This is a genomic window from Bifidobacterium felsineum (genome assembly GCF_002802915.1).
Taxonomy (GTDB): domain Bacteria; phylum Actinomycetota; class Actinomycetes; order Actinomycetales; family Bifidobacteriaceae; genus Bifidobacterium; species Bifidobacterium felsineum.
In genome coordinates this window covers 403,701-519,043 of the sequence record NZ_PEBJ01000001.1, presented here as the reverse complement: position 1 = coordinate 519,043, position 115,343 = coordinate 403,701, and the positions used below count along the sequence as shown (strand labels likewise).

General features: G+C 57.6%; 98 protein-coding genes, 8 tRNA genes and 1 pseudogene (2 of these 107 cut by a window edge). 25 read left to right on the top strand and 82 right to left on the bottom strand.

What is annotated here, in order from left to right; translation table 11 throughout:
• From CSQ86_RS02065 to CSQ86_RS02055, 3 genes are all read left to right on the top strand, one after another.
• A protein-coding gene (locus tag CSQ86_RS02065) for a carbohydrate ABC transporter permease (protein ID WP_207761541.1) crosses the window boundary here: on the top strand, positions 1–426 show its end. It extends 483 nt beyond the left edge of the window; only the last 426 of its 909 coding nucleotides appear in the window; its start codon lies beyond the left edge, outside the window; the stop codon is at positions 424–426.
• 5 nt (positions 427–431) lie between these two features.
• Positions 432–1,259 carry a carbohydrate ABC transporter permease gene (locus CSQ86_RS02060; RefSeq protein WP_100493747.1) on the top strand — a complete coding sequence of 276 codons (828 nt, stop codon included), beginning with the start codon at positions 432–434 and terminating at the stop codon, positions 1,257–1,259.
• A 219-nt stretch (positions 1,260–1,478) separates the two neighbouring features.
• A complete protein-coding gene (locus CSQ86_RS02055) occupies positions 1,479–2,096 on the top strand; it encodes a TetR/AcrR family transcriptional regulator (protein ID WP_100493451.1) in 618 nt (205 codons plus the stop codon).
• A gap of 371 nt (positions 2,097–2,467) precedes the next feature.
• Here CSQ86_RS02055 and CSQ86_RS09880 read toward each other — a convergent pair.
• Positions 2,468–2,848: pseudogene (locus CSQ86_RS09880) on the bottom strand (transposase); the annotation flags it as partial.
• Positions 2,849–3,125: 277 nt separating this feature from the next.
• Between CSQ86_RS09880 and glgX the strand changes: the two are divergent.
• Entirely contained in the window at positions 3,126–5,801 is a 2,676-nt protein-coding gene (gene glgX / locus CSQ86_RS02050) for a glycogen debranching protein GlgX (protein WP_100493450.1), read from the top strand.
• 107 nt (positions 5,802–5,908) lie between these two features.
• On the opposite strand, the gene rpsI is transcribed toward glgX, so the two are convergent.
• The 9 genes from rpsI to CSQ86_RS02005 all read right to left on the bottom strand — a co-directional run bounded on the left by rpsI (position 5,909) and on the right by CSQ86_RS02005 (position 14,704).
• The gene (rpsI, locus tag CSQ86_RS02045) at positions 5,909–6,400 is read right to left on the bottom strand and encodes a 30S ribosomal protein S9 (protein WP_034534726.1); all 492 of its coding nucleotides are present in this window, start codon (positions 6,398–6,400) and stop codon (positions 5,909–5,911) included.
• A gap of 22 nt (positions 6,401–6,422) precedes the next feature.
• Complete coding sequence (gene rplM / locus CSQ86_RS02040) at positions 6,423–6,872, bottom strand: 50S ribosomal protein L13 (protein WP_033890532.1); 450 nt, start codon at positions 6,870–6,872, stop codon at positions 6,423–6,425.
• Positions 6,873–7,287: 415 nt separating this feature from the next.
• On the bottom strand, positions 7,288–9,453 hold the full coding sequence (malQ, locus tag CSQ86_RS02035; RefSeq protein ID WP_100493449.1) for a 4-alpha-glucanotransferase: 2,166 nt from the start codon (positions 9,451–9,453) through the stop codon (positions 7,288–7,290).
• 105 nt (positions 9,454–9,558) lie between these two features.
• Positions 9,559–10,212, bottom strand: a complete 654-nt coding sequence (locus CSQ86_RS02030) for an AbrB family transcriptional regulator (protein ID WP_100493448.1) — start codon at positions 10,210–10,212, stop codon at positions 9,559–9,561.
• 21 nt (positions 10,213–10,233) lie between these two features.
• Positions 10,234–10,878, bottom strand: coding sequence for an IMPACT family protein (locus tag CSQ86_RS02025; RefSeq protein WP_100493447.1), 645 nt, complete (start codon positions 10,876–10,878; stop codon positions 10,234–10,236).
• A gap of 19 nt (positions 10,879–10,897) precedes the next feature.
• Positions 10,898–11,917: a D-2-hydroxyacid dehydrogenase family protein gene (locus tag CSQ86_RS02020; RefSeq protein ID WP_100493446.1), complete on the bottom strand. Its 1,020-nt coding sequence runs from the start codon at positions 11,915–11,917 to the stop codon at positions 10,898–10,900.
• 47 nt (positions 11,918–11,964) lie between these two features.
• Positions 11,965–13,311, bottom strand: a complete 1,347-nt coding sequence (locus CSQ86_RS02015) for a CapA family protein (protein ID WP_100493445.1) — start codon at positions 13,309–13,311, stop codon at positions 11,965–11,967.
• 290 nt (positions 13,312–13,601) lie between these two features.
• Positions 13,602–13,688, bottom strand: a tRNA-Ser gene (locus CSQ86_RS02010).
• Positions 13,689–13,756: 68 nt separating this feature from the next.
• Entirely contained in the window at positions 13,757–14,704 is a 948-nt protein-coding gene (locus tag CSQ86_RS02005; RefSeq protein ID WP_100493444.1) for an EamA family transporter, read from the bottom strand.
• A 155-nt stretch (positions 14,705–14,859) separates the two neighbouring features.
• Between CSQ86_RS02005 and dinB the strand changes: the two genes are divergently transcribed.
• The gene (gene dinB / locus CSQ86_RS02000; protein WP_100493443.1) at positions 14,860–16,134 is read left to right on the top strand and encodes a DNA polymerase IV; all 1,275 of its coding nucleotides are present in this window, start codon (positions 14,860–14,862) and stop codon (positions 16,132–16,134) included.
• Between the two features lie 40 nt (positions 16,135–16,174).
• Here dinB and dapC read toward each other — a convergent pair whose 3' ends face one another.
• The 9 genes from dapC to CSQ86_RS01955 form a co-directional block, all read right to left on the bottom strand.
• The gene (gene dapC / locus CSQ86_RS01995) at positions 16,175–17,380 is read right to left on the bottom strand and encodes a succinyldiaminopimelate transaminase (protein ID WP_100493442.1); all 1,206 of its coding nucleotides are present in this window, start codon (positions 17,378–17,380) and stop codon (positions 16,175–16,177) included.
• 99 nt (positions 17,381–17,479) lie between these two features.
• Positions 17,480–17,800 carry a ferredoxin gene (gene fdxA, locus CSQ86_RS01990; protein WP_100493441.1) on the bottom strand — a complete coding sequence of 107 codons (321 nt, stop codon included), beginning with the start codon at positions 17,798–17,800 and terminating at the stop codon, positions 17,480–17,482.
• A gap of 121 nt (positions 17,801–17,921) precedes the next feature.
• Entirely contained in the window at positions 17,922–19,448 is a 1,527-nt protein-coding gene (locus CSQ86_RS01985) for an amino acid permease (RefSeq protein WP_100493440.1), read from the bottom strand.
• A 109-nt stretch (positions 19,449–19,557) separates the two neighbouring features.
• The gene (locus CSQ86_RS01980) at positions 19,558–20,787 is read right to left on the bottom strand and encodes a UDP-N-acetylmuramate dehydrogenase (protein ID WP_100493439.1); all 1,230 of its coding nucleotides are present in this window, start codon (positions 20,785–20,787) and stop codon (positions 19,558–19,560) included.
• A gap of 181 nt (positions 20,788–20,968) precedes the next feature.
• Positions 20,969–21,136 carry a 50S ribosomal protein L33 gene (rpmG, locus tag CSQ86_RS01975; RefSeq protein ID WP_007053013.1) on the bottom strand — a complete coding sequence of 56 codons (168 nt, stop codon included), beginning with the start codon at positions 21,134–21,136 and terminating at the stop codon, positions 20,969–20,971.
• A gap of 62 nt (positions 21,137–21,198) precedes the next feature.
• Positions 21,199–21,272 (bottom strand) — tRNA-Met (locus CSQ86_RS01970).
• Between the two features lie 4 nt (positions 21,273–21,276).
• A tRNA-Thr gene (locus CSQ86_RS01965) sits at positions 21,277–21,348 on the bottom strand.
• Between the two features lies 1 nt (position 21,349).
• Positions 21,350–21,431, bottom strand: a tRNA-Tyr gene (locus CSQ86_RS01960).
• A 189-nt stretch (positions 21,432–21,620) separates the two neighbouring features.
• Positions 21,621–22,700, bottom strand: a complete 1,080-nt coding sequence (locus CSQ86_RS01955; RefSeq protein WP_100493438.1) for a histidinol-phosphate transaminase — start codon at positions 22,698–22,700, stop codon at positions 21,621–21,623.
• A 114-nt stretch (positions 22,701–22,814) separates the two neighbouring features.
• On the opposite strand from CSQ86_RS01955, the gene CSQ86_RS01950 reads away from it, so the two are divergent.
• Complete coding sequence (locus CSQ86_RS01950; RefSeq protein ID WP_100493437.1) at positions 22,815–24,059, top strand: trans-sulfuration enzyme family protein; 1,245 nt, start codon at positions 22,815–22,817, stop codon at positions 24,057–24,059.
• 53 nt (positions 24,060–24,112) lie between these two features.
• Here the strand turns inward: CSQ86_RS01950 and CSQ86_RS01945 are convergent, their stop codons facing one another.
• The 5 genes from CSQ86_RS01945 to CSQ86_RS01925 all read right to left on the bottom strand — a co-directional run bounded on the left by CSQ86_RS01945 (position 24,113) and on the right by CSQ86_RS01925 (position 31,855).
• On the bottom strand, positions 24,113–28,165 hold the full coding sequence (locus CSQ86_RS01945; protein WP_165773703.1) for a transglutaminaseTgpA domain-containing protein: 4,053 nt from the start codon (positions 28,163–28,165) through the stop codon (positions 24,113–24,115).
• Between the two features lie 19 nt (positions 28,166–28,184).
• Positions 28,185–29,201: an AAA family ATPase gene (locus CSQ86_RS01940; protein ID WP_100493435.1), complete on the bottom strand. Its 1,017-nt coding sequence runs from the start codon at positions 29,199–29,201 to the stop codon at positions 28,185–28,187.
• Between the two features lie 230 nt (positions 29,202–29,431).
• Positions 29,432–29,725, bottom strand: a complete 294-nt coding sequence (gene groES, locus CSQ86_RS01935) for a co-chaperone GroES (protein WP_033890546.1) — start codon at positions 29,723–29,725, stop codon at positions 29,432–29,434.
• Between the two features lie 160 nt (positions 29,726–29,885).
• On the bottom strand, positions 29,886–31,151 hold the full coding sequence (locus tag CSQ86_RS01930) for a magnesium transporter (RefSeq protein ID WP_100493434.1): 1,266 nt from the start codon (positions 31,149–31,151) through the stop codon (positions 29,886–29,888).
• 38 nt (positions 31,152–31,189) lie between these two features.
• Positions 31,190–31,855 carry a GNAT family N-acetyltransferase gene (locus CSQ86_RS01925; RefSeq protein WP_243387556.1) on the bottom strand — a complete coding sequence of 222 codons (666 nt, stop codon included), beginning with the start codon at positions 31,853–31,855 and terminating at the stop codon, positions 31,190–31,192.
• Between the two features lie 33 nt (positions 31,856–31,888).
• On the opposite strand from CSQ86_RS01925, the gene CSQ86_RS01920 reads away from it, so the two are divergent.
• The 3 genes from CSQ86_RS01920 to CSQ86_RS01910 all read left to right on the top strand — a co-directional run bounded on the left by CSQ86_RS01920 (position 31,889) and on the right by CSQ86_RS01910 (position 33,641).
• Positions 31,889–32,602, top strand: coding sequence for a 5-formyltetrahydrofolate cyclo-ligase (locus tag CSQ86_RS01920; protein WP_100493432.1), 714 nt, complete (start codon positions 31,889–31,891; stop codon positions 32,600–32,602).
• A gap of 69 nt (positions 32,603–32,671) precedes the next feature.
• Positions 32,672–32,857, top strand: a complete 186-nt coding sequence (locus CSQ86_RS01915; RefSeq protein WP_100493431.1) for an FmdB family zinc ribbon protein — start codon at positions 32,672–32,674, stop codon at positions 32,855–32,857.
• Between the two features lie 244 nt (positions 32,858–33,101).
• Positions 33,102–33,641, top strand: coding sequence for an SAF domain-containing protein (locus CSQ86_RS01910; protein WP_243387554.1), 540 nt, complete (start codon positions 33,102–33,104; stop codon positions 33,639–33,641).
• Positions 33,642–33,777: 136 nt separating this feature from the next.
• Here CSQ86_RS01910 and CSQ86_RS01905 read toward each other — a convergent pair whose 3' ends face one another.
• The 6 genes from CSQ86_RS01905 to CSQ86_RS01875 all read right to left on the bottom strand — a co-directional run bounded on the left by CSQ86_RS01905 (position 33,778) and on the right by CSQ86_RS01875 (position 41,543).
• Positions 33,778–33,978, bottom strand: a complete 201-nt coding sequence (locus CSQ86_RS01905; RefSeq protein ID WP_100493429.1) for a hypothetical protein — start codon at positions 33,976–33,978, stop codon at positions 33,778–33,780.
• Positions 33,979–33,980: 2 nt separating this feature from the next.
• Positions 33,981–37,685, bottom strand: a complete 3,705-nt coding sequence (locus CSQ86_RS01900; protein WP_165773702.1) for a helicase — start codon at positions 37,683–37,685, stop codon at positions 33,981–33,983.
• Positions 37,686–37,693: 8 nt separating this feature from the next.
• Complete coding sequence (locus CSQ86_RS01895; RefSeq protein WP_165773701.1) at positions 37,694–39,277, bottom strand: FHA domain-containing protein; 1,584 nt, start codon at positions 39,275–39,277, stop codon at positions 37,694–37,696.
• A 204-nt stretch (positions 39,278–39,481) separates the two neighbouring features.
• Positions 39,482–39,865, bottom strand: a complete 384-nt coding sequence (rplL, locus tag CSQ86_RS01890; protein WP_100493428.1) for a 50S ribosomal protein L7/L12 — start codon at positions 39,863–39,865, stop codon at positions 39,482–39,484.
• Between the two features lie 105 nt (positions 39,866–39,970).
• A complete protein-coding gene (gene rplJ / locus CSQ86_RS01885; RefSeq protein WP_033890556.1) occupies positions 39,971–40,492 on the bottom strand; it encodes a 50S ribosomal protein L10 in 522 nt (173 codons plus the stop codon).
• 334 nt (positions 40,493–40,826) lie between these two features.
• On the bottom strand, positions 40,827–41,543 hold the full coding sequence (locus CSQ86_RS01875; RefSeq protein ID WP_100493427.1) for a hypothetical protein: 717 nt from the start codon (positions 41,541–41,543) through the stop codon (positions 40,827–40,829).
• Between the two features lie 356 nt (positions 41,544–41,899).
• Here CSQ86_RS01875 and CSQ86_RS01870 point away from each other — a divergent pair, with 356 nt between their 5' ends.
• Positions 41,900–43,294, top strand: a complete 1,395-nt coding sequence (locus CSQ86_RS01870; RefSeq protein ID WP_100493426.1) for an NCS2 family permease — start codon at positions 41,900–41,902, stop codon at positions 43,292–43,294.
• Between the two features lie 507 nt (positions 43,295–43,801).
• Here CSQ86_RS01870 and pstB read toward each other — a convergent pair.
• The 17 genes from pstB to CSQ86_RS01785 form a co-directional block, all read right to left on the bottom strand.
• A complete protein-coding gene (pstB, locus tag CSQ86_RS01865; RefSeq protein WP_100493425.1) occupies positions 43,802–44,581 on the bottom strand; it encodes a phosphate ABC transporter ATP-binding protein PstB in 780 nt (259 codons plus the stop codon).
• A 35-nt stretch (positions 44,582–44,616) separates the two neighbouring features.
• Positions 44,617–45,609 carry a phosphate ABC transporter permease PstA gene (pstA, locus tag CSQ86_RS01860; protein ID WP_165773700.1) on the bottom strand — a complete coding sequence of 331 codons (993 nt, stop codon included), beginning with the start codon at positions 45,607–45,609 and terminating at the stop codon, positions 44,617–44,619.
• Positions 45,609–46,565, bottom strand: coding sequence for a phosphate ABC transporter permease subunit PstC (gene pstC, locus CSQ86_RS01855; protein WP_100493424.1), 957 nt, complete (start codon positions 46,563–46,565; stop codon positions 45,609–45,611). Before pstC ends, pstA begins: the two co-directional genes overlap by 1 nt.
• Before the next feature lie 204 nt (positions 46,566–46,769).
• Positions 46,770–47,900, bottom strand: coding sequence for a phosphate ABC transporter substrate-binding protein PstS (gene pstS / locus CSQ86_RS01850; RefSeq protein ID WP_100493423.1), 1,131 nt, complete (start codon positions 47,898–47,900; stop codon positions 46,770–46,772).
• A 310-nt stretch (positions 47,901–48,210) separates the two neighbouring features.
• Entirely contained in the window at positions 48,211–48,918 is a 708-nt protein-coding gene (locus CSQ86_RS01845; protein WP_165773699.1) for a response regulator transcription factor, read from the bottom strand.
• A 181-nt stretch (positions 48,919–49,099) separates the two neighbouring features.
• Positions 49,100–50,419: an ATP-binding protein gene (locus tag CSQ86_RS01840; RefSeq protein ID WP_100493743.1), complete on the bottom strand. Its 1,320-nt coding sequence runs from the start codon at positions 50,417–50,419 to the stop codon at positions 49,100–49,102.
• A gap of 158 nt (positions 50,420–50,577) precedes the next feature.
• The gene (locus CSQ86_RS01835) at positions 50,578–51,891 is read right to left on the bottom strand and encodes an MFS transporter (protein WP_100493421.1); all 1,314 of its coding nucleotides are present in this window, start codon (positions 51,889–51,891) and stop codon (positions 50,578–50,580) included.
• 345 nt (positions 51,892–52,236) lie between these two features.
• Positions 52,237–52,950, bottom strand: coding sequence for a 5'-methylthioadenosine/S-adenosylhomocysteine nucleosidase (gene mtnN / locus CSQ86_RS01830; protein ID WP_100493420.1), 714 nt, complete (start codon positions 52,948–52,950; stop codon positions 52,237–52,239).
• A gap of 30 nt (positions 52,951–52,980) precedes the next feature.
• Positions 52,981–54,213, bottom strand: coding sequence for a 3-deoxy-7-phosphoheptulonate synthase (locus CSQ86_RS01825; RefSeq protein WP_100493419.1), 1,233 nt, complete (start codon positions 54,211–54,213; stop codon positions 52,981–52,983).
• A gap of 608 nt (positions 54,214–54,821) precedes the next feature.
• Positions 54,822–55,775, bottom strand: a complete 954-nt coding sequence (locus CSQ86_RS01820) for a type IV toxin-antitoxin system AbiEi family antitoxin (protein WP_100493418.1) — start codon at positions 55,773–55,775, stop codon at positions 54,822–54,824.
• 170 nt (positions 55,776–55,945) lie between these two features.
• Positions 55,946–57,076, bottom strand: coding sequence for a 3-deoxy-7-phosphoheptulonate synthase (locus tag CSQ86_RS01815; RefSeq protein WP_100493417.1), 1,131 nt, complete (start codon positions 57,074–57,076; stop codon positions 55,946–55,948).
• A gap of 340 nt (positions 57,077–57,416) precedes the next feature.
• Positions 57,417–58,760, bottom strand: a complete 1,344-nt coding sequence (locus CSQ86_RS01810; protein ID WP_100493416.1) for a C1 family peptidase — start codon at positions 58,758–58,760, stop codon at positions 57,417–57,419.
• A gap of 128 nt (positions 58,761–58,888) precedes the next feature.
• A complete protein-coding gene (locus CSQ86_RS01805; protein ID WP_100493415.1) occupies positions 58,889–60,304 on the bottom strand; it encodes a coiled-coil domain-containing protein in 1,416 nt (471 codons plus the stop codon).
• Positions 60,305–60,506: 202 nt separating this feature from the next.
• A complete protein-coding gene (locus tag CSQ86_RS01800; protein WP_100493414.1) occupies positions 60,507–61,184 on the bottom strand; it encodes a pyroglutamyl-peptidase I in 678 nt (225 codons plus the stop codon).
• Positions 61,185–61,220: 36 nt separating this feature from the next.
• Positions 61,221–62,045: an IspD/TarI family cytidylyltransferase gene (locus CSQ86_RS01795; protein ID WP_243387594.1), complete on the bottom strand. Its 825-nt coding sequence runs from the start codon at positions 62,043–62,045 to the stop codon at positions 61,221–61,223.
• 102 nt (positions 62,046–62,147) lie between these two features.
• Complete coding sequence (locus tag CSQ86_RS01790) at positions 62,148–63,128, bottom strand: purine nucleoside phosphorylase YfiH/LACC1 family protein (RefSeq protein ID WP_100493412.1); 981 nt, start codon at positions 63,126–63,128, stop codon at positions 62,148–62,150.
• 2 nt (positions 63,129–63,130) lie between these two features.
• Positions 63,131–64,693, bottom strand: a complete 1,563-nt coding sequence (locus tag CSQ86_RS01785) for a peptidase U32 family protein (RefSeq protein WP_165773724.1) — start codon at positions 64,691–64,693, stop codon at positions 63,131–63,133.
• 236 nt (positions 64,694–64,929) lie between these two features.
• Between CSQ86_RS01785 and trmD the strand changes: the two genes are divergently transcribed.
• On the top strand, positions 64,930–65,853 hold the full coding sequence (gene trmD, locus CSQ86_RS01780; protein WP_100493410.1) for a tRNA (guanosine(37)-N1)-methyltransferase TrmD: 924 nt from the start codon (positions 64,930–64,932) through the stop codon (positions 65,851–65,853).
• Positions 65,854–66,067: 214 nt separating this feature from the next.
• Here trmD and rsmD read toward each other — a convergent pair whose 3' ends face one another.
• The 11 genes from rsmD to CSQ86_RS01725 form a co-directional block, all read right to left on the bottom strand.
• Positions 66,068–66,649, bottom strand: a complete 582-nt coding sequence (rsmD, locus tag CSQ86_RS01775) for a 16S rRNA (guanine(966)-N(2))-methyltransferase RsmD (RefSeq protein ID WP_165773698.1) — start codon at positions 66,647–66,649, stop codon at positions 66,068–66,070.
• 27 nt (positions 66,650–66,676) lie between these two features.
• Positions 66,677–67,525 carry an ABC transporter ATP-binding protein gene (locus CSQ86_RS01770; RefSeq protein ID WP_202806951.1) on the bottom strand — a complete coding sequence of 283 codons (849 nt, stop codon included), beginning with the start codon at positions 67,523–67,525 and terminating at the stop codon, positions 66,677–66,679.
• An 11-nt stretch (positions 67,526–67,536) separates the two neighbouring features.
• Positions 67,537–68,658 (bottom strand): taurine ABC transporter substrate-binding protein, encoded by a 1,122-nt coding sequence (locus tag CSQ86_RS01765; RefSeq protein WP_207761540.1) that lies wholly within the window; start codon positions 68,656–68,658, stop codon positions 67,537–67,539.
• Between the two features lie 124 nt (positions 68,659–68,782).
• Positions 68,783–69,718 (bottom strand): ABC transporter permease, encoded by a 936-nt coding sequence (locus CSQ86_RS01760; protein ID WP_207761539.1) that lies wholly within the window; start codon positions 69,716–69,718, stop codon positions 68,783–68,785.
• Positions 69,719–69,885: 167 nt separating this feature from the next.
• Positions 69,886–71,016 (bottom strand): iron-containing alcohol dehydrogenase family protein, encoded by a 1,131-nt coding sequence (locus tag CSQ86_RS01755; protein ID WP_100493408.1) that lies wholly within the window; start codon positions 71,014–71,016, stop codon positions 69,886–69,888.
• Between the two features lie 160 nt (positions 71,017–71,176).
• Positions 71,177–72,538 (bottom strand): aminotransferase class III-fold pyridoxal phosphate-dependent enzyme, encoded by a 1,362-nt coding sequence (locus CSQ86_RS01750; protein WP_100493407.1) that lies wholly within the window; start codon positions 72,536–72,538, stop codon positions 71,177–71,179.
• Between the two features lie 346 nt (positions 72,539–72,884).
• Entirely contained in the window at positions 72,885–74,063 is a 1,179-nt protein-coding gene (locus tag CSQ86_RS01745) for a PucR family transcriptional regulator (protein WP_100493406.1), read from the bottom strand.
• 15 nt (positions 74,064–74,078) lie between these two features.
• A complete protein-coding gene (locus CSQ86_RS01740; protein ID WP_100493405.1) occupies positions 74,079–74,798 on the bottom strand; it encodes a sulfite exporter TauE/SafE family protein in 720 nt (239 codons plus the stop codon).
• A gap of 66 nt (positions 74,799–74,864) precedes the next feature.
• A complete protein-coding gene (locus CSQ86_RS01735; RefSeq protein ID WP_100493404.1) occupies positions 74,865–77,327 on the bottom strand; it encodes an ATP-dependent DNA helicase RecG in 2,463 nt (820 codons plus the stop codon).
• A 73-nt stretch (positions 77,328–77,400) separates the two neighbouring features.
• The gene (rpmB, locus tag CSQ86_RS01730; RefSeq protein WP_033890590.1) at positions 77,401–77,595 is read right to left on the bottom strand and encodes a 50S ribosomal protein L28; all 195 of its coding nucleotides are present in this window, start codon (positions 77,593–77,595) and stop codon (positions 77,401–77,403) included.
• Positions 77,596–77,813: 218 nt separating this feature from the next.
• The gene (locus CSQ86_RS01725) at positions 77,814–79,283 is read right to left on the bottom strand and encodes an aminotransferase-like domain-containing protein (RefSeq protein WP_100493403.1); all 1,470 of its coding nucleotides are present in this window, start codon (positions 79,281–79,283) and stop codon (positions 77,814–77,816) included.
• A gap of 288 nt (positions 79,284–79,571) precedes the next feature.
• Here CSQ86_RS01725 and CSQ86_RS01720 point away from each other — a divergent pair, with 288 nt between their 5' ends.
• Positions 79,572–80,249 (top strand): LysE/ArgO family amino acid transporter, encoded by a 678-nt coding sequence (locus tag CSQ86_RS01720; RefSeq protein ID WP_100493402.1) that lies wholly within the window; start codon positions 79,572–79,574, stop codon positions 80,247–80,249.
• Between the two features lie 175 nt (positions 80,250–80,424).
• Entirely contained in the window at positions 80,425–81,441 is a 1,017-nt protein-coding gene (locus CSQ86_RS01715) for a PfkB family carbohydrate kinase (protein WP_100493401.1), read from the top strand.
• A gap of 123 nt (positions 81,442–81,564) precedes the next feature.
• Here the strand turns inward: CSQ86_RS01715 and CSQ86_RS01710 are convergent, their stop codons facing one another.
• The 4 genes from CSQ86_RS01710 to CSQ86_RS01695 form a co-directional block, all read right to left on the bottom strand.
• Entirely contained in the window at positions 81,565–81,930 is a 366-nt protein-coding gene (locus CSQ86_RS01710) for a VOC family protein (protein WP_100493400.1), read from the bottom strand.
• Positions 81,931–82,041: 111 nt separating this feature from the next.
• Positions 82,042–82,209 carry a Vacuole effluxer Atg22 like protein gene (locus CSQ86_RS01705; protein WP_100493740.1) on the bottom strand — a complete coding sequence of 56 codons (168 nt, stop codon included), beginning with the start codon at positions 82,207–82,209 and terminating at the stop codon, positions 82,042–82,044.
• A 46-nt stretch (positions 82,210–82,255) separates the two neighbouring features.
• Positions 82,256–82,816 (bottom strand): hypothetical protein, encoded by a 561-nt coding sequence (locus CSQ86_RS01700; protein ID WP_100493399.1) that lies wholly within the window; start codon positions 82,814–82,816, stop codon positions 82,256–82,258.
• Positions 82,813–84,093, bottom strand: coding sequence for an MFS transporter (locus CSQ86_RS01695; RefSeq protein WP_100493398.1), 1,281 nt, complete (start codon positions 84,091–84,093; stop codon positions 82,813–82,815). The genes CSQ86_RS01700 and CSQ86_RS01695 overlap by 4 nt, the downstream gene beginning before the upstream one ends.
• Before the next feature lie 300 nt (positions 84,094–84,393).
• Between CSQ86_RS01695 and CSQ86_RS01690 the strand changes: the two genes are divergently transcribed.
• Both CSQ86_RS01690 and CSQ86_RS01685 read left to right on the top strand, forming a co-directional pair.
• Positions 84,394–85,647 carry a glycosyltransferase family 4 protein gene (locus CSQ86_RS01690; protein ID WP_100493397.1) on the top strand — a complete coding sequence of 418 codons (1,254 nt, stop codon included), beginning with the start codon at positions 84,394–84,396 and terminating at the stop codon, positions 85,645–85,647.
• A gap of 100 nt (positions 85,648–85,747) precedes the next feature.
• Positions 85,748–87,271, top strand: coding sequence for an amino acid permease (locus CSQ86_RS01685; RefSeq protein ID WP_100493396.1), 1,524 nt, complete (start codon positions 85,748–85,750; stop codon positions 87,269–87,271).
• A gap of 52 nt (positions 87,272–87,323) precedes the next feature.
• Here the strand turns inward: CSQ86_RS01685 and CSQ86_RS01680 are convergent, their stop codons facing one another.
• Positions 87,324–87,998, bottom strand: coding sequence for an HAD-IA family hydrolase (locus CSQ86_RS01680; protein ID WP_243387544.1), 675 nt, complete (start codon positions 87,996–87,998; stop codon positions 87,324–87,326).
• A 108-nt stretch (positions 87,999–88,106) separates the two neighbouring features.
• Between CSQ86_RS01680 and CSQ86_RS01675 the strand changes: the two genes are divergently transcribed.
• Complete coding sequence (locus CSQ86_RS01675; RefSeq protein WP_100493394.1) at positions 88,107–89,336, top strand: esterase/lipase family protein; 1,230 nt, start codon at positions 88,107–88,109, stop codon at positions 89,334–89,336.
• Between the two features lie 56 nt (positions 89,337–89,392).
• On the opposite strand, the gene CSQ86_RS01670 is transcribed toward CSQ86_RS01675, so the two are convergent.
• The 3 genes from CSQ86_RS01670 to CSQ86_RS01660 form a co-directional block, all read right to left on the bottom strand.
• Positions 89,393–89,465 (bottom strand) — tRNA-Val (locus CSQ86_RS01670).
• A gap of 41 nt (positions 89,466–89,506) precedes the next feature.
• A tRNA-Val gene (locus tag CSQ86_RS01665) sits at positions 89,507–89,578 on the bottom strand.
• 41 nt (positions 89,579–89,619) lie between these two features.
• A tRNA-Gly gene (locus CSQ86_RS01660) sits at positions 89,620–89,692 on the bottom strand.
• 316 nt (positions 89,693–90,008) lie between these two features.
• On the opposite strand from CSQ86_RS01660, the gene CSQ86_RS01655 reads away from it, so the two are divergent.
• The 6 genes from CSQ86_RS01655 to CSQ86_RS01630 all read left to right on the top strand — a co-directional run bounded on the left by CSQ86_RS01655 (position 90,009) and on the right by CSQ86_RS01630 (position 96,157).
• A complete protein-coding gene (locus CSQ86_RS01655) occupies positions 90,009–90,569 on the top strand; it encodes an NADPH-dependent FMN reductase (RefSeq protein WP_100493393.1) in 561 nt (186 codons plus the stop codon).
• 312 nt (positions 90,570–90,881) lie between these two features.
• The gene (locus CSQ86_RS01650; RefSeq protein WP_207761538.1) at positions 90,882–91,421 is read left to right on the top strand and encodes a methylated-DNA--[protein]-cysteine S-methyltransferase; all 540 of its coding nucleotides are present in this window, start codon (positions 90,882–90,884) and stop codon (positions 91,419–91,421) included.
• Between the two features lie 198 nt (positions 91,422–91,619).
• Positions 91,620–92,933, top strand: a complete 1,314-nt coding sequence (locus CSQ86_RS01645) for a DUF2974 domain-containing protein (RefSeq protein ID WP_100493392.1) — start codon at positions 91,620–91,622, stop codon at positions 92,931–92,933.
• A 143-nt stretch (positions 92,934–93,076) separates the two neighbouring features.
• Complete coding sequence (locus tag CSQ86_RS01640) at positions 93,077–93,730, top strand: TetR/AcrR family transcriptional regulator (protein WP_100493391.1); 654 nt, start codon at positions 93,077–93,079, stop codon at positions 93,728–93,730.
• Positions 93,731–93,811: 81 nt separating this feature from the next.
• Positions 93,812–95,242: an aspartate ammonia-lyase gene (locus tag CSQ86_RS01635; protein ID WP_100493390.1), complete on the top strand. Its 1,431-nt coding sequence runs from the start codon at positions 93,812–93,814 to the stop codon at positions 95,240–95,242.
• A gap of 117 nt (positions 95,243–95,359) precedes the next feature.
• A complete protein-coding gene (locus CSQ86_RS01630; protein WP_100493389.1) occupies positions 95,360–96,157 on the top strand; it encodes a mechanosensitive ion channel family protein in 798 nt (265 codons plus the stop codon).
• 75 nt (positions 96,158–96,232) lie between these two features.
• Here the strand turns inward: CSQ86_RS01630 and CSQ86_RS01625 are convergent, their stop codons facing one another.
• The 11 genes from CSQ86_RS01625 to CSQ86_RS01575 form a co-directional block, all read right to left on the bottom strand.
• Positions 96,233–97,348: a CPBP family intramembrane glutamic endopeptidase gene (locus CSQ86_RS01625; RefSeq protein ID WP_240542278.1), complete on the bottom strand. Its 1,116-nt coding sequence runs from the start codon at positions 97,346–97,348 to the stop codon at positions 96,233–96,235.
• A 355-nt stretch (positions 97,349–97,703) separates the two neighbouring features.
• Entirely contained in the window at positions 97,704–98,948 is a 1,245-nt protein-coding gene (locus CSQ86_RS01620) for an ABC transporter ATP-binding protein (protein WP_165773697.1), read from the bottom strand.
• Between the two features lie 4 nt (positions 98,949–98,952).
• A complete protein-coding gene (locus CSQ86_RS01615; RefSeq protein WP_423734800.1) occupies positions 98,953–99,846 on the bottom strand; it encodes an ABC transporter permease in 894 nt (297 codons plus the stop codon).
• On the bottom strand, positions 99,843–100,775 hold the full coding sequence (locus CSQ86_RS01610; RefSeq protein WP_100493387.1) for an ABC transporter permease: 933 nt from the start codon (positions 100,773–100,775) through the stop codon (positions 99,843–99,845). Before CSQ86_RS01610 ends, CSQ86_RS01615 begins: the two co-directional genes overlap by 4 nt.
• A gap of 35 nt (positions 100,776–100,810) precedes the next feature.
• Positions 100,811–101,977, bottom strand: a complete 1,167-nt coding sequence (locus CSQ86_RS01605) for an ABC transporter substrate-binding protein (protein WP_100493386.1) — start codon at positions 101,975–101,977, stop codon at positions 100,811–100,813.
• Between the two features lie 567 nt (positions 101,978–102,544).
• A complete protein-coding gene (locus CSQ86_RS01600; RefSeq protein ID WP_100493385.1) occupies positions 102,545–103,720 on the bottom strand; it encodes a D-alanine--D-alanine ligase family protein in 1,176 nt (391 codons plus the stop codon).
• A gap of 54 nt (positions 103,721–103,774) precedes the next feature.
• Positions 103,775–104,776 carry an NAD(P)H-dependent glycerol-3-phosphate dehydrogenase gene (locus CSQ86_RS01595; protein ID WP_100493384.1) on the bottom strand — a complete coding sequence of 334 codons (1,002 nt, stop codon included), beginning with the start codon at positions 104,774–104,776 and terminating at the stop codon, positions 103,775–103,777.
• Between the two features lie 52 nt (positions 104,777–104,828).
• Entirely contained in the window at positions 104,829–105,755 is a 927-nt protein-coding gene (locus CSQ86_RS01590) for a lysophospholipid acyltransferase family protein (protein WP_100493383.1), read from the bottom strand.
• Between the two features lie 278 nt (positions 105,756–106,033).
• Positions 106,034–106,423, bottom strand: a complete 390-nt coding sequence (locus CSQ86_RS01585; protein ID WP_033890612.1) for a Rid family detoxifying hydrolase — start codon at positions 106,421–106,423, stop codon at positions 106,034–106,036.
• Between the two features lie 247 nt (positions 106,424–106,670).
• On the bottom strand, positions 106,671–107,612 hold the full coding sequence (locus CSQ86_RS01580) for a glycerophosphodiester phosphodiesterase family protein (protein WP_165773696.1): 942 nt from the start codon (positions 107,610–107,612) through the stop codon (positions 106,671–106,673).
• 367 nt (positions 107,613–107,979) lie between these two features.
• Positions 107,980–108,055, bottom strand: a tRNA-Arg gene (locus tag CSQ86_RS01575).
• 112 nt (positions 108,056–108,167) lie between these two features.
• On the opposite strand from CSQ86_RS01575, the gene CSQ86_RS01570 reads away from it, so the two are divergent.
• A complete protein-coding gene (locus tag CSQ86_RS01570; protein ID WP_100493381.1) occupies positions 108,168–108,794 on the top strand; it encodes a CYTH domain-containing protein in 627 nt (208 codons plus the stop codon).
• 121 nt (positions 108,795–108,915) lie between these two features.
• Here CSQ86_RS01570 and CSQ86_RS01565 read toward each other — a convergent pair whose 3' ends face one another.
• The 3 genes from CSQ86_RS01565 to CSQ86_RS01555 all read right to left on the bottom strand — a co-directional run bounded on the left by CSQ86_RS01565 (position 108,916) and on the right by CSQ86_RS01555 (position 112,215).
• Positions 108,916–109,887 carry a tetratricopeptide repeat protein gene (locus tag CSQ86_RS01565; RefSeq protein ID WP_100493380.1) on the bottom strand — a complete coding sequence of 324 codons (972 nt, stop codon included), beginning with the start codon at positions 109,885–109,887 and terminating at the stop codon, positions 108,916–108,918.
• Positions 109,888–110,035: 148 nt separating this feature from the next.
• A complete protein-coding gene (locus tag CSQ86_RS01560; protein WP_100493379.1) occupies positions 110,036–111,049 on the bottom strand; it encodes a DUF8094 domain-containing protein in 1,014 nt (337 codons plus the stop codon).
• Positions 111,046–112,215, bottom strand: coding sequence for a hypothetical protein (locus CSQ86_RS01555; protein ID WP_423734799.1), 1,170 nt, complete (start codon positions 112,213–112,215; stop codon positions 111,046–111,048). Before CSQ86_RS01555 ends, CSQ86_RS01560 begins: the two co-directional genes overlap by 4 nt.
• A gap of 230 nt (positions 112,216–112,445) precedes the next feature.
• Here CSQ86_RS01555 and CSQ86_RS01550 point away from each other — a divergent pair, with 230 nt between their 5' ends.
• Positions 112,446–113,396, top strand: coding sequence for an FKBP-type peptidyl-prolyl cis-trans isomerase (locus CSQ86_RS01550; protein ID WP_100493377.1), 951 nt, complete (start codon positions 112,446–112,448; stop codon positions 113,394–113,396).
• Positions 113,397–113,479: 83 nt separating this feature from the next.
• Complete coding sequence (nucS, locus tag CSQ86_RS01545; RefSeq protein ID WP_100493376.1) at positions 113,480–114,232, top strand: endonuclease NucS; 753 nt, start codon at positions 113,480–113,482, stop codon at positions 114,230–114,232.
• 97 nt (positions 114,233–114,329) lie between these two features.
• Here the strand turns inward: nucS and CSQ86_RS01540 are convergent, their stop codons facing one another.
• Complete coding sequence (locus CSQ86_RS01540) at positions 114,330–114,626, bottom strand: F0F1 ATP synthase subunit epsilon (RefSeq protein WP_100493375.1); 297 nt, start codon at positions 114,624–114,626, stop codon at positions 114,330–114,332.
• On the bottom strand, positions 114,626–115,343 hold the final stretch of the coding sequence (gene atpD, locus CSQ86_RS01535) for a F0F1 ATP synthase subunit beta (RefSeq protein ID WP_100493374.1). Its footprint extends 770 nt past the window's final position; only the last 718 of its 1,488 coding nucleotides appear in the window; its start codon lies beyond the right edge, outside the window; its stop codon occupies positions 114,626–114,628. Before atpD ends, CSQ86_RS01540 begins: the two co-directional genes overlap by 1 nt.

Sequence of the window (115,343 nt, the reverse complement as noted above, 5' to 3'; positions counted from 1 at the left end):
TGGGTCATCGTCATTGTGGTTTCCTGGTGCTTTATCCCGCTGCACTCTCTGCTGTATCAAGGCGCCGTGCGACAGATCCCTCAAACCATGTACGAAGCAGCAACCATTGATGGAGCAGGTTCGATTCGTCAATTCTTCTCCATCACACTACCGCAAATAAAATACACCATCGCCACAGACTCCACACTGATAATCGTTGGCTCGCTGACATATTTCGATCTTGTGTATGTGATGACCAGTGGTGGGCCCGGCAACGCTACCCGTCTGCTTCCACTCGACATGTACTTGAAAGGCTTCAAGAGCTACGACATGGGCGGCGCAAGCGTTGTCGGAGTCATCATCCTTGCCCTCGGCATCACCATGTCCCTCATTCTCAACAAGATTTCAGGATCTGACAAAATGGATAGCCAGATGGAAGGCGTGTGACAATCATGATCCGTATCAATAATAAGCAATACAACATCATCGGGGGTCTGCTCGGATGGATTTGGCTTGCTATCGTAATTATTCCGATTTATTATATCGTCATTACCTCTCTACGCAGCCAAGGCGACATCTTTACGGCCAATCCCCTATCCCTCCCCCGCCCGACACTTGGAGCATATCAACGGGTCTTTGCCAACAATTTCCTCTTGTATGTCAGCAACTCCGTTTTCGTCACAATCATGACCGTAACCATTATTCTTGTTGCCTCATTCATGGTGTCCTACATGATTGTGCGACGCAGCGATGCATTCTCCCGAACCGTCTATAAGCTCATCATCACTGGTCTCGCCATCCCGATGCAGGCCACCATCATCCCTGTCTATTACATCATCATTCATATCGGACTCTACGACACTCTATGGGCCATCATACTGCCTAGCGCCGCATTCGCCATTCCAATCAGCGTAATGATACTAGTCAATTTCCTGAGAGACGTACCTCAATCTCTCTTTGAGGCCATGAGTGTGGACGGTGCCACAGAATTCCAGACCATGATCAAACTTGCTCTGCCGATGGTCAAACCTGCACTCATCACCGTCCTAATCTACGACGCGCTCAATGTTTGGAATGGGTTCCTCTTCCCGCTCATTCTCACCCAAAGCGCATCCAACCGGGTCATCCCCCTCAGTCTGTGGCTTTTCCAAGGACAATTCACCGTCGACATTCCAGGAATCCTCGCAGCTGTCGTCATTAGCGTTCTGCCGATCCTGACCGCTTACATTTTCGGTCGCAGACAAATGATTGCAGGACTCACCGCAGGCTTCGGCAAGTAAACAATCAATTCATTACCCGATATGCGGATGCCTGAACATATAATCTCAGGCATCCGCATATTGCTTCCAACAATCAAAAGATCGACAGCGGAACAATGTCATAGCAGTGCTTAAATCAGCAACAAGCCTCCTCCGGCATTTGATGGCCCATATATTGATATATATTAAAATAGGGATAAGCCATAAATCCCACACATAGAAGGACATTCTGATAACAATATGCCCAAGGAATTGCGTTCCCGCATGAATCGAGAACAACGACGGCAAAGTATCCTGCAAGCGGCGACCTCATTGGTCGCCCAATACGGCTATTGGGGCCTCACGTTACGTGACGTGGCGCGCGAAGCACACATCACTGAGACCGGCGTTCTATATCATTTCAAAGACAAGGAACGTCTGCTGCTCGCTATAGTTGAATACAATGACGACATCGTCGGACGAGCCATCGGCCAACAACTCGGCGTGATAGGAGACATCGATTACCGTTTAGGCATTGCCGTGCAACATCCCATCACTATGCGCGACCTGTCGATCGCCACAGCAAGCGTAAACAAGAATCGTCCGGAATTTGTTCGCCTGTATACCATGCTTCAAGCCGAATCGCTTGCCACTGACCATCCGGCACATGAGTTTTTTGCCGACCGAGAACGCCGCGTATTGAATGAATACGCAATAGCATGCGAGCGCGACGACGTTGACAATCCACAAGCGGTGGCTCGTGAGGTGCTCTCGGCCATGGATGGATTGCAAATCCGATGGCTGCATAACATCGAGAGTATGGATTTTCTTAAGGAATGGACGCGATTTATTAATCGCTTGATTCCATTAAAGAATTAATCAACTCTTTATGGAGAAAGATCTAGGATAATGGCCGGTATCTTAGAATACATCGATTCTCACTCATCCTTGTGGCAAGTAATCAGTTCGCTTCGCGTATGGCCCCACCTGACTGAGACATGTCGAGGTAACGGCACGTTATTTGCTAGAAGCGACATACAGATTTGCGCACCGTTGAGCATGAGCGATTCCGACACCCAGGAACAATCCGACCAGCACGCGTGCGTTGCTGAACCTCGCAGTTGAGCCGTCCTATCATGCTGTTTGCGCGGATGCACCGTCTATGCTCGCGAGAACAGTCATCAAACCAGGTAGGTGGTAATCTCGTCGGTACCCTCAAACATGCGCTTCGAGGTCTCACCGGACTTTCACAATTCCACATAGATGCGCTTAAGTTTGTCGAAGAGCGTCTGCGAAGACATGCTCCCACAACAACCGATTGACGTCGTCGACCTGACACGTGGAGACGCCGATCAGATACATATCGATCAAAGCTTCCTCAACACTTTCTTTATTGCACCGGTAACGTTCTGTGACGACTGACCCGAATACCACGTCCTTCAAGTTTGGGTGTCTTTAAACCCATTTTGCCGACCTTGAAGGTCAAATCACGCTCGTAATGTGGCAGCACGAACGCCTTCCTCACCTCGCTACGCTCGTAGCGGGCAGCTCCTATGATTTCTCATCCCAGGGGCGTCGAACATTGCATTCAGCATCTCCTCGACTGTCTTCTTGTTTATCCGTTTCAACATGGTCTGATCGATTTGTAGAATCTGCTACGGCATGGATCATGCCCGCGCTTCCAATCGCGGCTTCGTATGTTTGACGACCGAAAAACCACACACAGGACATGGATCATATTCACCTCCAACTCGGAATAAAGTGACAAAAACTCAGTAGTTATACATGTGTATGTGTCAAACAATCGAACCGTTGTTCTCCAACAACTCAACGCAACATGGTCTTCCTTCTCGCGATACTCGCTAACCTATAGTTAGCCATGCGCATACCCACACCTACAATGGGTGTATGAGAAATCCACCGTTGCATCGTTATGCCACTCGCCCAGGTTTGTACTTCACTGATGACGGTGGCGCGGACGTCGTTGTCCGCTCGGAAACCGCCGATCAGGTTTGGCTGTGCGTGCTTGAGCCAATTGATAAGCCCAGTGCGTTCTTCCAGGATTCGATTCGTTTATTCTCCGACCCGAATACCTCGTTTATTCAGCAGATTCACGAATTCCCGGTCTGCACACGCATCCTTGAACACCTCTATCTGCGTGAAACGCTATTTCGCATGACCGGCCCCAACTATGGGCTGTGGTATGTGCACCTGCCCAAGGCCTGGGACGGCATGCAATACGGCTACCGCGTAGATGGCGCATGGGATCCAAAACATGGTGTGCGATTCAACCCATACAAGTTCCTGCTCGACCCATATAGCAAGGGCATTGAAGGCTCCATGGATCTGGACCCAGCCGCCTTCTCCTATGAATGCACCGTCAAGGATCGCAAGGTCATCGGCTCGGCCTATGGCACGATGAGCACCATCGATTCATTGGGTCATGTGCCGGTGTCAGTGGCCATCGATGATCGTGATGTGCACAAGCATGAAGGTGACCCGGACCATCCGCATGTACCGTGGCGTAAGACCGTGATCTATGAGATGCATGTCAAAGGCTTCACCGCCAATGCTCCTTGGCTGCCCGAGGAACTTCGCGGCACCTACGCCGGCCTGGCGCACCCTATTACCTTGGCTTATCTGCAAAACCTGGGCGTCACCTCCATCGAACTGCTGCCGATCCAAGCCAAGCAGGACGAATTGTTCCTGCAAGAGCATGGCCGCAAGAACTACTGGGGGTACTCCACCCTGAGCTACTTCTCCCCCGAACCCTCCTACGCCACCAAAGCGGCGCAGGAGAAGGGTGCCACGGCTGTGCGGCAGGAAGTCATCAACATGGTGCGCGCACTGCATGAGGCCGGTTTTGAGGTGATTATGGATGTGGTGTACAACCACACCTGCGAAGGCGGAGTGGAAGGTCCGACCGTCTGCTGGCGCGGCTTGGATGATCTGGCCTACTACCGCCATCAGAAGTCGAACGCCGGACGTTTGGAAGATACCACCGGCTGCGGCAACACATTCGACTTCACCAACACCCATGTGGTGACGTTCGCCATCGATTCACTTCGATACTGGGCCAAGCGCATCGGCATCGACGGTTTCCGCTTCGATTTGGGTGTGACTCTGGCCCGCTTGAACGGCGAGTTCACCCAGCACCACCCGTTCCTGTATGCCTTGCGCTCCGATCTGCTGCTCGGCAATCTGAAGCTCATCATGGAGCCTTGGGATCTGGGCAATCTCGGCTGGCGTACAGGTCAGTTCGGCATTCCGTTCGCCGAGTGGAACGATCGTTTCCGCGACACCGCCCGCACGTTCTGGCTTGAGGATGTGGACGGCAGTGCGGATTATGGCCGTACCAGCCTGCAGGAGATGGCCACACGTTTGTGCGGGTCCGCTGATCTGTTTGCCACCGATCCCGGCCGCGGCGCCACTGCATCCATCAATTTCGTGGCCTGTCATGACGGTTTCACTCTCACCGACTTGACGCGATACCGCACCAAGCATAATGAGGCCAACGGGGAGCATAACAACGATGGCTCTTCGAACAACCATTCCGCCAACTTCGGCGTTGAAGGCATCACGAATGAGCCGGAGATCATCGCGGCCCGCGAACAGGCGGCCATGAATCTGACCGGCACCATGCTCCTATCACTCGGCACTCCGATGATGCTTGCCGGCGATGAGTTCCGCAATACGCAGGACGGCAACAACAACGCCTACTGCCAGGACAATAATCTGACTTGGCTCAACTGGGATTGGCTGTATTCGCCACATAAGACCCGTGAAATGCGCCGACTGGAAACAGTTTCCCAGCTGGTCTCTCTTCGCAAGTCGCTTGATCTCTACCATCATGAGGACTTCTTCACGAGGCTTACGCAGCTTGGTCTGCTTAAGCCTTCCAGTCGTGTGAAATGGTTCCTGCCGGATGGTTCCTCACCAGTGGAGCGCGATTGGTTCGATCTCGGCATCCGCAGCTTCACGATGCGTCTGTTGTCCAATACCGAAGTGGATGTGTGCATCGTGGTCAACGGCGTGGCCGAGAACCGTGACTTCCATCTGCCTGATGACAGCACGTGGGTTCCCAAGTGGTGCTCCGCGGAGGTCAATGGCATGTGGCCTGGGCAGGGTGGCCATGTGATGGCGGATCAGGATTCGGAAGACATCAGCGTCTGGATGCAGCACGTACAGAACGCTGATGCGACGGTACGCAGGCTTGCCGAGGAGGCTCGGGCCAAAGCGGCTGCCGAACCAGTAGAGAGCGCAAAGTCCACTGACCAAGTACGAACCGTACAGTCACATACCACGCAACTGAGCGATGAGGAATCCACAGTGACTGCTGAATTCCCCGCGGTCAAACGGGCCCATGCAACTGCCGCCAAAGAGAAGACCACAGCAGATAAGGCCGCGATGGATGCGGAACAGCTGCTGCGTGTCACCGAGGCGCTCAATGCAGTCGGACAGTCAGCCGCGGCAATCCTCAATGACGATGCTGTCAATGCTACGGATGCAGACGAGACCACGGCCGCCAATGTGTGGACCATGCCAGCGCTGAGCATCACGCTGATGAAGCAGGTTCAGCACTAGGGGACTCAGCCAAATCCGGTGCAGCGCATATCGACACATACCAAAGAACCCCTCGCGGTAATCCACGAGGGGTTCTTTGTGCTCGGTAGAAACAGTTCGAAGCGAAATTAACGCTTGGAGAACTGCGGTGCGCGACGTGCCTTGTGCAGACCGGCCTTCTTGCGCTCCACGACACGGGAGTCGCGGGTCAGGAAGCCAGCCTTCTTCAGGGTTGCGCGGTTGGCGTCACGATCGATGGCGTTCAGAGCGCGGGCAACGCCGAGACGGATGGCGCCGGCCTGGCCGGTGGTGCCGCCGCCGTCAACGAGGACGATAGCGTCGAACTTGCCTTCGAGCTTGAGCAGAACGATCGGGGAGTTGACCTCACGCTGCAGCAGCTTGGAGGGGAAGTACTCCTCCAGAGTGCGGCCGTTGATGGTCCACTTGCCGGTGCCCGGAACCAGACGAACACGGGCGACAGCTTCCTTACGGCGACCGGTGCCGTAGCCCGGCTCGATAGCGGAAGTGCCGGTGCCAGCGCCAGCGTTGGTTTCGGTGGTGTAGTTGGTGAGCTCCTCTTCGGTCTCGACAACCTGGGAGTCGTTGGTGTTTTCAGCCATGATATCTATCTCCTCTCAGGTTTCACTTGGCCTGCTGCGAGATCTGAGCGATCTCGAAGGTCTTCGGCTGCTGCGGGGTGTGCGGATGCTCGGCACCGCGGAAGACGCGGAGACGATCAAGCTGCACCTTTGCCAGACGGTTCTTCGGCAGCATGCCCTTGACAGCGGCCTTGATGATGCGCTCAGGGTTGTTCTCAAGCAGCTCGGCGTAGGAGTCACGACGCAGACCGCCGGGACGACCGGAGTGAGAGTAAAGTTCCTTGCCCATCTTGTTGCCGGTGAGAGCGATCTTGTCGGCGTTGATGACGATGACGTAATCGCCGAGATCAGCGTGCGGAGCGTAGGTCGGCTTGTTCTTGCCGCGCAGCAGGGTTGCAACCTGGGAGGCAAGACGGCCCAGCACCACGTCGGTGGCGTCGACGATGTACCAGTCGTGAGTCAGATCAGCTGGCTTCGGAGTGAAAGTTTTCACTGGAGTACCTTTTCTATATATTGTGTTCCGGGTCTCGGCTGCCTGGCGTGGTTTGGTTAGGACCGCATCCAAAAAGCTTTGAACCTCATTATCCGTGGGCTCCCTGAAAGTCCTCGATGGCGAGTGGGATAGCGCTTTGAAGGACCCCTTAGGGAAACACAACAATCCACTAGTATATCGCCACTGCTGACATTTCACACGCCGGCCGCAATACGCACTTACATGCACCTATTTCAAGCCGCTCATAAACCGTGACTGTAGGTTTTTCAACGTTTTCCGTTCAAAAACCTGCAGTCAACGTTCAGATTCCTACAGTCAGTGTTCAAAACCCTACAGTCAGACAATAATGCCGACGCCGTGGTCGGCGCCGGCAAGAAGGGAATACCCAGAGGAAGAACACCCTGAGTATTGTGGCTTAGTTATTGAAAATCTGTGCGAACCGCTGTGCGCCCGGGGTATCGAATACTGATTCGAGCGGAACCACATTGCCCTTGGCATCGGCCAATGGAATACGCCAGTTCGGGTATTCGTTATTGGTGCCAGGCTGGTTCTGTGCACGCTTCTCCCCCACCGCATCGGTGATGGAAGCGGCGAAGAGCTTGCAAGGCGCATCCTTCAGCGCACGATAGAGCGCATCAACGATCTCGGACTCATGAGCCACGCGGTCTTCGGCGGAGGCGGCATCCAGATAACCTTGATCAACCAGCATGGAAATCATGGCGTCCTGTTCGGCCTTGGCCGAAGCCTCAAACTCCTCTGCCGGGCCGGTGAGCAGGCCAAGCCGTTCACGAATCTTGACATGCTCATATTCAAGGTACCCTGCAGCCGGCGGCAAATCATGCGTATTCACCGAGGCCAGCGCGTAGGGACGATACTCGGACGGTTTGCGGAACACACCATCGCGCTGCTCGAACCATTCCACTGCGCAACCCAGAATGCCGTGGCTGGCCAGAGAATCAGCCACATGCTCCGGAACCACACCCAAATCCTCACCGACGACCACGCCACCTGCGCGAGAGGCTTCGATAGCCAGAATGCCCAGCATGATGTCCGAGTCGTAATACACATAGGCACCATCCACGGCGGAGTGCCCTTCCGGAATCCACCACAAACGGAACAGACCCAGAATGTGATCTATGCGCACGGCACCGGCACGTGCGAACATGTCGTGCACCATATTGCGATAGGTCTGGTAGCCAGTGGCTTCAAGATCAAGCGGGCTCAGCGGCGGCTGACTCCAATTCTGCCCCTGCTGGTTGAACATATCCGGCGGAGCGCCGACCGTGGCACCCTTGGCGAATCGTTCAGGGTTCCACCACACATCGGCACCGTAAGGATGCACGCCCACGGCCATGTCGGACATGATGCCGATGCGCATGCCGGCATCCTTGGCTGCCTGTTGGGCGGCGGCAAGCTGTTCCACGGCGATCCACTCAAGCCAACGATAGAAGTCCAGCGTATCCGGGAACTGATCCTTCAGATTGGCGATCTGCGTGGAATCGCGGTTCAGCGCCTGTTCCCAACCGTTCTTATCGGCAGTGGGAGCACCCCACTTGTCGTAGCACAGGCACCAAGTGGCGTATGCCTCCAGATCGGAGCCGCTGTTGGCCTTGAACTGGTCGAACTCGGCCTGGCGCTGCGCGCTGCGACCCGCCTTGAAGATGATCCACAGCGCATGCATCTTGCTGCGCCACATGGCGTCGCGATCAATCAGCTGCGAATCACCATTCAACGGATCCACGTCGGAGTGAAGTGCGTCCACCTGATTCTTGGCATCCTCAGGAAGCTCCGCATATTCAGCAACCGATTCAGGGCGAATATAGGTGAAGTTGACGAGTCGACGGCTAACCGGCAAATACGGTGAAGGAGTGAGAGGAGAAACCGGTTCGGCGGCATGCACCGGGTTAATGAGAATGAAATCAGCCCCGGTCTTCCTCTTGGCGTCGACCAGCATCGTCTTCAGATCTTCGTAATCGCCTACGCCCCAGGATCCGGAAGAACGAATCGAATACAGTTGAGCCATCCAGCCCCACAGGCTGCCGTTCTTCATCGGGTCGAGCAGATCGACCTTGCTTGGGGCGCTGATCAGCGTGGCGTCCTGTGTACGCCCGCCTACGGTGACATGCAGTTTGTGATACCCAACCGGCAAATCCGCCGGAATAATCAGCGCGGCCGTGGAAACGAACCGGTCACCAAGGTCGAATGCCTGCGAACCGTCTCCCGGGCCAACCTCAATCACACCCTCGTACATCTCGCCGTTTTCCAGTGTGATAGTGGCACTCGGGGCCTCCAAGATACCGGTGTTGACCAGCACATGGTCTTCCACACCGGCCGTATGCAGCACGGTCGGCGCAACCAGCCTGGAATAGCGTTCTTTCAGGATGCGGCGAATCGCGGCATCCTGACTGTCTTCGTCACGGGCTTCAATGCCCAGAGCAGCAAGTACCTCGATTAGGACTTCATCGTCGATTTCATGGTAATCGTGGCTCATACCCATGTAACTGGTGCCGATGCCAACGAGCTTGGCAAGACGAATCAGCGGGCGAGCCAATCGCTCCTCATTCTCAGTATTCTCACTCATAGCCTCAGTCTAACGCCCCTTATGCACGCAACGCTGTAACGTAAACGACTCAATTGGTCGAATTTTCCTATTGTTCAATAGGCAATGCCATGAGGTGGCGAAAAACTAGCGCTGGGTGAGAGCGTTGCGAACCTCTTGCGAAGGGTCGTTCGCCAATTTCTGCAGCATGCTTTGAGAGGTATTCGGGTTCAACGCCACCGCCCTGCGCACCATCGAAGCAAGCACGGCAGGGGCTCCTTCTTCACGCTCAGTGCCAAGGGAACCAAGGTAGTCAAGCGTCTCGGCATCAGCCGTAGGGTCCTGGGCACCTTCAAGACGCATCTTCCAGCTCGTACGCTTATTGCGCAAGGCATGATCGCGCACTGCCGGCACAGGGTCCTTGGTCAGTCGGCCTACCAGCCAGTTCTTATCGTCCTCATTGGCCGCCACGGCTTGACGAACCGATGCCTCAGGATCTTCGGACAGCTTGACCAGCACATTTGGGAACGGCATGGTGGTGGCCAGGAACACACGGTCTTCGACCGGGGTATGACGATTACCGGCCACGGCCTCCAACAATGCGGTGGCACGGGAGAACGCCGCCTGATTGGCTCGATCCGGCAACGGCCTGCGTGCGAATTCCGAAAGTTCGGCGGAATCGGTGGAATGACGCAATCGTTCATAGGCCACGGTCAGCGGCTCGAAACCTTTCGCTTCCGTCGTCGCGGAATCATCGACTGCTGCGGCAGGCTGCTGTTCGTTCTCGTTCTGGTCAGTCATAGTTCTCCAGCTTAGCGGTGCTCAGTTTTCTACAGGCACGGGAATGTTGACGCGATCCAAAGGGTCGGGAACCACCGCCGCATTGAACGCCTCACGTACATGGTTTTCGAATCGATCGGTAAGTTCGAGCGGCACCACAGCAGTCAATTCCACATTCATGGTGTAGTTCTCGTCTTCCTGTCTGCCGCCAACCTGAACCAACAGCTGCTGGAATCGGGCAAGCTGCGGGTATTCAAGCCTCACACGGTAGCGTTGCGCGGTCATGATACGAGCCACTTGCGCAGCCTTCATGGCCAGTGAAGCCGCGGAAGAATAGGCACGAACCAGGCCACCCGAGCCCAGCAGTATGCCGCCGAAATAACGGGTCACCGCCACTACGCAATCGGTGGTGCCGGATTGCTTGAGCACATCAAGAATCGGCTTGCCCGCGGTCCCGGACGGCTCACCGTCATCGCTCATACGTTCGGAAAGCCGCCCATCGGCACCGCCGCATACAGCCGCATACGCCACATGGCGCGCTTTGGGATGCCGCTCGCGAATGGTGTTGACGAACGCGATGGCTTCTTCAAGCGTGGCTACGTGCGCGGCGTCCCCGATGAACTCGGACTTTTTCTCGACCAGCGCATCATGCGCGGGAGTCTCAGGCGTGTTGAGAATCGTCTGCATAGGCGTCCGCATCCAGGCATCATCCGCGTTCGGAGACGACGACGTTGTAGTCCTCTCCGGCGAAGTATGCGGTAAGGCATTGAATCATCTGGCGTGTGAGCTCTTTGAACGCACCATCGGTACGCCAGCCGACATGAGGGGTGAGCACAACGCCGGGTACATGGCAGATGGGATCGTCAGCGGCCAGCGGTTCATGATCGAACACATCCAATCCCGCGGGAATATCGCCTTTGCCCAGGCGGGCGAGCAAAGCCCCGGATTCGATGACTTCCGAACGCGCGGTGTTGATGAACAACGTACCAGGCCTCAAATGCTCCAGGTTCTCAGCGGTGACGATGCCTCGCGTGGCATCGTTCAGCGGCAAGTGCACGGAGACCACATCGCTGCCAGCGATCAGTTCGTTCAGATCATCGACAGGATGCGCACCAGTGCGCGCAAAATGCTCGGCCGGCACATGCGAATTCCACGCGCTGACCTCCATGCCGAACGCCTTCGCGATACCGGCCACGGTGGAACCGATGCCGCCGAGACCAATAATGCCCAGCTTGCGGCCGGCCAACTGCAGACCATCGCCACCTGCCCATGCCCAGTTACCGGCTTTCACGTCGGCATCCAGCTGACCAGTGCGGCGAACGAGCTCAAGCATCAGCGCGAACGTGTGTTCGGCCACGGCATGATCGCCATAATGTTCGGCATTGCAGACGCGGATCTTCAGCGTGCGCGCAAGATCCAGATTGATATAGCTGGCCACGCCGGTGCCGCAGAATACGATGCATTTGATACGGCTGCGCTCGCCCAGCGTATGCAACAAATCATCCGAGATATGGTAACCACCCACGAGCAGGGCATCAGCATCGGCGACGCGTTCGGCGAGCACCGATTCATCCGAGGTGAATTCCTCGAACATGCGCACGCGAGCCACGTCGCGCAATGCAGGGAACTGGGCTTTGATGGGCTCAATCATCGACTGCAATACGGAGGGCATGACAACCAACGGCAAATCAGTGCGTTCAGGCTGCGTTTCATAGATCTCGGTCATGGCAACCACATTAGGCTGTCCGTGGGAAAATCAAGTGGATTCGGCCGCTATTCCTGTGTGATGTTCCACTCACGCACCACGTTCTGGTCCGCTCCCATCGAGTAGATGACATTCCATATACGCTGGCGCACTTGGGCATCCTGCGTTTCGGACCAACATGTGCCTATCGGATGGTCGCTCGAAATCGGGCACCATCGGTATGTGCCCTGCTGTTGGTTCGCGGTCGGCAACCAGTCGATGCGGTTCACGCGCCAAGACCCCTTGACCCCTTTCTTGCCTGCGAATTGGACGCGTGCGGTGACACCCTGATTGTTCACGATGGTTGCGGCGGAGGCGCTTTCCGTAACCGCGTTGCCAAGACCATAGATGATCCACGTGCCGTTATAGTTCTCGATGGGCTGCGCACAATGGCATCCGGCACCGTAGATCACGTCGAATGCGCCGGTATCCGCAAGCTCATGAGCCTCAGTGACCTGCCAGGAGTCAGCATAATCGATGTATTCCACGACCGAATGCATTGCGATGGCCACGATATCGGCACCTTGCTCACGTGCTTTGTTGGCCTTATCGACAGCACGCTGAATATCACTGGCATGATGAGGATCATCCGTGTCGCGCAGTCGGTCAACACGCCAGTCGGCATCCGCGACCTCACCGTTGAGCGACACTGTTCCTGCAATCAAGCCAAGCTTGCCGCCGCCAGTCGGAGAATCGATGACCAACGGCTGCATGGAGTCCTCTTCGGTTTTATAGGAACCGGTCTGCGCAATGCCATCAGCCGCCAATGTATCCCATAGGCGAGCGATGCCATCCGCACCTTGATCCCATGAATGATTGGTCGCATGCGTGCAGGCGTTGTAGCCCACGTTGCGGGCGGCATCCGCCACCTCAGGAGGAACGTTGAAAATCGGGTAAGCGGAATATGGGCCACCCCGCTGGGCAATTGGGGTCTCGAAATTGCATACGGCGATATCCGACGCCTGGATATATTGCTTCATCGGCTCGAAAAGCGGGTCGAAGTTGAATGCGGTGCCGTCCGTGGCACTGGTGTTGGCACCACGGAATTGGTTCCATAAACCTTCATGGAACAACAAATCGCCATTGACCAATAGTGCGATGCAATCCTGATCCGGGCAATCCGGGGAATTGCCATGATGCTCGGCAACCGGGGTCGGAGCATGCTGCGATTTGCTGAGTTCTTTGCCTGAGGCAGCGGAATCGGCAATAGACCATTGGCCCGCGTTTTCTTGTGCCGCATTACGGTGCTGAATACCGAACCACAGTCCGATGCCCAGCGCAATAGCCAATGCGAAAATGAAGACGACGACCGCGGCAACGCGCTCGCCACCTGACCGAGTTCCCCTATGTTGCCCTTGACCTCTGATATGGCCCATGACTTTCTGCCTTACACATCGTTGTTGGACTTCTCTCATGGCCAGAATATGACATATTCGGGTCAAATGATGGTCTTTTCCCGTCGTGCCGTTTTTCTGCTGCTATTAGAATGACATTCGGAGACGGGCGGACAATGGCGTACCTCCGGCTCCGCTACATAACGGATCACCGGTTGTAGCGGATTTCGGCTCCGCCCTTTTCACATTGTTCTCATGCACTCTCGCATAAATCAGCAGCTCGAAAACACAAAAAACCCGGGTTCCATATGGAGGAATCCCGGGATATTCGGCGGAGTCAGAGGGATTCGAACCCTCGAGCCGCTTACGCGACTAACACCTTAGCAGGGTGCCCCTATCGGCCACTCAGGCATGACTCCACGTTGCACGTTGAGCGCAACAGCACATTACTGTATCACGAACTGCGGATACGGCGTGCCGCGCGTGGTCATTTACCTTTCGCCGGCGCCGCATCGCCAGAGAAGGTGACGATAACTGCGAAGATGACCAATGCCACGCCAATCAGTTCTCCAACACCTGGAATCTCACCGAAAACGAGACCCACCGCCACAGCTACAGCCGGGTTAATGGACTGCATCACGGAAAAAGCGCCTGACGTGGTGCGGCGCAATGTAATCTGCTCCACCACATATGGAATGAACGATGCCATCAACGAAATAGTGAACAATAGCGCCAGAAGCTTGAACGAGCCGCCAGGCTCCAGAGCCCATGTCGCATCCGATTTCGGCCAAATCACATGTTCCACAGCCGGAACGCCAAGGAATAGCGATTGCACAATCCAGCCAATGGTCACAGCGATGCACAGGTTGTCCAGAGAGTTACCGCCGGCGGCGACGCGCCGCCCGGTGACGATATACACACCCCACATCGAACCGCCGATAAGAATCGCGATCAGACCGATAAGGAAGCTGCCACTGCCGGCCGGATCCGATAGTGAAATACCGGCGAGCAATACCACACCGACTGCGGCGATGCCGATGCCCAGCCGTTCACGCCAACTCCGTCCGGTAATCACCGCCACCGAAAGCGGTCCGATGAACTCGATGGATACGGCAATGCCCATATCCATATTGCTGATGGCTACGTAAAACATCGTGTTCATCAGCACCAATGCACATCCGAGCAGCACCACAAGCCCCCAACTGCGAGCGCTGCGTTTGAACAGCCGGTCTCGCTTGGCACGCTGCCAAGGCCTGCGCCAGGCGAGCAACAGTAGAGTCATGAATCCAACGCGATACCACACGGAATACAACGGGTCGAGCTGGGTGAATGCCAACTTGGCAATGGCCGTGGCCGTATAGATGACCAACGCCTCACCAATCACGATAAGCACCACAGGAACACGATTGAGGATATTGACCACTGCCTTCTTCATAGACCTCACGCTACACGCAGAGTCGGGACACTGCTGCGCTCGCATGGACTGTGCCACGATGTGAACGCAACAATGGAATTCAGCCTTTTATGCACACATAGTGAACGCCATTCAGGCAATCGTTCACGACGCCGCGTAGGCCTACAATACATGGCATGAGTACTGCACCGAGGCTGGCCGCCGCCAAACGCGATTGGGGCCATGACGAGACCGGCTGCACGGTGCTGCATATCGATATGGACGCGTTTTATGCCTCACTGGAGGTGGCGCGCAATCCACAGCTCAAGGGCAAGCCGGTAATCATCGGTACCGGTCCGCGTTCAGTAGTATCTGCCGCAAGCTATGAAGCACGACGCTACGGCATCAATTCGGCCATGCCTTCGGCCCGGGCACGACAGCTGTGTCCGAACGGGATTTTTCTGCCGGTGGATATGCGCTATTACCGTATGATGTCGCATCGCATTATGCACGAGGTGTTTTTAACCATCACGGACCGCTTCGAGCAGGTCTCGGTGGATGAAGGCTATATGGATGTGTCCAGCGCGCTGTTGCAATGGGGTAGACCGAGCGCGATTGGCGCTTGGATTCGCGAGCAGGTCTCGCAACGCTTCCATGTGACGTGCTCGGTTGGTATAGCCGCTAATAAATTGGTGGCCAAGATGGCTTCCACGAACGCCAAGCCTGATGGCATGCTGCTGATTCCCGTTACCCGGTCCGCTGAATTCGTGCAGATGATGCCGCTGCGCGGCATTCCGGGCATTGGCCCCTCGCTGGAGAAGCGGTTGAACGCCTGGGGCGTGACTTCGGTGGCTGAGTTAGCCAGTATGGATGAAAAGGCTCTTACGCGCGCCACCGGTTCCGCAGTGGCTGCGCGTGGATTATGGGCGGCCTCACATGGATTGGATCTGCGCCAGGTTACCCCCGTGCGCGAGGAGAAATCCATTGGTTCCGAACGCACGCTGCTGAAGGACACGCGTAACATGCGTGTGGTGTGCGATCTACTGCGCTCGGCTTGCGATGAAGTTGCCGGCACATTGCGACGTAAAGGATTGGTGGCGCGCACGCTTACGGTCAAGCTGCGGTTCGCGGACTTGAGCTACCAGACCCGTTCATTCACGATGGAATGTCCGACCGATACCGCTGGCGTGCTCTATCCCGAGTGCGTGCGACAGTTGAAAATCATGCTGGGCATGCCGATTGCAGCCGAACCAAGTCAGCCTCTGCCGAAGCTGATTCGCTTGGCCGGCATGAGCACCTCCTCGCTGAGCGAAGCGAAAAACACCGCAGTGCAGCCATCCTTGGATGACATGCTTGAGGAGAGCAGTAATGCTCACGGCAGTACCGCGCAGACTCGGCGGCATGATGCCGAAGCCGCGCTCGACGCGGTACGCCGTAAATTCGGCAACAGCGCAGTGAAATTCGGAGCATAAACGAATCAAGTACAAGCTGACATTCGCGGCAGATCATAGGTCAAGCCGCAAGCCGCTTGCAGGCCTCCCGGATGGCTTCGTCGGTGGCGGTGGCGGAGAAACGCAAGTATGCGGGAGCGCCATAGAACTCACCGGGGCTTGGAATAATGCCGATTTTGGCCAGCTCGGCCATATCAGCCCAGCAATCGCCGGACTTGGCTTTCACCCACACATAGAGCGCACCGGCAGGCATGCGTACGGAATCATACCCATATGCTTTCAGCGCTTCGACCAATGCCGCCAAACGGTTCCGATAACGAGTCCACTGCTGATGCACGGCGGCAGTATCGCGCAAACCTGCAGCCATGGCAGCCTGCACCGGTCCTGGAATGATCTCACCGATCTGCTTGCGATATTCACTCATTTCACGCACCAGACGGTAGTCACCGGCAATCAGAGCGGTACGATAGCCGGCCATATTCGACTGCTTGGAAAGCGAATACAGCACCAGGACGCCATCTGCCGAACCCTCGCAGACCTGCGGGCTCAAAGCGCACGGCGTAGCAGATAAAGCAAACGACCGGCCTGCCGCGGCCGGCTCATTGGATTCCGGTTCCGCACTCGCACAAGTGCCATCCGCAGACGAGCGGACCGAGCGCCAGTCCATCAGCGCATAGCATTCGTCCGAAAGCACGACTGCGCCGATGCGGCGAGCGGCGGCGACGATATCAGCCAGCCAATCCGCACCAATCACTTCACCCGTGGGGTTACATGGCGAGTTGACCCAAATGGCTTTGACATTCGGCACATTGGCCCAGGAATCCACATCGGTCACATCATCGACTTTGAGCACAGTGGCTCCGGCCAACTGGGTGCCGATTTCATAGGTCGGGTATGAGACCTTGGGCTGTACAACCACGTCTCCCGGGCCAAGATGCAGCAGGCTGGCCATTAGCGCCACGGCTTCTTTGGATCCGACGGTGGGCACGACAGCCGCATTGATGGACTTCAGATCCACGCCGCGCATGGTACGGAACCAATCATTGATGGCGGTTTTCAGATTTGCGGTACCAGCGGTGACCGGATAGCCATGCGCATTGGGGGCATCCGCCGCGGCGATCAGCGCCTGCTGTACGCTGGCGGGCACGGGGTCCACGGGAGAGCCGACCGATAGATCGACCATGCCGCCGGGCACGGTTTTCGCCGTGGCCTTATAGCCAGCGATACGAGACCAGTCGTACGGGGAGGAATATGCATGGAAGCCCATAGAAACCCTTTCTTCACAGTGCTGTTCCTAAGATACGACGAACCCCCGGCCATCGCGGTCGGGGGTTCGCAATGTGTGAATCAGCGTTCACTTAATAATTCACTGATTCTGCGGAGGCAGGGCAGCCACCTGCTCAGGATCCTTGCCAATCGGCCCATGGGCGGAAGCGCCACCCAAATCGCCGACCTCAGCGAAGAAGCTAACAGCGGCATCCTTGTACCACGCCCACTCGTCAGGCAAATCATCTTCATAGAAGATGGCTTCGGTGGGGCACACCGGTTCGCATGCGCCGCAGTCAACGCATTCGTTCGGATTGATGTACAGGGAACGAGAGCCTTCGTAAATGCAGTCGACCGGGCACTCGTCCACACAGGCCTTGTCCTTAACATCCACGCAAGGCTGAGCAACAACGTATGGCATGGAATCCTCCTTGGAAATAACGCTGTGTCAATTCTAGGCTCGCGGCCGGACGCTTGACACAACGTATTCCCCGTACTTTACGGTACTTTTCGCGCGAAAAGTACGCTAGATAGCTGGAAGTTCAGCCGTTGATGGCCTTATCGGTCTCAGCGGACAGCTTGTCGGTCAAATCACCGGTGCCCAAGCGTGCATGCCAGTAACCATAGCCGAAGTAAATGGCGAAGCCTACCACCAGCCATACGATGAAACGAATCCACGTGAGCACGGTGAGGTTCAGCATGAGCCACAGATTCGCCAGACCAATCAGAATCGGCACCCACGGGTTGCCCGGAATCTTGAAGGCACGCGGCAAATCAGGGCGCTTCTTACGCATGATTGGAATGGAGATGGCCACCAGTGTGAAGGCGGACAGCGTACCGATATTCACCATATCGGAAAGCACACCGATATCGAACAGGGCGGCGACCAAAGCCACCACAACGCCTACGGCGATCTGCAGACCTGCCGGGGTGCCATGCTTACCGGTCTTGGACAGGCCGCGAGGCAGCAGGCCGTCACGACTCATGGCGAAGACGATGCGGGTCAAGCCGAGCAACAGCACCATCACCACGGTGGCGAGGCCCAACACAATGCCGAAGCTGATAATCTTGGCGGCCCAGTTGGCGCCGACCAGTTCGAACGCGGTGGCGAGCGACGGGCTATCCTGCTGGGCGAGTTCCTTGTAAGAGACCATGCCGGTGGTCACGATGGCCACGAGCATGTACATGATGATGATCAGAGCCATGCCCACGCCGATGCCGAGCGGCACGTTCTTATGCGGATCCTTGGTCTCTTCGGAAGCGGTGGCCACCACATCAAAGCCGATGAAAGCGAAGAACACAAGTGCCGCACCGGACAGGATGCCGGGCACACCATAGATGGACGGCACCATGCCGGTGGCCCACTGCCACAGCGGCTGGCCCATCACGCCGGAGACTGCCGTGGAGCTATCGATGCTGGAGGCCGGTTCGGCCGGCGGCACGAATGGAGTGAAGTTGGAGGCCTTGACGTAGAAGAAGCCGACGATCACCACGAAGAACACGATGGCGATCTTGAGCACGGTCATCGCGCCATCCACACGGGCACCAATCTTGGTACCGAACACGAGCAGGGTGGTGAAGAACGCCACGATGATGATCGGTGCCACATCGATGTGGAAGGAGCCGAACGTCAGATTAGTGTTAGCGTTCCAGCCCATAAGCCGCATGAAGTCGTTCAGGTAGACGCCCCAGTATTTGGAGATCACGGAACCGGCCATGAGCATCTCCAGAATCAGATCCCAGCCGATGATCCATGCCATCAGCTCGCCCACCGTGGTGTAGGTGAAGGTGTAGGCGGAACCGGCCACCGGAATCATCGAAGCGAATTCGGCGTAGCACATCACGGCTGCGCCGCATACGATGCCAGCAATAAGGAAGCTGATAATCACGGCCGGGCCAGCATGGAAGGCGGCGGCCTGCGCGCCTACGGAGAAGATGCCTGCGCCAACGGCCACAGCCACACCCATAATGGACAGATCCCACCAAGTCAGGTTGCGCTTGAGCTTGCGGCCCTCTTCACCTGTTTCGGCAATGGTCTGTTCGACGGATTTCGTACGGAACAGTTGCATAAAGCCTTCTCTTTTCTCTAAAGCGCACCTGAGCACGCAAAAACATCGAAAAACGAGTATAGAAGAGGCCCTGTGACTTGTCTATTACCTATCGGTAACTTCCCTGCGTCTACTCCCCCAGCACACCTACGCATACTGGTTCTGGAATGAGCTCGATGCCGAACGCGTCACGCACACGCTGCTGCACTGTGCGAGCGAGCCGCTCGATATCCTTGGCTGTCGCCTTTCCGCGATTGGTAAGCGCCAGTGTGTGTTGTGTGGATAGGCTGGCCGGCGCATCAGCAGCGACGGCGAATCCCTTGTGGCATCCGGCATGGTCAATCAGCCAGGCGGCGGATGTCTTGACGCCCGGCTCACCGTTCGGCAGCACGGCTTCGAAACGTGGTGCATCTTCCGGCAGATTCGCAGCCTGATTGGCCGGAAGAATCGGATTCATGAAGAACGAACCGCAGCTGTGACGATTGTAGTCAGGGGCAGGCAGACCATCTTCAGTCGGTTCGATGCCAGATGCGTCATTGCGCGCAGACAAGCGCTGCAAATCGGCCAGGATATTGTTTTCACGCTTGGCATCGGCCATCGCGGGCAACGCATAACGCGTAGGGTCCTCAAGCATGCCTTTGGCCGCGCGCACCTTGAGCACCGCTTCACGGATTTCCTTGGTGTCCATGCGATCGCCGACTTCAACGCCAAGCGCCTTGGCAAGCTGGCCGTAGCCCACCGTGCCTTGGGCAGAGTGAGTGAGCGCGAATGTCACGGAGAGCACCACATAACGCGGCGTAGGGAAGAATTCCTGCGCAGGAACTCCGGGAGCCTGATACATGCTGGCCTTGAGTGCTGAGTAACGATACCCGAAATGAAGATCGTCCGGCGTCAGGTCGCGCGTGGTCTTGGTCTCGCGGTCCCAGACTTCCACGGATTCCACCGAGGTGGCGACTTCCTGACCATATGCGCCAATGTTCTGCACCACCGATGCGCCCACCGTGCCGGGAATGCCGGAGAGGCCTTCGACGCCTTCGAGCCCGATTTCCACGGTGAAGGCCACGAAATCATCCCAGTTGGCACCGGCCTCGGCATTCACATGCACAGTGCGGTCCTGGCCTTCCACCGGAGCGGCTTCGTCCGGCACCGTGATGAGTCTGCGGGCGTCACGCACCACCACACCATTGAACGGCTCGTCGGCGATGAGCATATTTGAGCCTCCGCCAATCACCACCAACGGCAGACCCTTGGAATCGGCATCCTCCACAGCCTCGATCAGGCCGACACGCGTGGTCGGTTCAATAAAATGGGCGATTTCGCCACCCACGCCCATGGTGGTGATGTCTGCAAAGCTAGTCATGGTCCTCTATCCTAGTGGCTACGAACGCCGAAATACGGGCTGGAATGGACGCATCCGGCAATTCGAAGCGTCCAATAGGACTTTTTGCAGCCGAAAAACGTCCATTCCAGCCCGTATTTCGGCAATAGATACGAAAAAACCCAGCCACATGGACTGGGTTTTGAAGCTTGATGCTGTGCGATCAACGAGTCTCGCGGTGCACAGTCTGCTTGCCGCAGCGCGGGCAGAACTTCTTGAGCTCAAGACGATCTGGGGTGTTACGACGGTTCTTGGTCGTAATGTAGTTGCGCTCCTTGCACTCGGTGCAGGCCAGCGTGATGCCCGGACGGATGTCGGCGCTCTTAGCCATTCTCATTCACCTCTGTGTTTACTAGGTATAATTTGCGCCCACCGGTTAGCGGGCGCAGTTTGTAGCGAGGAAGAGGCTCGAACTCTTGACCTTACGATTATGAGTCGTACGCTCTAGCCAGCTGAGCTACCCCGCCAGAGAGCCCCGAGTGAGAATTGGACTCACGACCTCTTCCTTACCAAGGAAGTGCTCTACCACTGAGCTATCGGGGCGTGGCGGATAGTGGATTCGAACCACTGAAGCACGAAGCGGCTGATTTACAGTCAGCTCCCTTTGACCGCTTGGGAAATCCGCCAGTCTGTTTCCCGCTGCGGCGTTTGACCTCAACAGGCAACTCGGATATATAAACACATCTGGCGGACTCACGCAACTCTAAACACGTTTCGGCGTGTCGCACACGGACAGACTTCGTCTGACTGTGCATCTACGGGCCCGCCCGGCTTCCGCCGGGAGCCCGTCATCAGAGGGAGCCAAGGTCATAGCCTTAGAAGCCAGCGGCCTTGAGCTTGGCGCACACGTCGATGACCAGGTCGTTGGCCTCTACCTCACCGATGGAAATACGGATACCCTCACCGGAGAAGACACGCGTGGACAGGCCTGCGGCCAGGAACTGAGCGGCGGCTTCATCGGTCTTCTCCCCCAGAGGCAGCCAGAAGAAGTTCGCGTATGGCTCCGGGAAGTCCCATCCCTGTTCCTTCAGCGCAGCCACCACACGGTTGCGCTCGGAGATAATCGACTTCACACGGTCGGTCAGCTCGTCGTAGGCGTTGAGGCTGGCGAGCGCCGCGGTCTGAGCTACATCGGTCACGCCGAATGGCAGGGCCACCTTGCGCATACCATCGATTACATCCTCCGGAGCGATGCCGTAACCGATGCGCAGACCGGCCAGACCATAGGCCTTGGAGAAGGTGTGGGCCACCACTACGTTCGGGAATTCGCGGAAGAGATCCATGGCCACGGACGTATCCGCATCTGTGTTGAACTGGAAGTAGGCCTCGTCGAACAGTACCAGCACGTCGGAGGGCACGGCTTCCATCAGGCGGTGGGCGTCGGCTGCCGCCACGGACGTGGAGGTCGGGTTGTTCGGATTGTTGACGATTACCAGACGGGTCTTCCCGTTGACCGCATTGATCAGACCATCGATATCATGCGAGCCATCCGGCAGGTTCGGCACCTGCACGCTGGTGGCCCCAGCACCAGCCACGATAATCGGGTATGCCTCGAAGCTGCGCCACGGGTAGACGACTTCGTCGCCGGGGCCGGCCACGAGCTGAACCAGCTGGGTGATGACTTCAGTGGAGCCGCAGCCAAGCACGATGTTCTCCGGCTTGACGCCGATTTCCTCGGCCAAGCGCTCCACCACGGCCCAGCCACGCATATCAGGGTAACGGTTCAGATGCGGCAACGCATGGCCTTCGATGGCCTTGACCACGCTAGGCAGCGGATCAAACGCATTTTCATTGCTGGAAATCTTGAAGGAGCGCTGACCCTCAACCTTGGGGGCCGGCTTGCCTTGCTTGTAGGAGGGGATGGTATCGATAATGCTGCGATGTTTGAAACTCATGGCCCTATCCTATACCGTTTTTCTTATACACCGCTCAAAAAGCCCGAATTAGCGCGGTTTTCGGCTGATTGCCCATGCTTGCGCGCCATTGACCGCTGCTGGCATGCTGGGCACATGACTTCTGATCTTGTACATCACGGCAAATCCTTCGACGGCAAGCCATTGGGGTTCGGCACGCTGTCCATCCATCTTGGCAATGGTGTTGACGCTGAAACCGGCGCCATCCGTCGCCCCATCACGCTCGCCAACGCCTACGCGCTGCCCTACGATCCGTCCGATATCAACTGGTCCAGCTCGGATGTGAATCTCTACACCCGCAATGGCCACCCGAACCAGCGGTATCTGGAGGAAAAACTCGCCCGGCTGGAAGGCTCCGAAGACGCGGTGGTGCTCGCCTCCGGCGTGGCCGCCCTTTCCGCCACGTTCACCACATTCCTCAACCGTGGGGATCATGCGATCTTCTCCGACACCACATATATCGCCGCATATCGTCTGCTTAATCAGATTCTGCCGGAAAAATACGGCATTGAGACTTCGATTGTGGATACCTCCGACCCGCAGAACGTCGCCGATGCGCTGCGCCCGAATACCAAACTGGTGCATATCGAGACGCCGGCCAATCCGACGCTGAAGGTATCCGACATCAAGGCGATTGCCGATCTGGTGCATGAGCACGGCCAGAAGACCGGCACCGAGACGCTCGTCAGTGTGGATAACACGTTCAATACGCCGTATAACGTCCGCCCACTTGATTTGGGCGCCGATATCGTCATCGAATCGCTGACCAAATACATCAACGGCCATGGCGACGCACTCGGCGGCGTGATCGCCACCACCAAGGCCCGCGCCAATGAGATTCGTTTCACGGCACAGGTGAACTTCGGCGGCATCATTTCGCCGTTCAACGCTTGGCTCATCAACCGCGGCTCGGTGACATTGCCACTGCGCATCCGCCAGCATAACGCTTCGGCTCTAGCCATCGCCAAGCATCTGGAGTCGATTCCGTCCGTGCGCTTCGTCGCTTACCCCGGTTTGGAATCACATCCGCATCATGATGTTGCGGTAAGCCAGCTCGCCCGGCCTGATTCAGGGTTCGGCGGCGTGCTGGCGTTCGGCCTGGACACCGACCATGATGGGCACAATCGGTTCGTCTCCAAACTCAATGTGATCACCTCGGCGGTGTCCCTAGGCCACGATGAATCGCTGATCGTGTTCCTCGGCGAGGATGATGAGCGCCAGTACCTGTATCCGCCGGAGTTCCATCGCGGCTTCTTCCGTCTGGCTGTGGGACTTGAGGATACTGACGATCTGATTCGCGATATCGATCACGCGCTGGCTAAGGCCGGCTTCGAGGTGTGATCCTGCTGAGTGCCTAGTGCATGCGCCCATATGCGTATGCACTAGGCACTGAGTCATCTCCTGGATTCCGCCAAACTCCACAATGCTTTCAACTGTTCGGCAAGCCCGTCCACCGGCTTGGATGTGCCGCCAAAGGTGGATGCAGTAGCATTGCGTGCGATGGCGAGCACCGCCTCAGCACAATCGGGATATTGCTGTGCTATAGCTTCGGCAATATCCATATCCGTATCGGCGGCAGCCGGCTTAGGCTTTTTCGCCGCTCGACGCACTTCATGCCATGCGGCCTGCCAGGCCGCTGCAACAAGCTTGTGATTGTCAGGGGCTGCTTTGGCACGGTCGATTATCACCAGTACGCGCCTGCGGCGTAGCCAACGCCATAATCGTGGTGCTCCACAACCGGCACCAACCAGCGCCAATACCAGTGCGGCAATAATCAGAACGCGCAACCATGTCGGATTGGCCATGAACCGATCAGCCGCTTCAGCCCAGATGTTTCCAGAGCCATCGGCAACGGTATCGGCAAACTGTTGTTTATCGGCGTTGTTGGCGGCATCAGAGGACTGCTCGCTGCCGGTATTACTGTTTTGCTCGGCTTGGCCATCAGTCTGGCTTTGGTCGGGAGTGACTGCGGCATCCGAACCATCAGAAGCAGCAGCAGAGTTCGAGTCGGAGGTATCGGACGAGCTGGTGCCTGAATCCGAAGAGGCCGAGCCGTTCTCGGTGGTAGCGGGCGTCACATCGAATGGCACCCAGCCAACGCCATCCATATAAGCCTCCACCCATGCATGCAATTGCTTGGATTGCACGGTGAAGAATCCGTCTTTGCCGCGAGGCTCGACGCCGGCGTTGTAGCCGATCACGATGCGCGTGGGCACGCCCAGCGCACGGCCAAGCACCGCCAAAGCCGATGCGTAATGCTGGCAATAGCCCGAATGCCCGTTTTCCGGATCGAGGAAATCGTTGATGACTTCCAGATTGTCTCGCCCATCGCCGTCCGGTGCATCAAGTGAATACGTGAACTTGTTCTCCGGATTGGTGAAGTATTCCACGAGCCAGCGCATCGCGCGCACCTGATCGTCGTAGCTGGAACTGGTAATGGATATTCCCGCCGCTTGAGCCTGCTGAATCACGGCACGAATGTTGGCCGGCAGCCGCTCCGGCAAGGATGTGTACCGGCTTTCATGCGCATGTTCATCACTGCGCTCCACATACTGTTTCAATCGTTCAGTGATCGGATTGCTGACGTCGCTATCACTGCCGACCATCATCGTATAACCGGAAAGCCCGGAGTTCATACGCCTTAATGCGGCGAGAGCTTGGCTGGTCCACAAATCCTGGCCATAAAATGTGGCAACACCACCATCCATAGCCTGGGTACCAACTACATCAATAATGGGCATGGCGAGAACAAGAGTATTCGGTGCGCCTACGCCGATAACGTAATCGTCACGGCCGAATCCCAGCTGATCTACTACGGTATCGTCAAAAACAATGCCGCTGGGCATGCTGATGTACTTGCCATCAGCGATTCGCACCTCTCCGCCGTCATCACTGGCTTTGCCCAGATACCAACCTGACGGTCCAATGATCGAGCCGTCATCACTGATGGTGGCATTGATGATCAGCGTATCGTCTTGGACACTGACAAGTCCGGTATCGGCAAGGTTGCGACGAGCCTGATACCAAGCGTTCTTTTCCTCTTCTCCAGCTGCAACCTTGGTGCCTATCAGACTGTTTTTAGCGTCCGTGATGACGGAAAGCTTGCTGAAACCACTTGAATTGGTAATGGGGTCAAAGTCGGCGCCGAACACAGTGTACGTGGTGTCTGCCGAGGTACCGGATGTGCGGTTGTATACCGTGCCGTCCTGATACATGAGCCAGTCAGCGCCTGCACCTTCCACGTACGAGGCCATGCCGGGCACTGGCAGGAAACGGGATTTGAGGGTGTCGATGCGCACGGTGGCATTCACCATGAACTGTTCGAGCGTGTTCCGGTTGGAGGTGGCTACCATGTAGCCGTCGTAACCCAAGGAATACATGTACATGCTTAAGGGGTTCATGCCGCGGCGTTGTTCTCGAGTGAGTTCGTCTTCGCTATTGCGACCAAGCTGGATGCCGGAACCATATAGTCCAGCGTCAAGTGCGAGTTCGCGATCGTAGCCCCAAGAGTCACCGTCGAAGTTATCCAATGTTGTGAGGCGCATATAGCTGCGTTTATACGCCTGGTAGGTGAGCACGGTGGCGTCGGACCCGGCTTCGATGTTGCGTTTCAGGTCAATCATCGGGCTGACGGTGTTCGACGTGAACATGCCGCCGCCTTCACCGATGGATAATGGCACTTGATAAGCCAGTTCGGCAGCCGGTGCCGTGAGCGGCACGGTGATGGTGACGGCAAGTACGACGGCAAGTAATGGTGCGAGACTTAAGGTACTGCCGGGTCCTTTGAGCGAGAAAGGCGACGATATTGCGCGAGCTGCCGGCGCAGCCAGTCGGATACGGCTCATTTGCAACGAAGTATGCTTATGCCCTCGCAAGCCTGTTTCGAACTTCATGTCGGGATGCGTGCGCTCAGGATGCGCGGCCCACAGCAACAACGGGAAAGCCGCAACGACGAGTCCTATGGCCCACAATGGCGCCGTGTGACCGGCGAGCGCGTAATCCGCAGCCAATGCGGTTACCGGCAGTACGGCCATAATCGGCCGGGCAACCCGCCAAATCAATACCAGGCGAATCAACAATGCCGCAGCGGCAACGAGCAACAGTAGGAACAGGTCTGCATGTCCCACGACCTTAAGCGGGGGCAATTGCAGGTTCAGCGCATCGAATCCGCTGACCACAGTGCTGGTATAAAGTCTCCACGAATCCGCAAGGTTTGCGGCCAAACCGCCCTGATGCCAAATCGGCGCCAGCAGATCCTTCAGATGCACTATGGAAAGTACGGCGACGACAAGAATCTCCATTACCGCAAAGGCCACGATTCTGCATATATCGACGGCCCATCGCGGGCGATGAATATGCATCGCCAGGCGCGCACTCGGGATGACGCTTCCGATGGCAACCGTTGCGAAACTAGCAGCGGCAAACCAAATCCACATACCTGTTGGAGCGATAAGGCCCGTAAGCGCGTTAAGAGCAATGGCAAAGGAGATGAGCAGCGGCAGCCAGCCTCTTGTAGAGAAGAAAACCTCCTGTGAAACCGGTTTACGGGGAGAGAACTCCACTACGAGGGGCTGCACCTCCATCGCATCCACCACCAGCGACGGCCCTTGGGTGGTGAGCCGGCGAATGGCCGCCTCTCGCGACGATGCCGGTCCTGATTCCGCAGGGCGTACCGCAGCCAGGAATCGTTCAATGTCAGCGATTCCCTCATGGCATTGGACTCCATCGGTGGCAATAATGCGCTGCCGGCGTTTCCCCGCCGCGCGCACGACCGACAGCACGGAAGCCACTTGAACGTCGAGCTGCTCGGCGCTCGTATCGGAATGCAACACCACGATGATCGTAGGGCGGGCATCACGCCCGGTTTCACGCGTCATCAGCTCACCGCGCCGGGCCGTATGCTTCCATGAGATCAACTTCAGTGGATCGCCCGGAGCATAGGTGCGCACACCACCAGATTGCTCCTGATGACTGGTACCAGCTTGCCGCATATCAGCGGCAACACCATCGCCGTCTGCCGGGCCTTTGACTTGCGGCAACACCAAAGTCTCCTCTGATGTAGGCACGATTTTGGTTGCCGCGAACAAGCCCAACGGCGCGATCCAATGCACCGCCGTATTCAGCGTTACGTATCGTCCACGTCGGTTCGCAGGCGGGTCGCCTATCATACGCGCCACCGTATGCCCGAATTGATCCCGCTGCTCGATTTGTTTCCGGCATTGCGGGCGTCCAATGGCCAGCACACCGAACCATTGCAGCATAATCATCACCAATGAGCAGACGAAGAGTATCGCAATGGCAATGGTCGTATCCATCAGCATCCGCTCATCGAGCAACAGGCCGCCAAAGCAGCTTGCGCCACCTGCAGCCAACAGTACGAGTCCACCAACCGTGGGGCGAATCAATCCGTGCCGGCGATGATGCTGCCGCTGGAGCCGCTTAGGCATGGCCATGATCATTCAACCTTCACGCGCGCGGCACAGGGATGCCGGACACGATATCCGCGATAATCTGCCGCGCACGGTTCAAATCGCCGGAGCCAAAGCCAGCATCATCCAGTACCAGTCGATGTGCGAGCACCGGCGAGGCAAGCACCTGTACATCATCCGGCAGCACATAGTCACGGCCCGCAATATAGGCGCGGGCACGGGCCATGGCCGCCAGATGCAGGCTGGCTCTTGGGGAGGCACCGAAACGCACGCTTTCATGCTCTCGCGTGGAGCGAGTAATCGAAACCAGATAGTCGGCTACCGTATCGGCGATAGCCACTTTGCGCACCGCCGATCGTATGACGCTTGCTTCACGCGCACTGCACACCTGACTCACTCGGTCAAGTGGATTGGACCAATCAGCGGAGGTAAGCATAGCCGCCTCGGCTTGCGCCGACGGGTACCCGAAACTCGTGCAGGACATAAAACGGTCAAGTTGCGCTTCCGGAAGCGGATAAGTGCCCTCAAGTTCAATCGGATTCTGAGTGGCGATGACAAAATACGGGTCTGGCAGCGAATGGCTGTGGCCGTCGACGCTGATCTGTCCTTCGTTCATGGCCTCCAACATCGCCGACTGGGTTTTGGGGTTCGCGCGGTTGATCTCGTCGGCTATGACGATATTCGCGAACAGCGGTCCAGGATGGAATTCGAAATCATGGGAATCCTGCGAATAGATGCTCACACCCGTCAAATCGCTGGGCAGCAAATCCGGCGTGAACTGGATGCGGTTGGCCTCCCCGCCAATGGCCTGGCTCATGGCACGTGCAAGCGTGGTTTTACCTACACCGGGCACGTCTTCGAGAAGCAGATGACCGCCTGCCGCGAACGTGGTGATCACCAAGTCGATGACCTCGCGCGAGCTGGACAGTGCGGATTCAAGCATATCGGCGATACGGGTGAGTGCGTCCGGAGTGACTGGCGCCGCAACGGATTCGGCATGCAGCGTTGCAGGCGTATTGGTGGATGGTTCGACAGCGGGAGCGGTAGCGGTCATAGACAGCCTCTTTCATAGGGACTTCACCGCTATCCAGTGTACGTGTGCCGCCTGCGCCGGCCCAAATACGCTGTGAGCATGGCTGCACATTCCTACTTCGCACCGCCCCTTCCCTCGGCAAACGCACACTGAGCGTCAGTAAGCGTACGTTTGCCAAGAAAGGGAAGGGAATACAAAAATCCCGGCCCTGCGGGGAACCGGGATTTTCAGTAAGTACCGTGTACCGTTACTCAGCCGAGGATGGCCAGCACGTCACGAGCGCCGATGATGAGGTAATCCTCACCCTCGTAGTGCACTTCGGTGCCGCCGTACTTGGAGTACAGCACCTTGTCGCCGACCTTGACGTCCATCGGGATACGCTCGCCCTTGTCGTCACGACGGCCCGGGCCAACGGCCAGCACTTCACCCTGCTGCGGCTTCTCCTTGGCGTTGTCCGGAATGTACAGGCCGGATGCGGTCTGGGTCTGGGCTTCTGCCTGCTTGACGATGATCTTGTCTTCCAACGGTGTGAGCTTAATCGACACTGTGGGTCACCTCGTATCTGCTTGTAGTTCAGTTCGATAATGCCGCGCCAGAACGCCTCAAGAGGCTGACGATCACTTGCGTTGTCCCTTTGCGCTAGGACACATGGTAGCGCGATTATTAGCACTCTGCCAACTCGAGTGCTAACGCTGTGAGAGAAAATCAGTTGCCGCGGCGGGCAAGGATGGAATCCAGGCCCACGCTCAGTGAGTCAGAAGTAGCGGCTGGGGCCTCCACTTCGGCATGTTCCTCACGTTCGCGGAATGATTCTTGGGGCTCCTGCGCAGCAATATCATCTGCATTATCGGCAGCGTCGGCCTTCTCTGCATTGGTATCAGCAGCTACAGAGTCGACTTCAACGGACTTGCCGCTGGCCGCAGCCTGCGCATCGTCGGCGGCCTTCACCGCGCGGGCCTCATCGATCAGCTTCTCAGCGACTTCAGGTTCAACCGGTTCGGCCTTGGATACCTGGCGGGTGGACTTGATCTCCAGGCTCTCGGGAGCATTGCCCTCATTGCGAGGCTCACCCAGCGAGAAGGAGATAAGGTCCTGGGAAGTGGCCATATCGAATACATCCAGAGCGCGTGCGGGCTTGACCGAGGCCAACTCGGAAGTTGCGTCGGCGGCTTCGGTTTCGTTGTCGCGTTCATCACGAACCGTCAGGGAAGGTTCCACCTTGGCCTGCTGGCCTTCGGCAGCGGCATCGGACTTAGCTTCAGCGGCATTATCGCCAGCCGCAGCTTCACGCGCCGCCTTGGCCTTTGCCTGCTCGATTTCAGCCGCGCGCAGAGCACGACGAATCTGGCGGCTCTCCATCACCTCAGTGGAGGCCTCCTCAGCAGCAGCATCGGCACTCGACGTTGCGATCTGAGCGTTCTTGTCAGCAGTTTCATTGGTAACTGCGGCGGCCTTCTGCTGACGCTTTGCCAGCTGCGGGGCGCGCTTGCGTGCACGCTCATAGCGCTGAACCTTCTGTTCCCACTCGCGGGCATGGCGCGCCGCATTGGCGCCCAAAGCCAGAACCACAACGGTCAGTGCAAACGGAATCAAGGCGAACAGCGGGCTGAAGTGCAAGGCGAACGCCAGCACCAGCATCAGCACCGTCACGGCAAGCAGCGAACCAACCAGAATCTGACGGCGCCGGATGGACTGCTTGCGCAGCTCACGCACATGTGCAATATGCGCCGGTGTCAGCTTCGCTGACGTTGTAGATGCTGGCATTGCTGCCCCTTTCGCCTCACGCGGCTTGACATCGCCGAATCGTCTGCCATCTTCCGCCTGCACAATGCGCAGTGACGGCGAGTAACGATCCTGACGGTGTTCGGCTGCACGCTTCATGCCGTTGGCCGTGCGTGCAGGCAGCCATACAGCAATAACAATCACCGCAATCACCAGCACAATAATGGTGCTCAGTGACTCGTAACCCATAGAGTCAAGAATAGGAGACGTGCCGACGAACTGGGCGGTTACTCGCCGGGCGTGTCGGATGATGAACCCGATTGCAGCAGACGCTCGGTAAATCCTTCTCCGGCGTTTTCAGCCAGCAGCGAGAACGTCACATGGTCCCGCCACTGTCCGTTGACATACATGTAGCGCTCTTTCAACCCCTCATGATGTGCGCCGACCTTGCGCACCACGGCCAGCGAGCGCGCGTTATCAGGCAGAATCGCGATTTCCAAACGGTGCAATGCCGGGCCGAACGGATCGGTCAGCGCCCAGTCGGCGAGCATGGCGAGAGCCATTGGAGCGAAACCACGACCAGCGTAGAGCTGATCGACCCAGTATCCCACCACTCCCGTGCGCATCGCGCCATATGAGATGGCACCCAGCGAGATCTGGCCGACGATGCGCATCTGGTATTCGATGGCGAACAATGCTCCGGTGCCATGCTGTTCGTTGCGGCGCTGACGCTGGATCCATTGGTTGAAGGTGATGGCACCGCCGTGCATCGGGTCCCCGGATTCCCACGGAGCCAGCCATGCGTTGTTGCGCCAACGCACTTCGTTCCATGCCTCCTCATCATCCATGGTGAGAGGGCGAAGCGCAATAGGGCAACCGGGGTGGGTCAGGCGGGGCATGCGAATCTGATTGTCTGGCCTGAGCGCCTCTTTGATGGACTGGAATACTGACACGGCCCTTATTGTAGCCGTGCTACGTTGTGCGGTATGAGTGGTGTAGGGATTACGGACAACGCGAACGGGCAGCCAACCGGCGCTCAGGCAGCGGATAAATCCGCTCTGCGGCATCAGGCTTTGGCTAGACGCAAGCTCACCTCTGCCGAGGAACGACTTGACGCCGGGCATGCGCTGGTGCAACAGCTGACCGGCTCCTCTGAATCTGAGTCGTCACAGGCAATGGGTCCGCTGAAATCAGGAGCCACGGTGGCCGCCTATGTATCGATGGGCTCGGAGATCGAGACCCGCCCACTGCTCGGCTGGCTGCTGGAACGCGGATGCACGGTATTGGTGCCGAAGCTGGGATCCGGATTGGAAATCGGCTGGAGCGTGCTGCGTTCATTGGATGATCTGCACGCCGTGGATGGCCATGGTCATTTGCGTCCTGACGAGCCTGAAGGCGAGACCTTGCCTCCTCAGGCCCTGATTCAGGCGAGCGTGGTATTCGCACCGGCACTCGGTGTGGATCCTCGTGGCTTCCGGCTAGGCCGCGGTGCCGGCTGGTATGACCGCGCATTGGCGGCTCGTGCGTCCGGCTGTCCGCTAATCGCGATTTGCTGGCCATGGGAGGTCATTGACAGTAATCTGCCTGCCGAGCCGCACGATGTGCCTGCTGACGCAGTGCTTACGCCGAATGGCTTCCATATGCTGAGCCGTGATGCCGGCCATGATAATCCAGCGGCAAACTGTCAGGGCAATGACTAGGATATGAACGGTTGCTTGGCATGGCGTTAGAGCCGTGCGAATTTGCGTTTATTTGTGTGGAGGAATCCGTTGCCTACTTATCATTACCGCTGCAAGAACTGCGGCTACGATTTCACCGAACAGCAGTCGTTCTCCGACGATCCGATTACCGTATGCCCGAAGTGCGGCCAGGAGCAGGTGCGCAAAGTGTACTCTGCCGTGCCGATCGAGTTCAAGGGTCACGGCTTCTACCGTACGGATAAGTCGTCCAAGTAGCATGTTGCGTGGCGTCATGCCGCGCAATGTGGATAACTCGGCAAGCTCGGACCACATAGGTCGATTGAGCTTGCGCAGGCGGAAGCGTCCAGGTCACCATGGATTCATGGTGACCTTTTCTATACCCTTATCACTGAGGCTACCTGCATCTGGCTCGCTCAAACAGCGCAGAATGCTGCACACGCTACGGCGCGTAGCTGCCGCGATATGCGCCGGATTGGCGGTGCTGTTCGCTCTTGAAACTATGACCGCGCACATCGCGACCGTGCCGGTAGTGGTCGCTACACGGCATATCGCACGCGGCAGCACCATAGGCCTCTCGGATATGGCGATCCGGTATTTTCCACCGTCTGCTGCGAGTGATTCCATGCTCAGCTCGGTGGATGATGCGGTGGGGCATATTGCACATATCGATATCACGGTCGGCGATCCAATACTGGCGCATATGGCGCGCACCGCACCGGTAGTTCCGGAGGGCGCCACGGTGATTGACGTGCGCTTAACCAGTTCGGTTGATGAATTACTGGCCGGAGACACCGTACAGCTGGTGTCGGCATTGGGCTGTGAGACGGATGCAGCTGGTACGAACGAGGACGACGATTCCAACGCAGACCATGCCCATTGTGTGCTCGCTGATGCTGCACTGGTAATGGGAATAAACAAGACTGCCGACACATCGTATACCGATGGTCGGCAGTTGGTTTCGTTTGCTATGGATCCAAATGCTGCAGCACGGGTGATGCGGCATCAAGAATCAGGACCGATTATGGCCGTCATGCAGTGAATCAGACGCTCACTGCTTTTCGTTGAATACCGCCCAATGAGCTGAGCCGTATAACAGACAGCCCAGTGGGCTGCCTGTAGGCGAAGTGAGCGACCGCACTACAAGCGGTCGCGAAGGCCGCCTCATTGGACGGTGTTCACTGCTTCTCGTTGAATACCGCCCAATGAGGCGGCAGTTCGCCGAGGATGCGCTTATCGTCATCGGCTTGACGCTGCTGAGCGGTTTGCATGTCCCCCGGTTCCAGTTTCACACCGTCGGCATCAAATCGCTCAGTGCCTTTCATCACCACACGTTTATGTTTGCGCGGCGTGCGGCGCGTTGCCGAATACTCAGCCATAATCACTCCACCTCACGGTAGATTTCGCTGATGCGCGCCACAATGCGATCGACTTCCTTATCCGGATTCACGAATGCGGCCACGCTCCATACGGTCATCACATTCCAGCCGAGCGACATCAGGTCCTGGCTGCCCAGACGATGGCGGCGACGCGTCGATTGAATGGACATGAAGTTCGCATCATCGGTTTCCACAGCCAAAGCAAACGGCTTGTCTTTCAATCCCACGACCAACGGGATCTTGATGCCCTTGTCGAAACCGTAATCCACTGCCGCATCGAGGCCACGGGCGCGCAAGCGATCGGCGATATCGTTGAAGAGCACATTATCGCCAGCGGCATTGCGGACCGGCAGCACTGGGCGGTCATCCAGCTGGTCGACCCAGCTCAGCACGGTCTTCAGGAATCTCGGACCTGTCTGATGCAGACGTTCATCATCCATATCTTCCGGGCCGAAAGCAGAGACGATGTCGAGGTTGCGATCGGCGAGCGCCAACGCATCGAGGAGCATGCCACGGCCGCCTTCGTTTTCCAGCACTCCGAACTGCTGCAACAAACGGCCGTGTACGGTCTTCGCATAGCACATGGAGATAATCACATCCGTGGCTTGGGTACCCGCCACATCGCGGAGCGGCACCAGACGCACGTGGCGCAGGAAACGACCCATCGGCTTGTTCTTGGACGCCAACGACTTCAATTCAGCGCCCAAGCGCGTACGGAACACGTCGGTCAACACCACCACGGCCAGAATGTAGCGCGACGGTACCACGGTGAAGCTGGCGGCACGCTCAGTGATGATGCGCACCACTTCGTCGATTTCCTGCTGACTGGATTCCACCAAGCCAGACGACATCACCGGCACGCCATTGGCCTCGACACGATGGAATCTCACCGTGCCGGTGGCCGGCTCGGTCGCCACATCATAGTCAACAACCCCATATCCTTCGGACTCGAGGAACGCTGCCAGACGAGGAGCTCGACAGGATGGCTGGGCTGCCACCTCGACATGAGGCAGCATGCCAATCAGTTCCTTGACGGATTCGCTGGTCACGGTGGCGCAATGGGCAATTACCACGACCTGCCGCACACGACTCAAAATCGAAAGCAATTCGATGGAAGGAATGTGTGCGCAGGAGTCCAGAATGGCCACATCGGCAAGCACACCTGGTTCGGTGAGCGCGGCAAGCGTGCCAGGCGCGGCCACCATAATCGGCTTGGCCGCGGCAAGAATCTCCGGATGATCGCGGCGGATGCGGCTCAAGGTCACATTGGCGCGACCAGCAAGCACCGTATGCAGCTGGTTGGCTTCCTGGGTGCGGGAGAAGAGCATGTCGCACAGTCTGCGCATCGATTCCTGAGCCACCATCGGGCCCACGGAACGAACATGTTCCACGTCAACCTGGATGAAACGGTCGGAAGCGGTCTGCAGCGCGGAACCATCCTGATTGGAGATAATCGCCGACGAACGCACAATGTCATCGAACACGGTGGTCCACCAAGCCAATTGCAGCTCGCCACGCACCTGATCGACGCCGACATGGCGAATAGTCAGGTCATTGACCAGTTCGGTCAGTCCAACGGCAGACAGCTCCTGCTCCAAACGGCAACGCTCAGGCAACGTATCCAAGGCCTTGCGGTCATCCAGCAATGCCTTGAGGCGTGCCTCAACCGTGTTGAAATCAGCGGTTTCCATATTGCCACCGCTGGGTGTGGTGGCCAGTACCGTGTCGAGTGACGTCATATTGCCCAGCAAACCGTCAAGCGTGGTGATGATGTCATCCAGCTTGGTCGGCAGCACGGGCCACCCGCCGTGAGGCACGAACTGACGCCACTGTTCGCCCTGCTTGGCGACCACCTTGAGCGCCTCGTGCAGGTCTTCCACCTGTGCGCCGACGCGCAGCAGCGACTTGGCCTCCTTGATATGGCGGCGACGTTCCCAGAAGCCCATCGACGTGCCTTCAGCTTTGCGCTGCGCCTTGGGCATGGTGGCCTCGATCATCGAATCGATGTCTCGTTCGAAGATCTCAGGCTGGAACACATCCAGCACACGCCTCAGGTTCTTCAGCACCGTGACTTGACGTTCCCACTCGCGAGTGGTGGTGGGAACCGGGAAGCCACAGGTCTGCACGGTGCGCGTCACCTGCTCGCGGGTGGCGGGCAGGTATCGGCGCAACAGGTCATCCACACGCTGATAGGCATCAATGGCCTGGTCTTCAGTAGTGAGATTCGCCTTGTACCAAGCGGTATCCTCCGGTCCGATGGTGAATTCACCAAGTTCGCCGGCACGCTCCAGTTTGCTGATCCAGGATTCCATATCCGCGCCAACGGCGAGCGCGCTCTGTTCACGCAGCCTGACATGTGTGGCCGGATGGGTGGGCAGCACGGAGATGCGAGCCAGGTTTTGAATCGTCTCATATGCGGAGACATTCCACTTGTCGCTCACACCGTGCAAATCACCCAGATAACGGGTCAGGCGGGAGCGAACGCCCACGAGTTCGTCGGCAAGCTGGTCGAATCGCTGGGTGGCGACACCCTGTTGGAAACCTACTGCGGCGATCAGCTGCTTATCAATGGCGGCGTTGCCCTGCTCATCAGACACATCCAGCAGCTGAGCCTTCAGCTCATTGGCGGAAGCCGCCTGCATGAAGCGACGCTTCTGCTCGGTTACACCCGGCACATACAGTACGGAGCGGCCGCTCATGATGCAGCGCGACGCAATGGCCACGGCCTGCTCGGCCGCCCCCTTGGGGAAGGAACCATCGACTACGATGCTATGGCCGGCCGCGGCCAATGATGCAGCATAGCGCACGGTATTGTCGACATCGCCGACCTCGAACTCGGAATGTGGATCGGAATCGAACGGGCTGTATTGTGGCGGATTCGCGTCCTTGAGAGAAGCGCGCGCGTTCTCATCACCGGCGAGGGCGTCAAGTAGCACATTGCCGGTGGCGCCATTCTCCAGTTGATCGATGAACTGTTGACTTTCGGCCACAATCAGCGACGAGGGGTCCATGAAACAGCCGACTACGATATGGCGTTCGATGGAGAAGTCGGCAATATAATCACTGGCCTCAGCGGTGATGCGAGCGAACATGGCCGAAGTCTCCGGAGTGCCGCTGTCATAGTTGGAGCCATCGAACAGAGAATCCTCATCCAGGTACACGCGTTGCTCGCGCAACACATTGACGAATGCGCTATTGAGCGTCACACGACCGGCGAACTGGATGGTTGGCGCCGAACCTTCCTTGGGAACGAAAACGGTAACCGGGTACAGCAGCACCGGGAGCGCATTGCCCTTCCACGTGGCCACGCCAACAGCCATCGAAAGTTCAGCCACACCGGCAATCCGACGCTTGGCGGTCTGATCGTCAAGCACACGGGTGAGATGGCGCTCGGCCGCCTTCAACATACCGGTATCACGAAACAGCGAATCCAGTCGCACATGGCCGGATGCGAACAGCTGGGCAATGCCGGAGGGATGCGCATGGGTCATATCCAGCTTGGCGACCAACTGGTTGATGTCCTCCAGTGGCGAGGGGGCAAGCATGGCACGATACTTGTCTCGCCAACCACGAATTCGGTTCAATCCGATTACTGCCTCAGCGGCAGGATTGACTGGAGCGCTTGCAGCAGTTGCCCCGCCATTGGCAATGACGTCAGTAGATACGGTATCGGTCTTCAGATCCTGTTGGTTCTGCGTTTGAGTCATCTCCCGGCTCACTTTCCAACCGCTTCGCGGTATTCCTGGTAGCCCTTGTTGTGGGCCAGAGCTTCATCGATATCGGCTTCGCCACGAGCGGCAAGCCATGCGTACATGTCGTCATACAGGTAGGGGTTCATGGCGAGGAAAGCCAACAGTTCAGGATGACGCGCGATTTCGAACTGCAGGGAGAAATCCTGAGTGGTTTTCGCGTCGTTGGAGCTAAGCCCAGCGACTTCCACCACCGGTTCTTGAGCCTTCAACTCGCCTTTGGCCACGCGATCGAATACCGATCCGGGTTCAAAAGCCGGCTTGTACCCACCATTCGCATCCATGTCCGCATCATTCGTTGCAGTCGCAGCGTTCGCGGTTTCGCTGGTATCCGCGGAATCCGGCTCGCCCGAAGCGATGACAGTACCATCCGCATTCTCGTTAGCCGTGTCTTTTATCGGCTCAAAAACCAAAGCCGGATTGGTGTTCTGCGGCTCAGGCTGCTCGGCTTCAGTTTGCTGCCCTGCAGCTGATTCCACCGGTTCTGTTGCGGTCTGCCCGGCATCGTTCACCGGTTCGGATTCGGTCGATTCCGCCGCTGCAGCATCAGACTGGGATGCATCGGTAGTCTGAGACTGATCAGTCGGCTGGCCGGCGAATGCTGTAGCGGCGCTGGCTGCCCCGGCATCAGCGATAGGCGACTGCTGAGACGGCTCTTGTGCTGTGGGATCCTTCTGAGCCGCCGGAGCCTCAGGTTCCGCATGCTCAGGTTCGGTTTGTTCAACAGGCGCTGTTGATGGCTCAGTCTGAGCCGGTTCGACACTAGGTACGACATGCGGCTGCACATGAGCCGGGTGCGCAATGGCATCGACTGGCACCAACCCGGAGATACGGATGCCCGGACGAAGCGCAGACTTCGGTTCCGGCTCAACCGGTTCCGGCAAGGCTACAGCATCCATGGCCTCCTTGGCCTTGCGCTGTTCCTCTTCCTCCTGCTGCTTCGCTTCGGCATCGGCGAACAGGTCACGCGGTAGAGCCGGCTCTTCGGGCTTCTGATTGAGCTGCACAATGTTGAGGCTGCCGATTTCCAGCTCATCAACCTTATGCTTTACGCTGCTCGCACTAAACATTGCAGTAGGCTCACCCGCGCGCAGATCGAGAATGTCATCGACGGACATATCAGCGGCGTCCGGCTCCTGAGGAGCATCCGATGCAGCGTATCCGAACAAATCCGGAATCGGCTTCTGTTCGCTCAATGATGGCTCGTCGATGCGAATAAAGTCCGCAGGAACATCACCGAACTGCATGCGCATCGGTGAGACTGGTAGCAAGAAATCCGCATTAGGCGGCAGTCGCAGCAAATCACCATTGTCGCGCACCACATAGGACCCGTTCGTTGAGCCGAGATCACGTACGCTGGCCGAACCGTTTTCGTTCACCGTGAACAAGGCGTGACGTTTCGACATCGATTTGGTCTGGTCGGTCACATCAAGGCGTTGGGCGCCGTCGGCGGCAAGCGGGCGCAATGGTTTACGACCTATCTCCACGCTATTGCCAGGTTTGACGCTGACCTGATCAACCCCATTGATCCGCACCGTCCACTCGCTCACCGTGACCGCCTTCCTAAACACACTACAGACCACATTACGTGCAATTGTGTCATCTTGTACTGATTTTTCATGGATTAATCCGAGAAGAATCGCCAAGTCTACCTGATTATGGTGCAAATGCGGAAAACCCCGCAACCTGATTGCTCAGGTGCGGGGTTTCGCAAGCTATCGAAAGCTCGTGATTTGCGGCTTATGCCGCCAAAATCACTTGAGCTCGACGGTGGCGCCAGCCTCTTCCAGCTGGGACTTGGCCTTCTCGGCGTCTTCCTTCTTGGCCTTCTCGAGGATGGTCTTCGGAGCGCCGTCAACCATAGCCTTGGCGTCAGCCAGGCCAGCGTTGGTGATGGCCTTGACAGCCTTGATGACCTGGATCTTCTTGTCGCCGACAGCGGTCAGGACGACGTCGAACTCGGTCTTCTCTTCTTCCTCAGCGCCAGCGCCAGCAGCCGGAGCGGCAGCAACAGCGGCGACCGGGGCAGCAGCCTCGACGTCGAACTTCTCTTCGAAGGCCTTGACGAACTCGGAGAGTTCGACGAGGGTCATTTCACCAAAAGCTTCCAGGAGCTCTTCGTTGGTGTACTTAGCCATGATGGCTTCCTTTCATTCTGGCGGCGGTCTACTCGACTTGGTGGACGCACCGTCTCAATGTTTTGTTTGTTTTCCGAATTATTCATGCGGCAAGCCGCATGGAAATCAAGCTGCCTTTTCCTGCTTCTCGCGCAGAGCGTCGATTGTACGCACAGCCTTGGTCGGCAGAGCGACGAACAGGTAAGCGGCCTTGGCGGTAGTGGCCTTGAGGTCGCCGGCAAACTTGGACAGGAGCTGCGGGCGAGACATCATGTCTGCCAGCTTCTTCGCACCCTCGCCGTCGTAGACGGTGCCATCGGCATAGCCGCCCGAGATAACGAGAGCCTTGTTGGTCTTGGCAAAATCACGCAGGACCTTTGCAGCCTCAATGAAGTCGCCCTTCACGAAGGTGATGGCGGTCGGGCCCTTGAGCAGGTCGTCAAGACCCTCAATGCCCGCTTCCTTGGCGGCAATACGTGCCAGCGTGTTCTTAGCCACAGTGTAGGAAGTATCGCGGCCTAGCTTTTCGCGCAGTTCGGAAACCTGCGGAACGGTAAGCCCGCGGTACTCGGTCAGGTAGACAGCGTCAGCGTTACGGAACTGTTCCGTAAGCTGTGCGACCACCGCTTCCTTTTCGGGCCTCTTCATGGCGTTCCTTCCTAAATCGGCCGTTGATTTGAAATCGGAACGCTCGGCTGGGCAATAAAAAAGCCCTGCACGCAGGCAGAGCAACATAATCTCGTGAAGTGACTTGCACGAGCCCTTTACGGGCTTACATCTCTCAACCTGCGTTGGCTTGGCGAACCAAACTTCGGAAGCGCACTCACGCGCACTTCAACCAACGGTCTGTGGTTTACGGTCTGATAATTTACGTATGACCGACGACAATGCACCCTTCGGCGTGTCGCAATCCATACGCCTTTTCTCACTAAACGTACGCTGACTAACCGTCAGTGTACGTTTAGTGAGATTTTCGAATGCATTATAAAGTGGCGGCGTATTGGGCCACCGAAGCGGTCACTTCCTTTAAATAATCCAGCGAACGGCGCCAATGACCCGGAACCTCGATTGAATGGTTGGCATCCGGGTATTCATGCACGTGCGGGGTCAGCGCGTTGGCTCGAATGCGGTCATAGAACGGATCGGCGGTACCGGCGCAAATCAGCGGGGCGGGACCGTTGTACCGAGAACCACGAGCATGCGAGCCACCGGCATGCTCCGAACGAATCACCTGAGCTGCCTCATCCACGCTCGGCGCTTCGTCCTCGCCGACAATGTCATCGCCAACTGCCGGCACCGGAATCACACGGGCCGATGGATCGAAGTCGGCATGATGAAGCACCGGAGTCAACAGTACGAACGGCAACCCATAGTGGGAAGCCACATGCGGGTAAGTCATCGTGGTGAGCGACTTACCGATAAGCAGCAATCGCTCGCAATCCACCGATTCAACCCAGCCATCAATGGCATTGTTCAGCACTGGAATCACAGTCGACAAATCATCCGAGGCGTTGCGCACATTCATGCGGTCGATGCGCCAACCGTTCTCGGCCAAGGCCTGCGCAGCCCAGTACAGCAGCGGACGATCGCAGTTGTATCCGGTACCTGGCATCAGCAGCACACGACCATGCTCCTGCCCCGGCTTCACCGTGTTCTTGCGCCACGAAGTAATGCTGACTTCCACTGGTGTTTTCGCCATGTTCCACCTCTTGTCCTCAATCCCCTACCGTACTTTTCGCGCGATATGCGCGCAAAACGGTCTCAATCCACCCATTCCGCGCACGTTTCGCGCGGAAAGTGCGCAAAAACGTACGAATACTCCTGCTTTCCGTACTTTTCACGCGAAAACGCAATAGATGACTTCAGTGTAACTCGGCTTTCACACCGCGGTTTCACGATATATGCACCGGTTATAATCAACGATGGTTCTGATCGGGTGGATGCGCCGAACGCGCGCGGCCAGGCCGATCAGGGCGAGTCGCAATTCTCGCCGGGGCAACCGGAGCGCATCAGCTCACGCGCCAAGCCCCGCACAACCCAAGGAAGTAGAGAGTAATGGAGAAGTTCTTCCATTTGAAGGAGAACAACACGACGGTTTCGACCGAAATTCTGGCCGGCCTGACTACGTTCTTCGCAATGGCGTACATCATCGTCGTCAACCCGCAGATTCTGTCTCAGACGGGTATGCCCTGGGGCGGCGTATTCCTCGCCACCATCATCGCAGCCATCATCGGCACCTTGGTTATGGGTCTGTTCGCCAACGTGCCTTACGCACAGGCAGCCGGCATGGGCCTCAACGCATTCTTCACCTACACGGTGTGCTTCGGCCTGGGCTTCACCTGGCAGCAGACCATGTGCATGGTGTTCCTGTGCGGTTTGATCAACATCCTCATCACCGTCACCAAGATCCGCAAGATGATCATCATGGCCATCCCCGAGGTGCTGCAGCAGGCCATCGGCGGCGGCATCGGTCTGTTCGTAGCATATGTGGGCATGCTGAACGTTGGCCTTATCAAGTTCACTCCGGGCGACCCGAAGGCCGCCGCCAAGGGTGGCGCCGTGGCCGCCACCCCAGGTCTCGCCACCTTTAACGACAAGGTGCTGTGGGTCTTCCTCATCGGCCTCGTGCTGGCCATCGTGTTCACCGTAATGAAGATCAAGGGCGGCTTGCTGCTGGCCATCGCCATCACCACCGTGATCGGCATTCCGTTCGGCGTGACCAACTTCGGTTCCTCCGTTTCCATTTCCGAGACCTTCTCCCAGCTGCCGCAGACCTTTGGCGCAATCTTCACCGCCGACGGCTTCCCGGCATTGTTCTCTGACCCGGCCAAGCTGCCGCTGGTTATCGTGACCATTTTCGCCTTCTCGATGTCCGATACATTCGACACCCTCGGCACCTTCATCGGCACCGGCCGTCGCACCGGCATCTTCTCCGCAGCCGACGAAGAGGCCCTGGAGAACGGCCACGGATTCTCCTCCAAGATGGATAAGGCCCTGTTCGCCGATTCCATCGCCACCTCCATCGGCGCTATCTGCGGTACCTCTAACACCACCACCTACGTGGAATCCTCTGCCGGTATCGCCGCCGGCGGTCGCACTGGTCTGACCTCCGTGGTTGTGGCCATCTGCTTCGCCCTGTCCGCCTTCCTGGCTCCGGTTATCTCCGCCGTGCCATCCGCCGCCACTGCAGGTGTGCTGGTGATTGTTGGCTGCATGATGGCTGCTTCCCTGAAGGAAGTCGATTGGGCCAACATCGATGACGCTATTCCGGCGTTCTTCGCCGCCGTGTTCATGGCCTTCTCCTACTCCATCTCCTACGGCATCGCTGGCGGCTTCATCATGTACTGCATCGTGAAGACCTGCAAGGGCAAGGCCAAGGAAGTGCACCCGATTCTGTGGATCGTCTCCGCACTGTTCATCCTGGACTTCGTGTGCATGGCGATTCTGTAATGTGCACGATTGTGAATCGCTAGCAATCGCGCTGTAGCAGCATTACAAGGCTGGACTCCTCATCGAGTCCAGCCTCTTTTTATCTCGGCAGTAACAGCAAACGATTGATTCTGGAAGCGGGACAAAAATCGTGCCACAACATTGGGCATGGAACGATTTCAATGGATTGTGCCACGGCCCTCAATGCACAAGGAACTATGTTCCGCCATTCTCCTTGCCACAACAGGTTCGAATTGGCAGGATTTCAATGATTGTGACAAGAATAATTGTCACGACTGTCATGAAACCAAAGAATCAGTAAGTTGTACCGCTGTATATTGTCACAACAGCAGCGTCGGACGATTAGTTATAAAGATTGTGCCAAACCGTTGAAACCGCACAAGTCCTAGCAAGCCCTCGAAGAGCGCCTGCTCACAAATACGGGAAGGTCCCGCATGGAATAACCATACGGGACCTTCTCATATTCAAATCTTCGTACGGCATAATTACTGCCGCACGAAGAAACGATCAGCCGAAGCGGCCGGAGATGTAACGCTCGGCTTCTTCGTTCTGCGGGTTGTTGAACATCGTGGTGGTGTCCGCGAAGTACTCGAGGTGGCCAGGCTGGCCAACGGCCTTCAGGTTGAAGAAGGCGGTGTAGTCGGCGATACGGGCTGCCTGCTGCATGTTATGGGTCACAATCACGATGGTGTAATCGTCCTTGAGCTCGTTGATCAGATCCTCAACGGCCAGGGTGGAAATCGGGTCGAGTGCGGAGCAAGGCTCGTCCATCAGCACGACCTGCGGGTGCACGGCCACAGCGCGGGCGATGCACAGACGCTGCTGCTGACCACCGGAAAGACCGATACCCGGGTTATCCAGACGATCCTTAACCTCGTTCCAGAGGTTAGCACCGCGAAGAGCCCACTCAACCAGATCGTCGGCGTCGGACTTGCTGATGTGCTTGTTGTTCAGACGCACACCGGCGAGCACGTTCTCGCGGATGGACATGGTCGGGAACGGGTTCGGGCGCTGGAAGACCATGCCGACGTCACGACGGACGGACACAGGATCCACGTCCTTGTCATACAGGTTCTTGCCCTCGAGCAGCACCTCACCCTCGACGTGAGCGCCGGGGATGAGCTCATGCATGCGGTCAAGCGTGCGCAGCACGGTGGACTTGCCACAGCCAGAGGGGCCGATGAAGGCGGTGACCTTGTTGGCCTCGATGTTGATGTTCACATCTTCCACAGCAAGGAAGTCGCCGTAGTAGATGTTCTCGTGGTTGACGTCAATACGTTGTCCCATGATGTTTCCTTTATTTCTTGACTTTCCAGTACGGCTTAGCGCTCGGTCTTGACGGCGAAGATCTTAGCCACCAGACGACCGATGAGGTTGAGCACCAGCACTACGACGATCAGCACGAGAGCTGCGGCCCACGCACGTTCCATCGGAATGGTAGGCACGCAAGCTGCAGTGGCGTTGGCCGGGCAGTTGGCGGAGAGCTTGGAGTACTCCTGGTAGACGTACACCGGCAGCGTGGTCATCTGGCCTGCGAACAGGTTGACGTTGGTGCTGGCGATGTAGCCTGCGGTCATCAGCAATGGTGCGGTCTCACCAATCACACGAGCGATGGCGAGGATGCAGCCGGAGACGATGCCCGGCAATGCGGTACGCAGCACAATCTTGGTGATGGTGCGCTGCTTGGTGACACCCAGCGCCAGAGAGGCTTCACGAAGATCGTTTGGCACGATCTTAAGCATCTCTTCGCAGGACTTCACCACGGTCGGCAGCATCAGCAGGGACAATGCCACGGAACCTTCGAAACCGTTGATGGTACCCGGTCCGAACACGATGGTGAACATTGAGAATGCGAACAAACCAGCGACGATGGAAGGAATACCACTCATCACATCGACCAGCAGAGAAACAGTCATGGCGAGCTTGCCACCGTGAGCGTACTCGACAAGGTACACAGCGCACATGATGCCGATCGGGATGGAGATGAGCATTGCGCCACCGGTAATCTCCAGCGTACCGATGATGGCGTGCAGCACACCGCCGTAGCCACCGGACGGAGTCGGGTTGCCGCCGACCACACCAGTCATGTTGTAGGTCAGGAAGTTCAGGTTCAGACGCTTAAAGCCATTGACAATGGTGGTCCACAGCACGGAAACCAGCGGGATACAGGCAATCACGAAGGCCAGTGCGATAAGACCGGACATGAAGTAGTCCTTGCCCTTACGGTACTGCTCGGAGGAGCGCGTAGGGCGGAACTTGTCGAAGTCGATGACGGGTGCGCCGTCCAAGTTCTTCTTCTTGGTTTCTTCAGCCATCAGACACCCGCTTTCTCAGTGATCTTACGAGCCACGAAGTTCACGATGAAGGTGATGAGGAACAGGATCAAACCAGTTCCAATCAGCACGGACACACCAAGATCGTTGGCTTCAGGGTACTGGGCGGCAATGTTGGATGCGATTGCGTTGCTCTGAGAAGCCTGCAGAATCTTGATGGAGTAGCCGGTAACGCTCGGGGAAAGAATCATCAACACAGCCATCGTCTCACCGAGTGCACGGCCAAGAGCCAGCATGGAGGCGGACACGATGCCGGAGCGGCCGAACGGAATAACGGCAAGCTTGATCATTTCCCACTTGGTGGCACCCAAGCCGTAGGCGGCCTCCTGCTGAAGGGTCGGGGTCTGCAGGAAGATATCACGCGACATAGAGGTGATAATCGGCAGCACCATGACGGCGAGCACCACAGCCACGGTGGCGACAGTACGCTGCGGGTTGGCGGCTGGGCCTGCGAACAGAGGGAACCAACCGAGGTGGTTGGCCACCCAGTTCCAGAACGGGTAGATGGCGGGCACCAGAATCAAGCCGCCCCACAGACCGTAGATAACGGAAGGAATTGCGGCGAGCAAATCGATGACATAGCTCAGACCGGTGGCGACCTTCTTCGGTGCGTAATGGGAGATGAACAATGCGATGCCGATGGACACGAAGAATGCAATGATCAGGGCCAAGATGGAGATAAGCACAGTGCCGAACAGCAACGGCAGCACATAGCCCCAGAAGTTGGAGACCTTGCCACCAGTGAAGCTGGAGATAACGTCGCTGTTGGCCTTCTGATCACCGCCGATAAGCGGCCAGGCGCGGAAGAAGAGGAAGAGGAACACGGCAGCAAGCACTACAAGGATCAGAATGCCGCAGGCGTATGCCACACCACGGAACACCTTGTCGGCGGTTTTGCCGCCCGATGGTGCGAGAGCCGTTTTGTCTTGCGAACTCACGGGTTCTCCTTAACGAAGATATTGGTAAGGATGTAAGGATTGGTGGTCAAAAAGCTTGCAAAACCGTATGCCCCTTGACCCACTTTGAGCCGCAGCCGTATTGCTTACGACTGCGGCTCAAAGTTCAGACCGAAATGGTCTTCTTTAGTTATTTAGTTATCGGAACCAACCAGTGATTCATGCGGTTTTCTTGAAACCGTCTGCTCACTTGGTCTTGATGGCTTCGATGGACTTGGAGATCTGAGAGGTCAGACTGGACGGCAGCGGAGCGGAGCCGGCAGCATCCTGAGCGGCCTTCTGGCCTTCGTCGGAGGTGACGTAGGTCAGCCAAGCCTTGGCGAACTCAGCCTGCTTGGTGTCCTTGTAGGCCGGGCAGACGATGTCGTAGGAGACCAGGACGATTGGGTAAGCGCCCTTGGCTTCGGTGGCGTGGTTGATCTTGACAACCACACGGTTCTCGCCCTTGGCGGTGTCGTCGAGCTTGGAGTCCTCGATGACCTTGGAGCCAGCCTCAGCGGAAATCGCGTTGTAGGAGTCGCCAACCTTGATGGCAGCGGTACCGAGGTCACCAACCTGGGAGAAGTCAGCGTAGCCGATAGTGCCGTCAGCCTGCTTGACGGTGGAGATCACGCCGGAAGTACCCTTAGCACCCTGGCCAACCTCGTTCGGCCAGTTCTCGGAGAGGTCGTAGCTCCAGGCGTCAGGAGCCTGATCCTTGAAGTAGGAGACGAAGTTCTGGGTGGTGCCGGACTTATCGGAACGGTGCACCACGGTGATCGGGGTGCTCGGCAGCTTCAGGTCCTTGTTCTGATCCTGGATAGCCGGGTCGTTCCAAGTGGTGATTTTGCCGTCGAAGATCTTGGCGGCGGTGGTGGCATCAAGGTTGATGTGCTTGCCAGCGTCGGAAACGCCCTTCAGGTTGAAGACGATGGCAATCGGGGAGATGTAGACCGGCACGTCGAAGGCCTGGCCGGAAGCGCAGACAGCCTTGGACTTGGCGATGTCGTCATCGGAAAGAGCCTTATCGGAGCCAGCCCAAGCGGTAGCGCCGGTCAGGAAGGTGGTCACACCAGCGCCGGAACCAGTCGGGTTGTAAGCGATCTTGGCGTTCGGGTTGGTGCCCTGGAAGCCAGCGATCCAAGCCTCGACAGCAGCCTGCTGGGAGGTAGCGCCAGCGCCCTGGAAGTCGCCGGAAATCGGAGCGGACTTGGTGGTGTCGCTGGAAGAAGAGTTGTCGCCAGTGGAAGCAGTGTTATCGCCGCAGGCAGCGACGGTGGCAAGCATCGCGATGCCGGACAGAGCGGCAAGGGAGCGAACGAAAATGTTCTTCTGCATAATGTTTCTTATTCCCTCTATCAATAAATCTCGGGCTATGTTCACGACGTGCACAAGGCCCGGTCATTTCGTGACAACTACAAGCCTATTTGCGTTGGAGGGAGCGCTATACCGAAATCAGTAAACAGAAGATGAACACTTGCTGATATATGAAACTACGTAAATACTACGTAGTTTATGAACGCGCGAGACAGCCGAAACACAGTGCACGCCCAAGACAGGCGCTGGCTCACATGCAATAATGGGAAAGCGGCCTATCAGACCGCTTTCCCATCGCATTTAAGGAAGAATACCCCCCTGAGATATGCCCCTACTGCTCTGCCGGGGTATCGATTTTATAACCCAAGCCACGCACGGTAGTCAGATACTTGGGATGAGCTGGATCTTCTTCGATCTTGGAGCGCACGCGCTTGACGTGCACATCCAGAGTCTTCGTATCCCCGACGTAATCCGAACCCCAAATACGGTCGATAAGCTGGTGGCGGGTCATCACGCGACCCTTGTTTTGCATCAGGTATTCCAGCAGCTCGAATTCCTTCAGCGGGAAGAATACCGTTTCGCCGCGTACCGTGACCTGATGCTGGCCAACCTGCATCGAAATATCGCCGCATACCAGTGGAATATCGTCATCCACGGAACCTGCGGCCTGAGCCGTGACCTGATTGCGGCGCAGCACGGCGCGAATGCGGGCCAGCAGCTCACGGAAGGAATACGGCTTGGTCACGTAATCATCGGCACCGATTTCCAAACCGACTACCTTGTCGATTTCCGCACTTTTGGCTGTCAGCATGATGATTGGCACTCGGCTTTGCTCGCGAATGCGGCGGCACAGTGCGGTGCCATCGATTCCCGGCAGCATCAGATCAAGCAGCACCAAATCGATGCCGCCTTTGGTGAACAGCTCCAAGCCTTCCTCGCCGGTGGCAGCAGCAGACACGTCATACCCCTCGCGTGTAAGTTGGTAGACCAGTGGTTCGCGATAGGATTCCTCGTCTTCGACGATAAGAATGCGTGTCATAGTGGCCTTTCTCGGGTAGGTGCCCGTTCGCGTAAGCGCAAAATTCTCAGATACCATCGTAACCATTCCCTCTTCGTTGGCCTGTCATTTGCCTAAAGTACGTAATTTCCGGTTATCCACTACACCGCATCATCATAGTGAACCGTGATGTTGTGCGCTTGTGACGAACCTCCGCCAACACTCACTGATCGCCGTGCTTGTCTTCCTTGGCCTTGGTCGCCGGCTGCGTATCCTTCTGTGCGGCGGCCGGCAGCTCGATAGTGAATGTCGATCCTTCGCCCTGCCTGGACCATACCGAAATACGACCGCCGTTCTCCTGCACGCAATGTTTGGTGATGGCCAATCCCAGACCGGAGCCGCCCGTCTGACGCGAACGCGCAGGATCGACGCGATAGAAGCGCTCGAATACGCGATCCAAGGATTCCTCCGGAATGCCAATGCCCTGATCGACCACGCGAATAGTGACCTTGCCGTTGCGTGCGGCCACATCGACGGCGACCGTGGTGTGTTCGGGCGAGTAATGGATGGCGTTTTCCACGAGATTCTTCACGGCCGTCTGCATCGCGTCGGCGTCGGCGAGGATGGTGAGGTTCTTGCCGGCTTCGACATCCTCCTCAGTCGCATCTGTGGAGTCAAGAGGCACAGCACGCCCGTTGGCGTTCAAGCGAATATCCACGTGATGGGCTTCGGCCTGCACCTGGTTATCCGAAATCGCGGCACGGGCCACGGCCAGTGCCGAGATCCGCTTCGTATCGCTCATGCCCTGCGAGCTCTGCGCGCGTTGCAGATCGATCAGATGATGCACCAGCTCCGTGAGACGAGCGGATTCCTTGGAGATTCGCCCGGAGAAGTAGCGCACGGCGTCCGGATCATCAGCGGCATCAGTCACAGTCTCGGCAAGCAGGGAAATCGCGCCGGCCGGCGTCTTCAGCTCATGCGACACGTTGGTCACGAAGTCACGCCGCACGGCTTCGAAACGACGCTGCTCGGACATGTCACTGATGAAAATCGCATACAGATCATCGCCGACATCTCCGATACGCACACGCAAATATCTAGTATTCGAGGGGCGCAGCTGACCTGCTTCAATGCCTTTGCCGGTAAGCGATGGGAACGGACCACGGTCCAGCGGTAGCTGCACCTCACGTTCACGTACACCGCCATCGGATGCCGCCTGGGTCAGAATATCCTCGACTTCACGTGAATTGATGCGTTTGCCTGAGACCAGGCCGAAGGGCACGGACCCCGGAGAGGCATAATGCACGAGACCGTTGCGGTCGGTAACAATCAGCGCTTCCGGCAGCACTTCAATCAATCGGCGCTCGGTAGGACGCACAGGCACATCATCACCAAACAGTGACTTCGCATCTTCATCGGAGGCGAAGGCCTCCTCCGCTGCGGCTCGGCCCGAAGCCCGCCCCTTGCCGTATGAGATGACGATGGCCCATGCCAGGGCCAGTGCCAGCAGCACCACAATCACTATGAATTGCCAGATACTCATGGTTTCAAGAGTAAAACGCACTTGACGTAGCACTCACATCAAACTACGTAAGTTCGCCTATTGTTCATTTGCTTATCGCCCATCAATAGCGACCAATAGCAACCAAAAAAGGCGTCACCCTTGCGGATGACGCCTTGGCATTGGCTTAAATCAAGCGATCACAGCTCGTAATCCTTGTCCTTGCTTTCCTTGATCAGGAACAGGGCGAGCAGTGCGATGGCAGCCATGATGGCCATGTACCAGCCCACACCGGCAACGCCGAACTTGGAGGAGACCAGAGCCTGAGCGATGGTCGGAGCGAAAGCACCACCGAAGATGGCGGCCAGGTTGTAGCTCAGGCCAGCGCCGGAGTAACGCACATGCACCGGGAAGAGCTCAGGCAGGTAAGCGCCGCAGGGGCCGAACAGACCACCCATAAGCACGAAGCCGACGCACAGGAAGATCATGATGTGCGCTGCGGAGTGCACCAGCAGCAATGGGGTGAAGAAGCTGAACACCAGCGTACCGAAGGTCACCAGCATGAGAACCTTCTTGCGGCCCACTTTGTCGGCGTAAACGCAGGAGACAACGATGAAGATGGCGAAGAAGACCACAGAGGTCATCTGCATGAGCAGGTACTCGCCCTGGGTGAACTTCAGGCCCTTGACGCCATAAGCGAGGGACCAAGTGCCGAGCACGTAGAACAGCGTGTAGGTGATACCCATAGCAACGGTACCAAGCAGAACTTCCTTGGTGTACGGCAGCAGGTCGCGCAGCGGGTGCTTGGAAGTACGCTTCTCCTCGGAGGCCTTGCGGAACACCGGGGTCTCGGACATACGAGCACGCACGTACAGACCGATGGCCACCAGCACTGCGGAGCACAGGAACGGGATACGCCAGCCGAAGGCCACCATCTGCTCCTGGCTCAGGTTGGATTCGAGCAGCAGGTTCAGGCCGTAGGCGCAGAAGAAGCCAATCGGAGCGCCGAGGTTCGGGAAGGAACCATACAGAGCGCGCTTATCGGCCGGAGCGTTCTCCGTGGCCACCAGTGCGGCGCCGGACCATTCACCGGCGAGACCGACGCCCTGGCATGCACGGCAGATGCACAGAATCACCACAGACCAGGCGCCGATCTGATCGTAGCCAGGCAGGCAGCCGACCAGGAAGGTGGCGATGCCCATGGTCATCAGGGCGATAACCAGCGTCTTCTTGCGGCCCATCTTGTCGCCGAAGTGGCCGAACAACATGGAGCCGAACGGACGGGCGAGGAAGGAGACGGCGAAGGTGACGAATGCCATCAGCGTGGCCAGCGCCTGGTTGGACTTGGCGACTTCGGTGAAGAACACCATGCCGAAGTAGCTGGCGGCTGCGATGGAGTAACAGTAGTTATCGTAGAATTCGATGGCCGTGCCGACCATGGATGCGGCGATGATCTCAGGAACCGAATCCTTCTTCACCGGTTCCTTGGTGGCCGCAGTAGCAGTTGCAGACATAATCCCTCTCTTCATCATGCTGCGTATATGTCCTCATGCAGCATGGCCTTGCAATCGATGTATTGCTCAGCTCAAAGTATTGAGCACAACGACAGGCAAGTGGAAGAAGAGCTATTACGGCTTGTGGCCACAGCAATGTTCTCCACACATCGCTGTGCCTGATGCTCGAGTATGGCCCACATGGCGGCGAGGGAAGCGAGAGAGTTCACATAGTGAAATCGGTGAGATGGTCACCAATTATTAAAAAGAGGCCCACTGCCGTGTGAGCCTCGTATCAATCACCCGCAACAATCAATCCACCGACACTATTGACTTCCCTTGACGGAGAAGCCCACATGCCCAGGACTACAGCCGCTTGACGATGTCTACGGCAAGGCGAGCGGCGGTATCGGCGTACTCGGAGATATCAAACTCCTTGAATACCTCGTAATCAGTATCCGCGTTATCGGACAGCGCGCGGATCACCAATGCCGGCACATCGTTGCGAGCCGCGACCTGGGCCACCGCGGCGCCTTCCATCTCCACGGCATCGGCACCGGTCAGGCGAATGACTTCCTCGACCTTTTCAGGGGTGTCCACAAAATAATTGCCGGACGCGATAATGCCGGTGATATGCGTGATACCCGCATTGCTCAGCGCCTGATCGGCAACTTCGAGCAGCTTCGGGTCAGAGAAGAATTCATGGACCGGCTTGTCTTCCGTGCCCGGCTTCCACTGGCCTACCAGACGCATATCGGTGTCAAGGTAGCGCAGCGTGCCACCGAGCACCACATCATTGATGTGCAGATGCTTGTTGAGGTTGCCGGCGATGCCACTGAAAATCACAGCATCAGGGTTGAACTCGTCAATCAGTAGCTGTGCGGTGGATGCGGCATTGACCAAACCCATGCCACCGACAGTCGCCGCGACCTTAATCACGTCAGCGCCGAAAGAGTCCACGGTACCCACGGCGATATCCAAACTGCCCTTGTTCACGTGGGTGACATGAGTGAGCGACTGGGCGATCAGCGCCACTTCCTCATGAAGAGCACCAATGATTGCAACGGTTTTCATACCCATACTGGTTTCCTTCCCCTTATTTCCTTGACTTCACTTCCAACGGCGTGCGGCCACGGCTTCGGCGAGCTCATGCAGCAGCGCTTCGGTATCCGGCCAACTGATGCACTTATCGGTGATGGATTTGCCGTACACCAACTGATCGAGCGGCGCGGCCTTCTGATTGCCGCCCTCGATGAAGCTTTCCATCATGATGCCGGTGATTCCACGCTCCCCCGCCGCGATGCGACGTGCGATATCGCGCACTACTTCGGCCTGACGATGCTCATCCTTGCCGGAGTTGCCGTGCGAGCAATCCACAATCAGGCCATGGCAGGCCGCGGAATCAGCCGGCATCTCATCGCGAATGGTATCCATCGCCTTGGCTACGGATTGAGCGTCATAGTTCGGCCCATGAATCGAGCCGCGCAGCACCACATGGCAATCAGGATTGCCGAGCGTTTCCACTGCGCATGCACGGCCCAAATGGTCGATGCCAAAGAACGTGTGCTGTTGGGCTGCGGCAAAGCAGCCGTTGACTGCTGCTTTCACCGAGCCGTCAGTGGCATTCTTGAATCCCACCGGCATGGATAAGCCGCTGGCCAGCTGACGATGTACCTGGCTCTCCGTATTGCGGGCGCCGATGGCACCCCAGCTCACTGCATCGGCGATGAACTGTGGGCTCGTGGGCTCGAGGAATTCCGTGGCGGCAGCCAATCCTTCGCCAAGCACACCGAGCAACGTCTTTCGGGCAAGCAGCAGGCCTTTCTTGATATGGTGGCTGCCGTCGATGTCCGGGTCGTTAATCAGGCCCTTCCAACCCACAGTGGTGCGCGGCTTCTCAAAGTACACACGCATCACAATGAGCAGCTCACGCTCGGTTTCCTTCATCACCTTGGCCAAGCGGTGCGCATAATCGAGCGCAGCTGCGGGATCATGAACCGAGCAGGGGCCCACAATCACCAACAGACGATCATCCTGCCCGTAGAGGCATGCGCGAATCTCATCGCGCGAATAGGCGACGATTCCCTGGGCCTGAGGAGTCAGCGGCAGTTCCGCAAGCACCTGGGCCGGCGTGGGCAGCGGCTCAAGTTCCAATACACGACGATTGATGATGCGGCTGACACCAACCTGATCCTCCCAGCGTGGCACATCCGTGGCAATCAACGGATTCTTGCCTTCGCCCATGGCTTGGCGAATGGCGCGAAGCTCTTCAGGCGTGTTCAACGGCTGCGGGCCAACCTGCAATGGATTTTCGGCTGGCACTGCGCCTTGCTGCTGCTGCATGTCTCGTACTCCTTGTGATTCATCCACCCCAAGGATACCTAACCATAGCGGCAACAGTGTCAGCCGTAGACTCGGCAACATTATTATCGACAGCATTACACGCATCAGCGCCACCAATACCGACACTGATACCGATGCCGACGATCGGCGCCAAACCAATAACGACCGCTTCAGTTCCCTCGCGGTGCTTTTTCACGAGATATGGGATTATCCCGAAAAAAGAAGCTGCTGACAATTGATCAATGGCGTATTTTCACGAAATATGGAGTCTCTCCGAAAAATAACGCCGCTGAGTGCGTTCGATCGGCTTATTATTTCGAGATATTCGTTGACCTCGTAAAAAGAAGCCACTGACGATGACTCAGTGGCGTATTATTTCGAGGAAAAGGTACAGCTCGTGAATATACGCCACTGAGGAATAGTCAGTGGCCTCTTTTCACGAACTTAGGAATTATCTCGAAAAAAGGAGCCACTGACGGCCGCTCAGTGGCTCCTTTTCACGAAATATGGGTTCAGAACGAAATTTTGAACCGCTTAATACACCGGCAAAAGCTCTATTCACCGCTATGACTCTGACTAGAACCATTTCACCGAGGAAACACCTCGATTCACACGATTTTAGGAACTCCGGCCTCATTCATCTTTTCCTCAAAGCGCCGCGGAGACATCAAATCCTCAAAGAAGACGTGGATGATTGCCGTTACCTTTTGCGCTTTGAGATGTTGCTCTCTCCGACGTTCGTAATCCAACTTAGCTTGAAGACTGGCTCGATTTTTATTAGTCGCATCTGCATACTTCGCCATACCATCGTATTCGGCTACAATAATGCGACCATCCGCAAGTTTCCAACAAAAATCAACCCGATAAGGCATCGCTGGATTATCCGGGTTCCCAAATTCCACCTGTAACAACGGCTCGGCATAATTCCGCTCTATCAGCATGCCGCGGAACAACGATTCTCCCCCATTCTCGCTTCCCGCATCCGCATAGCGCACTAACCGCTTCACTGATCGCTCATCACAAACGCTTTGCAGCGACAATGCTTCAATTTCTTCACACGAAGTCAATCCCATCCGTAACGTCGAATCAATAATGGCCAACGCATGAACAAACGGATACCCTGCACAGTCGAGTATCATTCGGGCTGGCGAAACAAGACGAATGCCCTGCACCATGCGCTGAGGAATTTGATTCATATAGACGCGCACAAGATGTGATTCATCAGCACCACCGATCCCGCCCGTGGATGCCACATATACTTTCCCATCATGCAAAGAACGCGAATGCTGCACCCCATACAAGCACGCTGCGCTTAGCCCCGTAAAGACCCACGATGGATGCCGATACGCTAATCCTCGAATCACATGCAATGATTGTTGCTCATTATTCAACGCATTCCAATAATCGCGTGCGGCATACATATTCCGATAAGGTGAAACCAAATCTCCTGCAGCGGCACGACGGCGCATGGCTTTTCGCAATGCATCATTGGTACCTGAAGCACAACGATAATCCGATTGTGCGGACCTTAACGCAGCGGCGACTTCTTTGTGCTCTTTCATGTACCGACAATATGGTTATCTCAGCATCGAGAACAAGCCGCACAAGAAAATGTGCATACTGTGACGCAGTATTGTGCTTTGTGGATAACTTTTCAATATCCACAAAGCACAAAGGCGGCATGGTGGATAACTATCGAATCAAAGTTCGAGGTTACCGCAGAAATCTATTGTTATAGTGCGCGACGGGCGGTGACGGCGTCGGCCAGCGTGTGCAGCAGCTCGTTGGTGCGATTCCATGGCACGCAGGCATCGGTGACGGATTGACCGTAGACCAGCTGGTCAAGCGGTGCCGGCTTCTGATGGCCACCCACAAGGAAGCTTTCCATCATCACGCCGGTGATGCCTGGCTCACCCTTGGCAAGGCGGGCTGCGATTTCCTCGACGACTTCAGCCTCACGGACCTCGTTTTTGCCGCAGTTGCCGTGAGCGGCGTCGATGACCAGACCGTACTGACTCGGGCCGGAAGCCTTGGACGCCTTCAGCGCTTCCAAAGCCTTACGCACCGATTCAGCATCGTAGTTCGGACCAGAGCTCGAACCGCGAAGCACCAGATGACAATCCGGATTGCCCTTGGTTTCGGCGGAGATGACGCGGCCATCCAGGTTGATGGACAGGAAATGATGTTCGAAGCCTGCGGTGTAGCAGGAGTCGGCGGCGGCCTTGATGGAACCGTCGGTGGAGTTCTTGAAGCCGACCGGCATGGACAAGCCGCTGGCCAGTTCGCGGTGGACCTGGCTTTCCGTATTACGTGCACCGATGGCACCCCAGCTGATCGCATCGCAAATGTACTGCGGGGTGATGGGGTCGAGCCATTCGGTGGCGGCGGGAAGACCAAGGCTCAGCACGTCGGTCAGCACCTTGCGGGCCAGCCACATACCCTTGCGAATATTGAAACGGCCATCCAGATCAGGATCGTTAATCAGGCCCTTCCAGCCAATGGTGGTACGAGGCTTTTCGAAGTAGACGCGCATCACGATGACGAGACGATCTTCCAGCTCACGCTTGACGGCAGCCAGTTTCTCGGCATACTCATGCGCGGCCTTGGGATCGTGGATGGAACATGGACCCACGATGACAAGCAGACGATCGTCGCGACCATTGAGCACGTCACGAATCTCCTGGCGCGAATGCAGCACGAGATTACTCATCTCGTCAGTAAGAGGCTGCTCTTTGAGGAACGCTCGAGGCGCTGGGATCGGATCGAGCTGACGGATATTGACATCGACCGTCTCAGGAAAGACGGCCTGCTCCCCCAAACGACGTTCGTCCTCGGAACTATCCGGACCACGAAGTGCTGCCATGCCGACTCTCCTCTCTCTTCTTCGATTACGTAAGCATGCGAAATGGTAAGTCTACATGCGGGCATGCGGATATGGAAACGCCCGGCCGTTTCGTGGACGGTCGGGCGTTTGCAATAGTGGACTCGCCTACGGCGAGACTAGTTTTTGCGAGCATCCGCTCGCAAGGTCTCTCCCTCAGTCAGCTTCGCTGACAGCTCGTCCTGCAAGTACGGACGGGCTACCGCCCTCAATCTGACGGCATGCCTATCGGCATGCACATTGCCTACGAACAGCACACCGTGCTGTTCGTAGGCAATGTCCCATCAGAGGGAGCCGGACTCCGGCTCAGGCGCTCTGGCCTTCAGGCCAGAGCGCCCATCGGATCCCATGCGGGGAGCATGGTCGCCGGCTCTTCCAGGGCCTTCTGATATTCGGCCGGGAGCATGGTCTTCGGGACGGCCACTTCGTAGACATACTCGGTGAACCAGTCGTCGGACATGGTGAAGTAGCCCTTGTCGGCGATCTTGGAACCCCAGGAGTTCTCCACGCGCCAGCGGCGGGTGGAACCGTCATCGGCCACGTCCACACCGGCGAATGCCATGGCGTGATTCATGGCGGAATCGCCGAAACGCACGCGGGCTTCCTTATCGAGGTCGAAGTCCACGTCGTAAACCTTGCCATACTCGAACAGGTCGGTGGCCCAGGCACCATTCTCGCGATCCATGAACGGGTGGCAGTCGGCACCGAACCACACCGGAATGCCCTGCTCGACGAGAATCTGCTTGACGCAGTCCTTCATGAACTGGTTCGGCACGTTGAGGTACTCGGTGGCGTCGCCGCCGGCCACATTGCCCAGGTGCTCGATGCCGATCTTCTTGCCCTTGGCATGTTCGGCACGCGGATCGTCCACAAGGCACACGTAATCCTCGAGACCGGCCGGGCCCACATACTTCTTCCAGAACTCGACCGGCGTGATCTCACCATCGCGGTGGAATTCGCCGTCCTTATCGGTCCACTCCCAGTCGAAGGAGACCGGCGGCTCACCCAAATGGATGGTAAGAATACGGTGACCGGCAGCGGTGGTATCGGCAACGATCTGGTCGATGGCAGCCTGATCGCCGGCGGCAGCGTACATGTGAGCCACTGCAGTGTGCAGCAGAGCGCGCAGCTGCACGTTCATCTCACGGGTGTTCTTGGAGGATTCGGTCTCCGGGAACAGGTCCTTCGGCACGGCACCATACTTCTTGTACACGTTCATAGCCATGGTCCACTGGCCACCGTCACCCATCACATCGGCGAGCAGGTGCTGCACCAGACGGGAGTCGGACGGTTCGCCGGCGGCGACCAGAGCGGCCATATCCTTCAGGAAGTAGTTGACGCGCTCCAGCTTGTCGTAGTACATCGCATAGTTCTGGGAGAACTCGAATTCCTTCAGATTCATGTTCTTCTTGGCGATGAAACGAGCCACGTTCAGGGAGCTGAACAGCCAGCAACGACCGGAACGATCCTGATGGGTGGCTTCGCCGTTATCGACCACGGTGGAGAAGCGGCGCTGCAGCAGGCGGGCACGGTCATAGTTGCGTGCCACCTTCTCGATGCCGGCCGCGGTCACTGCGTTCATGGCCAGACGGCTGGTGCCATCAGCGTCGAACTCGTCGCGCAGTGCGCTTAGCGCTTCGCCGGTGAGCGGCGTCAGTTCACTCATGTCTACTCCTTCTTTGGATTGGTGCGCTTGTGGCGCGGTTTACCAACGACTGCGGCACCTGGCGAAAGTGCACAGGTGCCGCAGTTCTTTTGCCTCTAGCAGTGTAGTCGAGGGCTTGTCATTACTACTTAGTTTTCAGCTTCCGTCTCGGCCGGCTGTTCGGATTCGTTAGCGGATTGCTCCTCCTGCTGGTCAGCATCCGGTTCACCAGCGGCCTTGCCCTGTTCAGGAACCGGGTTGACCACCGGCAGCGACTGAGCTTCCTCCTGCTTGTTCACCGCGTCGAATGCAAAGCCGGAGAAGGCCTGAGCAAACATGGAACGCAGTTCGGAAACACGCTGAGTGATGGTGGCCTCACGTTCCTGCAGATCGGCAATGTGCTTGCTCAGACTATCAAGCTCGCTCTGGGCGGCGGCACGACGCTCTTCGATCTGAGCGTCAGCGTCTTCACCGGCCTTGTGCACAATGGCAGCGGCCTGAGCATCGGCTTCCTGGCGCTTGTTGGCGGCGTAGGAATCGGCCTCCTCGCGAGTGGTCTTGGCCTGGCTGACCAGCTCGTCAGCTTCCTTCTTGGCTGCGTCGCGACGCTCTTCGAGGTGGGCGAGCAGCTCATTGACCTTGGTGGTGGCCTCATCCTGCTGAGCGGCGATGTCGGAGCGAATCTGCTCCACTTCGGCGCTGACCTGACTGATGGTGTTGGTGCGGCTGACCTCGGCCTCGTCGGTAATCTCCTGAGCCTTGGACTTGGCGGTATCGATGATCTCGCCAGCCTTGCGCTGCGCTTCGGTCATCATCTTGGAAACCTGCTCGCGCACGTCCGCAAGCTTCTTGTTGGCTTCGGCCAGTGCGGCTTCGATCTGATCGTTGGAATCGGACTTCAGCTTGGAGATCTCCTCGTTGGCGCTCTTGCGCTGCTCGGCGATCTTCGCGGTGGCTTCGGCCTTCAGCTCAGCGAGTTCACGCTCCTGGGTGGCACGCTCGGAGGAAAGCTTCTTGTTGTGCTCTTCACGGGCGTTGCTGAGCTCAAGTTCGACGGCCTGACGCTGCTCGGTGATGTTCTTGGTGGTCTCGGAGCGGAGCTGATCGGTCTCCTGCTTGGCGGAGGAGGTCAGGGACTCAGCCTGATTGTTGGCATTCTGCAGAATCGAGGAAGCCTTGGCATTGGCATCGTCAAGGATGTGCTGAGCATCGAGCTTGGCATTGTTGATCAGGGTTTCGGCCTGAGCCTGAGCGGCCGTGCGCGTTGCAGAGGCATCCTGCTTGGCGCGATTGAGCAGCTCGGTGCTGGTCTGCTCGGCGGATGCGAGCATCTGCTGAGCATTGGCACCCAGCGATGCGAAGCTGTTGTTCTGCGGCTTCTTGTTGCGCTCTTCCTGCAGCTGAGCCTGCAACTGCAAAATGCGATCATCATCCGCGGCAATCTGCTCACGCATACTGGCCAGCGTCTTCTGGGCCTGGTTCAGGCTGTCCTGGGCGGCGTCGAACGCCAAGTCAACCTTCTCTTTGTCATATCCTCGCAGCACCACCGGGAAACGATCCACCATGGCTGAATATCCTTTCACATCCATAAGCCTTTGGCATGTCCTCATGCACTGTAGCGCATAGGGGCACTGGAGACACACATTGATATGCAATCGTTACAATGCGTGCGAATGATGTTCTAGTTTGTTGCCGATACGTACTCTCTTCAGTCCGCGATACGGACAGTTTCTTCTATAGAAAAGCGCCCGGGTACAGAACCTCGTATTACGCGATGAGAATGTCGGAGCTGGATGGCTTCAAGTAGTAGCGAATCGCCTCGCGAACCACATCGCGTCCGGCTGCGATCTGCTGTTCAAGCGGCAGTCCGTGCTGCGCCGAACCAGCGGGGCGCACCGGCGGGAAGCTCACAAAACCACCCAGGACGCGCTCCTGGGTGGCGGTCCAGTTCAGCAGATTGTAGAACAACGAGTTGCATACGAACGTGCCGGCATCGGAACTCAGGGAAGCCGCAATGGAATCATCGGTGAAGTCCTGCAGAATCGAACGCAATGGCAACCGGGTCCAATACGCAGCCGGGCCGTTGGGATCAATTGGCTTGCGGCGTTGAATCACGTTATCGGCATCCGGGCGTTCGGCATCCATCAGATTCGTGGCGCAACGCTCGAGCATGACGCTTCGGGCCGAATGCTTGAGCCCGGTGGCGATAACGATATCCGGATTCGTGGCCTCGATGGTTTCCTTCAGCTGCGGCCATGCTTTGGTGAAGCTGACCGGAAGCTGCACGGCATGGATGGTCACATGAACATCGTTCAGCGGGTCATCGGTTCCCAACGGCGCACCCAACCCCTGCTCGGCAATGGCTTTGGGCACTTCGTACGCTGGGTTGACGTCCACGCCTTCATAATGGTCGAATCCGGAAATCACCACATTGAGTTCACGCATACTGCCTAGTGTAGCGTCATAGCCGCAAACCGAGCACTAGCGCATCTGTCCGGCGGCCTGGGCGAGCAGCGCATGCATGCGGGCACGAGCCGCCTCCTTGGGGTCGAATCCCTCCAACTGTTCGGCGATGCGCTCAGCGGTGGGAATGTCTTCCAATGTGGTGATCTTCAGGTTGGTCTCAGCGCCGGAGACAATGGCCACCGGCTCGCCCGGCAGGTAATCGACCACCACGCGCGTATCGTCCGTGGGATGGAAATCCGGGTCCTGTGCAGCCAGTTCGTAGGCCTTGCGAATTGTTGCGAAGCGGAAGGACTGCGGCGTCTGCGCACGGAATGTGTTCGGACGGTCAGGAACCGATTTGACGACCTTCAAATCACCCAAATCCTGGGTTAGCAACACGGTATCGGTGGACGCATAGGCAACCGTGGCCGCTTTGAACTGATCAAGGGCATCGATGGAACCATCGATGGCGGACTGGGCGACGAACGGACGGACGGCATCGTGGATGAGAATCTTGGCATCGCCGGGAATACCGGCCTGAGCTAACGTATCCAAAGCCGCCGCTGTGCTGTCCACACGTTCGGCGCCGCCATCGATGACCACGCGAACTTTGCCATAGCCCTGCTGATCGATCAGCGATTCGACTTCCTCACGAACCTTGCTGTTGACCACTACGACGATATCGCTTACGCGCGCGCAGCGTTCGAACGCCTCGATGCTCCAACACACAATGGGCTTGCCGCCCACAGACACCAGTTGCTTGGGATTGTCCGGGTCGAATCGTGTGCCGAATCCGGCCGCCAATACCACGGCCACGACAGGCACGGTCTGAGGCTTGGGATCGTCAGCCATCGTATTCATTGCAGTCTCGTTTGCTCTCTCATTCTCAGTCATAGGCTCCACCGTAGGGTGAGGCATGCCCGTTCGTGACCTGCCTCACACCTTCTCCACGGAATGTGCGCGCTAGTGGCGCACGATAAGGGCGAGCAGACGACCTTCGTAGGCCTTGCCGGCGAGCGCGGCGCGGCGATGCGAATACCAGAGCGGATTCTCCAACGTGCACATGCTGTGACTGATGGAGCCGATACGCTCGGCAAGTTCGGCCGGGCCTTCGCCATCGGTGCGGCACAGTTCGGCGAGTTCGGCGTCCTCTTCCAGATATTCGGTGGCGGCGTGCACGCGAGGCATCGAATCGACCACCTGATGCACACCGGCAAATGCCAGATCGATCATCGCGGCTTCGGCGATGTCGATGCCGGCACCGCCGAAGCGCGTCTGGGTCTTGGTCAGCGGGAAACGTTTGATGAAAGTGTCGGCGATTTCGTCGCCTACCTCATAGCAGTCGCCGCAGATACGCGGGCCGAGCGTGGCGATGATGCGGCTGGGATCAGCGCCCTTTCGCTGCATCAGTTCCACGGTGGCACCGATAACACCACGTTCCAGTCCACGGCGGCCGCAATGCACGGCACCGATAATGCCGGTTTCCGGGTCGGCCATCAGCACCGGCAGACAGTCGGCGGCGAACATGCCAAGTGCAACGTCTCGGCGAGAAGTCACCTGCCCATCAGCTTCAATGGCTGCGACCGGTTCCTCGCCGTGGGTGCCGGAAGCGTCAAAACCGAAGTCAGTATTGGATTCGTGGCCCGGCTCATCGATATCGATGGCAATGCCGGAATGCACTTGACTGACCAGGGACAACGGTGCTCCGATCGCTTCGGACAGAGCGATGCGATTGGAGAGTACGGCTTCCGGATCATCGCCGGACTTACCGCCCAAGTTCAGATTGCCGTAGTCTCCGGTGGAAAGACCGCCGAGGCGCGTGGTGTAGACCACGGTAATACCGGGGGCCAGCGCAATCGGAATGGTCACCGGAATCGGTCGGCCATTGCGATCGGTAGAGCTCATGGCACTGGAGTCAAGGATTTCGTCACTATATTCGGTCATAGTCACTCGGCTTTCAACATAGGCTTTTTGGTGCGGGAGCGGATGGCTGCGTTGACAGGCACCTGATGTGGGCAGGGCATGGAGAACACATGCGCCGGATTGTTGATGGCCGGCACCGGCAATCCCTCGGCATCCTTCAGACCGTCTTCCGGCACGGTGAACACCAGCGGACGCTCGCCTGGCAGCAGGAATTCAACTTCCTGACCGGGCTCGATCTTGTTGCGGCTCATCAGGGTTACGCGGCCGCCTTCATCGGCGCTCCAGCTCAGCACTTCGCCAACCACCAGCCACGAGCGGAAGTAGGCGGAGCGGTCGGTGTTCTGCGTCACCTTGTGTTCCGGGTAATAGAAACCGGTGGAGTAGTCGCGATGGGCCACCTTATCGGTTTCCTCGAGCAGCCATTCCGGCAATTCGACATGTAGAGCCGGGCGTACGGCCGCATGCTTCCAATCGCTTTCGATAATTTCCACTGCGGTATTGGACTTGCGGCGGGTGGAGCGAGCGTGAGCGCTCATGCCATCAGGTTCCGGGGCAGAAGCGGAATCATCAACAGCTTCAACGCGTTCGTAGCCTTCATCGGCCACGCCGGCGAACGCCTTATCGGCATTGCGCATGATCGCGTCCTCACCGTCCATCTTGCCGAAGTCCGGGTCGCCCGGGCGAATCACCTGATCATGGAAAGGTTTCAACACCGTGCCATCAGCAGACTCGAAGCCGCGCTGAATCATGTATTCATTCACCGCGGTCTTATAGGCGTTGGTCATGGCGGCGATGTAGTACGCGCTTTTCGCACGACCCTCGATTTTGAGGCTCGTGGCACCGGAGTCGATCAGATCATCTAAATGACCAAGCATGTTCATGTCCTGCGAGTTGAACAGGTAGGCGCCATCCTTGGTCTGTTCAATCGGGAAGTACTGGCCGGGGCGTTTCTCCTCCACAATCGAATACTTCCAACGGCATGGCTGCGCACATTCGCCATGATTGCCATCGCGACCGGTCAGGTAATTGGAGAACAGGCAACGACCGGAGAAGGCCATGCACATTGCGCCATGCACGAAACATTCGATGTCGAGATCGTCCGGAATGTTCGCGCGAATATCACGCACGGCCTGCAGGTCCATCTCGCGGGCCAGCACCACACGGCGGGCACCGAGCTCATAGAATGCGTTGGCGGCCTGATAGTTGGTCACACCAGCCTGGGTGGAGACGTGCAGTTCCAGGTTCGGAGCCACCTGGCGGGCCATCATCATCACGCCGATATCGGAGACGATCAGCGCGTCCACGCCAGTGTCTTTGAGCTGACCGACGTATTCGCGCATCGCCTCGATCTCGTTGTTGCGCGGCAGTACGTTGCAAGTCACGTACACGCGGGCGCCACGCTCATGCGCATAGCGCGAGCCTTCCTCGAAGTCCTCAAGGCTCAGGTTCTTCGGTGCCGAGCGCATGCCGAAGGCCTTGCCGCCGCAGTAGACGGCATCGGCACCATAATCGACCGCAGCCTTCAGACCGCGCAGGTTGCCGGCCGGAGACAGTACCTCCGGCTTCTTGCGTGTGGGGATTCTCATCGTCGTATTCATCACGCAATAGTGTAATGAATACGTTGCACATGCCCGTTCCAGACCTCATCTCAACGATGATGCTCCCCCAGCACGGCCCACCACCCCACACAACTGTAGGTTTTCCAACGTTGACTGTCGGATTTCTAACACTGACTGTAGGATTTTTAACGTTTTTCGTTCAAAAACCTACAGTCAGTGGTCGGATTCTTTGTTTATGGACGGGTATCGGTAGGCTGTGTTGCATGAAGATCGATATCGTGAGCGTATTCCCCGAATACTTCGAAGTGCTGAACTTGAGCCTGATGGGCAAGGCCCAGTCCAAGGGTCTATTGGAAATCACCGCGCATAATCTGCGTGATTGGACCCATGATGTGCACCATTCGGTGGATGACACTCCGGTCGGCGGCGGTGCTGGCATGGTGATGAAGCCAGAAGTGTGGGCGGAATGCCTTGACGAGCTGCTCAATTTGCCCGCTCCGAACGAGGACGATTCTCCTGATGAGCTGGTTTTCCCCACCTCTGAATCTTCGGATTCTCCTGCCGACGATGCTCTCGACTTCTCTGGAATACCTAATGATGAGACTGAGGAAGATGACGATTCCAATGCCGCCGCCCCGGTACTGATTTTTCCGAATCCGTCCGCTCCTCTGTTTACGCAGCGCGATGCCACCGAGCTGAGCCATGCTGAGCATCTGTTGTTCAGCTGCGGCCGATATGAGGGCTATGACTCTCGCATTCCTGATTACTATCGCGCGCAGGGCATTGATGTACGAGAGTATTCCATCGGTGATTATGTACTGAACGGCGGCGAAGTGGCGGTTTCCGTGATGCTTGAGGCCATCACCCGCCTGATGCCCGGTTTCATGGGCAACCCGGATTCGATTGTGGAGGAATCCTACACCGGCGAAGGCGCGCTGCTGGAACATCGCCAGTACACGAAGCCGGCAGTGTGGCGTGGCATTGCGGTGCCCGATGTGCTGCTTTCCGGTGATCACGGCAAGGTTGACCGTTTCCGCCGCGATGAGGCGTTGACTCGCACCAACGAAATACGACCGGATCTTATCGAGGCCTTGGATTGCAAGGCCTTGGATAAGGCCGACCGTAAAACGTTGATGGCATTGGGCTGGGAGGTTTCAGCCGCCCATCCACGCAAGTTGGATCGTTAGTAGCCGTTTCCCGCGTCCAATTTTACGAAAAATAGACCTAACTGTCGGAATTATGGACATTGACACCAACTCAACATCCATAATTCCGGAACAATGCCGCACTGACCCGATTTTTGGACGCCCATTACTCCTCAGTGTCCAAAAATCGGGAGACGTGGGTCGTTTACCCGAATTATGGACGATGAAGGACGTCTTCTAAGAAGTTGAAAGACGTTTACCTGGATTCGGCAATAGGCTCAATGTAGAACACGGCGGTTTCGCCGTAGTTGCGCCGCTCGGTGATCTCCCAGCCTTGAGGCGCGGTGGGATCGTCGGAGCGGATCGAACGTTCGAGCATGATTACCGTGTGCTCATTGGTGGCGCTGCCGGCTGCCAAATCAGCGAGCAGTTGATTGCAGGCGTCGGTTTCATAAGCGTACGGCGGGTCGATGAAAATCACATCGAACGGTTCACCGAAGCCATCGGCTACCGCTTCGGCCTTCTTTACCAGCACACGGGCACGCAGATCGGCTCTCCATGAACGATTCTTCTTCAAGTCCGCCAGTGTCTTGGTAATCAATGCGGCAGCCGGGCGAGAGCTTTCCACAGCCACCAATTCGCGGGCACCTCGGCTCAGTGCTTCGATACCAAGCGCGCCGGTGCCGGCGAACAAATCCAGGACGCGGGCATCATCCAGAACTTCCCATGAATCCAAGTGGGAGAAGATCGCTTCCTTGGTACGGTCGGTGGTGGGTCGGGTACCGGTTTTCGGAGTGGCCAGTGCCACGCCTTTGAATCGTCCTGAGATTACGCGCATAGCGACCAGCTTAGCCGCTGCTAAAAACTACTCCTGATCGTCCTGTACGTAGATGGCCTGGGTGATCTCCTCGCGCAACTTCACGAATTCCGGCATGGCACGCACCTTTTCCATATTGTCCGGATCATCAGGGTCACGCGGAAGAGTGATCGGAATATCCATTTTCACGGTTCCCGGGTGCGCGCTCATCACAATCACACGGGTGGCGAGGAAAATGGCCTCATCCACGCTGTGGGTGATGAAGAACACTGTGCTGTGGCGTTCGCGCCAGATGCGCAGCAGTTCGTTCTGCAGCTTTTCGCGGGTCAGGGCGTCCAATGCGCCATAGGGCTCGTCCATCAGAATCAGGTCCGGCTCGGTGGCGAGCACACGGGCGATTTGCGCACGCTGCTGCATACCGCCGGAGAGTTCGTATGGACGGCGGTCGGCGGCGGAGGTCAACCCCACCAAGTCGAGGAAGTGATCGGCCTTCTCCTTGCGCTCGGCCGCCGGTACACCTTGCATTTTCATGCCGAATTCCACATTCTTGCGCACGGTGAGCCACGGGTAGAGCGGCGGCTTCTGGAAGACCACGCCACGCTTCGGGCTGGGACCGTTGATGGCCACGCCACCGGAAATCAGTTCGCCATCGGACGGCTTTTCGAATCCAGCCAGCATGTTGAGCAGCGTGGTTTTGCCGCAACCGGAGCGGCCGACTACACAAATGAAATCATGCTTGTTGATGGTCAGATTGATGTCGTGCAGGGCGGTCACATGGTCGCCCTGCTGGGTGACGAAGCGCTTGTTGACGCCGCGGATATCCACGGCCACGCCCTGGTCGTCCATCGTCTTCTTTTCGGTGAGCTCACCCCAGGTGAGCGCGTTGTCGTTCGCCATGATAAGTCCTTTCACTGCTTGGCCACTTGGTCGATGGCATCGGTGTAGAGCACGCTGGAATAATCGTCGCTTACCTTGTCCAAGCTGCCCTGGGTTTTGAGGAATTCGGCGGTGTCCTTGAAGATGCCCGGCAGCTGACCGTGGAAGATATCGCTTTGGTCCTTGGCCTGCGGGTAGGTGTACCCCTTGAACTGCTTCTTCACATCCGCAACCGAGTTGCCGAGAATCGTGGAGATGGATTCCGCGGAGTCCGCTTCCTTGCTGGAGATCAGCCCAGCCGCATAATTCTCCACAGCGGTCCAAGTCTCCATTACCTTCGGGTTGGCTTTGATGAACGCATTGGTGGCGAGTTCCATATCGTAGGTGGCGGAGCCGGTTTTGGCGGTGGCCGCACTGGATGTCACGATGGCGCCGCCGTCCGCCTTCAGTTTGCTTAAGACCGGATCCCAGACCCAAGCCGCGTCGATTTCGCCACGCGTCCACGCGGCGGACATCTTATCCGGGTCCAGGTTGATGAGGTTCACGCTGGTCTCGTTCATACCGGCGTTATGCAGTGCGGAGAGCAGTGAGAAGTGTGAAGTGGAGCCGAATGGTACGGCGATGTTCTTGCCGGCAAGGTCTTTGATGGACTTGTAGTCGCCGCCGCGGGCCACCAGGGACTCAGCGTCGCCGATGATGTCATGAATCCAAATTACTTTGACCGGCAGGTTCAGCGGGGCGGATGCCGCGCGCACGGCCGGCGAGGAACCGGCCAGGCCAATGTCCAGCGAGTTCGAGCCGAACGCCTGAATCACATCGCCGCCGGAGTTGAATTGGCTCCACTGAATGGTGGCGTTCGGCAGGCAGGCTTCCAAAAGTCCCTTGTCTTTGACAATCAGGTCCGCATTCGGAATGGCCTGCCATGCGATGCGGATAGTGCCTTTGAAGTCCTCGTTCTTAGCTGACGGCACCGGGCAGTCGGTGACAGCTGCGCCCGATGTGTTGCCCACCAGCTCGTCGGCAGTGGGCATTTTGCCGCAGCCGGCGAGGCTGGTGAGCAAAGTAGCGGAAACCAGCAATGCACCAATCTTACGGATTGTTTCACGGCGTGTTCCACGAATGTCTAGCATTGTTCCACAGGTTGTTTCACGCATGTTCGATTCCTCTCTTACGACGTACAACGTTGATGCCGCGCATCCCAACTACCCCTCAGTCGGCTTTGCCGACAGCTCCCCTGACAGGGGGGAGCCGAGAGAGGTGTCGTTATCGCAACTGCACCTATTCCTTGCCAACCCACGGGGTCACCAGATGGGTGATGCCGAGAATCAGCCAGTCAAGCAGCAGTGCCGCAATACCGATGACGAAGATGCAGGCGATGGTCAGCGGCGTATTGAGCTCAGTGCCGGAGAGGTAGGCGAGTGCGCCGATGCCAGGGATACCGTTGTTGAGCTCGGCGGCCACCACGGTGGTCCATGCAAAGCCGACCGCCAGTCGGATGCCGTTCATGATGGAAGGCAGAGCGCTCGGGAAGACCACGAACAGGAATGCCTTCGGGCGGGATGCGCCAAGCGACAGCGCCGAGTTCACACGATCGCGGTTCACACCGTTGATGCCATCGACGGTGGCGAGCACAATCGGCGGGAACGCCGCGAGGAACAGAAGCCAAATCTTTGTGGTGTCGCCAATACCGAACCAGACGATCAGCAAACCGATGTAACCTAGCGGCGGCAGAGCGCGAATAAAGTTGATGTACGGCAGGATGATGCGGTTCAACCAGCCGATTTCCGCCAGAATGAAGCCGATCAGCACGCCGAACACAATGCCCAGAGCCATGCCGATACCGATACGTTCCAGGGAAACCACCAGATGCTGCCAGAGGAAGTACTGCTGTTCACCACAAACGATGCGCGAAGAGCCAGCTGACGCCGGACGGCAGCTGTTGGCTTCGATGAACGCATCCCAGACGGCTTTCGGACCAGGCAGATACAGCGAATTAATCAAACCAGCCGAGGTGACACCCCACCATACGGCAATCAACAGCACCAAGGAAATCACCGGCTGAATTTTCTTCGACTTCATCCAAGCCGGCATCGGCTTGCGCTTGGCCATAGCTTCATTTGCCACAATCGACGTACCGGTCACTGCAGTGCCGGCCACTACCGGAGTATCTGACGTATTCGGCGTATTGGGAGCCGGTGTTGTCGCATCGCTCATAATCGTTCCTCTCCATCGCATCTGCCTTGGTTGTACGGGAAACAGTCGCCGCATTGATTACGTAGTTTTTACGGATTGCTGCCTTCGCGTTTCAGGCTGGTTACACGATTTTCGGTGTTTCAGATATGGGGCTTCCGCATATCTTCGGAAGCCCCACAAGGTTGCAATCAGTCGGTGGCGGCAAGGTGCTCGTACATGTCCTGAAGCATCTCGTCGGTGATCTCGACTGGATTGTTGTACAGGTTCGGATGGCGGCTGATACGCACCAGATCGGCGATCTGCTCGGCGCTCAGGTTGAGATCCTTCAACCCGGTACGCAAGCCCACCTTGACCTTGAGCTCATGGATGGCGTCGGCCATCGCATCGACGTCCTCGAATCCGATGGCACGGGCGAACTCCTGCACACGGCCGTGCTGGGCATCTTTGTTGATGCGGGCGAACCAGTCAAGCGTCAGGCCGCAGGCCTCGCCGTGTGGAATGCCGTGAATATTGGTCAGTGGGAAGGAGCAGGCGTGCGAAGACGTGGTCTTCGGCAGGGTGAACGCGAGGCCTGCAATCACCGACGCCTCACACATCTTCTGGCGGGCTTCGGCGTTGTTCGGTTCGGCAACGGCAATCGGTAGGTATTTGAAGACCAGCGGCGCCGCGTGGATGGCGCAGGCGTCGCAGATCGGCTGATGGCCTTTGCTCCAGTAGCCTTCGATCGCCTGGCTCAGCACGTCCATACCGGTCGACGCGGTGACGTGCGGCGGCACCGAATAGGTGAGTTCCGGGTCGATGATGGCCACGGATGGGAAGAACCCGTCGGAGACGATCGGCGCCTTTTTGCCAAGTGCGCGGTTGGTGAGCACGGATACGCAGGTGACTTCGGAGCCGGTGCCGGCGGTGGTGGGCACTGCGATGATGGGTAGATGCTCCTGCGGCATGGCCTTGCCTGTGCCGTGGTATTCGGCGATGGAATCGTTGGTCAGGGCGATGCTGGCCGCCGACTTGGCGAGGTCCATCGCACTGCCGCCGCCCATGGCTACGACGAACTTCAGGTGCTTTTCGCGAATCAGGGCCGCGGCCTTATCCACTTCGGTAACGTCCGGGTTCGGCGAGAAATCGGAGAAGATTTCGCTGATTGCGCCGTCGGAGTCCTTGACGATGCGCTCGGCGGTGCCGTTCTTGGCGAAGAGGTGCTCAGAGACGAGCAGGCCACCTTCAATCAGACCCATTTCCGCAGCCACATCCTTGATTTCACGGACACGGCCATTGCCGAAGCGAATAGCCACCGGCTGTTGATAATCCCAAAGCATGGTGTTTCCTTTTTCTAACGTGGATTGGCTTCCCCCGTCAGGAGAGCTGTCATGCGTAGCATGACTGAGGGGTAGTTGTTCACATTGCGATATATCGCATCGGTCTCTCCCCCACCCGGCTTTGCCGGGAGCCCCCTCGTCAGAGGGGGCCAATTGGTAATTAGTCGCAGAAGTTCTCGTCGACCCAGGTCAGAACCTCGTCGACCTTGGGCAGTTCGGCCTTGAGTTCCTCAGCGGTAATGGTCAGCGGCGGGCAGATGTTCACGTTGGTTTCACGGCCGAAGGTCAGGAAGCCCTTGTCTTTCAGGGCGCCCATGATCTTGCCCATCACCGGGTTGGCGGTGTGATATGGGCTCATCAGCTCGCGGGTCTCCTTGTTCTTGACGATGGTCATGGCGGAGAACAGGCCGATGCAGCGGGATTCGCCCACGCACTTGTGCTTGGCTTCCATCTCCTCGAGGAACGGTTTCAGGATGCCTTCCATCTCCTTGACGTGGCCGGCGATGTCGTGCTCAACGTAGTAGTTCACGGCGGCGACGCCGGCGGCGCAGGCCAGCGTGTGGCCGGAGTAGGTCAGGCCGCACTGCAGCACGTGATCGGTGAAGTAGTCGGAGATCTGCTTGGAGACCACCACGCCGCCCAGCGGCACATAGCCGCAGGTGACGCCCTTGGCGAAGGTGAAGATATCGGGCTTGATGTCGAAGTTCTGCCAGGCGAACATCTTGCCGGTGCGGCACCAGCCGGCCATGACCTCGTCGCAGATCATCAGGATGCCGTACTTATCGCACAGTGCGCGCACGCCTTCCATGTAGCCCTTTGGTGGCAGGATCACGCCGTTTGCGCCGACGATGGATTCCATCAGGATGGCGGCCACATCATCCGGGTTCTCGTAGATGAGCTGATCTTCGAGGCGCTTCAGGTACAGGGCGGTGACCTTTTCGTCATCCTCGCCACGGTTGAAGCCATCCTCATACATGTTCGGGTTCATGAAGTGCACGAAGCTCGGGGCTGCGCCACCGGCTTCAGTGGCGAAACGACGCCAGTCGCCGGATGCGAAGGACGCGCCCAAAGTGGAGCCGTGGTAGGAACGGTAGCAGCTGAAGATCTTCTGGCGGCCGGTGACCATGCGGGCCATCTTGATGGCGTTTTCGTTGGAGTCGGCACCGCCATTGGTGAAGAACACGCGCTGGTAGAATTCATTGCCGGCAAGGTCGACAATCATCTTGGCAAGCTTGGACTTCGGCTCGGAAGCGTACGCCGGTGCCATGAAACACATCTTGCTGGCCTGATCCTTGATGGCGTCCACAATCTCCGGCAGTTCGTGGCCGAGGTTGGAACACACCAAGAGCGACGACATATCGGCGTACTTGTTGCCGTCATAATCGTAGACGTAGATACCCTTGGCGGACTTGACCGGCATCACCGGTTCGCCCTGCTTGTGCCAGGACTGCATCACATACTCGCGGTGCAGTTCAGCAACTTCTTCGCCGGTCAGTTCCTTGGTCGCCAGTGATTCGCTCATCGTCTCGTCCTTTCGTGGGGCTTTGATAAGCCGAATGGACGAGACCATGTGAGACAGAAATGTGCACGATACACAATCGAAACATTTGTTCCGCATGCATCGGATTGCATTCCCGTGAAGCCATCCGTTCGGCAACTGCATGAAATCCTTGTGGATTCCGTGATTGCTTTGCAGTCTACGAGCGGACGAGTTGATGTTCTATATCGCAGAACCTAAAGTTGATTGTGCTCCAGCACAATCACACTACTCGGCTCCCTCTGATGAGGGAGCTGCTGAGCATAGCGAAGCTGAGGGAGAGAAGCGCGAGCATACGCTCGCGAAAAATCTATCGGTCACAGACCGATTCCTAGCAATCAAGAATCTCACGCACCTGCAATCCCACCGAGAGGAACTCACGCGTTCGGAAATCGGACAGACTCACACCGAGGATGTCCTCGATTTTGTTGAGCTTGTAGCTCACGGTGTTGCGATGTACGAACATGCTGGCCGCGGTCTCTTTGACTGATCCGGAGAACTGGAAATAGGCATGCAGCGTCTCGGTAAGATCGGTACCGTTCACGCGATCGTATTCCACGAGCGGCCCAATGCTGTCTTGATAATAATCTTCCAAAATCGCACGGTCCGAGACGGCGAGCAGCAGCTTATCGATGCCGGAATTGTCGTACAATGCGACTTCGCCCACACGCCCGCGCAAATGCTGCAATCGTTCGAGTTTGAGCGCCTGATTATAGCTTTTGCCGATGCATCGGGCGGATTTGGTGACTTTGCCGACGCCGATATAGGTGCGTTCGAGTATCACGCCGCGCCTGCGAATCGCGGCGATGATTTCGCGGACCATCAGCTCCACTTGCTCGGCTGTGTACCGTGCAAACACCAGCACCAAGCGCTCTTCGATGTGAACTACAGCCACACGCCATTGGTTTGCCGTAATCAACGATTCAGCTTCACGCGAGTATTTGGCGATCAGTTCGGCGTCATGGCCACCGTGTTCCGCATCCAGACATGCGCTGAACACAGTGACGCAGTAATTCCAATCCTTGCCGAACCCGGATTGCTCCAGGTATTCGAGATACATTTCCTCGCGATCCGGATGGAAAATCGCATTTTCCAACGCCGCGGCCAGCTCCATGCTGTGCTTTTCGCTCATCGTGATGGCCAGACTGAAACTGTGCATGATCTGCGCCATATGCACGCTCCACGGCACTTTGAACAGCGGGAAATCGTGCTCATCACAGAAACGAATAGTTTCCGGACTGATCTGATGGATGAACGGGCCGATATTCACCACCACGCCCGTGGCCCCGGAAGCGTAGGCGCTTTTGACCAGGGGATATAAATCCTCCTGTGTTTCCAAGCCGATGCCGGTGGTGAAAGCGATTTCCTGACCTTCGAGGAAGCCGGCGATCTCCTCGTTTTCAACCATGTGCACCCAGCGCACCGGTTTGTCGAGGCCATTTTTGCCGGCCACCAGCACCATGTCCTTGTCGGCGGCCTGTTCCACCAGTTCCTTCAATCGAACGGTCATACCATCTTCTTTCTGTCACAGCACAATCGAGGCGCCGGAAATCACCAGCAGCACATAGGTAAGCTTCAAAAAAGCCTGCTGGCTGACATGCTGTTGCAGGCGATTGCCGATGATAATCGCCACAATCAATGGCGGAATCGATATGGCAGTAAGCACCAGCGCATGCGGTGTAATCACGCCGGCAACCCCTTGCTGCACAGTCAGCACCGAGTTCAGCGCCACCCACACACAGGCCATCGTGGCGCGGAATTCATTCTTGTCTTTGAGTCGAACCGCCGCATAGATCACCAAGAGTGCGCCGCCGGAGATGAACATGCCATGAATCACGCCGGCCGCCAGCACGATGATGATCAGCAACCAGCGAGGCGGCTCGGCATGCGAGGGCCAGATCAGGTTTTTCAGCGCGATCGCGATGATGAACACGCCATAGGCCTTCTGCAATGGGGCAAGCGGCAGCACGGCATACAACGCCACGCCAGCAGCCATGCCAATGGCCATGAGCCCTACCATCTCACCGAGGATTCTCCAGCGAATATGGGCACGGTGCTGCACACCGAGCCACAGGCAAGCCAGCAATGTGGTGATGTTCAGTACCACTTTGGCGGTATCGGTACCAAGCAGCAGCATCGAGAACGGCATGGCAAGTACGGTTCCCGCGAATCCGGTGATCGCCTGAATCACGTTCGCGGCGAACAGCACGATCAGGAACAACGCATCGCGCACGGTCTCGCCCATGGGCCCTCCTTGTTAGGTAGACTGCCCATACCGTAGCGAGTTCGCGTAAACTGGCGCGTTACGGTCTCAGTTGGAGGTCAGGAAGGTTTCGTTGCCACGCGTGAAATCAAGTACCGCACCAGCCAGCTGCACTTCGTTCGTGAGTTCCGGGTCGGCAGTCAGCACTTGTTCGGCGCGAGCGCGGGCGTCGGCGATCATGTCCGCATCCTTGACCACGCGCAATAGTTTCAGGCTGGACTTGCCACCCGATTGGGCGTCGCCCAGCACATCGCCGGCACCGCGGAATTCCAAGTCGGCTTGAGCGATTTCGGCACCATCGAGCGAATTATGGATGACTTCGAGCCGCTGTTCGGCAATAGAGCCGGGTTCTGCGCGGGAAATCAGGAACGCCCATGAGTTGGTGCCGCCTCGGCCCACGCGGCCGCGCAACTGATGCAACTGGGAGAGGCCATAGCGGTCGGCGTCGAAAATCACGATGCAGCTGGCCTGTTTGACATCCACACCGACTTCGATCACCGTGGTGGAGACCAAAATCGGCGTCTTTCCGGCTGCGAAATCTGCCATGACTTGGGTTTTGACATCATCCTTGTCACGACCGGTCAGCGTGGCGAACCGTATGCCGGCGAACTGCGGGAGTTTTTGCAGTCGTCCGGCGATTTCCTCCACCGAGTGCAGCGGTGGCCGGGCTTCGGCTTCTCCATTGTCGTCGTAGGTTTCGTACGGGTTATCGATACCGATGATTTCAGCTTCGCTCCGCTTGCGCCTGCCAGCCGACGCATCCGAATCATCATCCTCATCGATGCGCGGGCAGACGATGTACGCCCGCTCCCCCGCATCGACGCGTGCGCGGATGTGCTGGAACATGCGTACCATCGTGGGCGCATCGGCTTCATTCACCACGACTGTGCGGATTGGTTTGCGCCCACCGGGCAGCTCGGTGAGCCATGAGATATCGAGGTCGCCGAACCAGGTCATAGCCGCAGTGCGCGGAATCGGGGTGGCGGTCATCACCAACAGATGCGGCGTGGTGCCGTCATCGGTTTTGGCGTTGAGGCTTTCGCGCTGTTCCACACCGAATCGGTGTTGCTCGTCAATCACCACCAAAGCCAAATGCGGGGCTTGGAAGGTTTTGGAGAAGGCCGCATGCGTAGCCACGATGATGCCTGGTTCACCGCTGGCGGCGGCCGCGAGCGCCTTGCGGCGTGCGGCGAGCTTCATGCCACCGGTCAGCAGCGTAACCGGCACTTCCGGCGTGAGGTTTGCCACCATATTGCCGATGGTTTCGGCGTGCTGCTCGGCCAGCACCTGAGTTGGCGCCACAAGCACGGCCTGATAGCCGGCACCTACAGCTTGCAGCATGGCGGCGAGCGCCACCACGGTTTTGCCGGAGCCGACTTCGCCTTGCAGCAGGCGTTGCATCGGCCAGTCGCGGGAAAGATCAGAGGCGATGTCATCGATGACCTGCCGCTGGCCGTCGGTGAGGGTGAACGGCAGGGCGCTAATGAACTGGTCGCGCAAATTGTGCGCACCGCTGCCGCTTTCCGTGTTGTTCACGGCAGTATTTGCTGTCGCATCGTCCAGGGAGCAGGGGTGAGCCGCGGATTTATGCGCATGGGACCGGGCCTTCAGCAGCGAGACCTGGGAGATAAACGCTTCCTCATAGCGCAAGGTTGCGATGGCTTCGTTGAATCGGTCTCGCGAATCGGAATCATGGATGGCGAGGAACGCCTCCGCCCTGTGCATGAGGTTTTTGGTCTCTCGGACCGATTCGGGCAAGATATCAGGGATGGACTGGGCCAATGTGCCGATCGCCGCCCCTTCCCCCGGTTGCACGGCGATACTGCTGGTGGACGGCGGCACCAAAGCGGTTTGCGCGTTTTGCGAGGTTGAGGTGCGCGCACCCATCATCCACAGGAGATTCAGAATCGTTTCATGAATATGCTCGGAGGATATGCGTGAGCTGGCATGGTAGACCGGGCGCGGACGAGTTACGCGCAAGACTGCCTCGTCGACAGAATCAGCGTCATACTTAAGTTTTGCGCCGGTCTGTGAGGCCGCAGCGGCAGGCATACCGGCGAACTCGGGCGGAGCTACAGTCAAAAAATCAGGATGCGTGAACTGCAACTGCCCCATGTATTCACTAGGAGTGCCGGAAACCACCAGTATCGGACTGGATTTGAGCCGCATGCTCACCCAGTCGATATAGTTTTTACGACCACCGAAGAACGTGAGTTGAGCAGTGCTGTCAGGCATATGGTGCATACGAGCGAAATCCACATCATCGACAGTGGCGATTACGCGCAGCATGCGGCCGGGTACCACGCGCACGTCGCGCACTGTAGCCACAAATGCCATCTGCTGGCCGATTTGTGCTTGGCGAAGCGTTTGCAGACGGACCGGGTCGGTGACGCGGAACGGAAAATAAGTCAGGGCCTCACCCACGGTGGTGACACCCAGCGATTTGAGCGCGGACACACGTCGCTTATTGGTGATCAGCGATGCCAGTGTAGTGCTCAACGTAATGCTCATAGCGGCCCATTCTAGTTAAAACAAAACCCGCTCAGCCGAAGCTAAGCGGGTTTCGCAAACGTCAATACGTAATTCACGCGGCCACGCGCTGAACCTTGCCAGCCTTGAGGCACTTGCCGCACACGCGCAGGCGAGTGTTCTCGCCGTCGATGGTGGTGCGCACAGACTGCAGGTTCGGGCGGAAGGTACGCTTGGTACGACGATGCGAATGAGATACGGTGTAACCGGTCTGCGGACCCTTACCGCACACTGCGCAACGAGCTGCCATGATGGACTCCCTTAAACCTTGATGTTTCAAGTCTTTCACGCGTCCGACCGCCGGTTTTGCCCGACATGCCGAACACACAACTTCACAAATATATAGCTCAATACCGACAACCGCAACCCTTGCGTGTATTATGCCGCGGTATTCGCCGACCACGACTTTATCATCCCCCACTGCCAGAGCACATCACGCAACCCCGCCAATCCGGGCAGCCGCACATCTCACACCAGCGACGCGACCACTTCGGCGGCACACGCAAACTCTTCCGGCGTCGTGTACGCATAGCTCAAACGCAGCGAGTTGTCGCTGGCGAAATCATAGATATCGCCAGGATTAAGTAGCACGCCATGTTCGAGTGCGCGCTGGAAAAGACGCCCCATACGCACCGGCTCATCAAACGTCAACCAAATGTAAAAGCCGCCTTGCGGTACATTCCAGCGAGCGCGCCCCGAGAACAAGCGCTCCAGCGTCTCTACCGCGGCATCCCGCCGACGGCGCAATTCGGTGCGCAGCTGCTTCAAATATTCGCCATACATCCCGGAGGTGAGGAATCGCGCGAACACCCACTGACTCAGCGTGCTGGCACCATAGTCCATCTGCATTTTAACGTCGGCCAGACGATGCACGATTCGCTCGTCGGCCACTATCCATCCAATACGCAATCCCGGCGCCAGCGACTTCGATGCGCTTCCCACCGTGATCACCATGCCGGTGGTATCGAACGTCTTCAACGACTGCGGCACAGGACCGTCAATCACCAGATCTTGATAAGCGCAATCTTCGATAACCGGCAACCGACACTCCACACAAGCGTCAATCAGAGCACGCCGACGCTCGGCGGTCATGGTGATTCCAGTCGGATTGTGGTTTGTCGGAATGGTATACAGCACCGCGTCGCCACGCGCATGCGCCCCAAACGATGCATCAGGAAGTGCGGCACGCAGGGCCTCCATATTCAATCCTTGCGCATCCATGGGCACACCGGCAAGCTTCATTCCCGCCGATTGGAACACTTGCAAGGATTTGATATAGCTCGGCGCCTCCGCATACACGGTCGACCCTGATGACAGCAGGCTTACCGAAACCATCTGCAATCCCTGCAACGCGCCGGAAGAGACGAGCACCTGCTCCGGTCTGCAATCGACTCCCCACTGCTTCATATGCAGGGCGACTGCCTCACGCAGCACATCCAGCCCTTCGGGCGGTGGGTATCCAAGCGATTCAAGTTCCTCGGCGGCCTGACGCGCCACACACTTCCACATGTCACGCGGGAACAGCCTCGGATCAAGCTCGCCAGTGCCAAGCCGCACCTTAGTAGCATCGAACTCAAATCGATTGATGGCCTGAATCGTGGCATTGTTGGCTTTGAAGAACCCCGATGAGACATAATCCGCCCAATCAGGTGCGTTCGAAAGCATCAACGACCATGTATTGCTGACGATTCTGGTGCCGGCACCGTGACATCCTTCGATGATGCCGTAATCAGCCAGTTCCTCCAACGCTGCGATAATAGTGGACCGATTCACCCCAAACCGATCGGCCATGGCACGCTGGCTGGGCAACCTGGCTCCAATGGGCCACTCGCCTGAAGCGATGCGACCACATAAATACTCAACGATCTGTTCGGTGACCGACTTGCCGCCGGAACGATCAGGCTTCCAATCGATATCCAATGGTGCCATTCGAACCATAGTTCCGCCCCTCACTAGCCATGCATCATCGTCCAGCCAAATCCGTTTATCTCAGACCACATCAACTATTATCCAACCATTTGCACATATTTGGTTGGGTATTATCATCAGCACTTGGCTGGTTGCCGCAAATAGTTCACAGCATATCATGATGCAATGGCACTGGAAGATAAGGAATTAGCACCACATCCAGCCAACATATATACCTCAGTAGGATTACTTGTTTGGCTGGTTTTGGTTGGTCAGCAATAAACCAGCCAAACATATGTGAGGTAAGGAACGAACATTATGGGTCTGTATATTCAGGGATTGACGATGGGTCTTGCCTATACCGCACCCATCGGCATGCAGAATCTGTTCGTCATCAATTCAGCCCTGACCCGCACCCGACGCAATGCGCTTATCACGGCGTTGATCGTCATTTTCTTCGACATGGCACTGTCACTGTCCTGCTTCTTCGGCATCGGAGCACTGATGCAATCCCAACCATGGCTGGAAAACATTGTGCTTGGCCTGGGCGGACTGGTCGTAATCCGCATCGGACTCGGATTGGCGCTGCCAAGCCGCAAAGACGAGCCATCTCAATCTGCGAGCGCCAACACCGCGGCAACACCGGCGAACGCCACGGCCCAGCAGCACAGTGCACAGCATCTCGGAGCACAAGGCCTGCTCAATACCATCTGCACGGCATGCGCAGTCACTTGGTTCAATCCACAAGCCATCATCGACGGCACGTTGATGCTCGGAGCATTTGCCGCCACACTCAATGCTCAGCAGACCACTCCATTCATCACCGGAGTCGAAACCGCCTCCGTGCTCTGGTTCTTTGGCGTCACACTTATCGTCAACGCCTTCGCCCACAGGTTCAGCCCGCGTATCATCGATGTACTCAATCGCGTATGCGGCGGAATCATTACGTTGTATGGCATCAAACTGTTAGTCGATTTCGCGCTCGCGATGCTCTGAGCCATCAGCGAACCGGACAAATCACTCGATAATTACTCAATAAGACTCGCCGTTTTGTCTATTCCCAGCGCAGCTGTCTCTCTTATAATCTCGATATAAGAGACTTGAGGAGCGAAGGGGCTCCCGCGGCGCGGAAACGAGCCACGTATGTTGAATAATGCCGAAGGAGGCTGTCATGTTGGATCTCAGGCGAGGTATCGGCACCCATCAACCAAGCGTCATTTCGCTGGGCCAGGTGTGGGTAGACATCATGATGAACGTGGATGAGATTCCTCCACAAGGCGGATTCGCTGTGGCCGACCATCCCAAGCCCTCGATCGGCGGCAGCTACCGCGTGCTCGAGGCGGTCAGCCGCATGGGCGTGCAAGCCGAGCATGCCGGCATTCTCGGCAACGGCTTGTGGGCCAACTTCATTCGCCAATCGTTCCAAGATAACGGCATCAACCATATCGGCCAGGATCGCCTGGACGAGGACTCAGGCTTCCGTGTGGTGTTGAGCTCCGGAGATCCAAAGAAAACGTTTATTGCCTCCTATGGCGCCGAGGCACACGGCGGCGCGGATACGTTCGAGATGCTGGAGCCGCAGAATCATGATGTGGTGCATATCAGTGGCAATACGCTGATGGATCACACAGCTGCCGGCGTGGATGGCTTCCTCTTACAGGCCGGTACCGATCCCGCCACACGCGACTATGCGCTCGTGATCAATCCGACCAACACACTTCGCCTGGTGAACGACCATATGCTTGAGGATTTGGTGCTGGCTCGCCCGATCTGGTCCTGCAATCGTCAGGAGGCGATGACGCTGGCCGAACGCCTTGGCGCGCCGATCGATGACAGCAAAGTGACCATCGGCGGTGGGCTCGATGATTTCATGCATCAGCTATGCGATGGGCTCGGCCACACGTTGCGTGCCCCGCTGGTGGTGCGCGTGGGTTCCTTGGGCGCCTGGGTGCGCGAGCCCGGCGGAGAAACCATTCATGTCCCAGGCTTCCCCACCAAGGCCGTGCATACACGCTCCGCAGGCGGATGCCACACCGGTGTGATGTGCGCCATGCTGGCCGAAGGCCGCGATCTTACCGATGCGGTCAAACTGGCCAACGCCGCCACCTCCATCGCCATCTCCCGCAGCCGCAACGGCATCCCGCAGTGCCCGGACTACGACGAGGCACTGGCGCTGCTCAAGAGCTGATGCAGCAGCCCAGCGCGGCAATCCAGTGCAATAATCAATGCAATAGGCCGGTTTGGCGGCGATGGTATGAATCATCGCCATCAAACCGGCCTATCAATGTTTCAGCTCAACAATATGAATTAATTACTGCAGGCAGGCTTCGATATTGTTGCCGTCCGGGTCATGGATGAACGCGGCGTAATACGTCGGTCCATAGTTCGGGCGAGGACCAGGCTGGCCGTTATCGGTGCCGCCAGCGGCCAGACCGGCCGCATGGAACGCTTTGATCGCATCCTCATCGGCGGCGCGGAAGGCCAGATGGGTGGGCACCACCGGGTTGCCATCCTTCGGAGATTCCAGCCAGACGCTGTCTCCGTCCTTTTCGTTGGCGAAGCACACGGCACCCGGGAAATCATGCTTCTTCACATATCCCAGCGGAGCCAGCAGCTGCTCATAGAACGCAGCACGCTCGTTGGCATCCTTCACAAACAATCCAACATGATCAATCATGACAGCCTCCTTAAGTCCGACTGACTGACGATACGCAGAACCACATCGATTCCACTATCCCCAGTGTAGTGGCAGCAGCATCGGTCAAGCCAGCTTGGGCAACGAAAGAAATCATGCCGTTTTGGTCGGATCCTTTTGGAGGGTGAGGAAGACGAGGGCTACGACCAGGAGGATGGCGATGGAGAGCACGCCGAAGCTGGCGTTGCCGGTCAGGGACGTGGTGGTCGCCACGAGGAACGTGCCCAGAATCGAGGCCGTCTTGTTCCAATCTGCGTGCAAAGGGGAGCAGGTCGGAAAGAATCGGCGGGCGACACGGGCGGGCGGCTCACCGCTTGCCGCGCAGATTGTAGGGATCGTAAGTTCCGGCATCGTCCGGCCGGCCGGCCCGAGTACGCCGTTCCTCGCGGATCTCCTCAAGCGTTTCGCGGTTCAGCTTCCGCAGTTCCCCCGTCCGGCGCTCGATCACGCTCTCATCCTCACCCTTCCACGGCCGCTCGAGACCGATGAGTTCCGCCAATCGCACCGCACCCATCGCCATGCATGCGGCGGCCATCATCGTCGCATCCTCGTGCAGCAGCGCCGCCAGCCACGGCAGAACAAACGGAATCAGCACCTTAAGAGCGATTAACGGCCACGGCATCCTCGGCTGGGTACGTCCGGTTCTCCGCCACACCGCATAGTCGATGCGCGCGTCGATCAGCGACAGCAACACCCACGCCACAAACAGCAGTGCCGCCAGCTCCCCGCCATCGAACGCCACGCGCATCGCGAACCGCAGCCCGATCCACGCGATCAGCGCACTCGCCGGAAACGAGACGACCACGTCCAGCAGCAGATGTCCGCCGAGCACATGTCCGTATTTCGGCTTGCGGCCATCCGTCGTCACGCCGCAGCCTTCGTCGGGTCCTTCTGCAGCAGAAGGAACACCAGCGCGGCCACGAGCAGGATCGCGATCGACAGCACGCCGAGACTCGCGTTACCGGTCAACGATGTGGTGGTGGCGACCAGGAACGTGCCGAGAATCGAGGCGGTCTTGCCGAAAATATCGTAGAAGCCGTAGTACTCGTTGGCGTGGTCCTTCGGGATGATCTTGCCATAGTAGGAGCGGCTCAACGCCTGGATTCCACCTTGGAACATGCCGACCAGAATCGCCAAAATCCAGAACTCGACCGCGGACTTCAGGAAGAACGTGGCAAAGAACACGATGCCCATGTATGCCACCACAGCGGCGGTGATCATCGGCTTGCAGCCGAAGCGGCCGGCCAGACGACCGTACAGAATCGCGCAGGGGAAGGCCACGAACTGGGTGACCAGCAAGGCCACCACCAGCTGGGTGGAGTCGATGCCGAGCTGCGTGCCATAGGACGTGCTCATCGAAATCACAGTATTCACGGCATCGATGTAGAAGAAGAATGCAATCATGAACATCCACAGCGGCTTGTTCTTGACGATCTTGCCGAACGTGGAACCGAGCTCGGTGAACGTGCCGCGAATCGCCTCATGCGCATGGTCGCGAGTGGCGCGATAGTGCACCTGGCGGTAGCTGGTGATCAGCGGGATGGTGAACGCCACCCACCAGATTGCAGTAATCACGAAGCTCGCGCGCGTGCAGGCCACGGTGGACCAATCAAACAGCGCAGGTCCGCCGAAAATCAGCGCGATGCACACGATGAACGGCACTGTGGAGCCCACATAACCCCAGCCGTACCCATGCGACGACACCTTATCCATACGCTCGTTGGTGGTCGTGTCGATCAGCATCGAATCATAGAACGTCAGCGAACCGTTGAGGCCGATTGTGGCGAGCACATAAATAATCAGGAATGGCAGCCAGGTAAGCGGCAACGCCATCGCGCAGCACATCACCACGCCGGTGCCGAAGAAGCCTAGGAAAAACTTGATTTTCATGCCTTGCACATCGGCGATGGAGCCCAGCAATGGCATCAGCAATGCGATGACCAGCGAGGCAATCGTCTGTGCATAGCCCCAGGCCGACACGATGTTGCCGTCCGCGGGCATCAAGGATTTTGCATAAATCGGGATGACTGCCGTGGACAGCAGCACGAACGCCGAATTGCCGACGTCATAGATAATCCACTTCTTCTCGCGGGTCGATAGTTTATTCGTATTGTTCGCGGGCGATGATGCGATGGCAGCGCTCATACATTACTCCTGGAAAAATTCATGACTGCATCAATCGTAAAAGCGAAGAATATCAGCGGGATGCCGTTTTAGTTGAACGGAGCGTGAACAATATTGCGATTCATGCCCATGCCACTGCACGCCGCATAGGAGTATTGCACCTTCAGCGTCGCTACAGTTTCCCCCTGCATGGCAAACAATAAGAGAACAGCACGGTTACACACTGTAAACCGGCGTAATTTCAACGAATCGGCAATGTAGCATGGTCTGCTGTAACCAAGCAAGCAGGGCGCGATAAGCACTGAGGATGGCTCTCTCTTCATGAATTCGAATTACACCGAAGACGGGCATCGACCTTTATCGGTACTGGTGGTCAGTGAATCGTCGCTCGAGCAGACCAATGGCGTATCCGGTAGCGTCAAGCATATTCTCGACCGGCTCAGCGAGCGAGGGTTCACCGCCCGCGTCATTGCACCTCAGCCGGCTCCCGCAAACGGCACCTACGCGGGATTTGCGGTGGACGAAGTGCCGACCGTGCCAATCCAGAAGTTCAATGTCGCTATCTCCCCGAAAACACCAATCATCCAATCCATTGAAAACGGTCCGAAACCGGACATCATCCACGTCGCCGCGCCAATTTCTAAGCTCGGCCATGCCGCGCTGATCGCCGGCGAAGAACTCGGCGTGCCAACCGTGGCCATCTATCAGACCGACGTGGCGCAATATGCGCGCCGATTCGCCCGGCAAGCGGTGGACGGTGTGGCGGATGGCGTGGCACCGCACCGCACCGGATGGCTGCGTAAAGTCAGCAAGGCGGCGGGCGAGAAGGCCGAAGACATCGTAGCCAAACGCATTGCGCAGATGCACAATATGGCCACGTTGACCCTTGCACCCACCGATCAGGCACGCAAACGACTTGAATCATTCGGCGTGCAGCCTTCTCTGATTCAGCTGTGGGGCCGCGGAGTCGATTCAGCATTGTTCAATCCTGTGCGCGCCACGGATGCGCGAGCCGCGCAATGGCACCGCAAATGGAGCCATGACGGCACCAGACCCGTGATCGGCTATGTGGGTCGTCTGGCACCTGAAAAACAGGTCGAGTTGCTTGAGGCGCTCAACAACCTCAATGTGCAGCTGGTGGTGGTCGGCGGTGGCCCTATGGAAGGCGAACTGCGTGAACGGCTGCCGCATGCGGTGTTCACGGGCATGCTGCACGGCCTCGACCTTGCCGATGCCTACGCCGCATTGGATATCTTCGTACACACCGGCAATGAGGAGACGTTCGGCCAGACCATTCAGGAAGCCATGGCCTCCGGACTACCGGTGATCGCGCCGGCCAGCGGCGGACCGATTGACTTGGTCGACACCAATGTGACCGGACTGCTGTACCGCCCCAACGATGAGGATGATTTGCGCGCTTGCGTGGACCGGCTCATCGAAGACAAGCCATTGCGCCGACTGATGGGCGCCAACGGGCTCGCCGCCGTGCAAGGACGCACATGGCCGATGATGGTGGACCGGCTCATCGAGTATTACCGTCTGGCCATGGATCTCAATCTCGCCCGCCGCGCATAAATAAATGCCGGCTCGGGTCGCCGCGTAGCCCCGTCCGCGTATACTGTTCCGGGCCGTATTGAGCGGCCCAACGGAACGTACGCATGTCAGAGAGAGCAACATGAGTCAACCCGACACCGATATGGCGGCACAGTCGCCGTCTACACAGAACGCCGACGACGATAACACCATCGAAGCCGCAACAGAGCCGAACCGCATCGGCAAGGACCACACCAAGCATGCGCTGCACACGAATCTGAAGCGCGGCATGGAATCACGCCATCTGCAAATGATTTCGCTCGGCGGCGTGATCGGCACCGGCCTGTTTTTGAGCTCCGGCTACACCATTCAACAAGCCGGACCGATGGGCACGATTCTGGCGTACGCCATCGGCGCAGTGATTGTGTATCTGGTGATGCTGACGCTTGGCGAGCTTTCCGTGGCCATGCCGGTCACCGGCTCGTTCCATGTGTACGCCGAGAAGTTCATCGGCCCCGGCACCGGCTTCGTGATTGCAATCCAATATTGGCTCACCTGGACCGTGGCGCTTGGCTCTGAGTTCACGGCAGCCGGCTTGCTGATGCAACGCTGGTTCCCGGATACGCCAACATGGGCATGGTCAGCGGCATGCATCGTGCTGATTTTTACCCTCAATGCTCTATCCGTGCGATTCTTTGCAGAGGCGGAGTTCTGGTTCGCTTCCATTAAAGTATTTGCCATTTGCGCATTCATCGCCATCGGTTTGCTGGCGATTTTCGGCATCATTCCGATGAAGGGCTACACGCACGCTCCGATGTTCGGCAATCTGGTAAAGGACGGCATCTTTCCGAATGGCTTTATGCCGGTGTTCGCCACAATCCTGACCGTGAACTTCGCGTTCTCCGGCACCGAGCTCATCGGCGTGACCGCCGGCGAGACCCGCGATCCGGAAACCGCCGTGCCGAAGGCCATCCACACCACGCTGTGGCGTCTGGTGCTGTTCTTCATCGGCTCGATTGTGGTGATGTGCGCGTTGATTCCGTGGCGCCAAGCCGGCGTTGGCGAAAGCCCGTTCGTACTGGTGTTCAGCTCCATCGGCATCCCGTATGCCGCAGATATCATGAACTTCGTGGTGCTGACCGCCGTGCTCTCCGCTTCCAATTCCGGCCTATATGCTTCCACACGCATGGTGTGGTCGATGGGTCACGAAGGCATGATCCCGCATTGGTTCGCCAAGACGAACCGGCACGGCGTACCGGTGCTGGCCCTATGCACCGCTATGGCCGGTGGCCTGTTGGCCCTGCTCTCTTCCGTAGTGGCCGCTTCCACCGTATATCTTGTGCTGGTGGCGCTTTCCGGCCTTTCCGCCGTGGTGGTGTGGATCGCCATCGCCTACTGCCAGATTGTGTTCCGCAAGCGCTGGATCGCCTCCGGCCGCACGGTGGATGAGTTGAAGTACCGCACGCCCGGCTATCCGTGGACCTCGTGGGGTGCGTTCATTCTGTGCACCGCCTCGTTCCTGCTGGTCTTCTTCGACAAGGAACAGCGGTTCGCACTGGGTGCGGAATTGGCGTTCCTCGCCCTTTGCTATGCCGCGTACTTTGTGCAACAGTGGTGGCGCAAGAAGCATCCGCGCGAGGAAGACGAGCCGCTTCAGCTGCCGTGATGCACGCTGCCTCTTTGGAGCCCATCCTGTCAATGCAGGGTGGGCTCCTTGATTATGCAAACAGCTGGGCGCGCAGCGCTACGGCATCGGTAAAGCGAATGCCGTGAAGCCCTGCCGCAGTACCGGCCTCGGCATTCCATGGCTTGTCATCCACAAAGGCCGTATGCGCAGGATTCACGCCGAAATGATTAATAGCACGACGGAAGATTTCCGGGTCGGGCTTGTGAATCCGTTCAGCGCTGGAGACCACAACATCCTTGAGCAGTCGCAATGGAGGGAACAGTTCCTGAGCTGCCTCAACATACTTGACCGTGAAATTAGTCAACCCCCAGCAACGCACACCAGCATCATCCAAATCATGCACAATCTCAGGCATTCCCGGCAGCATGCCGACCAATGCCAGTCGCTGGCGGTCAAAATACAGTCGGAAGGCTTCAAGCGCCGCCTCCGCAGAGAGTCGCTCATCATCGTCACCGGCTGACATATCGGCTTGCACACTGTTGCCCAAGCCGTGATGTTCGGCATAATCGGCCAGAACCCTTTCCTCACTCCAGCCGAGATCGGAGAGCTCGTCGTAATGCCAGAAACCATACGGATCATTGCGGTCGAACAGGCGATCCATCACTGCTTCGGGAACCTGATCTTCCAGGGGCACACGAGGTTGCCAATCGACGAGCACATCGCAGAAATCGAAAATCACATCGGAATATTGCGCTAATCCAGCCATGCTGCACATGGTAGACCCCGCACAGAATCATCGGCCACAAAAATCCTTACACTTTTTGTTCATCTCGGCCAAAGTGTGCGGGGATTGCTCACGCCTACCATAGGCATTATGACCGGTCGCATTGCCGCATGCCGCTTCGGCGTCATTATGCTCAGGATTTTCTGGTGGACCACACTCATCGCCACCGCGGCGCTCGCCGCTTCTCTCATTACCATGCTAACTTCCGACTGGCCGGCGACTTGGGCGAACGGCTGGCCGGGCTGGGCAATCGCAGTAGCCATCACCATCATCGTCGAATCCATCATCTTCTGGATCGGTATTATCACCGTCTACATCACATCAGTGCAGCTTGGCATCAAAATTCGAGTTATCGGCGTGCTGTGCGGCTGGATTCCCATCGCCAACCTTATTGCGCTGCGTCTCATCATCCGCACGGTGAGTGAAGAAGTGCGTTTCGAATCGGCAAAAGAGCGACTGGACCGCTCTCGTGCCGCGGCGCGCATCTGCGCCACGCGCTACCCCGTGCTGCTTGTGCACGGCGTGTTCTTCCGCGACACGAAGGCATTGAACTATTGGGGGCGTATACCGGCTGAATTGCAACGCAATGGCGCGGTGATTTATTACGGCAATCATCAGTCCGCCGCATCGGTACCGGATGCCGCGCGAGAGTTGACCGATCGTATCCGCCAAATCGTCCAGACCACCGGCTGCGGCAAGGTCAATGTGATTGCACATTCCAAAGGTGGCCTCGATATGCGCTATGCCATCGCCCGCTGTGGAGCGGCACCGTATGTCGCGTCGCTCACCACGATTAATACGCCGCATCGTGGCTGCGGTTTTGCCGATTACCTGCTGGAGAAGATCCCGCTTGCCACCCAAAAGCAGGTGGAGTCGGCGTACAATGCCGCAGCATCGCATCTGGGCGATAAGCAACCTGATTTCATGGCCGCCGTACATGATTTGACCCAGGCCGGATGCGCTCGGCTTAATGCCGAGATCGGCGATAGCAACGAACTCAGTGGCAGTGCGAGCATTGCAGGGCCATTCGCTGGAATCGTTTGTCAAAGCGTCGGGTCCAAACTGGCGCACGCCACCACCGGTAAGTTTCCGCTCAATTTCACGTACCCGCTGGTCAAATGGTTCGATGGCCCGAATGATGGGCTGGTGGCCCAACCGTCTTTCCCATGGGGAGAGCACTTCACCTGGCTGGAGCCGAACGGCACTCGAGGCATTTCGCATGCCGATATGATTGACCTCAATCGCGAGAACATTCCAGGATTCGACGTGCGTGAGTTCTATGTGCAGATCGTGGCAGCGCTGAAGCAGCGTGGTCTGTAGAACTGCGAAAAACCGGAAAACAAAAAAAATCCCACCTCACCGGGTGGGATATCGGGTGGGCGATGTAGGAATCGAACCTACGACCCCTTCGGTGTGAACGAAGTGCGCTAGCCGCTGCGCCAATCGCCCGATCGGCATAGAAAAACCGGCTTAACGCCGGCCTATGCGAGTGGGCGATACAAGATTCGAACTTGTGACCCCTTCCGTGTCAGGGAAGTGCGCTACCACTGCGCCAACCGCCCGGGTCATCCATCAGACTGAATCAATCATTCAATCTTCCGAGAGCGGACAACGGGACTCGAACCCGCGGTCTCAACCTTGGCAAGGTTGCGCTTTACCAACTAAGCTATGTCCGCATGTGTTGTTTGAAGCAACAGGTGAATAAGATACGCTACTTTGGGAAAAAATGCATCATCGCCGCGTGTCTCCGCAGAATTTCAAGGTTTTTACATCAGTACACGCACCGCGCTACGTCGTCTCGACTCATTGCAACAAACCTTCACTTCGGCGACACACCGGGTGCATCAAACTTCCGCCTTGCGCGAAGAGTTTGTCAGATATATCGGCGCACAATGGTCGAGGAAATACAAGCCCGGTTTGCGCCAGCCTCACGAACGAATTACTTCGCGGGTCACGAAACGCAACCGGGGGCCATACAGCAAGGAGATTATTATGACCAAGCTTCTGTTCGTCGTGGGCAGCCTGCACAAGAACGGCTTCAACCACCAGCTGGCCGAAGAGGCCAAGACCCTGATTGGCGACCGTGCCGAGGTGGAGTTCCTGGATTACGCCGACGTGCCGTTCTTCGATCAGGACGTTGAGTTCCCGAACCCGCCGGCAGCCGTCAACGCCGCCCGCAAGGCCGTTGTTGAGGCCGACGGTGTGTGGATCTTCTCCCCGGAGTACAACTACAGCTACCCGGGCGTGCTGAAGAACCTGCTCGACTGGCTGTCCCGTCCGCTGGAGCCGTTCCCGGCCGAGTCCGCTTCCGTGCTGGCCGGCAAGAAGGTCGCCATCTCCTCTGTCGCCGGTCAGTCCGCCGGTGCCGGCACCCGCGCCAAGCTCAACGAGGTGCTGGGCTTCAACAAGGCTGAGGTGCTGCCCGTGGACGAGCAGGCTGGCTTCGCCCTGGCTCCTGAGGCTTGGGGCACCGGCGAACTGGGCCTGACCGACGAGGATAAGGCCAAGCTTGCCGCCGAGGCCGACGCCTTCCTGAAGTTCGTCGAGGCCTGAACTACACATCAAGAGCTCTAGAGCATCCGAAACCCTGTCAATCGATAGTGATTGACGGGGTTTCTGCGTTACGAGGGGCTGATTTCAGCTTTCCGGAAGGTCTATCTGCGCTACGAGGGATTCCTCTGCGTGCAGACCGTAAGTAGAAATGACGCCACCGCATTGCAGTTATGCGGTTTTGAGGTGCCGATTACTTGGCGAGGAACCCCTTGTAACGCAGATAGATGTCTCGAGAACCCCAAATCAACCCCTGCTAAGCGAGATATCCCTCGCCAAACGCTGTGATGCCATAGATTGCACGATAATGGACGCATGACGCGATCATCGTTGTTCCACAACACCGTCGAAACTCCCATCGGCCGCATGATCATGGGATCAGACGGCGAAGCTCTTACCGAGTTATGTCTTGAGGATTGGTGGTGGGCCAAACCGGTGGCACCGAATTCACCGCATTCGAACGATATCGCCACTCTGCCCGTATTCCTTCAGACACGTGAGTGGCTCGACGCCTATTTCGCAGGCGAGCGCCCAAGCATTGATTCAGCTCCCCCACTGGCCGCGCACGGCACCGCGTTCCAGCATGAGGTTTGGCAGCTGGTGGCCGAAATCCCATATGGACAAACCGTGAGCTATGGCGAGCTTGCCGCCGAACTGGCCGAGCGGCGAAGCGGCGGGCGCATGGCGGCTCAAGCGGTAGGCGGTGCCGTGAAACGCAATCCCATCACTATCATCGTGCCATGCCACCGCGTGGTTGGCTCCGGGCGTTCGTTCGGCGGATATGGTGGCCGCCTGGATGTGAAAGCCGAACTCTTGGAGCACGAGGGTGTCAACCTCTCCCGCTTCGACCTGTGATCCGTTGATTCTCTAATCCGTGCGCGCCATTCCCCTACGAGCCATTCCTATACCCGCCCCTATACCAACACCACCACGAAAAATGCCGGGAAAACCTCCGAACAGCATGCGCAATTATACAATCTTCAAGCAAAACGCGAATAATGGAAGGTGCTAGCAATCATCAATGCGGGCACGAGTGAGCAAGGAGGGCACGGCATGAGCAGCATCATCGATTACGCGCACACCGAAGAACGCCCTTTCACCGAGTTGCCATTCAATGAAGTCGATGCGCTGATCATCGCAACTCTGGTCTATGAAGATGTGGCCAGCATCAGTCCCATGCTCATGTTGGATGAATCCCAGCAGCAAGCGCCGTCCGGCGGCTCCTTCGCTTCGCGTTTACGGGCGTTTGAACCCAAGCACCCCGTTATCTGGTTGAAGAATCTCTGGCATCCCGCACTCGAATCGGTAAGCCTTGCCGAGGCGAATCAGGAGCTTCATCGCTCACTTGCGTCCGCAGCCGATGACAAGCCTCACGAACCTCAAGTAGTGTCAGTAATCGACCCTGATCTTACCCATGATTTGTTCCAAACCTGCGCGCATTCCCCGCGCTTTGCCGATGTGCGTCTTGGCGCGGTGGTCGAGCACATCAATCTTGGCGAGCAGACGCAGTTCGCGGCTGCGACTTTCCAATTGCCGGATGGACGTAACCGCCGCAATCCCACGCATAAGGGCACGCTGGTCATCTCCTTCCGCGGCACCGATGATTCCCTGATCGGCTGGAAGGAGGACTTCAACATGACCTTCCAGTACCCGGTGCCCGCACAGCGCGCAGCCAGCGCCTATTTGGACACGGTGGCACGACTATGGGCCGGCCCGATCATCCTGGTCGGGCATTCCAAGGGCGGCAATCTGGCCATTTACGCCGCGATGAACGCCGAAGCCAGTGTGCAGAAGCGCATTCGCCACGTCTATTCACTCGACAGTCCCGGCTTCCCGCCTCATGTGGTCTCCAGCCCCGCCTATCTCGTCATACAGCCGAAAGTGACGAAAATCGTACCGAGCTCGTCGATTGTCGGTATGATTTTCGACACTCCGGAACCATGCCGCGTGGTCGCCTCCGACTCACAGGGCATCATGCAGCACTCCGCCTATACCTGGCAGGTCGACGGCGATCGTTTCGTCACCGAATCAGACCTCAGTTCCAGTTCGCAACTCTTCAACGAGGAGCTGAACCAGTGGATCACCAATCTCACCACCGAGCAACGCGAGCGTGCGGTTGACGCTTTGTTCACCGTACTGGGGGCCACAGGCGCGAACAGCTTCAGTGAGATGATGAGCCGATTCCCCGCCTCGCTGCCTTCGATGTTCGGCGCTTTTGTGGGTTTGACTCCGGAAGATCGCCGGCACCTGACTTCGGCATTACTGATTCTGCTCAAAGCATCGACTGCCAAAAACAGCACGGCAAAGCCAGCTCCGGAACAGAAGTCCGGCACTGCCATGCCTGAAGAATTGCCATCTGAACAATAATTGTTTTCGCTTGCCAAAAATTAGTTGGATTGTATAATAATTTTCAAAATTAGACATGATGACTACATTGCTTCCGTTTGCGATGCAGACATCAGAACAGAGGAAATCAACAACCAGCAATCACGAGGAACGAAGAGGAAACAATGTCACGCCCACGCCATGACTCCGAAGTGCTTCCCGCCAAAGACCGACTCGAAAACGCTTTCTGGGAACTACTTGCCGACCGCGACTATCGCAAAATCACCGTCACCGACGTGGTGCACGAAGCCGGCGTGAACCGCAATTCCTTCTATTACCACTTCTCCAGTCTCCCCGAACTGGCCGATTCCGCCATCATGCATCAGGTGGAGGCCATTCCAATCAATCAAGCCCCTGACCCAAGCGGCGATCCGGAGGAACAATGGCGCGAGCGCGTTACCGCCCTGCTATCCGACCCCAATCAACATCGGCGTCTCGACCGATTGGCTTTGCTCGCCGGCCCCCACAGCACGGTTGAACTCGGCGAATCATTGCGCGACTTCGCCCGCCTGCAGATGATCAGCATGCTGCAAAAGGATCCGGACAACCTTGACCTGAAAACCGATCTGATGGTCGAATTCTCCGTTGGCGGCATGCTGTCCGTACTGCAGCGCTGGCCGGAATTGAGTGACACCATCGAGCTCAAGGATCTGCTCAAGGAAGATGTGGCCGTGCTGGCCATGGGCATTTATCTGGCCATGAGCCGCGAGAATATGCTCACCTACTGGAACCGCATCTTTGCGCATACCTCGCAAAACCGAACGCCTAATAAACCTTAGGACCATTCTGAGAGGTTTCTCACAAGGCGCAATCTGCCGCAGTGCTGGCGTTTCAGCCTCGCACACAGGAAGATGGACAGTATGAGCGAACAGAACACAACCCGTTTGGAACATGACTGCATCGGCACGAAGGAAGTGCCGAACAATGTGTATTGGGGCATCCACACCCAGCGCGCCATCGAGAACTTCCCTGTTTCCGGCATCACGGACGGCCAGCATCCCGAGCTGATTCGAGCCTATGCCACGGTAAAGCGCGCATGCGCCATCGCCAACGAGGAGCTTGGCCTCCTGGATCACACCAAGGCCGAGGCAATTCGCCAGGCTTGCCAGGAGATCGAGCTCGGCAAGCTGGCCGACCAGTTCCCCGTGGACGTGATGCAAGGCGGTGCCGGCACTTCGGCGAACATGAACATGAATGAGGTCATCGCCAATCGCGCGCTGGAAATCTCCGGGCATAAGCGTGGCGACTATACGTATATCCACCCGAACGACGACGTCAACGAATCCCAATCCACCAATGACACCTACCCGGCCGCTTGCAAGCTTGCATTGATTGACGCTATTGGACCGTTGGCCGAGGCCACGAAGAAGCTTGCCAAGGCCTTCCATGATCTGGCGGACAAACACATCAATGACGTGACCATCGGCCGCACGCAGCTTCAGGACGCCGTGCCCATGACATACGGCCAAGAGTTCCACGCTTTCGCCACGCTGTTGAAGTCCGATTTGGCGGCGTTCGACCGCGTGGTACCTTTACTGGCCCAATTGAATCTCGGCGCAACCGCCATCGGCACCGGCATCTGCGCGGACCTGCGCTTCCGCAAATCCGCAACCGAGCATCTGGCCAATATCACCGGCCTGCCCATCACCGCGGCTCCCGACCCCGTGGCCGCCATGACCGATATGGGAGCCTATGTGGCCACGTCCGCCGCCGTCAAAAGCCTGGCCGTGCACCTGAAGAAGGCCGCCGACGATCTACGCCTGCTCAATTCCGGCCCGCGTTGCGGTTTCAATGATCTCAATGTTCCGGCACGCCAAGCCGGTTCATCGATTATGCCCGCCAAGGTGAATCCGGTGATTCCCGAATGCGTGAACCAGTGCTGCTTCACGATTTTCGGCATGGATGTGACTGTGAATTGGGCGGTTGCCGAAGGCCAGTTGCAGCTCAACGCGTTCGATCCGGTGATGGTGCACGAGTTGCTCACCGGCATGGCGCTGCTGACACGCGCCATGACCATCTTCCGCATCAATTGCGTGGAAGGCATTGAGATCAACGCCGAAATCGGCCGCGCGTACGCACAGTCCTCGCCATCCATCGCCGCCGCGCTTAACCATTACATCGGCTACGAGAAGGCCGCCGACATCGCGGCCGAAGCCGTGCACTCCGGCCGTTCGGTGCGCGAGGTGGCTGGCGAGCGCACCAATCTGCCGGCCGAGCAGCTGGATGAGATTCTCGATCCGATCCGCTTGGCTCGAGGGCTCGGCCAGACCTGCCGCGAGCACCAGGAGTAACGGGCAGACGGCCGCCGGTCATCGAAAACAGCCGTGCGGCCGTTTTATATCTTTATATTCAGCGAACCTCCACCATTCTCCACAGCTTCGCCCAAATCACCCGATACAGTGGGCAGTATGGGTGATTTTGAAGTAAACGTTGCGCAATGGTTCCATGCGAATGCCGGTCGATTGATTTGGCTGGTGCTGATGATTGCGGTGGCATTCGTTGCCGACCGCTTCCTGAGCCGTCTGCTGAGAAAAGTGCTGGATAACTCCCAGATTCCCAGCGCTTCGATTTTCGTGAATCTGACGCGTGTGCTGATTTGGGTGGCGGCAATCGCGATGGTGCTGCAACCAGTGTTCGGCATCAATCCGACCACGCTGGTCACCGCCCTTGGCGTCGGCGGCGTTGCCCTCTCCCTGGGCCTCAAGGATACAATCGCGAATGTAATCGGCGGCTTTGGTCTGATGCTTGGCCGCGTGATTCAGCCGGGTGATTTGGTGACAGTGCAGGGCGTGACCGGCGTTGTGCACGATATTACGTGGCGTCACACCGCCGTCCGCACACGTGGCGGCGACATCATGGTTATTCCGAATTCCGTGCTCAATACGGCGGCCCTGACCAAACTGGCTCCACTGACCGAAAGCATGACGAAGCTTGAATTCACGGCGAAAGCCTCCAGCAATCCAGATACCGTGAGCCGCGATATTTTAGGGCTCGTCAGTAAGGCCACTGCGGATGTGGCTCTTGAAGGACAACCACCGCTGGTGAAGTTCACTGGGTTCTCGCCGTATGGCATTACCGGCGAGGTGCTGCTGTTCGCACGCCAAGGAGTGCTGCTCTCCACGATTCGCGACAAGGCCGCTCGAGCCATCGCGGAATCAGATCAGCAGTATCTGGTGGAGGACGGCGGTTCGTCCGACAACCTGTAAGAGCAGCACATATGGAAACAGCCAAGACTGCATTGAGTCTTGGCTGTTTCCATATCGACGCAACTATCGGATGCCTTACACAAACAGCATCCACACAGTCAATCCCACGGTCAGCAGTATGTAGACAATCACACCGGGATTCGCATATGCGGTACGCACCTTGAGACCAGCCGGCAGCTCTTCGGGGGCGGGATAGAATTCCCAGCGTCGTTGCTTGAACCAACGCACCAACAGCACGACGCCGGCAATAATCAGAGCGAACATTGCCATTGAATAGAATCCGAATATCTCCAAACCGACGGAGTTGCCGCTCTCCGTCATACGCATGATCTCGCTTTGGCTCATCTGCCCGCTCAACAGCTTGGGATCAACCAAGCGAAGCAGCATTGGAGCAAGTACGCTTCCGTTGAGATTAATCAGCATATGTATGGCTATGGTGTAGCGAAGCTTCGAGGTGCGCGTGTACACATATCCAAGAATCAGTCCCAGACCAAACGCATAGAAGAACTGGAACAGATTCATATGGAACAGGGCGAACGCCAACGACGAAAAGACGATCGCGGTTTTCTCCCCATACCGGCGGGTGCGGGAGATGATTTCCTTACGGCAAATCCATTCCTCAAATATTGGGGCCAGAATGCCGATAAAAAGCGCATTCATCCACCAGTCGTTCTCCGCCATCAAGCCCGTGAGCCTATTAGTGGCCTGACCATCCGTCATTACAGCGGAGAGGATATTACCAATGAAACTGCCCGCATACATCACGGGCACGCACATGATGAGCAATTGAATGAATTCATTGGACTTCATAGAGTACTGGCGGGTTTTGATCGCCGGCACCAACCTGAAGATCAGCATGCTCAGAGGCATCGCCACCACATAAAGAGGGCCCGAGGAGGCCAGTAAAAATGCCCAGGCAGGCGCATTGGCGCCGAAGAACTGGTGCAAAGCGCCGGTGGCCAAGAAGTTCAATCCAAGCCAAAACACCATCATCACCGTGAGCGCGGCGCCAATCAGCGCGAAACGACGATGAGCCACGAACCACCAGTTGCGCTGGGGTTGGGGCTCGGGCTGCTGAAGTTGCGGCTGCTGGGGCGTTCCCGACTGTTGCGGTTGCTGAAGATTGTGTTGTGGCAGAGGCGGCGTTGACTGTTGCTGCGATTCATCGGGCTGCGGCATTGGCTGGCTCATACTCATCCCCCACTCGGTACGGCTCGAATCTCTTGTTCTTAAGGATACGGCACACAATGCGGCAACGGTAGCGGCTTAAATTCTCAATTTAACACCTCACTTCGTGAAAAAGAGCCGCTGACGGATACTCAGTGGCTTAAATTCTCGATAGAAACACACAATTCATGAAAATACGCCACTGAGTCGTCGTCATCAGTTCATTTTCACGAACTATGGCCTCGTTTCGAAAATTTAAGCCACTGACAATGACTCAGTGGCTTGTTTTCACGAAGACAGCGTTATTTACGAAAAAATGAGCCACCGGCATTACTGCTGGCGGCTCATTCTATCTAGCTATCAAAAAATCAGCGAGAAATCAGCAAGCGAGCGCGGCGACCGGGCGCGGCGTGATAATCACGTCGTCGCCAGAAGCCAAACCGGCAGGCAGTTCGTTAGCCGGCAGCTGCACGGTGACCTTGAGCTGTTCGCCCTTGTTCCAGCGCTGGAATTCGCTAGACGTAATCACGGTGTCCACACGCACCAGGGAGCCGAGGAAGTGGATGACCTCCACGCGGGCGTGCTCGCCGACCTTGGAATCGTATTGGTCAGGCAGCGACAGCGCGAGGTTCTCCGGGCGTACCAGCACGGCGACCGAATCACCCTTGGCGGAGCCGGCAATCAACGGCAGACGCTGGCCGAAGACCACGGCCTCCTCACCGTTGGAGGCGCCAGGCAGACGGTTGGTCAGGCCGATGAAGGTTGCCACGTATTCGGTGGCTGGGCGCTGGTAGAGGTCCTGCGGGGCGGCGATCTGCTCGATCTTGCCCTTGTTCATCACGCCGATGCGATCGGCCACAGCCAGGGCTTCCTCCTGATCGTGGGTCACGAACACGGTGGTGGTGCCGGTGCTGAGCTGAATGCGGCGAATCTGGTCGCGCAACTGCACACGCACCTTGGCGTCCAGTGCGGAAAGCGGCTCATCCAACAGCAGCACGCGTGGCTTGATGGCCAGTGCGCGGGCCAGGGCCACACGCTGCTGCTGGCCGCCGGACATCTGCTGGGTGTACTTCTTGGCCTGATCGGCCAGACCCACCAGTTCCAGCTGCTCCATGGCAACCTTGCGGCGCTCTTCCTTGCTCACACCACGTACTTCGAGACCGAATTCCACGTTTTCGAGTGCGGTCATATGCGGGAAGAGGGAGTAAGCCTGGAACACCATGGCCATCTCACGCTTGTTCACCGGCACGCCGGTCACATCCTGGCCGCCAACCATGATGCGGCCACCCTGAATGTCTTCAAGGCCGGCCAAGGAGCGCAGGGCCGTGGACTTGCCGCAACCGGAACCACCGAGCAGCACAACCATTTCGCCGGGCTTGATGTCCAGGTTGAAATCATCCAATGCGCGCTTGTTGGCACCGGGGTAGATCTTGACAACATCCTGCATCTGGATGGAACCGCCGCCGCGCTTGGCAGAGTCCTTCAGCAGCGCCTTGGCGGCCTTGGTCACGTCCTTACCCTTCACGCCCTCAAGGGTCGCGGTTGGGTCGTTCTTGAACGCGTCTTCAGTGGCAGCAGCGCTGGCAGCGATAGGAGTAGTCGCAGTATTGCGTTCTACGGTCATGGTTTTACTTACCTTCCTTAGACTTGCGCATCGCGTCGGAGATCAGATCGAGCGCGACGAGCAGCACCACGCCGAAGAGCAAGGCAAGCAGCGACATGGCGGTGGAGATTTGAGAGTTGGATTGGCCGAGCTGGTAGAGCGCGACCTGCAGGTTCATACGGCCGAGCAGCGAGGCGACGGTGTATTCGCCCAGCACCACAGCGATGGAAATGAAGGAGGCAGAGAGAATCGACTGCCACAGGTTCGGGATGATCACGCGGAAGAAGACCTTCGGCCACGAGGCGCCAAGCGAACGAGAGGCCTCAACCAAGGTCTTCACGTCGATGGAATTCAGACCCACTGCAATCGCACGGAAGGCGAACGGCATAACCAGGATCACATAGGCGAAGCACAGCCAAATCGGGTTGGTGTTGAGCACATCGGCGGACAGCCAGCGATAGATCGGGCCCAGACCCACGACCAGCACGATGGCCGGAATGGTCAGCGGCAGGGTTGCCACCCATTCGATTGCGCGCTCCAATGCCTTGGAACGGATGTGCACAATCACCATCGTGGGGACCATGAGCAGCAGCATGAGCACCACAGTGACCACGCTCAGCGCCAGCGAGGTGCCAAGACCCTGCCACAACACGGTCAGATCAGCGCCCAAGGATTCGCCGTTACCGGTGAAAATCGCAATCCAAGGAGCGGCGGACCAGCGACCGGACAGCGGATGGCGCAGGGTGAAGATCAGCATGGCCAGCAACGGCACGAACAGGAAGGCCAGCGTCACGAACAGAATCACGAACTTGATGATGCTCTGCTTGCGCACGCGTGCGGCACGCAGCTGCGGCGGCTTCACTGCGGAAGCTGCAGCAGCCACGGCAGTCGTTTCACTCGTCGTAGAGGTTTCGTTCACTGCCAACGTCCGGCCCTCTTTTCTACAGCGTGGCTCAGCAGCATCACAATGGCCACGACCACAATCATTGCGAATGCCAGCACCTGTGCGAAGCCCTGCTGGTTGGCATCCATTTCGTTACGCATAGCACCCTGAATCATCAGCGGCACCAGAATCGAGCGCTGAGAGAACAAGGCGGCTGCGGTGGCATATGCGGAGAACGCGGAGGCGAACAGCAGCAGGAACGCGGAGATGAAGCGGGGTGCCAGAATCGGCAGGGCCACACGCGTCCAGTACTGGAAGGTGTTGCCGCCTAAGGATTCGCAGGCTTCACGCCACTGCGGGCGAATCGAATCGACCGCTGGCAGGAAGATGATGATCATCAGTGGAATCTGGAAGTAGCAGTAAATCGTGATCAGACCGGGCAGGGAGCTCAGCCAATTCGGGTTCACGGTGTATCCGGTCAAGGTCTTGATCAGCATGGTACCGATGCCGTTGATGCCGATGGTGGCGATGAATGCGAATGCCAGCATCACGCCGCCGAACTGGGCGAGTACGGAGGAGATGGCGGAGACCATGCGGCGCAGCAGGCCGTTCGGCTTGGCACCGATCACCAGCGCGTAGGAGGCGAGGCCACCTACCACGGCGCCGATCACCGAGGATGCGATGGAGACCAGGATGGAGGTGATGAATGCGGCGATGGTGTTCGGCGCGAACAGGTTATTGAAGTTCGCGAGGGTAAAAGCGCCATTGCGATCTTGGAAGGCACCGACGATCACAATCACCGTAGGTGCCAGCAGGAAGCATGCAGTGTAGGCGAAGAACGGCAGGGAGACGGCGATAGTGCCGAGTTCCTGACGATGCTTGGCCAGCGCTGAGGAGGCAGAAGATGCGGAAGGACCCGCCGCCTTGGCGGCGGCAGGCCCGTTCTGTGCGATTGCAGCGGTCATAATATGTTCAGACCTTATTCCCGAGAGGCTTACTCTCAGTTGCCGATCGTCTTGTCCCAGTTGTTCTGGAGCCATTCGGTGATGCGGTTGGCATCATCGTTGGAGTAGGAAACCGGCTTGCCTTCGATGGTCACGGCGTCCTTCAGAGTGTCCTGATCAACAGTGCCGTCCTGCTTCATGGAATCCAGCAGCACCGGGTTGGCGCCACCCTTGAACCACAGGTTCTGAGCTTCAGCGGTGTACAGGTACTCTTCCCAGAGGCGAGCGGCGGCCGGGTGCGGAGCGTCCTTGTTGATGGCCTGGTTGTAGTAGCTGACGACCTGAGCCTTCGGGAAGGTCTTGTACTCCCAGTTCACGCCCTTGGACTTCAGTTCCTTCTTGTAGGAAGCCTGGTTGTAGGTCCAGTCCATCACCACACCGGTCTGGCCGGAGTCGATGGTGCCGTTGGTCACGTCAACGGTGGTCAGGTTGCCGGAATCCTTGAGCTTCTTGAAGAAGTCAAGGCCAGGCTGCAGGTTGTTGATGTCGCCGCCAGCGAGCTGGTTGACCATCAGGTAGCCGTTGAAGGCAGCGCCAGCCTCGGCGGGCTTGCCGTTCAGGGCCACGGTGCCGGCGAACTTCGGATCGAGCAGGTCGTTCAGGGACTTGATGTCGCCGTACTTGTCCTTGTTCCAGCCGATGGACATGATGCCGGTGTAGTCGGCGTAGTAAGCGCCGTTGGCGTCCTTGTTCTCGTCCGGGATCTTGTCCCAAGCCTGCACCTTGTACGGAGCGAAAGCGTCGGTGGAGGTGGCGGCGATGGACTGGCCGACATCGAACACGTCAGGGGCGGCGTCGGTGCCCTTGTTGGTCTTGGCAGCGTCGAGCTCTTCCTTGGAGGAAGCGTTCGGGTTGAGCTCGGTGATCTTGATCTTCGGGTACTTCTTCTTGAAGGTGCTGATCACTTCGCCGTAGTTGGACCAATCGTGGGGCAGAGCGATGACGTTCAGGGCACCTTCTTCTTCAGCGGCCTTGACCAGGTCGTCCATAGTGCCGAAATCGGAAAGGGAGGTGGCCTTGGCGGACTTTTCGTTCACCTTCACGGCCTTGCCGGTGGAACCGGAGTTGCCATCGGAGGAAGCGCTAGAGGAGCCGCAAGCGGCCATCGAGAACGCGAGCACGGCAGCCACAGAGGCAACCGCAATCTTACGCAGGTTGTTCATTGATTATTCCTTTGCTCAACATTCATCCGGACACAGCTTGATGAGCCATGTCTTGGGAGTCGGGGCTTGTATTCGCGCTTGGCTCGTACGTGGTTGGCGACGAATCCGCGCGGCCCATAATTCCAAAACATGAAGGTATGCGGGTTATCTGTCCCGACACTGGCGCTCAGGTGAACTGTTTTCACTGTTTGCGGTACATCTGTTGAACAAAAGGAAACTACAAATGAATTAGTGACATTTACTGACGATATGTCAATTACGTAGTCTGCGCTGTGGATCGACGGCAATCCGTTAGTGAATTAATTAATTCGCTAATTAATTACTACCTACCCCCTAGCGGCTTATTTTCACGAAATGATTCCCGACCTCGTGAAAAGACGCCACTGACCGTTGCTCAGTGGCTTACATTTTCGAAATCATTCTTGATTTCGTGAAAAGGCACCACTGACGATTACTCAGCGGCTTATTTTCACGAAGTATGGCAAAACTGCGAAAAAATAAGCCACTGAATCAACATCAGTGGCTTATTCTCACGAACTTGGGATTTCTCCCGAAATTATCGGACGCTTAGCGCAGCACGCCTTCGATAAGGCGGGTGATGAGCTCGGTGTAGCCGACTCCGGTGGCCTCCCAAGCCTTGGGGTACATGGAAATCGGAGTGAAGCCCGGCATCGTGTTGATCTCGTTGACCATCACCGTGCCGTCCGGGGTCACGAACGTGTCCACGCGGCTCAGACCAGCGCCATCCACGGCCTTGAAGGCACGGCGAGCCACGTCACGCACATCTTCCAGAACGCTGACCGGCAGGTTGGCCGGCACTTCCACATGGCTGGCGGAAGCATCCATGTACTTGGAATCGAAGTCGTAGAACTGGTCATCGTCCTGATGATCGAGCACGATTTCACCCGGCCAGCTGGCCTCAGGCTCTTCGCCGGCCTTCGGACACAGCACGGCGCATTCGATTTCACGGCCGTCGATGCCCTGCTCAATCAACACCTTCCAATCGTGCTCGCCGGCAGTGGCCACAGCGGCGGCCAGCTTATCCTGCTGGGTTTCGCGATCCTCGGCCTTCTCGACCTTGGTCACACCGAAGCTGGAGCCGGCGCGGGAAGGCTTGACGAACAGCGGGTAGGCGAGTCCGGCGGCTTCAACCTTGTCGAGCACATCGGCAGCGGTGAAGTTGCGGGCGTCCACCATGATGCCAGGAGCCGTGGGAATACCGGCGGCGTTAAGCACAATCTTGGTGTAGTGCTTGTCCATGCAAGCGGCGGAGGCGAATACGCCACAACCCACGTACGGCACACCCATCATTTCCAGCAGACCCTGAACCGTACCATCTTCACCATAGGGACCGTGCAGCACCGGCAACACGGCATCCACATGGCCGAGGGAGGTCAGCGTATGGCGCATTTCCGGGTCATTCAGGCTGACAAGATTGGAATCGGAACCGTTGAGATGCTCAGGCGCACCGGCGAAGAAACCATCCTTGCCACGGGAAGGGTCGATCAGCACCGGGCGGGATTCCGGGGTAATCTTCACCGTCGGCAGTTCACCTCCATCCAGCGCCCAACCGCGCGGATCCTCACCGTTTACAATCCACTTGCCATCTTTGGTGATGCCGACCGGAATCGGCTCAAAACGCTCGGTATCCAATGCATTCAGTACGCCGGCAGTGGAGATGCACGAAATAGAATGCTCATCTGCGCGGCCACCGTAAAGGACCACAATACGCTTCTTGGCCATAACCATCCTTTGATAACTTCTTCGCGATTATCAGCGAATCAACCTATTGGTAGCCTACTCGGCCGTGACCTCACGGCCAAACAATCCAGATAACATTTCAGAGCAAGAAATGCCTTCGTTGAGCACACGGCTCATCTGATAGGCCAGCGGGGTCGGTACGCCGAGCTGCTTGCCAAGCGCGACCACAGCATCCGTGGTAGGCACGCCTTCGGCCACGCCGTTGCTCACCTTGGTGGCCTCCTCCACGCTCATGCCCTTGCCGAGGTTGGAGCCGAACGTATAGTTGCGGGACAACGGGGAGCCGCAGGTGGCGATCAAATCGCCCACGCCAGCGAGTCCAGCGAAGGTCTTCGGATCGGCACCGGCTGCGGCACCAAGAGCGGTCAGTTCGGCAAGGCCACGGGTTTCGATCATGGCGGCGGTGTTCTCGCCGTAGCCGGCACCGCGAGCCATACCCACGGCGAGCGCGGTGACGTTCTTCAGGCTGCCGCACATTTCCAAGCCGATTACATCATTGGTCACGAATGGCTTGAAGTAGCTGGTAGTGCAGGTTTCGGCCACTTTCTTGGCATTGTCGAGGTTCGCGCAACCCACCACGGTGGCAGCCGGGTGACGGTCGGCGATTTCCTTGGACAGGTTCGGTCCGGAGATGGCGGCAAAACGATCCGCCGACAAATCCAGAGCCTCGCGCACCACTTCGTCCATACGCTTGTTGGTCTTGCGCTCGATGCCCTTCATCAGGCTGACTACGATGGCGTTCTCGGGAATGAGCCCCTTGAACTCGGCGAGCGCGATGCGCGCGAACTGAGCGGCGATGGCCACCACGATGATTTCGGCGTCCTTGACTGCTTCGGCGCGATCACCGGTGGCGGTCATGTTGTCCGGCAGCTTCTCCACCGAAGGCAAGCGCACTGCGTTGCGATGATGATCACGAATGCCTTCCACGATTTCAGGCTCGATGGCCCACATGGTCACATCGTTGCCGGCGTCGGCCAGAACCTGGCCGAAGGCGGTACCCCATGCTCCTGCACCAAGAACCGTTACCTTTTTACCCATACCATTTGCTCCTACTGTCTGAACTTCAAGCTTCACTGCATCTTGTGCAATGCTACTCCACTTCGCCGGCGGGGAACTGACCTCCGGCTGCCGGCCAAGGCTTGCGAGACATGCTGCGGTAATCCCAATAGCCTTCGGCAGGGAACTGTTCACCACGAATCTCGGCAAGCACTGTGTTCATACGCTTCAGTACACGCCACATCAGCTCATTAACCGCTTCAGCCGGGGGTTCTTCACCCCAGGAATCCATGTCAACAAGCAAGTCCGAATAATCAAGCTGATGGTCGTAGCACATCACCACGTTCTTGCGTGGCCATGGCCACCAATGATTGATCGAAGCCGCGCCCCATGTCACAGCCAGGTACAGCGGCACCTGACGCCCAAGCCGACGCGAGGACTCCAAGGCGATATACGCCACGCCTTCCTTGATGCTCATCACCCATTTCTTCGGGTCGCGGGTCACCGTACCTTCCGGCCACACGGTAAGCGGCCTACCGGAAGTCAGGATATCGATGGAAGTCTCTTCAATCTGCTTGGCCTTGCCGGAATGGCGCTGCACCGGCTGCATGCCGACCAGCTGGAACCATTTGCCAATCAACGGCCATTTCGCCATCTCGGCTTTGGCCATATACCGAGGCCTGCGGCCCATATGGAACAAGCTGGCCATCGGCACGAACACATCAAACATCGTCACATGGCTTGCCGCGGTAATAAACGGACCGTCTTCAGGCACACGGTCCAGACCCCAGGCGCGAGTTTTGCAGCTGGCGTTGAACACTACATCGACACCGGTAAGCAATCGCTTAGTCGCTTTGGGATTCTGAGCATTGATTTCCTCAACCTTGGCCTTACGATTCGGGCCGGTAGGGAAATCGTGCATAGGGTCGACCAGCCGATGCCGCTTTGCAAGCTTGGCGACCTGTGCGTCAGAGAGTGGGCTGACCGCGGAGCGCGGTGACGGTTTTCCTTTGGATGCCATGCCCACTATTGTTGCACGCCCCGGGACCTAAGTTGGGAAAGAGACTCTGACAGAACCGTCTCGGAATGTACGCCTCAGACCATGAGCATCCAAAATTCGGGAAAAACACCCAATCAGCCCGAATTCTGTACACTGAGCAGTTCCAAACGTCCGAAATTCGGGGAATCAGAGGCAGCGCCCCGAATTCCGGACGCTCACGTCATATCAGTGTCCGGAATTCAGGCTGATGCGGCTATTTTCCTGAATTTCGGACGCAATTCGGGAAAACACCGAGACGATCACAGCACAGCGATGGCGTCAATCTCCACAAGAGCACCCTTGGGAATCATATTGTTGCCGAAGGCCACGCGAGCGGGCTTGACGGAACCGATGAACACCTCGGCGTAGCGGGCGTCGACTTCCTTGAAGTCCTCAACGTTCTTCAGGTAGATGGTGGCACGCACCACATGCTCGATGCCAGTGCCTGCGGTGTCAAGGATATGCTTGATATTCTTCAACGCCTGCGCGGCCTGTTCGCCAGCGGTCTCGCCAGCCAGTTCGCCGGTGGCAGGGTCAATGCCCAACTGCCCGGAGACGAACACAAAACCGTTGGCTTTCACTGCCTGGCTGTATGCACCAAGAGCTGCCGGTGCTTCGGAAGTGGCTACGGCTTCCATCTTTTCACTCATAATCGAGTCCTCTCATTGCCAGCGGCATCCGATGCCATTCCATTCGAACGGATTTCATACCATCCGTCGCACAAAACTCCGGACTCCGGCCGCCGCGCCTGTTATTCCCGGCATATGCCGATTACGTTGCAGTCTAATGGCTGACTTCGCACGCATGATTCACGATGCCCGCCATGCGGCCATACAACCATGCGACTATGTCGCAACACCGTGACCCAACGGGTACGACCCAACACCGCAAAATCAACTATCGCCACGCCGGTCGTTCAACGTTTGGGTTTGACGTACCGCCATGCATGTCAACGGCAAAGCGATTGGCCAGCTCATGCACGCTGCGTGCACTGGAGCCCAGCACACCATCCGCACCCATTCTCAGGCAACGGCCACCTTCCCGATAATCACCGCTCACACCAGCATAAATCGGCACATTGTCGCGATTCGCCCGACTCACAATGGCCGGATCCATACGATTGCCACGCATCACCACAAAGCTGGCGTCACGAGGCCATCCAACTTCCGGATGCCCGGCAGGGCTCACACATTTGCCGATCTGCCAATCGGGATGCAGTGTGCGCATCGCCGCGATCGCATCATCATTCACGGCCATCACCATCACGCGACCGGCAAAATCACGTCGTTCGATCACATCGGAAACCGCATGGGTCAGCTGTTCCGCACCCGCCGACCCGGTTTTCAAATCGAGCAGCAATCCCAAATGATCGTTGACGTGCTGCGCCGCCATAATCGCCTCGTCCAACGTGGGCACATGGAAGTTCTCACCGTTTTGGCGCATGTGCATATGCTGCAGCTCATGCGTGCTCAAGCTGCTAACCGGCACATTGCGCCCATCGGCTGCGAGGCGACCGGTCATACGATCGTGGAACACCACCGGCACCCCATCGGCGTCCAATCGCACATCGATTTCCGCATAATCAGCACCGTTGGCACCGGCATTGGCAATCGCATGTGTGGAGTTTTCCGGAGCGGAATCGTCACCCCGGTGCGCAATACTCAGCGGCTTCACCTGCCAGCCGCCCACATCATCCTGTTCCTTGCGCCTCGTACGCACCGCGGATAGCATTCCCACGCCCAGCACCAAAGCCAGCGATAATACAAGAATGAGAATCTGCGTTACCCAACGCCGGTTTGGCCGGTTCATCAACTGAGCAACACGCTCGACTCCTGTCATATCGCACCTCCCTGAAGCGGTACAGCCATGTTCGGCATACACACTACGTAGCGATTTCATTATGCGATGCCAGCATGGCCCAATCCCCCGCTTTCATGGCAACTTCATGGTTATCTCAGGGAAATCTCAGGGTACTGGAGCAACGCGCACTTACTGCCTGTTGCAGGGCTGATAACGGCATTATCTGCGCGATCCGACCAATACGCCGCGCACTTACTGCCTGTTTTGATCTCGGAACAGGCAGTAAGTGCGCGTATGGCACGCGGATGGTATGCGCCAGCACACAACCGATGCGCGGCACAGTACGCAAACAGTACGCAAACAGTACGCAAAAGGTCCTGCTTTCGTAAAGAAAACAGGACCTTGATGGTGGGCCCAAAGGGGATCGAACCCTCGACCTTCTGTTCCGGAGACAGACGCTCTATCCACTGAGCTACGGACCCGAACAACTTCACTACTGTACACCACGCGCCGACCGGCCGCGCCCGCATTGTCTCATGACTCTGCATTCCACAGATTCCCGGCAATCCCGCAAACCCGCTCTACAATGGGATTATGTCGGAACTTACAGATGACTTCGAATACGAGCGCCGATTCTTCTGCCGTGAGCTGCCGGCAGAATATGATGACGGCGATACGCCCACGTTAATCATCCAAAGCTATTACGTGCATGCCGACAACTATGCGCTGCGCATACGCCTCGCCTCACATACGCTGCACGTCGACATGACACCCGATGTTGACCCACTGGCCATTCTTGATCAGTACCGCGAGCGCTTCACCGAAGCCTATGTAACTGTAAAAGGCCCGTCCGTGGGCGGCACACGATACGAGGTCGAGCGAGAAATCGATACGCGTATTGCCGCGGAGCTTATCAAGCGCGGCGGCGAAGTGATCATCAAAAACCGTTATTCCGTATGGATTGCGGAAGATGGATGGAGCATCGATGTGTTCGGTGGCCCCAATGCGCCGCTTATTGTGGCGGAGGCCGAGCGCTCGGGCCCGGTGACCAATCTGACAATCCCGAAATTCTGCATCACCGAAATCACCGATCAGCCCCGATTCAACAACGACGGGCTTGCCGCTAGGCCATTCAATGAGTGGGCCGGTGATTTCGAAGCCGAACTTGCTGAAAGCGGCCCGAAATTCCAGCCCTACTTCGGCAAGAATCGCATGGTGTGACTTTTCGCAAAGCTGGCGGCTGGGATATGCCGTTCTCGGGATCGCTCCAGGCCGCTCGGGCCATGCTTTACGCCCGAGAACGGCATATCCCAGCCGCCAGTCACCGCGAGAACGTACAGAGTCAGTACATCAGCGTGGCGAGGCGACGGCGAGCGCGCTTCAAGCGTTCGTCCGTCGGCTCGGGAATGGCGAAGTATTCCAACAGACGCTTGCGCACCGGTTCGATATCCGCCTTATGGCCGGCAGCGAGGAAGTCCAGCAGACGGTCGAACGCATCCTGAATCTGACCGCCGATCATATCGATATCGGCCACCGCCAGTTGCGCCTCAACATCATCCGGAGCGGCGGCACCGGCAGCGCGCACCTCTCGCACATTGGCTTGGCCGGAGCGGGCCAGCAACAAGGCTTTGGCACGTTCGCGTGCAGCCAGGGCATCGCCCGGGTTCATCTCCAGCACATGTTCGTATGCGGCAGCGGCACCGGCGTAATCACCTTCCTCGGCCAAACGATGCGCCTCCGCATGCTCCGGCGGCACCTGCTGTGCGGCACCAGCGCCGGCAGCACCGGCACTCTTTGCAGCATCGGAATCAGGATCGCCGGAGTATGGGGCAGTGCCGCTCACACCGGCCTGAGACGCAGCCTGAATGATCTTCGGAATAACCTCATCACACAGCTGCTTCAATTCGTCGTCGCCCGGCAGTCCCTGCAGCAGCGGCATCGGGCGGCCGCCGATCAGCGCAAACAGGGCAGGGGCACCCTGCACTTGCAATGCCTGTGCAATGGAGGGATTGGACGCGATATCAATACGGGAAAGCTGAATCTTGCCGTTCAACGCATTCACAGCGTCGCCCAGGGCGCGAGCCATCGGGAATAGACGATCGTCGGTCGGCACCCAGAGCAGCAGCAGAATCGGGAAGGTGGCGGAGGTCTGCACCATGGCCTGGAACGTGTTCTCGGTGGTGTCGATCACATATCCGCCAGCAGCCGGAGCGCCACCGGCCTGCCCCGGCTCGGCTTTGACCTGATGCTTCAATGCTTCCAAGTCCACTGCACCCGCCAGAGAAACCCCAGGATTGAATTGCTGATCAGCCATTGCTGCCTCCACATGTAAATCCGCGCACAGTCACACATACTTGCGCATAACAAAACGATGCTGGAACCGATTGTAGTTCCAGCATCGAAATTGAGCTTCGGATAAGTCGCCACTCAGCGTTAGGCGGAGGCGAAGACTGCTGAAGCGCTTACAGCGCCTCCACCTTCACCGGCTGCCGATCAGCACCAACGGCGGTGACTTGTGCGCCATCACCGGATTGAGGCACATACAACGCCACCACATTGACGTAGGTGACCTTCATAGTGCTGGTGTATTGATCGGAATTGTAGAGAATCTTCTCATCATCGGAAGCTGGCTGCGACTCACGACCATCGCCGGCCTGGCGCGTCCATACGGAATCGATGCGGCCCACTACCAAATCGCCGCCATCAGCAGTGCGCATAATCCACATCTGGTCCGGCACCGCAGTGAACGTCTGCGACTGGGTGCCGTTATTGCGCGCGATGCCTTCCTGCACCGTACTGGTCAGCGTGGCGATACGCTGGCGCAACATGTCATCGGCGAACGTGGAAGCATATTTGCTGTTCGAACCGTTCTGCAGCACATCGGCATACTGGGTCAATGCCTCAGTAGGCGTGACCACCAGACCTTCATCCTTGGCGGTGCCCATCTGGGATCCGGAGGTCGGCACCTCGAACTTCGGCATGCTCACACCATCGAACAGACGGGCCATGGCAACCAGCTTGTAGTTCTCACGGGCACTGTTCTGGTCCAGGACCAATAGGCGCTGCGATTGCTGATCCTCGGTGGTCGTGGTAATCGTGAACACGGAACGCGGCCAACCATCGTCCGTGGGAATCACCACTTGGGCGATATCCTTCGGAATAGTGGCGTATTTGTTCATGCTGCCGCTCTTCTGAGCGATGGTTACCTGACTTGTGCGAATCTCCAGCTGGGGGCCGCCCATCACCGCCTTATATCCATCGGCGGAACGTGCTTCATCGGCCTTGGCCAGAGTGTCCAGGATCTTAGTGCGAATCTTCTTTTCCTGTGCTTCGGTCAAATCCGGAGCAGCTTTGGAAGAAGTAGCCGCAGTAGGGGTGGGCAGCTGACCTTCGCAAGCGGCCAGAGGCAGCACCAGCGCCACGGATGCGGCCATGGCCACACCGATCTTTTTCCACGTATTCCAACGTTTGTTCATCGGTTCCCCTCCTCCTGCTCGTTCTCATTCGTCTGCCCGTGTTCGCTGACATCACCTGCGGCTTCATTGGATTGCTGCACTTCCTGCGCCAGTCGCGCGAAGTACGCAGCCAATTCGTCGGACGTGATGACGGAAGTCGCCTCCTCGTCCGTAGGTTTTGCGGAAACAGCAAATTCACCGGACTCCGCGGAGCCAGTAACGCTTGGAGCGGCACTTGAGGATTCGGCAGCCGAATCCTTGCCTCCAAGGAGGATACCGGCCGCGCTCTCGCCCGCGGCGGCCTGCTGATCGGCCACAAGGTTGCGGGAAGCCGGATCCACAATCACCGGCGTACCGACCTGTTCGCTAGGCTCGTTGATTTCGCGCTCGGCCTCGACGGCAGCGCCGCGACGATGTGCGGCATGGCGGCGATGCTTACGTGCCGGCACGGATTCAGGCAGTCGAGCTCCCACAAGCCCCTGCTCGGCACGTTCGGCGAAGGAAAGATCGGTATGGATAGTGGCCTTGCCTTCCACCACACGCTTGCGGCGCTTGTGCGGAGGCATGGCGAACACGGAGGCGCACAGCACGGCGATCACAGCCAACAATCCACCGGACAGGTAGAACGGCATGGCGAAGTCCGGCACCTGCGAGCGCACCCAATGCATCGACACCTGGGCACCCGTGCTGGCCGCGCCCTTGCCTAAATCGATAATGGCCATCGTGGAATCAGTGGTCTTGGCACTGGTCAGCGATACATCACCCTTGCCGCACTTGACCGAAGACCACATATCCGAGTCTTTGAACTCCACGGCATTCTCGCTGCTGGTCGCCTCGACCTGACCAGTCGCCTTGCCGGTCTGCGTGGCCAGCGAAGTCCAGGAGGCCAATCCGGAGATACGTGTATACGACGATTCGGAAGCCACCCAACCGGCTACATCCTTGGACGACCCCAGCGCCACACACACCTCATTGCTGGAGGAAACCGAATCCACGCTCAGCGTGACGTTTCGATCAAGCAACGGCAGCACACCCGGGTCGGTGACGATGTACCGCGAACCGGTGATGGTGGAAGTCGCCGTGATCTCGGCGGACGGCTTCCATATCGTGGCGTTCAACACTCCCAACACCACGGACGCTACGGCCAACAGGCCGAAAATAGGCGTCACAATGCCGCGCATGATCATGGCATGACGAGTCGGACGTGCGGCACGCTTGGGCTCGCCGTCCTTGTTCTCCCCGGAATCATTGATCTCGGATTCGGATTCCTCGGCATTGATCTTCAGGGGATCGACGACATCCTGATCTGGACTCATGGTCTGTTCTTGAGCACTCATAACGGCACCATTCTACAATCTTCACCTGTCTATTACCTTAGAACGCGAAAAATCAGGGTTTACCAGTACGCTGGGATGCCATGCGTAAGTCTTATTTCCAGCCGCTGCTCAAAGCCGCGGCTTTGGCCTGCTCACTCGCTATGTGTGTCTCGCTGGCCGCATGCTCCAGCTCTTCTTCATCTGACTCCAAGGACTCCTCCAAGTCCTCCGCCAACCAAATCGCCGGTGTGACGGCCAAAGGCAAGCTTGGCGAAAAGCCGACCATTTCCTTCAACACCCCGATGACCGTATCCGACGGCTCCTACGTGGTGCTGCAGAAGGGCGACGGCGCCACCATCGAAGACGGCGACCGCGTGTGCGCCCAAGGCATCGCCCTCAATGTCAAGGACGGCACCGAGCTGATGGACACCTGGACCAAGAACACTCCGGATTGTTCGCTCAAGGTGGATTCATCCACGCTCTCCTCCACCTACTACAACCAGATCAAGGGCGCGAAGATTAACACCACCATCGGCTTCGGCGTCAACGATTCCGACTCCTCCGGCTACTCCTACATTCTGGCGATGACCTTCGTCTCCAAGTCCAAGGATCTTGAGAAGGCCACCGGCGAGGAAGTCAAGGATGTGCCGGCTAACCTGCCTAAGGTGACCCGTGCCAAGAACGGCAAGCCTTCCATCGATATGAACGGCCAAGGTTCGGTTGATTCGCTGATCTCCCAGACGCTGATCAAGGGCACAGGCAAAGAACTGACCGATAAGAACACCGTGGTAGTCAAGTACTCCGGCTGGCTCACCGACGGCACCCAGTTCGATTCCTCTTGGACCAAGAACACCACGCTTGACGCCGACCTCTATTCCGGCGGTCAGCACACGGTAATCACCGGCTGGCAGAAGGGCCTGATCGGCCAGACCGTCGGCTCCCAGGTCTTGCTGGTGATTCCGCCGGATGAAGCCTATGGTGACAAGGCTCAGGGCTCGATTCCCGCGAACTCCACGCTGGTGTTCGTAATCGACATCCTCGCCGCGTACTGATTCCGCAGCCTTAGGGCTCACTCATGATCGGCTCCCTTCATAGGGAGCCTTTTTTGTTATGGATTACGTTACAGTGGGTGCCTATGCGCATTATTGTTGCCGACTGCTCGGCCGAATACTCCGGCCGACTCAACGCCACACTTCCACCAGCCAAACGAGTACTGCTCATCAAGGCCGATTCCAGTCTGCTGATCTTCTCGGAACTAGGTTCCTACAAGCCACTCAATTGGATGACCGCACCATGCACCATCAAGGAGCTCACCCCCAACTTTTCGCACGAAACGGGCGCAAGGAGCGGATCTGAGCCCTCCGAAACGAACTTTTCGCACGAAACGGACGAGAAGGAGGCGGAGAAGATACTGCGTGTTACGGCCGATAAGGGCTCGGATGTGCTGGAGGTCACGCTGCAGCACGTCTATTCCGACCAGACCTATGACTTGGGCGAGGATCCCGGCCTTATCAAGGATGGTGTGGAGGATCATCTGCAGCGCTATCTTGCCGAGCAAATCGAGCGTATCGGCAAAGGCGCGAAACTCGTGCGCCGCGAGTATCCCACCGCCATCGGCCCGGTGGACATCATGGCCATCAACGCCGAAGGTGAGCATGTGGCGGTGGAGATCAAACGTCACGGCGGCATCGATGGTGTCGAGCAGCTGACCCGCTATTGCGAACTGCTCAATCGTGATCCGCTGCTGGCCCCTGTGCACGGCATCTTCGCCGCGCAGACCATCACACCGCAAGCCCAGGTGCTGGCCAAGGACCGAGGCTTCACCTGTCTGATTCTCGATTATGACGACATGAAGGGCACCGAGGACGATTCACTGCGTTTGTTCTAGCGGGGCTAGCGACCAACATGGTTGCCCAACATGAAAGGGGCTTTCTCTGAACGAATCAGAGAAAGCCCCTTTACGCTATGACGCGCTTGCTGCGACCTCAGGCCTCCGTGTTGGAGTACTGAACGTCGCGGCCGCGTTCAACCGCCACGGTGAGCTTGTTCGAGTCAAAGGAAATGAATCCGTCGGTCACTTCGAACATATGGCGATCGCCATCGGGCTCAACCACGGTGAGCGTACCCTGCTTGATGACCGTGAGCACAGGCTCATGGTCCGGCAGGATGCCCATGCCACCCTCAGAGGCGGGAATGGTCACGCTGGCCGCTTCGCCGTGCCATACAGGATGGTCGGCAGCGACGATGTTCACCTTCATCGTGGTCTTTTCCGATTCAGCCATCACTCACCCAGTTCCTTCTGCATGTTGTGCCACTTCTCTTCGAGATCGTCGATACCGCCGATGCCGGAGAATGCCTGCTCAGGAACGTCGTCGTACACGCCGTCGCAGATGCGAGTGAAGGCCTCGATGGTCTCGTCGGCCGGCACGTAGGAGCCCGGACGACCGGTGAACTTCTCAGCCACATAGAAGTTCTGGCCGAGGAACTGCTCGATACGACGAGCGCGGTTCACGGTGGTCTTATCTTCCTCGGAGAGCTCGTCGATACCAATCAGGGCGATGATGTCCTGCAGCTCCTTGTTACGCTGCAGAATGGCCTTGACACGGTTGGCGCACTCGTAGTGAGCCTGGCCCACGTAACGCGGATCGAGGATTCGCGAAGTGGAGCTCAGCGGATCCACTGCCGGGTAGATACCCTTGGAGGCAATGTCACGAGAAAGCTCGGTGGTTGCATCCAAGTGAGCGAAGGTCGTGGCCGGAGCCGGGTCGGTGTAATCATCGGCCGGCACGTAGATGGCCTGCAGCGAGGTGATGGAGTGGCCTCGCGTGGAGGTGATGCGCTCCTGCAGAGCACCCATCTCATCGGCCAGGTTCGGCTGGTAGCCCACTGCGGAAGGCATACGGCCCAGCAGCGTGGACACCTCGGAACCTGCCTGCGTGAAGCGGAAGATGTTATCGATGAACAGCAGCACGTCCTGGTTCTGCACGTCGCGGAAGTAC

Excerpts from the sequence above, each read along its gene's own strand:
- CSQ86_RS02060 (WP_100493747.1), top strand. The coding sequence starts at position 432 with ATGATCCGTATCAATAATAAGCAATACAACATCATCGGGGGTCTGCTC.
- CSQ86_RS02055 (WP_100493451.1), top strand. The coding sequence starts at position 1,479 with ATGCCCAAGGAATTGCGTTCCCGCATGAATCGAGAACAACGACGGCAA.
- glgX (WP_100493450.1), top strand. The coding sequence starts at position 3,126 with ATGAGAAATCCACCGTTGCATCGTTATGCCACTCGCCCAGGTTTGTAC.
- rpsI (WP_034534726.1), bottom strand. The coding sequence starts at position 6,400 with ATGGCTGAAAACACCAACGACTCCCAGGTTGTCGAGACCGAAGAGGAG.
- malQ (WP_100493449.1), bottom strand. The coding sequence starts at position 9,453 with ATGAGTGAGAATACTGAGAATGAGGAGCGATTGGCTCGCCCGCTGATT.
- CSQ86_RS02030 (WP_100493448.1), bottom strand. The coding sequence starts at position 10,212 with ATGACTGACCAGAACGAGAACGAACAGCAGCCTGCCGCAGCAGTCGAT.
- CSQ86_RS02025 (WP_100493447.1), bottom strand. The coding sequence starts at position 10,878 with ATGCAGACGATTCTCAACACGCCTGAGACTCCCGCGCATGATGCGCTG.
- CSQ86_RS02020 (WP_100493446.1), bottom strand. The coding sequence starts at position 11,917 with ATGACCGAGATCTATGAAACGCAGCCTGAACGCACTGATTTGCCGTTG.
- CSQ86_RS02015 (WP_100493445.1), bottom strand. The coding sequence starts at position 13,311 with ATGGGCCATATCAGAGGTCAAGGGCAACATAGGGGAACTCGGTCAGGT.
- CSQ86_RS02005 (WP_100493444.1), bottom strand. The coding sequence starts at position 14,704 with ATGAAGAAGGCAGTGGTCAATATCCTCAATCGTGTTCCTGTGGTGCTT.
- dinB (WP_100493443.1), top strand. The coding sequence starts at position 14,860 with ATGAGTACTGCACCGAGGCTGGCCGCCGCCAAACGCGATTGGGGCCAT.
- dapC (WP_100493442.1), bottom strand. The coding sequence starts at position 17,380 with ATGGGCTTCCATGCATATTCCTCCCCGTACGACTGGTCTCGTATCGCT.
- fdxA (WP_100493441.1), bottom strand. The coding sequence starts at position 17,800 with ATGCCATACGTTGTTGCTCAGCCTTGCGTGGATGTTAAGGACAAGGCC.
- CSQ86_RS01985 (WP_100493440.1), bottom strand. The coding sequence starts at position 19,448 with ATGCAACTGTTCCGTACGAAATCCGTCGAACAGACCATTGCCGAAACA.
- CSQ86_RS01980 (WP_100493439.1), bottom strand. The coding sequence starts at position 20,787 with ATGACTAGCTTTGCAGACATCACCACCATGGGCGTGGGTGGCGAAATC.
- rpmG (WP_007053013.1), bottom strand. The coding sequence starts at position 21,136 with ATGGCTAAGAGCGCCGACATCCGTCCGGGCATCACGCTGGCCTGCACC.
- CSQ86_RS01955 (WP_100493438.1), bottom strand. The coding sequence starts at position 22,700 with ATGAGTTTCAAACATCGCAGCATTATCGATACCATCCCCTCCTACAAG.
- CSQ86_RS01950 (WP_100493437.1), top strand. The coding sequence starts at position 22,815 with ATGACTTCTGATCTTGTACATCACGGCAAATCCTTCGACGGCAAGCCA.
- CSQ86_RS01945 (WP_165773703.1), bottom strand. The coding sequence starts at position 28,165 with ATGCCTAAGCGGCTCCAGCGGCAGCATCATCGCCGGCACGGATTGATT.
- CSQ86_RS01940 (WP_100493435.1), bottom strand. The coding sequence starts at position 29,201 with ATGACCGCTACCGCTCCCGCTGTCGAACCATCCACCAATACGCCTGCA.
- CSQ86_RS01930 (WP_100493434.1), bottom strand. The coding sequence starts at position 31,151 with ATGGGTTACGAGTCACTGAGCACCATTATTGTGCTGGTGATTGCGGTG.
- CSQ86_RS01920 (WP_100493432.1), top strand. The coding sequence starts at position 31,889 with ATGAGTGGTGTAGGGATTACGGACAACGCGAACGGGCAGCCAACCGGC.
- CSQ86_RS01910 (WP_243387554.1), top strand. The coding sequence starts at position 33,102 with ATGACCGCGCACATCGCGACCGTGCCGGTAGTGGTCGCTACACGGCAT.
- CSQ86_RS01905 (WP_100493429.1), bottom strand. The coding sequence starts at position 33,978 with ATGGCTGAGTATTCGGCAACGCGCCGCACGCCGCGCAAACATAAACGT.
- CSQ86_RS01900 (WP_165773702.1), bottom strand. The coding sequence starts at position 37,685 with ATGACTCAAACGCAGAACCAACAGGATCTGAAGACCGATACCGTATCT.
- rplL (WP_100493428.1), bottom strand. The coding sequence starts at position 39,865 with ATGGCTAAGTACACCAACGAAGAGCTCCTGGAAGCTTTTGGTGAAATG.
- rplJ (WP_033890556.1), bottom strand. The coding sequence starts at position 40,492 with ATGAAGAGGCCCGAAAAGGAAGCGGTGGTCGCACAGCTTACGGAACAG.
- CSQ86_RS01875 (WP_100493427.1), bottom strand. The coding sequence starts at position 41,543 with ATGGCGAAAACACCAGTGGAAGTCAGCATTACTTCGTGGCGCAAGAAC.
- CSQ86_RS01870 (WP_100493426.1), top strand. The coding sequence starts at position 41,900 with ATGGAGAAGTTCTTCCATTTGAAGGAGAACAACACGACGGTTTCGACC.
- pstB (WP_100493425.1), bottom strand. The coding sequence starts at position 44,581 with ATGGGACAACGTATTGACGTCAACCACGAGAACATCTACTACGGCGAC.
- pstA (WP_165773700.1), bottom strand. The coding sequence starts at position 45,609 with ATGGCTGAAGAAACCAAGAAGAAGAACTTGGACGGCGCACCCGTCATC.
- pstS (WP_100493423.1), bottom strand. The coding sequence starts at position 47,900 with ATGCAGAAGAACATTTTCGTTCGCTCCCTTGCCGCTCTGTCCGGCATC.
- CSQ86_RS01845 (WP_165773699.1), bottom strand. The coding sequence starts at position 48,918 with ATGACACGCATTCTTATCGTCGAAGACGAGGAATCCTATCGCGAACCA.
- CSQ86_RS01840 (WP_100493743.1), bottom strand. The coding sequence starts at position 50,419 with ATGAGTATCTGGCAATTCATAGTGATTGTGGTGCTGCTGGCACTGGCC.
- CSQ86_RS01835 (WP_100493421.1), bottom strand. The coding sequence starts at position 51,891 with ATGTCTGCAACTGCTACTGCGGCCACCAAGGAACCGGTGAAGAAGGAT.
- mtnN (WP_100493420.1), bottom strand. The coding sequence starts at position 52,950 with ATGGGTATGAAAACCGTTGCAATCATTGGTGCTCTTCATGAGGAAGTG.
- CSQ86_RS01825 (WP_100493419.1), bottom strand. The coding sequence starts at position 54,213 with ATGCAGCAGCAGCAAGGCGCAGTGCCAGCCGAAAATCCATTGCAGGTT.
- CSQ86_RS01820 (WP_100493418.1), bottom strand. The coding sequence starts at position 55,775 with ATGAAAGAGCACAAAGAAGTCGCCGCTGCGTTAAGGTCCGCACAATCG.
- CSQ86_RS01815 (WP_100493417.1), bottom strand. The coding sequence starts at position 57,076 with ATGGCAGCACTTCGTGGTCCGGATAGTTCCGAGGACGAACGTCGTTTG.
- CSQ86_RS01810 (WP_100493416.1), bottom strand. The coding sequence starts at position 58,760 with ATGAGTGAACTGACGCCGCTCACCGGCGAAGCGCTAAGCGCACTGCGC.
- CSQ86_RS01805 (WP_100493415.1), bottom strand. The coding sequence starts at position 60,304 with ATGGTGGATCGTTTCCCGGTGGTGCTGCGAGGATATGACAAAGAGAAG.
- CSQ86_RS01800 (WP_100493414.1), bottom strand. The coding sequence starts at position 61,184 with ATGCGTGAACTCAATGTGGTGATTTCCGGATTCGACCATTATGAAGGC.
- CSQ86_RS01795 (WP_243387594.1), bottom strand. The coding sequence starts at position 62,045 with ATGAATACGATGGCTGACGATCCCAAGCCTCAGACCGTGCCTGTCGTG.
- CSQ86_RS01790 (WP_100493412.1), bottom strand. The coding sequence starts at position 63,128 with ATGACCGAATATAGTGACGAAATCCTTGACTCCAGTGCCATGAGCTCT.
- CSQ86_RS01785 (WP_165773724.1), bottom strand. The coding sequence starts at position 64,693 with ATGAGAATCCCCACACGCAAGAAGCCGGAGGTACTGTCTCCGGCCGGC.
- trmD (WP_100493410.1), top strand. The coding sequence starts at position 64,930 with ATGAAGATCGATATCGTGAGCGTATTCCCCGAATACTTCGAAGTGCTG.
- rsmD (WP_165773698.1), bottom strand. The coding sequence starts at position 66,649 with ATGCGCGTAATCTCAGGACGATTCAAAGGCGTGGCACTGGCCACTCCG.
- CSQ86_RS01770 (WP_202806951.1), bottom strand. The coding sequence starts at position 67,525 with ATGGCGAACGACAACGCGCTCACCTGGGGTGAGCTCACCGAAAAGAAG.
- CSQ86_RS01765 (WP_207761540.1), bottom strand. The coding sequence starts at position 68,658 with ATGCGTGAAACAACCTGTGGAACAATGCTAGACATTCGTGGAACACGC.
- CSQ86_RS01760 (WP_207761539.1), bottom strand. The coding sequence starts at position 69,718 with ATGAGCGATGCGACAACACCGGCTCCCAATACGCCGAATACGTCAGAT.
- CSQ86_RS01755 (WP_100493408.1), bottom strand. The coding sequence starts at position 71,016 with ATGCTTTGGGATTATCAACAGCCGGTGGCTATTCGCTTCGGCAATGGC.
- CSQ86_RS01750 (WP_100493407.1), bottom strand. The coding sequence starts at position 72,538 with ATGAGCGAATCACTGGCGACCAAGGAACTGACCGGCGAAGAAGTTGCT.
- CSQ86_RS01745 (WP_100493406.1), bottom strand. The coding sequence starts at position 74,063 with ATGACCGTTCGATTGAAGGAACTGGTGGAACAGGCCGCCGACAAGGAC.
- CSQ86_RS01740 (WP_100493405.1), bottom strand. The coding sequence starts at position 74,798 with ATGGGCGAGACCGTGCGCGATGCGTTGTTCCTGATCGTGCTGTTCGCC.
- CSQ86_RS01735 (WP_100493404.1), bottom strand. The coding sequence starts at position 77,327 with ATGAGCATTACGTTGAGCACTACACTGGCATCGCTGATCACCAATAAG.
- rpmB (WP_033890590.1), bottom strand. The coding sequence starts at position 77,595 with ATGGCAGCTCGTTGCGCAGTGTGCGGTAAGGGTCCGCAGACCGGTTAC.
- CSQ86_RS01725 (WP_100493403.1), bottom strand. The coding sequence starts at position 79,283 with ATGGTTCGAATGGCACCATTGGATATCGATTGGAAGCCTGATCGTTCC.
- CSQ86_RS01720 (WP_100493402.1), top strand. The coding sequence starts at position 79,572 with ATGGGTCTGTATATTCAGGGATTGACGATGGGTCTTGCCTATACCGCA.
- CSQ86_RS01715 (WP_100493401.1), top strand. The coding sequence starts at position 80,425 with ATGTTGGATCTCAGGCGAGGTATCGGCACCCATCAACCAAGCGTCATT.
- CSQ86_RS01710 (WP_100493400.1), bottom strand. The coding sequence starts at position 81,930 with ATGATTGATCATGTTGGATTGTTTGTGAAGGATGCCAACGAGCGTGCT.
- CSQ86_RS01695 (WP_100493398.1), bottom strand. The coding sequence starts at position 84,093 with ATGAGCGCTGCCATCGCATCATCGCCCGCGAACAATACGAATAAACTA.
- CSQ86_RS01690 (WP_100493397.1), top strand. The coding sequence starts at position 84,394 with ATGAATTCGAATTACACCGAAGACGGGCATCGACCTTTATCGGTACTG.
- CSQ86_RS01685 (WP_100493396.1), top strand. The coding sequence starts at position 85,748 with ATGAGTCAACCCGACACCGATATGGCGGCACAGTCGCCGTCTACACAG.
- CSQ86_RS01680 (WP_243387544.1), bottom strand. The coding sequence starts at position 87,998 with ATGGCTGGATTAGCGCAATATTCCGATGTGATTTTCGATTTCTGCGAT.
- CSQ86_RS01675 (WP_100493394.1), top strand. The coding sequence starts at position 88,107 with ATGACCGGTCGCATTGCCGCATGCCGCTTCGGCGTCATTATGCTCAGG.
- CSQ86_RS01655 (WP_100493393.1), top strand. The coding sequence starts at position 90,009 with ATGACCAAGCTTCTGTTCGTCGTGGGCAGCCTGCACAAGAACGGCTTC.
- CSQ86_RS01650 (WP_207761538.1), top strand. The coding sequence starts at position 90,882 with ATGACGCGATCATCGTTGTTCCACAACACCGTCGAAACTCCCATCGGC.
- CSQ86_RS01645 (WP_100493392.1), top strand. The coding sequence starts at position 91,620 with ATGAGCAGCATCATCGATTACGCGCACACCGAAGAACGCCCTTTCACC.
- CSQ86_RS01640 (WP_100493391.1), top strand. The coding sequence starts at position 93,077 with ATGTCACGCCCACGCCATGACTCCGAAGTGCTTCCCGCCAAAGACCGA.
- CSQ86_RS01635 (WP_100493390.1), top strand. The coding sequence starts at position 93,812 with ATGAGCGAACAGAACACAACCCGTTTGGAACATGACTGCATCGGCACG.
- CSQ86_RS01630 (WP_100493389.1), top strand. The coding sequence starts at position 95,360 with ATGGGTGATTTTGAAGTAAACGTTGCGCAATGGTTCCATGCGAATGCC.
- CSQ86_RS01625 (WP_240542278.1), bottom strand. The coding sequence starts at position 97,348 with ATGAGCCAGCCAATGCCGCAGCCCGATGAATCGCAGCAACAGTCAACG.
- CSQ86_RS01620 (WP_165773697.1), bottom strand. The coding sequence starts at position 98,948 with ATGACCGTAGAACGCAATACTGCGACTACTCCTATCGCTGCCAGCGCT.
- CSQ86_RS01610 (WP_100493387.1), bottom strand. The coding sequence starts at position 100,775 with ATGACCGCTGCAATCGCACAGAACGGGCCTGCCGCCGCCAAGGCGGCG.
- CSQ86_RS01605 (WP_100493386.1), bottom strand. The coding sequence starts at position 101,977 with ATGAACAACCTGCGTAAGATTGCGGTTGCCTCTGTGGCTGCCGTGCTC.
- CSQ86_RS01600 (WP_100493385.1), bottom strand. The coding sequence starts at position 103,720 with ATGGCCAAGAAGCGTATTGTGGTCCTTTACGGTGGCCGCGCAGATGAG.
- CSQ86_RS01595 (WP_100493384.1), bottom strand. The coding sequence starts at position 104,776 with ATGGGTAAAAAGGTAACGGTTCTTGGTGCAGGAGCATGGGGTACCGCC.
- CSQ86_RS01590 (WP_100493383.1), bottom strand. The coding sequence starts at position 105,755 with ATGGCATCCAAAGGAAAACCGTCACCGCGCTCCGCGGTCAGCCCACTC.
- CSQ86_RS01585 (WP_033890612.1), bottom strand. The coding sequence starts at position 106,423 with ATGAGTGAAAAGATGGAAGCCGTAGCCACTTCCGAAGCACCGGCAGCT.
- CSQ86_RS01580 (WP_165773696.1), bottom strand. The coding sequence starts at position 107,612 with ATGACAGGAGTCGAGCGTGTTGCTCAGTTGATGAACCGGCCAAACCGG.
- CSQ86_RS01570 (WP_100493381.1), top strand. The coding sequence starts at position 108,168 with ATGTCGGAACTTACAGATGACTTCGAATACGAGCGCCGATTCTTCTGC.
- CSQ86_RS01565 (WP_100493380.1), bottom strand. The coding sequence starts at position 109,887 with ATGGCTGATCAGCAATTCAATCCTGGGGTTTCTCTGGCGGGTGCAGTG.
- CSQ86_RS01560 (WP_100493379.1), bottom strand. The coding sequence starts at position 111,049 with ATGAACAAACGTTGGAATACGTGGAAAAAGATCGGTGTGGCCATGGCC.
- CSQ86_RS01555 (WP_423734799.1), bottom strand. The coding sequence starts at position 112,215 with ATGATCATGCGCGGCATTGTGACGCCTATTTTCGGCCTGTTGGCCGTA.
- CSQ86_RS01550 (WP_100493377.1), top strand. The coding sequence starts at position 112,446 with ATGCGTAAGTCTTATTTCCAGCCGCTGCTCAAAGCCGCGGCTTTGGCC.
- nucS (WP_100493376.1), top strand. The coding sequence starts at position 113,480 with ATGCGCATTATTGTTGCCGACTGCTCGGCCGAATACTCCGGCCGACTC.
- CSQ86_RS01540 (WP_100493375.1), bottom strand. The coding sequence starts at position 114,626 with ATGGCTGAATCGGAAAAGACCACGATGAAGGTGAACATCGTCGCTGCC.